Source organism: Streptomyces sp. NPDC094034 (assembly GCF_040303865.1).
Lineage (GTDB): Bacteria > Actinomycetota > Actinomycetes > Streptomycetales > Streptomycetaceae > Streptomyces.
On record NZ_JBEOUD010000032.1, the window covers coordinates 1 to 100,245 of the forward strand.

At 70.6% G+C, this 100,245-nt stretch carries 79 protein-coding genes and 1 riboswitch; of the genes, 52 read left to right on the plus strand and 27 right to left on the minus strand.

Annotation, left to right across the window (positions count from 1 at the left end; translation table 11 throughout):
- Nucleotides 1-97: 97 nt before the first annotated feature.
- Complete coding sequence (locus ABTZ59_RS25475; protein ID WP_351416137.1) at nucleotides 98-715, minus strand: TetR/AcrR family transcriptional regulator; 618 nt, start codon at nucleotides 713-715, stop codon at nucleotides 98-100.
- Between the two features lie 228 nt (nucleotides 716-943).
- Here ABTZ59_RS25475 and ABTZ59_RS25480 point away from each other — a divergent pair, with 228 nt between their 5' ends.
- Nucleotides 944-2,125, plus strand: coding sequence for an alpha/beta hydrolase family protein (locus ABTZ59_RS25480; RefSeq protein ID WP_351416141.1), 1,182 nt, complete (start codon nucleotides 944-946; stop codon nucleotides 2,123-2,125).
- Nucleotides 2,126-2,166: 41 nt separating this feature from the next.
- Here ABTZ59_RS25480 and ABTZ59_RS25485 read toward each other — a convergent pair whose 3' ends face one another.
- The 4 genes from ABTZ59_RS25485 to glgX all read right to left on the minus strand — a co-directional run bounded on the left by ABTZ59_RS25485 (nucleotide 2,167) and on the right by glgX (nucleotide 9,507).
- Entirely contained in the window at nucleotides 2,167-3,189 is a 1,023-nt protein-coding gene (locus tag ABTZ59_RS25485; protein WP_351416148.1) for an alcohol dehydrogenase catalytic domain-containing protein, read from the minus strand.
- A 215-nt stretch (nucleotides 3,190-3,404) separates the two neighbouring features.
- Nucleotides 3,405-5,372, minus strand: a complete 1,968-nt coding sequence (locus ABTZ59_RS25490) for an ABC transporter ATP-binding protein (RefSeq protein ID WP_351416153.1) — start codon at nucleotides 5,370-5,372, stop codon at nucleotides 3,405-3,407.
- Nucleotides 5,369-7,249, minus strand: coding sequence for an ABC transporter ATP-binding protein (locus ABTZ59_RS25495; RefSeq protein WP_351416157.1), 1,881 nt, complete (start codon nucleotides 7,247-7,249; stop codon nucleotides 5,369-5,371). The genes ABTZ59_RS25490 and ABTZ59_RS25495 overlap by 4 nt, the downstream gene beginning before the upstream one ends.
- Before the next feature lie 50 nt (nucleotides 7,250-7,299).
- Nucleotides 7,300-9,507, minus strand: coding sequence for a glycogen debranching protein GlgX (glgX, locus tag ABTZ59_RS25500; protein ID WP_503003649.1), 2,208 nt, complete (start codon nucleotides 9,505-9,507; stop codon nucleotides 7,300-7,302).
- Between the two features lie 353 nt (nucleotides 9,508-9,860).
- Between glgX and ABTZ59_RS25505 the strand changes: the two genes are divergently transcribed.
- The 9 genes from ABTZ59_RS25505 (at nucleotide 9,861) to ABTZ59_RS25545 (ending at nucleotide 18,762) form a co-directional block, all read left to right on the plus strand.
- A complete protein-coding gene (locus ABTZ59_RS25505) occupies nucleotides 9,861-11,045 on the plus strand; it encodes a L,D-transpeptidase (RefSeq protein ID WP_351416523.1) in 1,185 nt (394 codons plus the stop codon).
- Nucleotides 11,046-11,358: 313 nt separating this feature from the next.
- Entirely contained in the window at nucleotides 11,359-12,660 is a 1,302-nt protein-coding gene (locus tag ABTZ59_RS25510; RefSeq protein WP_503003625.1) for a L,D-transpeptidase, read from the plus strand.
- Between the two features lie 116 nt (nucleotides 12,661-12,776).
- On the plus strand, nucleotides 12,777-13,547 hold the full coding sequence (locus ABTZ59_RS25515; protein ID WP_351416176.1) for an enoyl-CoA hydratase/isomerase family protein: 771 nt from the start codon (nucleotides 12,777-12,779) through the stop codon (nucleotides 13,545-13,547).
- Between the two features lie 263 nt (nucleotides 13,548-13,810).
- The gene (locus ABTZ59_RS25520) at nucleotides 13,811-14,323 is read left to right on the plus strand and encodes an ATP-binding protein (protein WP_351416181.1); all 513 of its coding nucleotides are present in this window, start codon (nucleotides 13,811-13,813) and stop codon (nucleotides 14,321-14,323) included.
- Between the two features lie 73 nt (nucleotides 14,324-14,396).
- Nucleotides 14,397-15,239: a polysaccharide deacetylase family protein gene (locus ABTZ59_RS25525; RefSeq protein WP_351416188.1), complete on the plus strand. Its 843-nt coding sequence runs from the start codon at nucleotides 14,397-14,399 to the stop codon at nucleotides 15,237-15,239.
- Nucleotides 15,239-16,477: a YncE family protein gene (locus ABTZ59_RS25530; RefSeq protein WP_351416192.1), complete on the plus strand. Its 1,239-nt coding sequence runs from the start codon at nucleotides 15,239-15,241 to the stop codon at nucleotides 16,475-16,477. The genes ABTZ59_RS25525 and ABTZ59_RS25530 overlap by 1 nt, the downstream gene beginning before the upstream one ends.
- A gap of 121 nt (nucleotides 16,478-16,598) precedes the next feature.
- Nucleotides 16,599-17,282, plus strand: coding sequence for an ADP-ribosyltransferase (locus tag ABTZ59_RS25535; RefSeq protein ID WP_351416197.1), 684 nt, complete (start codon nucleotides 16,599-16,601; stop codon nucleotides 17,280-17,282).
- 217 nt (nucleotides 17,283-17,499) lie between these two features.
- Nucleotides 17,500-17,712: an EF-hand domain-containing protein gene (locus tag ABTZ59_RS25540; RefSeq protein WP_351416204.1), complete on the plus strand. Its 213-nt coding sequence runs from the start codon at nucleotides 17,500-17,502 to the stop codon at nucleotides 17,710-17,712.
- Nucleotides 17,713-17,820: 108 nt separating this feature from the next.
- A complete protein-coding gene (locus ABTZ59_RS25545) occupies nucleotides 17,821-18,762 on the plus strand; it encodes a CopD family protein (RefSeq protein ID WP_503003628.1) in 942 nt (313 codons plus the stop codon).
- Nucleotides 18,763-18,877: 115 nt separating this feature from the next.
- Here ABTZ59_RS25545 and ABTZ59_RS25550 read toward each other — a convergent pair whose 3' ends face one another.
- Entirely contained in the window at nucleotides 18,878-19,258 is a 381-nt protein-coding gene (locus ABTZ59_RS25550; protein ID WP_351416209.1) for a winged helix-turn-helix transcriptional regulator, read from the minus strand.
- 117 nt (nucleotides 19,259-19,375) lie between these two features.
- Between ABTZ59_RS25550 and ABTZ59_RS25555 the strand changes: the two genes are divergently transcribed.
- Complete coding sequence (locus ABTZ59_RS25555; RefSeq protein ID WP_351416215.1) at nucleotides 19,376-19,783, plus strand: RidA family protein; 408 nt, start codon at nucleotides 19,376-19,378, stop codon at nucleotides 19,781-19,783.
- 98 nt (nucleotides 19,784-19,881) lie between these two features.
- Here the strand turns inward: ABTZ59_RS25555 and ABTZ59_RS25560 are convergent, their stop codons facing one another.
- From ABTZ59_RS25560 to gcvT, 10 genes are all read right to left on the minus strand, one after another.
- Nucleotides 19,882-22,098, minus strand: coding sequence for an N-acetylmuramoyl-L-alanine amidase (locus ABTZ59_RS25560; protein ID WP_351416534.1), 2,217 nt, complete (start codon nucleotides 22,096-22,098; stop codon nucleotides 19,882-19,884).
- A gap of 284 nt (nucleotides 22,099-22,382) precedes the next feature.
- Nucleotides 22,383-23,720: a YncE family protein gene (locus ABTZ59_RS25565; protein ID WP_351416220.1), complete on the minus strand. Its 1,338-nt coding sequence runs from the start codon at nucleotides 23,718-23,720 to the stop codon at nucleotides 22,383-22,385.
- A gap of 199 nt (nucleotides 23,721-23,919) precedes the next feature.
- A complete protein-coding gene (locus ABTZ59_RS25570; protein WP_351416223.1) occupies nucleotides 23,920-24,660 on the minus strand; it encodes a hypothetical protein in 741 nt (246 codons plus the stop codon).
- A 125-nt stretch (nucleotides 24,661-24,785) separates the two neighbouring features.
- Nucleotides 24,786-25,406 carry an RNA polymerase sigma factor gene (locus ABTZ59_RS25575; protein WP_351416228.1) on the minus strand — a complete coding sequence of 207 codons (621 nt, stop codon included), beginning with the start codon at nucleotides 25,404-25,406 and terminating at the stop codon, nucleotides 24,786-24,788.
- 78 nt (nucleotides 25,407-25,484) lie between these two features.
- Nucleotides 25,485-25,916 carry a hypothetical protein gene (locus ABTZ59_RS25580; RefSeq protein WP_351416232.1) on the minus strand — a complete coding sequence of 144 codons (432 nt, stop codon included), beginning with the start codon at nucleotides 25,914-25,916 and terminating at the stop codon, nucleotides 25,485-25,487.
- Between the two features lie 244 nt (nucleotides 25,917-26,160).
- Nucleotides 26,161-27,483, minus strand: a complete 1,323-nt coding sequence (locus ABTZ59_RS25585) for an epoxide hydrolase family protein (protein ID WP_351416240.1) — start codon at nucleotides 27,481-27,483, stop codon at nucleotides 26,161-26,163.
- A gap of 399 nt (nucleotides 27,484-27,882) precedes the next feature.
- Nucleotides 27,883-29,265 carry an L-serine ammonia-lyase gene (locus ABTZ59_RS25590; RefSeq protein WP_351416247.1) on the minus strand — a complete coding sequence of 461 codons (1,383 nt, stop codon included), beginning with the start codon at nucleotides 29,263-29,265 and terminating at the stop codon, nucleotides 27,883-27,885.
- Nucleotides 29,266-29,441: 176 nt separating this feature from the next.
- Nucleotides 29,442-30,710 carry a serine hydroxymethyltransferase gene (glyA, locus tag ABTZ59_RS25595; RefSeq protein ID WP_351416254.1) on the minus strand — a complete coding sequence of 423 codons (1,269 nt, stop codon included), beginning with the start codon at nucleotides 30,708-30,710 and terminating at the stop codon, nucleotides 29,442-29,444.
- 16 nt (nucleotides 30,711-30,726) lie between these two features.
- On the minus strand, nucleotides 30,727-31,104 hold the full coding sequence (gcvH, locus tag ABTZ59_RS25600; RefSeq protein WP_351416259.1) for a glycine cleavage system protein GcvH: 378 nt from the start codon (nucleotides 31,102-31,104) through the stop codon (nucleotides 30,727-30,729).
- Nucleotides 31,105-31,210: 106 nt separating this feature from the next.
- On the minus strand, nucleotides 31,211-32,401 hold the full coding sequence (gene gcvT, locus ABTZ59_RS25605; RefSeq protein WP_351416264.1) for a glycine cleavage system aminomethyltransferase GcvT: 1,191 nt from the start codon (nucleotides 32,399-32,401) through the stop codon (nucleotides 31,211-31,213).
- Nucleotides 32,402-32,554: 153 nt separating this feature from the next.
- A riboswitch (glycine riboswitch) is annotated at nucleotides 32,555-32,652 on the minus strand.
- A gap of 171 nt (nucleotides 32,653-32,823) precedes the next feature.
- Here gcvT and ABTZ59_RS25610 point away from each other — a divergent pair.
- The 11 genes from ABTZ59_RS25610 to ABTZ59_RS25660 all read left to right on the plus strand — a co-directional run bounded on the left by ABTZ59_RS25610 (nucleotide 32,824) and on the right by ABTZ59_RS25660 (nucleotide 45,105).
- On the plus strand, nucleotides 32,824-33,573 hold the full coding sequence (locus tag ABTZ59_RS25610) for an AAA family ATPase (RefSeq protein ID WP_351416269.1): 750 nt from the start codon (nucleotides 32,824-32,826) through the stop codon (nucleotides 33,571-33,573).
- A 149-nt stretch (nucleotides 33,574-33,722) separates the two neighbouring features.
- A complete protein-coding gene (locus ABTZ59_RS25615) occupies nucleotides 33,723-34,463 on the plus strand; it encodes an enhanced serine sensitivity protein SseB (protein WP_351416276.1) in 741 nt (246 codons plus the stop codon).
- A gap of 264 nt (nucleotides 34,464-34,727) precedes the next feature.
- Entirely contained in the window at nucleotides 34,728-35,513 is a 786-nt protein-coding gene (locus ABTZ59_RS25620) for an enhanced serine sensitivity protein SseB C-terminal domain-containing protein (RefSeq protein WP_351416279.1), read from the plus strand.
- 407 nt (nucleotides 35,514-35,920) lie between these two features.
- The gene (locus tag ABTZ59_RS25625; protein ID WP_351416283.1) at nucleotides 35,921-36,919 is read left to right on the plus strand and encodes an ABC transporter permease; all 999 of its coding nucleotides are present in this window, start codon (nucleotides 35,921-35,923) and stop codon (nucleotides 36,917-36,919) included.
- Nucleotides 36,920-36,961: 42 nt separating this feature from the next.
- Nucleotides 36,962-38,722, plus strand: a complete 1,761-nt coding sequence (locus ABTZ59_RS25630; protein WP_351416287.1) for an ABC transporter substrate-binding protein — start codon at nucleotides 36,962-36,964, stop codon at nucleotides 38,720-38,722.
- 137 nt (nucleotides 38,723-38,859) lie between these two features.
- Nucleotides 38,860-39,870, plus strand: a complete 1,011-nt coding sequence (locus tag ABTZ59_RS25635) for an ABC transporter permease (RefSeq protein ID WP_351416294.1) — start codon at nucleotides 38,860-38,862, stop codon at nucleotides 39,868-39,870.
- The gene (locus ABTZ59_RS25640) at nucleotides 39,867-40,919 is read left to right on the plus strand and encodes an ABC transporter ATP-binding protein (protein ID WP_351416301.1); all 1,053 of its coding nucleotides are present in this window, start codon (nucleotides 39,867-39,869) and stop codon (nucleotides 40,917-40,919) included. The genes ABTZ59_RS25635 and ABTZ59_RS25640 overlap by 4 nt, the downstream gene beginning before the upstream one ends.
- Nucleotides 40,916-42,127 carry an ABC transporter ATP-binding protein gene (locus ABTZ59_RS25645; RefSeq protein ID WP_351416306.1) on the plus strand — a complete coding sequence of 404 codons (1,212 nt, stop codon included), beginning with the start codon at nucleotides 40,916-40,918 and terminating at the stop codon, nucleotides 42,125-42,127. The genes ABTZ59_RS25640 and ABTZ59_RS25645 overlap by 4 nt, the downstream gene beginning before the upstream one ends.
- Before the next feature lie 152 nt (nucleotides 42,128-42,279).
- Entirely contained in the window at nucleotides 42,280-42,948 is a 669-nt protein-coding gene (locus ABTZ59_RS25650) for a trimeric intracellular cation channel family protein (protein WP_351416311.1), read from the plus strand.
- A gap of 48 nt (nucleotides 42,949-42,996) precedes the next feature.
- Nucleotides 42,997-43,830 carry a thioesterase family protein gene (locus ABTZ59_RS25655; RefSeq protein WP_351416316.1) on the plus strand — a complete coding sequence of 278 codons (834 nt, stop codon included), beginning with the start codon at nucleotides 42,997-42,999 and terminating at the stop codon, nucleotides 43,828-43,830.
- A gap of 111 nt (nucleotides 43,831-43,941) precedes the next feature.
- Nucleotides 43,942-45,105, plus strand: a complete 1,164-nt coding sequence (locus tag ABTZ59_RS25660) for a cysteine desulfurase family protein (RefSeq protein ID WP_351416323.1) — start codon at nucleotides 43,942-43,944, stop codon at nucleotides 45,103-45,105.
- Nucleotides 45,106-45,123: 18 nt separating this feature from the next.
- On the opposite strand, the gene ABTZ59_RS25665 is transcribed toward ABTZ59_RS25660, so the two are convergent.
- The 3 genes from ABTZ59_RS25665 to ABTZ59_RS25675 form a co-directional block, all read right to left on the minus strand.
- The gene (locus tag ABTZ59_RS25665; RefSeq protein ID WP_351416329.1) at nucleotides 45,124-46,461 is read right to left on the minus strand and encodes an FtsX-like permease family protein; all 1,338 of its coding nucleotides are present in this window, start codon (nucleotides 46,459-46,461) and stop codon (nucleotides 45,124-45,126) included.
- A 3-nt stretch (nucleotides 46,462-46,464) separates the two neighbouring features.
- Nucleotides 46,465-47,301: an ABC transporter ATP-binding protein gene (locus ABTZ59_RS25670; protein ID WP_351416334.1), complete on the minus strand. Its 837-nt coding sequence runs from the start codon at nucleotides 47,299-47,301 to the stop codon at nucleotides 46,465-46,467.
- 163 nt (nucleotides 47,302-47,464) lie between these two features.
- On the minus strand, nucleotides 47,465-48,169 hold the full coding sequence (locus ABTZ59_RS25675) for an N-acetylmuramoyl-L-alanine amidase (RefSeq protein WP_351416337.1): 705 nt from the start codon (nucleotides 48,167-48,169) through the stop codon (nucleotides 47,465-47,467).
- A 60-nt stretch (nucleotides 48,170-48,229) separates the two neighbouring features.
- Here ABTZ59_RS25675 and mnmA point away from each other — a divergent pair, with 60 nt between their 5' ends.
- Nucleotides 48,230-49,363, plus strand: coding sequence for a tRNA 2-thiouridine(34) synthase MnmA (gene mnmA / locus ABTZ59_RS25680; protein ID WP_351416340.1), 1,134 nt, complete (start codon nucleotides 48,230-48,232; stop codon nucleotides 49,361-49,363).
- Here mnmA and ABTZ59_RS25685 read toward each other — a convergent pair whose 3' ends face one another.
- The gene (locus tag ABTZ59_RS25685) at nucleotides 49,364-51,079 is read right to left on the minus strand and encodes an alpha-amylase family glycosyl hydrolase (protein WP_351416346.1); all 1,716 of its coding nucleotides are present in this window, start codon (nucleotides 51,077-51,079) and stop codon (nucleotides 49,364-49,366) included. It lies immediately after the preceding gene.
- A 223-nt stretch (nucleotides 51,080-51,302) separates the two neighbouring features.
- Here ABTZ59_RS25685 and ABTZ59_RS25690 point away from each other — a divergent pair, with 223 nt between their 5' ends.
- Nucleotides 51,303-53,870: a beta-galactosidase gene (locus ABTZ59_RS25690; protein WP_351416352.1), complete on the plus strand. Its 2,568-nt coding sequence runs from the start codon at nucleotides 51,303-51,305 to the stop codon at nucleotides 53,868-53,870.
- 103 nt (nucleotides 53,871-53,973) lie between these two features.
- Here the strand turns inward: ABTZ59_RS25690 and ABTZ59_RS25695 are convergent, their stop codons facing one another.
- The 3 genes from ABTZ59_RS25695 to ABTZ59_RS25705 form a co-directional block, all read right to left on the minus strand.
- Nucleotides 53,974-55,533, minus strand: coding sequence for a peptidoglycan-binding protein (locus tag ABTZ59_RS25695; protein WP_351416361.1), 1,560 nt, complete (start codon nucleotides 55,531-55,533; stop codon nucleotides 53,974-53,976).
- 385 nt (nucleotides 55,534-55,918) lie between these two features.
- Entirely contained in the window at nucleotides 55,919-56,695 is a 777-nt protein-coding gene (locus ABTZ59_RS25700) for an alpha/beta fold hydrolase (RefSeq protein ID WP_503003652.1), read from the minus strand.
- 65 nt (nucleotides 56,696-56,760) lie between these two features.
- On the minus strand, nucleotides 56,761-57,096 hold the full coding sequence (locus ABTZ59_RS25705) for a DUF427 domain-containing protein (protein ID WP_351416540.1): 336 nt from the start codon (nucleotides 57,094-57,096) through the stop codon (nucleotides 56,761-56,763).
- A gap of 108 nt (nucleotides 57,097-57,204) precedes the next feature.
- Here ABTZ59_RS25705 and ABTZ59_RS25710 point away from each other — a divergent pair, with 108 nt between their 5' ends.
- The 13 genes from ABTZ59_RS25710 to ABTZ59_RS25770 all read left to right on the plus strand — a co-directional run bounded on the left by ABTZ59_RS25710 (nucleotide 57,205) and on the right by ABTZ59_RS25770 (nucleotide 72,001).
- The gene (locus ABTZ59_RS25710; protein ID WP_351416372.1) at nucleotides 57,205-57,744 is read left to right on the plus strand and encodes an LOG family protein; all 540 of its coding nucleotides are present in this window, start codon (nucleotides 57,205-57,207) and stop codon (nucleotides 57,742-57,744) included.
- A gap of 29 nt (nucleotides 57,745-57,773) precedes the next feature.
- Nucleotides 57,774-58,463 (plus strand): SDR family oxidoreductase, encoded by a 690-nt coding sequence (locus ABTZ59_RS25715; RefSeq protein ID WP_351416377.1) that lies wholly within the window; start codon nucleotides 57,774-57,776, stop codon nucleotides 58,461-58,463.
- A complete protein-coding gene (locus ABTZ59_RS25720) occupies nucleotides 58,460-59,572 on the plus strand; it encodes a methionine synthase (RefSeq protein ID WP_351416383.1) in 1,113 nt (370 codons plus the stop codon). Before ABTZ59_RS25715 ends, ABTZ59_RS25720 begins: the two co-directional genes overlap by 4 nt.
- Before the next feature lie 8 nt (nucleotides 59,573-59,580).
- The gene (ligA, locus tag ABTZ59_RS25725) at nucleotides 59,581-61,818 is read left to right on the plus strand and encodes an NAD-dependent DNA ligase LigA (RefSeq protein WP_503003640.1); all 2,238 of its coding nucleotides are present in this window, start codon (nucleotides 59,581-59,583) and stop codon (nucleotides 61,816-61,818) included.
- A 261-nt stretch (nucleotides 61,819-62,079) separates the two neighbouring features.
- Complete coding sequence (locus ABTZ59_RS25730; RefSeq protein WP_351416395.1) at nucleotides 62,080-64,215, plus strand: putative bifunctional diguanylate cyclase/phosphodiesterase; 2,136 nt, start codon at nucleotides 62,080-62,082, stop codon at nucleotides 64,213-64,215.
- Between the two features lie 216 nt (nucleotides 64,216-64,431).
- Nucleotides 64,432-64,728: an Asp-tRNA(Asn)/Glu-tRNA(Gln) amidotransferase subunit GatC gene (gatC, locus tag ABTZ59_RS25735; RefSeq protein WP_010984178.1), complete on the plus strand. Its 297-nt coding sequence runs from the start codon at nucleotides 64,432-64,434 to the stop codon at nucleotides 64,726-64,728.
- Nucleotides 64,729-64,733: 5 nt separating this feature from the next.
- Nucleotides 64,734-66,245, plus strand: a complete 1,512-nt coding sequence (gatA, locus tag ABTZ59_RS25740) for an Asp-tRNA(Asn)/Glu-tRNA(Gln) amidotransferase subunit GatA (protein WP_351416406.1) — start codon at nucleotides 64,734-64,736, stop codon at nucleotides 66,243-66,245.
- Nucleotides 66,242-66,484 carry a hypothetical protein gene (locus tag ABTZ59_RS25745; RefSeq protein ID WP_030351834.1) on the plus strand — a complete coding sequence of 81 codons (243 nt, stop codon included), beginning with the start codon at nucleotides 66,242-66,244 and terminating at the stop codon, nucleotides 66,482-66,484. The genes gatA and ABTZ59_RS25745 overlap by 4 nt, the downstream gene beginning before the upstream one ends.
- Before the next feature lie 98 nt (nucleotides 66,485-66,582).
- Nucleotides 66,583-67,854: an AAA family ATPase gene (locus ABTZ59_RS25750; RefSeq protein WP_351416413.1), complete on the plus strand. Its 1,272-nt coding sequence runs from the start codon at nucleotides 66,583-66,585 to the stop codon at nucleotides 67,852-67,854.
- Nucleotides 67,851-68,492, plus strand: coding sequence for a hypothetical protein (locus ABTZ59_RS25755; RefSeq protein ID WP_351416418.1), 642 nt, complete (start codon nucleotides 67,851-67,853; stop codon nucleotides 68,490-68,492). The genes ABTZ59_RS25750 and ABTZ59_RS25755 overlap by 4 nt, the downstream gene beginning before the upstream one ends.
- Nucleotides 68,489-69,997, plus strand: a complete 1,509-nt coding sequence (gatB, locus tag ABTZ59_RS25760; protein WP_308404949.1) for an Asp-tRNA(Asn)/Glu-tRNA(Gln) amidotransferase subunit GatB — start codon at nucleotides 68,489-68,491, stop codon at nucleotides 69,995-69,997. The genes ABTZ59_RS25755 and gatB overlap by 4 nt, the downstream gene beginning before the upstream one ends.
- Before the next feature lie 247 nt (nucleotides 69,998-70,244).
- Nucleotides 70,245-71,501: an SLC13 family permease gene (locus ABTZ59_RS25765; RefSeq protein ID WP_351416427.1), complete on the plus strand. Its 1,257-nt coding sequence runs from the start codon at nucleotides 70,245-70,247 to the stop codon at nucleotides 71,499-71,501.
- A gap of 5 nt (nucleotides 71,502-71,506) precedes the next feature.
- Nucleotides 71,507-72,001 (plus strand): universal stress protein, encoded by a 495-nt coding sequence (locus ABTZ59_RS25770; RefSeq protein ID WP_351416432.1) that lies wholly within the window; start codon nucleotides 71,507-71,509, stop codon nucleotides 71,999-72,001.
- A gap of 16 nt (nucleotides 72,002-72,017) precedes the next feature.
- Here ABTZ59_RS25770 and ABTZ59_RS25775 read toward each other — a convergent pair whose 3' ends face one another.
- Nucleotides 72,018-73,064, minus strand: coding sequence for a MerR family transcriptional regulator (locus tag ABTZ59_RS25775; RefSeq protein WP_351416436.1), 1,047 nt, complete (start codon nucleotides 73,062-73,064; stop codon nucleotides 72,018-72,020).
- Between the two features lie 64 nt (nucleotides 73,065-73,128).
- Here ABTZ59_RS25775 and ABTZ59_RS25780 point away from each other — a divergent pair, with 64 nt between their 5' ends.
- From ABTZ59_RS25780 to ABTZ59_RS25810, 7 genes are all read left to right on the plus strand, one after another.
- Nucleotides 73,129-73,890 carry a maleylpyruvate isomerase family mycothiol-dependent enzyme gene (locus ABTZ59_RS25780; RefSeq protein ID WP_351416440.1) on the plus strand — a complete coding sequence of 254 codons (762 nt, stop codon included), beginning with the start codon at nucleotides 73,129-73,131 and terminating at the stop codon, nucleotides 73,888-73,890.
- 166 nt (nucleotides 73,891-74,056) lie between these two features.
- Entirely contained in the window at nucleotides 74,057-76,231 is a 2,175-nt protein-coding gene (locus ABTZ59_RS25785) for a phosphocholine-specific phospholipase C (RefSeq protein ID WP_351416449.1), read from the plus strand.
- Nucleotides 76,232-76,353: 122 nt separating this feature from the next.
- Nucleotides 76,354-78,582: an MMPL family transporter gene (locus ABTZ59_RS25790; RefSeq protein WP_351416457.1), complete on the plus strand. Its 2,229-nt coding sequence runs from the start codon at nucleotides 76,354-76,356 to the stop codon at nucleotides 78,580-78,582.
- A 58-nt stretch (nucleotides 78,583-78,640) separates the two neighbouring features.
- The gene (locus ABTZ59_RS25795; protein ID WP_351416461.1) at nucleotides 78,641-79,201 is read left to right on the plus strand and encodes a GNAT family N-acetyltransferase; all 561 of its coding nucleotides are present in this window, start codon (nucleotides 78,641-78,643) and stop codon (nucleotides 79,199-79,201) included.
- 96 nt (nucleotides 79,202-79,297) lie between these two features.
- Nucleotides 79,298-79,960 (plus strand): hypothetical protein, encoded by a 663-nt coding sequence (locus tag ABTZ59_RS25800; RefSeq protein WP_351416464.1) that lies wholly within the window; start codon nucleotides 79,298-79,300, stop codon nucleotides 79,958-79,960.
- A 262-nt stretch (nucleotides 79,961-80,222) separates the two neighbouring features.
- A complete protein-coding gene (locus tag ABTZ59_RS25805; protein ID WP_351416468.1) occupies nucleotides 80,223-80,396 on the plus strand; it encodes a hypothetical protein in 174 nt (57 codons plus the stop codon).
- Between the two features lie 52 nt (nucleotides 80,397-80,448).
- Nucleotides 80,449-83,496, plus strand: a complete 3,048-nt coding sequence (locus tag ABTZ59_RS25810; RefSeq protein ID WP_351416471.1) for a helix-turn-helix transcriptional regulator — start codon at nucleotides 80,449-80,451, stop codon at nucleotides 83,494-83,496.
- Between the two features lie 78 nt (nucleotides 83,497-83,574).
- Here the strand turns inward: ABTZ59_RS25810 and ABTZ59_RS25815 are convergent, their stop codons facing one another.
- Both ABTZ59_RS25815 and ABTZ59_RS25820 read right to left on the minus strand, forming a co-directional pair.
- Entirely contained in the window at nucleotides 83,575-84,720 is a 1,146-nt protein-coding gene (locus ABTZ59_RS25815) for a PQQ-dependent sugar dehydrogenase (protein ID WP_351416476.1), read from the minus strand.
- Between the two features lie 105 nt (nucleotides 84,721-84,825).
- Entirely contained in the window at nucleotides 84,826-85,821 is a 996-nt protein-coding gene (locus tag ABTZ59_RS25820; protein ID WP_351416481.1) for an aldo/keto reductase, read from the minus strand.
- 72 nt (nucleotides 85,822-85,893) lie between these two features.
- Between ABTZ59_RS25820 and ABTZ59_RS25825 the strand changes: the two genes are divergently transcribed.
- From ABTZ59_RS25825 to serA, 6 genes are all read left to right on the plus strand, one after another.
- Nucleotides 85,894-86,832: a 2-hydroxyacid dehydrogenase gene (locus ABTZ59_RS25825; protein ID WP_351416485.1), complete on the plus strand. Its 939-nt coding sequence runs from the start codon at nucleotides 85,894-85,896 to the stop codon at nucleotides 86,830-86,832.
- A gap of 375 nt (nucleotides 86,833-87,207) precedes the next feature.
- Nucleotides 87,208-90,045 (plus strand): putative bifunctional diguanylate cyclase/phosphodiesterase, encoded by a 2,838-nt coding sequence (locus ABTZ59_RS25830; protein WP_351416544.1) that lies wholly within the window; start codon nucleotides 87,208-87,210, stop codon nucleotides 90,043-90,045.
- Nucleotides 90,046-90,282: 237 nt separating this feature from the next.
- Entirely contained in the window at nucleotides 90,283-92,133 is a 1,851-nt protein-coding gene (locus ABTZ59_RS25835; RefSeq protein WP_351416489.1) for an acetolactate synthase large subunit, read from the plus strand.
- A gap of 44 nt (nucleotides 92,134-92,177) precedes the next feature.
- Nucleotides 92,178-92,702 (plus strand): acetolactate synthase small subunit, encoded by a 525-nt coding sequence (ilvN, locus tag ABTZ59_RS25840; RefSeq protein ID WP_030351817.1) that lies wholly within the window; start codon nucleotides 92,178-92,180, stop codon nucleotides 92,700-92,702.
- Between the two features lie 163 nt (nucleotides 92,703-92,865).
- A complete protein-coding gene (gene ilvC, locus ABTZ59_RS25845; protein WP_249953795.1) occupies nucleotides 92,866-93,867 on the plus strand; it encodes a ketol-acid reductoisomerase in 1,002 nt (333 codons plus the stop codon).
- Nucleotides 93,868-94,107: 240 nt separating this feature from the next.
- Nucleotides 94,108-95,700, plus strand: coding sequence for a phosphoglycerate dehydrogenase (serA, locus tag ABTZ59_RS25850; RefSeq protein WP_351416507.1), 1,593 nt, complete (start codon nucleotides 94,108-94,110; stop codon nucleotides 95,698-95,700).
- A gap of 50 nt (nucleotides 95,701-95,750) precedes the next feature.
- Here the strand turns inward: serA and ABTZ59_RS25855 are convergent, their stop codons facing one another.
- The gene (locus tag ABTZ59_RS25855) at nucleotides 95,751-96,998 is read right to left on the minus strand and encodes a PucR family transcriptional regulator (protein ID WP_351416510.1); all 1,248 of its coding nucleotides are present in this window, start codon (nucleotides 96,996-96,998) and stop codon (nucleotides 95,751-95,753) included.
- Between the two features lie 190 nt (nucleotides 96,999-97,188).
- Here ABTZ59_RS25855 and ABTZ59_RS25860 point away from each other — a divergent pair, with 190 nt between their 5' ends.
- Nucleotides 97,189-98,115: a proline dehydrogenase family protein gene (locus ABTZ59_RS25860; RefSeq protein WP_351416515.1), complete on the plus strand. Its 927-nt coding sequence runs from the start codon at nucleotides 97,189-97,191 to the stop codon at nucleotides 98,113-98,115.
- 57 nt (nucleotides 98,116-98,172) lie between these two features.
- Nucleotides 98,173-99,804, plus strand: coding sequence for an L-glutamate gamma-semialdehyde dehydrogenase (pruA, locus tag ABTZ59_RS25865; RefSeq protein ID WP_351416519.1), 1,632 nt, complete (start codon nucleotides 98,173-98,175; stop codon nucleotides 99,802-99,804).
- The last annotated feature ends 441 nt before the right edge of the window (nucleotides 99,805-100,245 follow it).

Here is a 100,245-nt window from a genome sequence, read left to right on the forward strand (position 1 = left end):
CCTCCACACCTACAACCACCACCGCAGCCACACCGCACTCGCAGGCCAGCCCCCGATCAGCCGCGTAAACAACGCTGCGGATCAATACACCTAGGTCCTAGCCGGGTCGGTACGAGGTGATCAGCCGGGCGAGATGCCTACCCGCCGTTCGCAGCGGCTCGTCGCTCCTGGACACCTGAGCCGCGAACTCGGCGCCCTCCAGCGTGCTGATCACCGTATGGCCCAGGTCCTGGGCGTCCTTGTCGGGGATCCCGGCGCGGCGCAGCGCGTCGGTCACGAGCCCGCGCCAGTGCGCGAAGGCCAGCGCGGCGGCCCGCTGGATGTCGGGTGCGCGGCCGGCCGTTCCCAGGGCGGTGGCCGTGACCGGGCAGCCGTCGATCCAGTCGGAGGCGCGCAGGCCGCTCGCGAGACTTTCGGCGCAGGCGACGACCGCCCGCGCCGGGTCCGGTTCGCCGGCCAGCACCTCGCGCAGGATCGTGGCGAACTCCCGGTCGCCGTGCTCGATCGCGGCGACGGCCAACTCCTGCTTCCCGCCGGGGAAGAAGTGGTAGATGGAGCCCAGTGTGGCGTTGGCCTCCTGGGCGATCTGCTTGATCCCGGCCCCGTCGTACCCCTGTCGCTGCATCAGTCGCGAGGCGGCCCTGACGACGCGTTCGCGGGTGCCGAGGGTGGCCCCCGGAACGCCGTCCGAGTGGTGCCGAGCGGTGGTCTTCATCGGATCAGGCTATCGGGTGGAGCGTTCGTTCCAGTGCCTGCGCCGACGAGGAGGGGGGTCCGACCACGGGCGGAGCGACTCTGAGTCCCCCAGACACTGACTCCACTCCCGCCGACCCTGACTCCGGCGGACCCTGACCCCGGCGGGCCCTGGGGTGGGGCGGGAGTCAGGGGCGGGTCGACCCGTGGTCTGACGCGCCGGTCCGGCCGCTCGCCTAGCGTCTGGGCCATGAAGCGACTTCACCGTACGGCGACCGCCGCGGCACTCGCGCTCCCGGTCGTCGCGGCAGGTACCGCCTCGGCGCTACCAGCACCCGTACCCGTCACCGCGCCCGCCACGCCCGGTTCCGTCGCCAGGGCCGAGACGCCCCAACTGCCCCGGCCCACCGGCCCGTACGCGGTCGGCCGGCACTCGCTGCACCTCACGGACCCGTCCCGCCCCGACCCCTGGGTACCGGAAGCGGGCGCGCGTGAACTGATGGTCACCCTGTACTACCCGGCGCGGGCCGGTACGGGCACGCCGGCCCGGTACGCCACCGCCGAGGAGATCCGGCTGCTCCTTGAGTTCCAGAACCTGGACGCCACCGTTCCGCCGGAGACCCTGAGCGCGACCGGCGTACACAGCCGTGTCAACGCCCGCCCCTCAGAAGGCGGTTCGCATCCCCTAGTGGTGCTCTCCCCTGGCTTCAGCGTCTCCCGCTTCACCCTCACCGCCCTCGCGGAGGATCTGGCGAGCCGCGGGTATGTGGTCGCCGCCCTGGACCACGCCTACGAGTCCGCGGGCGCGGCCTTCCCGGGCGGCCGGATGCTGACCTGTGTCGCCTGCGACACGATCAAGGAGGCCGAGGACTACGGCGTCGCCACCACGGTCCGCGCCCAGGACGTGTCGTTTCTCCTGGACCGGCTGACCGGGAGCTCGCCGGCCTGGCGGTACGCGCACATCATCGACAGGAAACGGATCGGCATGGCCGGCCACTCGCTCGGGGGCGCGAGCGCGGGATCCGCCATGGCGGGCGACAGCCGCGTCCGGGCCGGCATCAACATGGACGGGTCCTTCCATGGTTCCGTGCCCCCCGAAGGGCTCGACGGCCGCCCCTTCATGATGCTGGGCACCGAAGCACTCCACCATCCCGGCGGCGAGGACGACAGCTGGGACACGGCCTGGGAGCACCTGGACGGCTGGAAGCGCTGGCTGACCCTCGCGGGCGCGGACCACTTCACCTTCACCGACGCGCCGTTGCTCGCCGAAGCATTCGGACTGCCCGCGCCGGAGCTCTCCGCCGAGCGCTCGATCGACCTCACCCGCGCGTACGCCAGTGCCTTCTTCGACCAGCATCTGCGGGGCATCCCGAGGTCCCTGCTGGACGGCCCGACGGCGGCCAACCCGGAGGTGCGGTTCAACAACCCCTGAGGGGTGAGGGAAAGCGCGAGCACGGGGCCGGGAGGTGCGCGTCAGTGGGGGGTGAGCACCATCCGGAAGCGGGCGGCGCCGGAGAGCATCCGGTCGTACGCCTCGGCCGTCCGGTCCAGCGGCAGGACCTCGGTCATCGGGCGGATCCCGTGCAGGACACTGAACTCCATGGTGTCCTGCACGTCCTCAGCGGTGCCCGAGGGATGGCCGCGGATGATCCTGCCGCCCTGCAGGAGCTGGCCCGAGGCGATGCTCATCGGCTCGGGGGCCGCGCCGATGAGGACCAGCTCACCCCGGTGGGACAGCCCGTCCACGGTCGCCGCGACGGCTTCGGCGTTGGCGGCGGTGGCGAGGACCACCTTGGCGCCGCCGAGTGACCGCAGCGCGTCCGCGACCGGGGTGTCCGCCGTACTGTCGATGTAGTGGTGCGCCCCGAGCTCTCTGGCGAAGTCCTCCTTGGCGGCCCCGCGGGCGATGGCCACGGTCTCGAAGCCCATCGCGACGGCGTACCGCACCCCCAGATGGCCGAGACCGCCGATGCCCAGCACGGCGACCCGATCGCCCGGCCGCGCGGAGCTGCGCCGCAGTCCGTTGAACGTGGTCACCCCCGCGCAGGCCATGGGACCCGCGTCCGTCGCCGCCAGCCCGTCGGGGATCCGGGCCAGGGCGTCGGCCGGGGCGATGACCGACTCGGCGAAACCGCCGTCGTACGTCCATCCGGGGACCTTCAGGTTCTCGCACACGATGAAGTCGCCCTGCCGGCACGGCACACAGTGGTGGCAGCTGCCGCCGAACCACCCCACCGTCACGCGCTCCCCCACCCGCCGGGTGCTTTGCGTCCCCTCGCCCAACTCCTCGATCCGTCCGGCGATCTCATGCCCGGGGACCACCGGAAACCGTACGCCGGGGAACAGGGCGTCCACGAAAGCGCTGTCGCTGTGACAGACCCCGCAGGCGTCCACGGCCAACCGCACCTGTCCCGGCCCGGGCCGCGCCACCTCACGCTCGGCCAACTCGAACGGCCCGCCGGCGGTGGTGACCTGCGCGACTCGATAGGTGCTCATCTGGATCACTCCGGGGGTACGGAGGGGTACGGACCTGACGCCCCCCGAACCAGCAGACCAGCTCGGCCCCGGTCACGCGCGCCGAGTGAAGCAGGCGAGTTCCCCGGTGGCGGGCCGACGGGGGATCGGCGCGCGGGCCGCCGCCGGAACGTGGGTCCCGGTCCCGTGGGTCCCGGCCTCGCGGGGCCCGCTCCTTGTCCCGGTCCCTGTCTCCGTCAGGCCAGGCTGTCGCGCCAGGCTCGATGGAGACCCGCGAAACGGCCCGTGCCGGCGATCAGGTCCGCGGGGGCGCCGTCCTCGACGACGCGGCCGTGCTCCATCACCAGCACCCGGTCCGCGATCTCGACCGTCGACAGACGGTGCGCGATGACCACCGCCGTACGGCCGCGCAGGACCGTGTCCATCGCGCGCTGGACCGCGCGCTCGCCCGGGATGTCGAGGGAACTGGTCGCCTCGTCGAGGATCAGGACCGCCGGATTCGCCAGCAGCGCGCGGGCGAAGGCGACCAGTTGGCGCTGGCCCGCGGAGATGCGGCCACCGCGCTTGCGTACGTCCGTGTCGTAGCCGTCGGGCAGGCCGCTGATGAACTCATGGGCGCCGATGGCCTTCGCCGCGCGTTCGATGTCCTCGCGGGAGGCGTCCGGGCGGCCCAGGGCGATGTTCTCGGCGACCGTGCCGGAGAACAGGAACGCCTCCTGGGTCACCATCACCACTCCGCGCCGCAGCTCGGGGGTGTCCAGCTCGCGCAGATCGACGCCGTCGAGGAGGATCCGGCCCTCCGTCGGGTCGTAGAACCGCGCCAGCAGCTTCGCCAGCGTCGATTTGCCGGCGCCCGTCGAACCCACGACCGCGACCGTCTGGCCCGCCGGGATCGTCAGGTCGAAGCGGGGCAGGACCTCGCCGCCCGTGCGGTACGCGAAGCCCACCCCGTCGAAGACGGCCTCCCGGCCCGGGAACTCGCCGGTGAGCGCGGGCAGCGTCCGGGGGTTCGACGCCTCGGGCACCGAGGGAGTCTGGGCCAGCAGACCCGCGATCTTCTCCATCGAGGCCGCCGCCGACTGGTACGAGTTGAGGAACATCCCCAGCCGGTCGATCGGGTCGTACAGCCTGCGCAGATAGAGCACCGCCGCGGCCAGCACACCCAGCGCGAGCGTGCCGTCCGCCACCCGGTAGGCGGCCCACAGGACGATCGCGGCGACGGCGGTGTTGGCGACGAACCGGGAGCCGACCACATAACGGGCCATCTCCAGCAGCGCGTCGCCGTTGCTGCGCTCATGGCGGTGGTTGAGCGCCCGGAAGTCCCTGTCATTGGCGCGCTCGCGGCGGAACGCCTGCACCGGCCTGATGCCGTTCATCGTCTCCGCGAACTTCACGATCACGGCCGCGATCGCCGTGGAGCGCAGGCCGAAGACGATCCCCGCCCGCCGCTGGTAGAGCCTCACCAGCAGATACAGCGGTACGAAGGAGAGCACCGCCAGCGACCCGATGCCCACGTCCAGATAGAGCAGCATCGCCGAGATGTAGGCGAAAGCCAGCACCACCCCGATCAGTTCCTGGAGACCCTCGCCGAGCAGCTCGCGCAGTGACTCCACATCGGTCGTCGACCGGGAGATCAGCCGCCCGGACGTGTAGCGCTCGTGGAAGTCCAGGCTCAGCGCCTGGGCGTGGCGGAAGATCCGGCCGCGCAGATCGAGCAGTACATCCTGGTTGACCCGGGCCGAGACCCGGATGAAGGCGTACTGGAACGCCCCCGAGCCCACCGCGCAGATCAGATACCCCGCTCCGACGGCGTACAGCGGCCCGTTGTCGCCGTCGCGGAAGGCGGGCACACCGCGGTCGATGGCGTACGCGACGATCAGCGGGCCCGCCTGGGAGGCGGCCTGCTGGAGCAGCAGGAGCAGCGCGGCCAGCGCGACCCGTCCGCGCCTGACCTTCAGCAGGGACCGCAGCAGGGCGCCGGTCGCACCGGGGGGCGCGGGCAGGGCGTCCTGGCCGAACGGGTCGTCGGCCTCGGCAACGTGGGCCTCGGCGGCGCGGGTCCCGGCGGCGTGGGTCCCGGCGGCGTGGGTCTTGACGGCATCGGGCGCGGCCGGTGGCGCGGGGGAGTCCTGGCGACCCGGCTCGATCGGGCCGTTCGCGTCCGGGCCCGGCGCGCCCTGGCCCGTGGTGGTCGACGTCGTCATCGGATGCTCTCCTCAACAGGCCCGGAAGCGGCTCCGGCTTCGGCTCCGGCACCGGCTTCCGCTGCGGCTCCGGATCCGGCCCCGGGGTTCCGTGCCGCCCCGGACATCAGCCACGCGTACTCCTCGCTGCTCCGCAGCAGCTCCTGATGGGTGCCGACCGCGGCGATCCGGCCACCCGATATCAGTGCCACCCGGTCGGCGAGCAGCACCGTGGACGGCCGGTGCGCCACCACCAGCGCCGTGGTCTCCCGGAGCACCTGCCGCAGCGCGGCCTCCACCAGCGCTTCCGTATGCACGTCCAGCGCGGACAGCGGATCGTCGAGCACGAGGAAGCGCGGCCGGCCGACCACCGCCCGTGCCAGCGCCAGCCGTTGGCGCTGGCCGCCGGAGAGGCTGTGTCCCTGCTCGCCGACCTCCGTCCCGGTCCCCCGTGGCAGACCCTCGACGAACCCCGCCTGGGCCACGTCCAGCGCGCGCCGCAGCGCGTCCTCGTCGGCGTTCTCCGCGCCCATCAGCACGTTCTCGCCGGCGGTCGCCGAGAACAGCGTCGGCTCCTCGAACGCCACCGACACCAGCTCCCGCAGCCGCTCGCGCGGCATCAGCGCGATGTCCTCGCCGTCCAGCGTGATCCGCCCGGCGGTCACTTCGTGCAGTCGTGGTACGAGGGCGGTCAGCGTGGTCTTGCCCGAACCGGTGGCCCCGACGATGGCCATCGTCTCGCCGTGGCCGACGCGCAGATCGATACCGTCCAGGACGGGCGTGGAGCCCGCCTCGGCGTCCGGGTAGCGGAACGAGACGCCCTCGAAGCGCAGCCCGCGCCCGTCCCTGTCCCCGGCCCCGTGATCCGAGGTCCGCGCGGACGCGCTCCCCGGCGCGTTCTCCTCTTCCTCCCGTACGTCCATGACCTCGAAGAACCGCTCGGTCGCCGTCGCGGACTCCTGGCTCATCGCGAGCAGGAACCCGATCGACTCCACCGGCCACCGCAGCGCCAGCGCCGTCGACAGGAAGGCGACCAGCGTGCCGGTCGAGAGTCCGCCGTCCGCGACCTGGATCGTGCCCAGCACCAGCGCGGCGGCGACGGCCAGTTCGGGAATGGCCATGATCACGGCCCAGATGCCCGCCAGCAGCCGCGCCTTCTCCAGCTCTGTCGCGCGCAGCCGCCGCGTGAGCGCTTGGAACGCGAGGGACTGGCTGCGGTGGCGGCCGAAACCCTTGATGATCCGGATGCCGAGCACACCCTCCTCGACCACCGTCGTCAGATCGCCCACTTGGTCCTGCGCCCGGCGCGCGACCAGCGCGAACCGCGACTCGAAGTACGAACAGACGATGACCAGCGGTACCACCGGGATCATCAGCACCAGCCCGAGCGACCAGTCCTGGATCAGCAGGATCAGAAAACCCACCAGGATCGTCGTCGCGTTGACCAGCAGAAACGTCAGAGGGAACGCCAGGAACATCCGCAGCAGCATCAGGTCCGTCGTGCCGCGCGACAGCAGCTGACCCGATGGCCACCGGTCATGGAACGCCACCGGCAGCCGTTGCAGATGCCGGTAGAGATCCGCCCGCATCGCCGCCTCCACACCGGCCAGCGGTCGCGCGACCAGCCATCGGCGGAAACCGAAGAGGACCGCCTCGACGATTCCCAGCATCAGCAGGAGCAGCGCCCCGAGCCAGATGCCTCCGGTGTCCCGGTCCGCGACAGGACCGTCCACCATCCACTTCAGAACGAGGGGGAACACCAGCCCGAGACAGGATGCGACGATCGCGACGAACGCCGCACTGAACAGACGTATCCGCACCGGGCGTACATACGGCCACAGCCGCAGCAGAGAGCGAACGGAGGACCGGTTCCTGGTGGCTGCATGTGTGTCGGACATCAGGGGCGAGCCTACGGTTCACCACTGACATCGCTCATGTGGTTTTCCCCTCACCCCCGCACTCTGAGGAGCAGCACCGCCCGCGCCGGGACCGTGACCGCCGCGCCGCCCTCGTACACCGTGCCCGGCGCCCGCGTCTGCTCCTCCCGCGTGGTGTCGACCACCAGCTCGTACGCGCGCGCCCAGGGCGCCCCCGGCAGCACGAACTCCACCGGCCGGCCGGCCGCGTGCAGGATGGTCAGGAAGCTGTCGTCCGTGATCTTCTCGCCGCGCGCGTCCCGGCCCGGGATGTCCCGCCCTGACAGGAAGAGCCCGAGCGTCGAGGCCGGCGCGTACCAGTCCTCCTCCGTCATCTCCGAGCCCCGGCGGGTGAACCACGCCAGGTCGCGCAGCCCGTCCGGGCCCTGTGGGCGGCCGGAGAAGAACGCGCGGCGGCGCAGTACGGGATGGGCGTGGCGCAGGGCGAGCAGCCGGGCGGTCAGCGCGTGCAGCTCCTGCCCGCCGGGGCTCTCCAGCAGCGACCAGTCCAGCCAGCTGACCGGGCTGTCCTGGCAGTACGCGTTGTTGTTGCCGCGCTGCGTGCGGCCCATCTCGTCGCCCGCGACCAGCATCGGCACGCCCGTCGAGACCAGCAGTGTGGTGAGCAGATTGCGTGACTGCCGTCGGCGCACGGCGTTGACCGCTGCGTCGTCCGTCTCGCCCTCCACTCCGCAGTTCCAGGCGCGGTTGTTGGACGTCCCGTCCCTGTTGCCCTCGCCGTTGGCCTCGTTGTGCTTGCGCTCGTACGACACCAGATCGCGCAGCGTGAAGCCGTCGTGCGCGGTGACGAAGTTGATCGAGGCGTACGGCCGCCGGCCGCCCCACGCGTACAGATCGCTGGACCCGGACAGCCGGTAGCCGAGATCCCGCACGTCGGGCAGGGCACCGCGCCAGAAGTCCCGCACGGCGTCGCGGTAGCGGTCGTTCCACTCCGTCCACAGCGGCGGGAACGAACCGACCTGATAGCCGCCGTTGCCCACGTCCCAGGGCTCCGCGATCAGTTTCACCCGGCGCAGCACCGGGTCCTGGGCGATCACCGCGAGGAACGGCGAGAGCATGTCGACGTCGTGCATGGAGCGCGCCAGGGCCGCCGCCAAGTCGAAGCGGAAGCCGTCGACGCCCATCTCCGTGACCCAGTAGCGCAACGAGTCGGTGATCAGCCGCAGCACCTGGGGCTGGACCACATGGAGGGTGTTGCCGCAGCCGGTGTAGTCCGTGTATCTGCGCGCGTCGGCGGGCAGCCGGTAGTAGCCGCGGTTGTCGATGCCGCGCAGGGACAGGGTCGGCCCCTGCTCCCCGCCCTCCGCGGTGTGGTTGTAGACCACGTCGAGGATGACCTCTATCCCCGCGGCGTGCAGCGCCCGCACCATCTCCTTGAACTCCGCGACCTGCTGTCCGCGCGTGCCGCTCGCCGCGTAGCCGGCGTGCGGCGCGAAGTAGCCGATGGAGTTGTAGCCCCAGTAGTTGCGCAGCCCGCGCCGCAGCAGATGGTCCTCATGCGCGAACTGGTGTACGGGCAGCAGCTCCACCGCCGTCACCCCGAGCCGCCGCAGATGGCCGATGGCCGCCGGATGCGCGAGACCCGCGTACGTACCGCGCAGCTCCTCGGGGATCCCCGGGTGGAGTTTGGTGAAGCCCCGCACATGCAGCTCATAGATGACCGAATCGGCCCAGGGTGTCTTGGGCCGGCGGTCGTCGGCCCACTCGTCGTCGGGCGCCGAATCATGGACGACGACCCCCTTGGGGACGTACGGGGCGGAGTCACGGCTGTCCCGTACGGTGTCGGCCACCTCCCGCTGCGGCCAGTCCCGCACATGGCCGTAGACCTCCGGGGGCAGCGCGAAGTCTCCGTCCACCGCGCGGGCGTACGGGTCGAGCAGCAGCTTCGCCGGATTCCAGCGGGCGCCCGTCCAGGGGTCCCAGCGGCCGTGCACCCGGAATCCGTACCGCTGTCCCGGCCGGATGCCGGGCACGAAGCCGTGCCAGATCTCATGGGTCAGCTCGGTCAGCGACAGCCGGGTCTCGGCGCCGCTGTCGTCGAAGAGACAGACCTCGACCGCCTCGGCGCCGCCCGCCCAGAGCGCGAAGTTGGTGCCCGCCACGCCGTCGGGGCCCACTCGGTAGCGCGCTCCCAGCGGCGTCGGCGCGCCCGGCCAGACCACGGGCCCCGGGACGGCGGGCTCGCGGCGGCGGCCATTTCCCTCGACGCCGGGTCCGATGCCCGTTCCGGGGCCCGTTCCAGGGCCGGTTCCAGGGCCGGTTCCGACGCCGGTTGTGATGCCCTTCGCCCCGCCCTCCTCCTTCCGGCTCTCCTGCACTGCCCTCTGCTCGGCTGCGCTCGCCACTGACCGGCCTCCCGCGGCTCGTCGGCCTCGCGGATCGGGCGCACGACGTCCCGGTCGTGGCTCCCCTCGCGTGGTCCTCCCACCTGTTCTGCCCGCAAGAGGGCCCACCCTCACGTTTCCACCGGAGGGGCGTGGTCGTTGGGCGGGACGTGAGACACGTACTGAAGCGGACAGGGCCCAAGCGGGCAGGGACCGGCGTGGCCGCCGTTCTGACATGGGCAGGACTGATGACCGGGCTGCTGGCCGGCCTGGCGGGATGCACAGGCACCGAGTCGTTCACGGAGGGCAAGTCGCGCGCTCCCGGGGACACGATCCGGATCACCCCAGAGGACGGAGCGAAGGGCATCGGCCGGTCCGACCCGATCGAGGTGCGGGTCCCGGACGGCCGGCTGGAGCGCGTCAAGGTCGTACAGGTGGAGGACGCGCAACCCACCGAGCTGCGCGGACGGATCTCCGCGGACGGCCGGTCCTGGACGCCGGAGAGCGGCGCGCGGATCGCGCTCGCCGCCAAGTACAGCGTCGACGCCGTGGCCGTGGACGGCGCGGGGCGCCGCTCGGCGCGCCACTCCACCTTCACGACGGCGGTCCCCACCGACCGGTTCATCGGCTACTTCTCCCCGGAGAACCGTGCCACCGTCGGGACCGGCATGATCATTTCCTTCGACTTCAACCGGAGGATCCAGGACCGCGAGGCCGTCGAGCGCGCCATCACCGTGACGGCGGACCCGCCGGTCGACATCGCCGGGCACTGGTTCGGCCATGACCGGCTCGACTTCCGGCCGCGCGAGTACTGGGAGCCGGGCACGGAAGTCACGATCGAGCTGGCCCTGCGGGACGTCCAGGCCGCGCCGGGGGTGTTCGGCATCCAGGAGAAGACCGTCGGCTTCACCATCGGCCGCTCCCAGGTCTCGGTGGTCGACGCCGAGGAGCACACCATGGAGGTACGGCGCGGCGGCGAGCTGGTCTCGACCGTGCCGATCACCGCGGGCGCGGCCAAGACCACCACCTACAACGGGAAGATGGTGGTCACCGAGTTGTACGACGTCACCCGCATGAACGGCAGGACGGTCGGCTTCGGCGGCGAGTACGACATCAAGGACGTGCCGCACGCGGTACGGCTCACCACGTCCGGGACGTTTCTGCACGGCAACTACTGGGCGCCCGCCGACACGTTCGGCTCCCAGAACGTCAGCCATGGCTGTGTCGGGCTGCGGGACGTGAAGGGCGGCGGCCCCGACACCCCGGCCGGCTGGTTCTTCGACCGGACCCTGATCGGCGATGTCGTGGAGGTGGTCAACTCCCATGACCGTACGGTCGCACCCGACAACGGTCTCGGTGGCTGGAACCTCGACTGGAAGCGCTGGAAGGCGGGTTCGGCCCTCACCGCGGGGTCGGGCTCCACCGCCGACTGAAGCCGTGGGGCCCCGAAGTCCCGAGGCCGCGAAGCCCCGAGGCCGCGAGGCCGCGATGTCCCGAAGCCCCGAAGCCCCGGAGCCGCGACCGTCGTTGGCCAACGCTTCGGCGGAGCTCCCCGGGGACCCGGACCGGCCGGCCCCTCGTACGGCCCGTATGACCTGCACCGTCCCGGCCTGTTGGGACGGAATGGTGACAGACGCGAGAGCGCCGTAAGGCTCGCGGTGTGATTATCTGTCGCGAGCGCGTGCACTCGACGCGCGGGAGTGCGGGCCGTGGCGGGGCCAGGCCGTGCGAGGGGAGACGACCGAAGTGAATGGGCTGCCGATATCGGGGACATCGGCCGGTTCGGACCGGGCGCCGCGGGGCGAGAGTCCGGAGCGGCGAACGGGACGGCGAACGGGACGAAGCGGAAACGGCGGAACGGGGCTGCTGGCACTGATGCTCGGTGCGCTCCTCCTGGTCGTCACGGCGTGTGGCGGGGGCGAGGGTTCCGGCGCGGGCGACGGTGACAAGAACGGCGAGGGCGCCGGGAAGGTCGAGAACGCGGCGTCGGTGGCCGTCGTGACGATCGCCCCGAAGGACGAGGCGAAGGCCGTCGCGACCACGGGCGCCCTCAAGGTCTCGGCCGACAAGGGCAAGCTGACCACGGTCACCGTCCAGGACGACAAGGGCAATCCGGTCGAGGGCAAGCTGACCGCCGACGGCACGAGCTGGGAGCCGCTCCAGCATCTGGCCGGCGCCACCAAGTACAAGGTGCACGCGATCGCCAAGGACGCGGACGGCCGGGAGTCCGCCAAGGACACCACCTTCACCACGCTCGTCCCGAAGAACACCTTCATCGGCCACTACACGCCCGAGGACGGATCCACGGTCGGGGTCGGCATGCCGGTCTCGATCAACTTCACCCGGGGCATCACCGCGCCCGAGGCGGTGGAGAAGGCCATCACGGTGACGGCGGAGCCTTCCGTACCGATCGAGGGCCACTGGTTCGGCAACGACCGCCTCGACTTCCGCCCCGAGAAGTACTGGGCGCCGGGTACGAAGGTGACCGTGAAACTCAACCTGGACGGTGTCGAGGGCCGCCCCGGGGTCTACGGCGAGCAGGCGAAGTCCGTGCGGTTCACCATCGGCCGCAGCCAGGTCTCCACCGTCGACGCGAGCGCCAAGACGATGAAGGTCGTACGGGACGGCAAGCAGATCAAGAACATCCCGATCACCGCGGGCGCCCCGGCGACCACCACGTACAACGGTCAGATGGTCATCAGCGAGAAGTACGAGGTGACCAGGATGAACGGCGCGACGGTGGGCTTCGGCGGCGAGTACGACATCAAGGACGTGCCGCACGCGATGCGGTTGTCCACCTCGGGCACCTTCGTCCATGGCAACTACTGGGCCTCGGCGGGCACGTTCGGCTCGGCGAATGTCAGCCATGGCTGTGTGGGGCTGCGGGACATCCGCGGCGGCGGGAACAACGGCACTCCGTCGGCGTGGTTCTACAACTCCTCGCTCATCGGTGACGTGGTGATCGTGAAGAACTCGAAGGACAAGCAGATCGCCCCGGACAACGGCCTGAACGGCTGGAACATGTCCTGGTCGGAGTGGATCAAGTAGGCCGTCCGTCGATTTCCACCGCTTTCTCCCGGGAGATACGGGCCCGGTGCGCCGCAGCCGAGCGCACCGGGCCCGGCCGCGTATCGGCGCCGGTTAGCGCCGGTTAACCTGCCCGCATGGCATTCGTGAATCTTGAGGTCTCCGGCGGCGTCGGCACGATCCGGCTCGACCGCCCTCCGATGAACGCACTCGACTCCTCCATCCAGGACCGGCTGCGCGAGCTGGCCGAGGAGGCGGGCCGGCGCGACGACGTACGGTCCGTGATCCTGTACGGCGGCGAGAAGGTCTTCGCGGCAGGCGCCGACATCAAGGAGATGCGGGGGTGGGACCACGCGGCGATGGTTGTGCGCTCCCGGGCGCTCCAGGAGTCGTTCACCGCCGTCGCCCGTATCCCCAAGCCCGTCGTCGCGGCGGTCACCGGCTACGCGCTGGGCGGCGGCTGCGAGCTGGCCCTCTGCGCGGACTTCCGGATCGCCGGGGCCGACGCCAAGCTCGGCCAGCCCGAGATCCTGCTCGGGCTGATCCCGGGCGCCGGCGGTACCCAGCGGCTCGCGCGGCTGGTCGGCCCGTCCCGGGCCAAGGACCTCATCTTCACGGGCCGTCAGGTGAAGGCCGAGGAGGCGCTGGCGATCGGGCTGGTCGACCGGGTGGTCCCGCCGGAGGAGGTGTACGAGCAGGCGCACGCCTGGGCCGCGAAGCTCGCCCAGGGGCCCGCGCTCGCACTGCGGGCCGCCAAGGAGTCGGTCGACGCGGGTCTGGAGACGGATCTGGAGACCGGTCTGACGATCGAACGCAATTGGTTCGCGGGCCTCTTCGCCACGGAGGACCGCGAGCGCGGCATGCGGTCATTCGTCGAGGACGGTCCCGGGAAGGCCAAGTTCCTCTGAAAACAGCCCTGTTGGCCGGAAGCGGGACTCCGCGTCAACCCGGCGCCCGGCTTGGCGCAACCTTAAGAGAACCTTAAGGTTTTTACCGTGATCGCTCTTGGTGATCACCCCATCGCGGGTCGTCATCGCAGGTCAGTGAGTTGTGCAAGCTCCAGTTCTGCCCTTGGCATATGCCGTTCGCGCCCCCTGGAATGACTCATTCCGGGGGGTCGATTCACCCGGAACGGCCCCCCGGAGGGTTCGGGGCGGCCATGATGGGGGACATGGCGGGCCTGGAGGGTGTGGAGCAACCGCGGCAGCGCGGCGACGCTGCCGCCACGCGGTGGATACCGTCCGCCGATGACGAACAGGCGCTCAAGGCGCTGGAATTGTTCGGCAATCCGACAGAGGCGGAAGTCCGTCTGCCCTCCCGCCCCGAATCCGCCCTCGCCGCCCGCCGGATCACCCACGGCGTGGTGCTGAGGCAGTGGGCGCTCTCGCCGGGGACCGCCGAGCACGCCGTGCTGCTCGTCTCGGAACTCGTCGGCAACGCCGTACGGCACACAGGCGCCCGGGTCTTCGGGTTACGGATGCTGCGCCGTCGTGGCTGGATCAGGATCGAGGTGCGGGACCCCTCGCGCGGGCTGCCGTGTCTGATGCCGGTGCACGAGATGGACACCAGCGGGCGCGGCCTCTTCCTGGTGGACCGGCTCTCCGACCGCTGGGGGGTGGATCTGCTGCCGCGCGGCAAGACCACCTGGTTCGAGATGCGGGTCTCCGACCGCCAGCTGCCCTGAAGATGACGACCCGTACGTTCCGTTAAACGGGTCAATCGTCACCTTTCGCCCTCCTTCCCCCTTAAATGGGGGCGTGATCCCGATCGACCGTCGCAGTGCGCTGCGCGCAGGAGCCGGTGCGGCCGTGGCGGGCGCCCTCGCCACCGGCTGTACGGACAGCGCCCCCGCCACGCCCACCGGTTCCGCGTCCGGTCCGCCGCGCGGATCGGACCCCGGATCGAAGCCGGGATCACCGCCAGGACCGTCCGCCGGATCCAGCCCCGGAAGCGGCCGGCCGGCCGCCCGTACCGCGCCCCAGCCACGCCGGTTCCCCGGGCAGAGCGCCGAGATCACGCACGGCCCCCGCGACCGCGCGCGGGTCGCCCTCACCTTCCACGGCCAGGGCGACCCCGCCACCGCCACCGACGTGCTGGGGGAGGCGGAACGCGCCGGGGCCCGGATCACCGTCCTCGCCGTGGGGGGCTGGCTCGACGAACACCCCACCCTCGCCCGCCGGATCCTGGACGGCGGCCACGATCTCGGCAACCACACGCTGCGCCACATCGACATCTCCGAACTGGACGAGGCCGCGGCCTACGCGGAGATCACCGGCTGCGCCCAGCGGCTGCGCAGGCTCACCGGCTCCATCGGCAGCTGGTTCCGCCCCTCCCGAACCCAGCACGCCACCCCGCTCATCCTTCGGCTCGCGCGGAAGGCGGGCTACCCGCACGTCCTGTCGTACGACGTCGACTCCCTCGACTTCACCTCGCCCGGCGCCGCGGCCGTCACCCGCACCGTCACCGGACAGATCCGCAACGGCTCCGTGGTGAGTCTGCACTTCGGCTACGCGGACACGGTCGCCGCGCTGCCCGCCCTCCTCGACGCACTGGAACGCCGCGGCCTGCGCGCGGTGACGACCACGGAGCTGCTGACCTGATGCTTCCCCCCACTCCACGGACCACCGGGCGGCCCGCCCCGATCCCCCCGCGGGCCACCGAGCGGATCACCAGGCGGGCCACCGCCCTGCTGGGGGCCGCCGCCCTCGCCCTGCTCGCGAGCTGCGCGAGCCCGGACACCGAGCAGACGGAGCGGAAGGCGACCAAGGCCGCCGCCCGGCCCGTCGTACCCGAGCGGAGCGTGCCGGCCGGACTGCCGGGCATGCCGCCGGTACAGGACCCCAAGGACATCTACGCCGCCGACCGGCCCGGCATGTTCTCGCCCATCGTGAAGGGCTTCCCGTCCCGGGTGTATGTGCCCAACACCCACTCCGACACCGTCTCGGTGATCGACCCCGCGACCTACAAGGTGATCGAGACCATCGACGTCGGCAGACAGCCGCAGCATGTCGTGCCCTCCTGGGACCTGAAGACCCTCTGGGTCAACAACAACCGCGGCCATACGCTCACTCCGATCGACCCCGCCACCGGTAAGGCGGGCGAGCCGGTCGACGTACACGATCCGTACAACCTCTACTTCACGCCCAACGGCAGATACGCCATCGTCATGGCCTCGCTCGACCGTCAGCTGGTCTTCCGTGATCCGCACACCATGAAGGTGAAGAAGACCGAGCCGGTCACCTGCGCGGGCGTCAACCACGCCGACTTCTCGGCGGACGGCCGGTACTTCATCGTCTCGTGCGAGTTCTCCGGTGAACTCCTCAAGGTCGACACGGAGCGGATGAAGGTCATCGCCCAGCAGAAGCTGCCCTTCCAGGGAGCCATGCCGCAGGACGTGAAGATCTCGCCGGACGGCAAGACGTTCTACGTCGCCGACATGATGGCGCACGGCGTGTGGGTGCTGAACGGGGAGAAGTTCACCACCCCGAAGCTGCTGCCGACGGGCGAGGGATGCCACGGCCTGTATGTCAGCCGGGATTCGAAGGAGATGTACATCTCCAACCGCGGCGAGGGCACCATCTCCGTCTTCGACTTCGCGAAGAACAAGCTGGCGAAGAAGTGGCATCTGCCGGACGGCGGCAGCCCCGACATGGGGGGCGTCTCGGCGAACGGCAAGGTCCTGTGGCTGGCGGGGCGTTACGACTCCGAGGTGTACGCGATCGACACGCGCAGCGGTAAGCAGATCGCCCGGATCCCGGTCGGAGGCGGCCCGCACGGACTCGCGGTCTACCCGCAGCCCGGCCGCTACTCGCTGGGGCACACGGGAGTCTTCCGCTGACGCGGAGTTGACATCGAGTGGACGCCAACTCGTACGCGCGCAGGCAAGGTTGTGGGCCGACACGCCCCTGAACGGGTGACGGTCCACGGCCTGCCGCCGTACAGCGTGGAGGGTGCACCCCATGATCACTTCTCGCTCACGGCGGCGCGCCGCCGCCGTCGCCCTGTCCGTCACCGCCGTCCTGATCCCGGCCTCCGCCACCGAGGCCGCGTCCACGGCGACCCGGACCTCCGCCGGGGCCGCCCCGGTCACCTCCGCCCCGGTCACGTCCGGTCCCGTCACGTCCGCCCCCGCGCGCGCTTCCTTCAAGGCCGCGGAGAGCTGTCCCCGCGTCGACGACCCGATCTTCGCCGCGGCGGACCGTACGGTCGAGGTGGAGCGGATCACCCCGACGCCCGCCTGGCGCACCGACTGCCGGCAGCTCTACCGCGCCGACAGCCGGAAGCCGGAGGTGATCTTCGAGCAGGGCTTCCACCCGAAGGCGCCGCTGGACGGGCAGTACGACGTGGAGAAGTACGTCCTGGTCAACCAGCCCTCGCCGTATGTCTCCACCAGCTATGACCACGACCTGTACAAGCAGTGGTACAAGAGCGGCTTCAACTACTACATCGACGCCCCCGGCGGTATCGACGTCAACAAGACGATCGGCGACACCCACAAGTGGGCCGCGCAGGCGGAGGTCGCCTTCCCCGGCGGGATCTCGCGGGAGCGGATCGTCGGTGTCTGCCCGGTCGACAAGGTGAAGAAGACCGAGATCATGTCGGAGTGCCTGGACAATCCGCACTACCAGCCGTGGCGCGGCTGACCGGCGCCGCCAGGTAGTCGGCCGGCCCGGCCTTCTTCGGAACGCCCGCACATCGCGGGCGTTCCTTGGCGTCGAGCTTCGGGCGTCGGGCTTCGGGCGTCCGGTGACCCGCGTGCGCTGGGCCTGTGAGGAGATACCTCCCTGGGCTGCCGCCGTTCGGATGAACGTGTACGGATAATCTGACCCCGTTAGTACGGCAATACGAAGGGGCGGAACAGTGGCGGACATTGACGACGCGCGCACGGCGTTCGAGCGGTTCGACGCGAACGGCGACGGGCTCATCACGGCGGCGGAGTACAAGAGCGTGATGGCGCAGCTCGGCGACTTCCATGTGACCGAGACCGTGGCGCAGGCCGTGATCAACGCGCACGACGGAAACGGTGACGGGCTGCTGACGTTCGACGAGTTCCTGGCCTCGCGCAAGAGCTGAACGGGGCACGCGGCGGTGCGGCGCGGTGGCGGCCGGGACGACCCGGGCCATCAGCCGCACGCCCCGCTCGCGTTGCCGCAGGACGCGCCGGGCAGAGATGATCAAGCCGTGATATATCCGGGTTCGTCCGTTGAAGAAGCCACCGGCTCGGCCGGCCGCAGGGCCGCCCTCATAGCCGGCGGCGTCCTGTTCGCCGCGCTGGTCGTCCTGCTCGGTGCGGGCCTGGCCTCGCGCGGGACCGGCGAACTGCGCATACCCGGCGCGGGCGGCACCACCGCGCTGCGCGTCGCCGTCTTCGCCGGGCTCGCGCTCCACCTCGGCGAGCTGGCCGGTGCCCGGTTCGCCGGTTCCGGCCCCGTGCCACGCCGCTGGGCGCTCGCCGCCGCGCTGACCGGGGCCGCCGCCTCGGCGGGACAGATCATCCTGCTCGCGTCCGTGAGCGGCCTCGACATCACCGCGGTGTACGGCACCGTCGAGGGCCGCCTCTTGCTCTTCATGGCCAACGGTTTTCTGCTGGCGGCCGGCTGTGTCGCCGTGAACCGCCCCTTGGCGGCCCTCGCGCCCCTGGCCGTGGTCGTCGGCGCGGAGGCCCTGCGGGCGCACCCGGAGCCGTACACCCCGATGCTGGGCACCGCCCTCACCGTCGTCCATCTGACCGCGGCCTCGCTGTGGACCGGCGGGCTGCTGTACGTACTGCGCACGATGTGGCTGCGCCGGAGCGATCCGGCCGATGCCCGCCAGGTGCTCGGCCGTTACGCCCGGCTCGCCGGCTGGCTCTTCGCCGCGCTCGCCGCGACCGGAACGCTCTCCACCCTCCGCAGGCTCCCGGTCGACGTCGTGATCAGCACGGCGTACGGCCGGGTGCTCATCGCCAAACTGCTGCTGGTCGCGGTCGTGAGCGGACTCGCCCTGACCGCCAGACGGCGGCTGCGCGGCGGCGCGGACGCGGGGCCTCCCGCCCGTGCCGAACTGGCCGTGCTGGCGGTGATCGTCCTGTTGTCGGCGATCCTGACGGTGGTCCCCGACCCGCACTGGCTCAGCACCCGCTGACGGGCTGTCCGACGATTCCCGGATCCGCCGTCCGCGACGCCGCCCGGGACCCCGTCCGGGACCGTCGCCCGGGTCCGGCGGTTCGCCGGGTCCGCCGGGCCGCTGGTCCGGTCCGTCAGGCGTCGAAGCGGTGGCGGGAGGCCTCGATATGGCCGAGGTATCGATGGGTCCAGTCGCACATTCCGTCGACCGTCTCCCGCAGCCCCCGCCCCGGCTCGGTCAGGGTGTACTCGACCCGCGGCGGCACGGTGGGGTGCACCGTCCGTTCGACCAGCCCGTTGCGCTCCAGCATGCGCAGGTTCTGGGTGAGCATCTTGTGGCTGATGCCCTCGATCTCCTGGCACAACTCGCTGAAGCGCAGGGTGTGGTCACCGAGGGACTCGATGATCAACAACGCCCACTTGTTGGCGACGTCCGAGAAGATCTCCCGCGCCAGGGAGTCCGCGCGCGTCAAGTCGGCTTCGTCGGGCGAGCCCGTGTACTCCTTGGTCACCATCAGGTTCCCCAGTCACCGAAAAGTGCGTTCTTCCATGTCAGCGTTGACTCTCCTACGGTTCTCAACTAACCACAAGAGACCACGGGCCACCGGGCTCGTGACAAGGAGGCGCGTGACATGGCCATCACCCTGGTAGATCCCAGCGGGTTGCCGAAGATCGATGTCTACCGGCAGGTGTCGATCGCGACCGGATCGAAGCTGGTCTTCATCGCCGGGCAGGTCGCCTGGGACGCGGACGGGAAGACGGTCGGCGAGGGCGATCTCGCCGCCCAGGTCGAGCGGTGCTACCTCAACATCGGCACGGCGCTGGCCGAGGCCGGGGGCTCCTTCGACGATGTGGCGAAGCTGACCGTGTACGTCGTCGACTGGACCCCCGACAAGATGCCCCTGTTCCTGGAGGGGGTCGCTCGCGCGTCCGCGAAGCTGGGCACCACCCCCGTACCGCCGGGCACGCTGCTGGGCGTCGCCGCACTGGACGTGCCCGCCCATCTGGTCGAGGTCGAGGCCACCGCGGTCATCGACTGACCATCCGTCCCTGGGGACGCTCTCCGGCGCCGGGCAAGGCATTGGCCCCCGCGACCGCGATCGGGTCACGAGGGCCGACGCCTTGCCGGGGCCCGGGCCTACTTGATGTGGACGAGGCCGTCGGTGGTGATCGTGGGACGGCCGCTGGTACCGACCACGACGATCTTGACGGTGTGTTTGGCGCTGCTGGGCCAGGTCTTGGTCCAGATCGCGTTTCGGTACAGGGTGGCGGTGGACTTCAGGTCGACCGTGGCGACCTTGGCGCCGTCGACATAGACGTATGCCTGGCCGGAGCCGGAGGCGCGGGAGACCACCCAGGCGGCGGAGCGACCGGTGAAGGTCCAGGTGAGACTGGCGTTCTTGGCGGCGCTGGAGTAGGACTTGCCGCCCAGATAGCTGGTGGAGGAGCGGGTGGTCCAGCTGCCGGACTTGACGGCGGAGCTCTCCTGGAGGATCACGGGGGTGTACGCGGGGGAGGACGTGCGGTAGTTGCCGGCGTAGTCGTAGGCCCGCATCGACCAGGTGGTGGCGGTGCCCGACGTGGCGGTCCGGCTGGAACTCGTGGTGGTCGGGCCGAAGGTGGCCGTGGCCGGAGACAGCAGGCTCACCTGACGCAGTGCCTTGTCATCCGCGGCCTTCCAGCCGAGGGTGACCGGGACGGCGGTGGTGTTGACGGTGCCGGTGCGCAGGGAGAGCGTCGGGTTGGTGGTGAAGGTCGGTGCGGTCGTCTCGGCCACGACGCTCAGCGCGGCACTGGTGGCGGTCCTTCCGGACTGGTGTACCGCCCGCACGGCCACGGTGTGGCTGCCCAGGGCCAGGGTGGCGCCGGCCGAGGTGGCGGCTCCCGAGGTGGTGGCGGCGACCTTGCCGTCGACCAGCAGCTCGAAGCTCTTGATGAGCGCGGCCGGTGTGGTCGCCGTCCACTTCACGGTGATGGCGCCCTTGGCGTAGTACGTCGAGCCCGAAAGGGCCGCGCCGTCGACCGAGGTGGCCTTCAGACCCTGCACCGGGCCGCCCGCCAAGGCGCGGATGGCCGGCAGCTGGACGTAGAGGGAACCGCCGGGACACTGGGTGTTGTAGCCGTCACGGTGGCTGGTGATCCGTTGGAAGGTGTACGTGCTGCCCGCGGTGAAGCCGGCGCCGAAGTAGTTCTTCTGGGTGGCGCCGGCGGTGAGCTGGGTGGTCCCGGCCGGGTCGGCGCCGTACTGGCCGAGCTTCCAGGCCGCCACGCGGGCGATGGAGGCGAGCGCGGCGCTGGAGGCATTGGTGGACGTGTGGTCGCCGAGGACGGAGATGCCCGTGGACTCGCGGTTCCAGCCGTAGGCGTGAGCGCCGAGCACCGGCATGTCGACACCGCCCTTGCGGCCCTCGAAGAGGGTGCCGCACTTGTCGACGAAGAAGTTGTAGCCGATGTCCTTCCAGCCGTTGACCTGGACGTGGTACGCGTGGATGCCCCGGACGATCGACGCCGAGTCGGCGCAGGAGTAGTCGTTGGTCCCGGCGGTGTGGTGGACGAACACGGACTTCACGTCCGCGTTGTACTCCGGTGCGTCGGGGCTGATCGACTCGTCCGCGCCCCAGCCGGCGCGCGAGGTGATCGGTGGCCGGGGCACGGTGGACGGCGGCGCCGAGGGTGTGGCGGAGGCGGACGGGCTCGCGGACGCGCTCGCCGTAGCCGTCGGCGAGGGCGAACCCGTAGCGGTAGCCGTCGGCGACAGCGAAGTCGAAGTCGGCGGAGTCGGCGACGTGGAGTCCGCGGCGCCGGGTGTCTCCGCCACGAACGCGGCCGGCTCGGCCGCGCTGCCGCCGGCCTTCATCTCGGCGGTGGTGGCCACCCCCGGGTCGACCAGGTTGACCTGGAGCCCCTTGGGCAGGCCGGAGCTGGTGGTCCCGTCCTCATCGACGACCCGGACCTGGACGCCGTCGGAGGGGCCGACCCACAGCGGCTCGGACGCGCCGCGCGCGTCCGGGCCGGCCTCAGGGGCCGCCACCGGGTTGGCTGCCGCGTCAAGATCCCGCCAGGCGGTCCACTCGCCGGTCTCGCTGTCGCGGGTACGCACCTCAGCGGTGCCGTGCAGCTTCTTGGCGGCGCCCGTCCAGGAGACGCCGAGCAGCGAGAACTGCTGGGTGTCCGTGTTCGGCAGCTCCCGCTTGCCGCTCGCGGTGCTCTTCAGCGTCAGGTCGTAGACCTTCACCGGCCGCTTGGCCCGGCCCTGTGCGCCGGGTTGGCCGGCCGGGTCGGCGACCGCGTAGGTCACCACGCCCCCGCCCCCCAGCACCACCGCACCGAGCGTCAGCCACGCCCGTCGCTTCAGGCTCAGCGGTCTGTACGCATGCGATGTACGACGACTCAAGATGCATCCACCCCAAAGCAGGCCGGAAAGGCCGCAGAAGAAAGTCAGAAGAAAACTGGAGAAAAGTAACGTGGGGCACATACGTCACACGCATGACCCATTCCCACAGCGCACGTCGGTCGGGAATCGTCACGGCCGCGGGGAGAAGAGTGACGGCGATCACTTCGCGGCCGGCTCCGAGATGACGTCCGGAACGCGGTGGTTCCCCCTGTCACGACAGAGGGAACCACCGGTACTCCGGGCGGCTACTTGGTGATCGTCACCGTCGTCCGGCTCGTGGCCGGCAGGTGCTGGCCGTCGCCGTTGTATGTGGCGGTATAGGTGATGTCACCCGTCTCGTTCGGGCGCTCCGTGAACGTGAACTCGCCCGTCGCCGTGGAGACGGGGAAGGTGCCGACCGGAGTGGCGGTCGGGTGTGCCGCGTCCGTGCGGGTCACATCCACCGTCGTGCCCGCCGGGAAGGGCTCCGCCGCCGACAGCCGGCCGGTGATGGTCAGGTCCTTGCCCTTGCGGGAGGTCGCGGGGGCCTCGAAGCCGAGGGCCGTGTCCAGCTTGCCGGCGTCCGGGAGGACATGGAGCGTGGGGGCGCTGCCGTAGAACAGGCCCGTGACGGCGAAGAGGCGGTTCTCGTCCGGGGCCCAGGCGAGGCCGTCGCGCTGGATGTCGTTCACCACGTACTCGTGGAGCGCCGGCCAAGTGGAGCCCGGGCGGTAGGTTTTCACGAAGTCGCCGTCCGCGCCGGTCGCCACCGTTCCGTCGGTCGCCACGGCCACCGCGTTCGGGAACTGCCAGCTGGAGTAGAACCCGTTCGCCGACAGGTCCGACAGGCGGACGATCTGGTGCTCGGACGGGTTGTTCGCCGCCACGACGATGTTCTGGCCGTCCGCCGTCACCGCGAAGTCGTTGAGGAACGCGATCGACGGCGACGAGGTGAAGAGGCGCTCGGCGCGCTTCTGTAGTCCGCCGGTCGCCGTGTCGTAGACCGCCAGGGTGGCCGGGCTGACGCCCTCCTCGCCCGCCACCAGGACGTTCGGGTCGGCGGGGGACGACGCCAGGGCCGGGGCGTAGTACCAGTACCGGCCACTGGGGACGAGCGTCGCCGCCGGGGCGGGAGAGGCCACGTCGAGCGAGCCGATGCCGCCGCTGCTGCCGACCGTGTAGCCGAACCACAGCGTGCCGCCCGCCATCGCCAGGGTCTGGGGCGAGGTGTCCGCGCCGGTCGGGTAGCGGTTGGTCTCGGTCAGGGTGGCGGTGTCGATCTCGGCGATCGCGCCGACCGTCGACAGGGCCACGTACAGCTTGCTGGAATCCGCCGAGAGCACGAGGCCCGCGGCCCCCTCCTCGGCGGTGATCTGCCGGACGACCGAGCCCGCGTAGTCGGTGACGACGATGCTGCCGCCGGCCGGGTCGCTGACGAACACCCGGTCGTGCACTCCGTCGACGACGATGTCCCGGAACGAGGCGCTGGGCAGCGCCACACTCGTCTCCTCGGCCGCGGCCGTCACCGTCCCCGCCCCGATCAGGGTCAGCGAGCCGATCAGTGTCACTGCCAGCGCGGCGGCGGTGCGTTTGTGGATGCGCAAGTGGAAAAGACCTCTCTGGAGTTGGGGGCCGTCATTGACCTCCCGTTCAAAGAGCGCGGGGCGACGGACATGTGTCACTGGGAGGCGAGGGTTCGCCTCCCCGTCCGCCTCCCCGTCCGTGTCCCCGTTCGCGTCCCCCGGGTGTCCCCCGGTGGCCCCGGGCTCGCGGCCGAAGCGCTCGCCGTACTCGCTCGCGGCGCTACTTGTCCTTGTTGTTGTTGTTGCTGTTGCTGTTGCTGTTGCCGTTGCTGTTGGGTGCGTTGTCGGCCGCGTCTTTCGGCTTCTTGGCGGTGGGGCCGCCCTTGGTGCTCCCACCCGACGTGCCCGACTTCCCGTCCTTCCCGTCCTTCTCGCCCTTCTCGGCCCGCGCCAACTGATCGGCGCAGTAAGCGGCGACGTTCTCCGCGCCGCCCGCGGCCGTGACCAGCCGTTGCCAGGCCGTCGAGTTCACCGCGTTGCCCCGGCTCCTGACCGACTCGTACGCGCGGCAGTGGGCCTCGGTGTCCTTCGCCGTTGCCGGGCGGCCCGAATCGACGGAGGCGCGGGGCACACCGGACTTCGTCGTGTCCGGCTCCGCGGCGGAGTGTTCGGGGGCGCTCGGCGACGGACGCTGTCGTTCGCGGACCTCGTCCTTCGGGTCCGCGGCAGGAGCGTCCGAACCCGCGCCAACGCCTGCGACCGCGACGCCGCCCAAGGACAGGCCGGTGACGAACAGGGCGATGGTGGCTTTCAACGACCGCCGTGTCGCACCGGGCCTCTTCGGCCGCCAGTCGTCCCACTGCCGGGTCCGCGCGTCCTCGTGCGTTCCCGCGTCACGGGCGGCGCGGAACGCGGCCGTCGCGCGCTGCTCGGCCTCCGCGGTCGTGTCGTCCTCGATCAGCGCGCGGGCCAGCAGCGGCTCCAGTACGGCGCCCTCGGCCTCATCCGCGGTCCCGCGCACACGGCTGTCGCGAGATGTGCGTCGACGGCCCCACATTCTGCCGTAGCTCTGTCGATCACCCATGCCCGTGCCCATTCCTGCCCGACGACGGTTCGGTCCGTCGTTGTCTCCGGCGCCGTGATAGTTCATGTCGACTGACCCAGCGTGTGACGCTTCTCTTCCGTCACAGCGGCGGCTCCGAGCTGGCGTGCGAGGCGTCTCAGCCCTCGGTACGCGGCGGTGCGCACCGCACCGGGCCGCTTGCCGAGGACACGGGCGGCGGCGGGGCCGTCGAGACCGACGACGACGCGCAGGAGCACGGCCTCGGCCTGGTCGCGCGGCAGCGAGCTGATCAGAGCCAGGGCCTGCGCGGTGGAAAGGGACTCCAGCGCCTGGTCATGAGTGGTGTGCGGATCGGGCAGCTCGACGAGTACGTCCTGTTCGAGGATGACAGGCTGGGGGCGTACCCGCCGACGGCGCAGATGGTCGAGGGCCCGGTGCCGGGCGATGGTCGCCGTCCAGCCGCGGAAACCGGCCCCGTCCCCTTTGAACCGTCCCAAGTCACGGGCGATCTCCAGCCAGGCGTCCGAGGCCACGTCCTCGGCGTCGTCACCGACGAGCCCCCGCAGATAACCGAGCAGCCCGGGCTGTATGACCCGGTAGGCGGACGCGAACGCGGCTTCGTCGCCGTTCTGGGCCCGCGCCACTGCCGCGCCCAACTCCTCGTCGTACGCCCGTGTGTGCCGGGGCTCCCTTCCGTGGCCCAAAACTGTCCCCGTTCGCACCGAGTTCGTAGCACTTCGCGTCGTGCGACACGGTTCGGCCGTGTCCACGTCCCGTGATCATCAGGCCGCCGCCTGCCGGGCCCTTCCATGCAGCATCAGGTAGAAGATCTGGAGCGACTCCCCGGGACCACCCACCTCGAAGCGGTTGAGGACCTTGCCGAGGGGGTTCCAGACACGACCGTCGGGCATACGCACGCCGACGGGCTGGCCGAAGTAGGCGCGCTGGGTGGCGTCGAAGTCCACCCACACCGCTCCGGCACGCCGCACCAGCACCTCACCGACGTACGCCCCGAGGCTGAGAAGCGCGTCGCGTACTCGCTCCCGGTCGGCCCCGCCCTTGCGGAGCCCGTCGACCAGGAAGTCGACGATACGCAGACTGCGCACGGAGTAGTCGAGCGGGAGCCGGTGCTGGGCGATGACGCGGGCGACGAAGACCGTCGCGTACGGACGCATCTCGCCCGCGCGCGGCACCTGTCCGTCCACTGTGTCCATGAGTCCCACCCTTCGCTCGTTGCGGGGGAACTCCCAGCGCGGCTCCCCCAGTTGCTCAAGCGGATGCCGCACCGTGAACATCACGGGTCATGGGTGTGTCGATCGACACACGGCGAACTCAACGACCGCGTACAACCTTTGCGTCTTTTCCGCGGCGGCGAGGGCGAAGCCGGGGCTCGGGGCCGGTCACGGGTGGGTCGACCGGTGTCGCGGGCCCCGGGCCCTGATGCTGTGGCCGGCAGCCCTACTTACCCGCCGCCGATCCGCGCAGCTTCCCGAACGCGGCCCGGAGTTCCTTCGTGAAGATGTCCGGGACCTCCCAGGCGGCGAAGTGCCCGCCGTCGTCGACCTTGTGGTAGTAGAACAGGTCGTGGTACGCGCGCGACGCCCAGGTGTGCGGGGCCTGGTAGATCTCGCCCGGGAACACGGTGATGGCGGCCGGGACGGAGATCGACACCGCGTTGAAGTTGTTCGCGTTGTTCTCCCAGTACAGACGGGACGACGAGACCGCGGTGTTCGTCACCCAGTAGAGGGTGATGTCGTTGAGCATCTCGTCCTTGGTGAGGACGCGCTCGGGGTGGCCGCCGCTGTACGTCCACGCCGCGAACTTGTCGTACATCCAGGCGGCGAGGCCGGCGGGGCTGTCCGTGATGCCGTACCCCTCGGTCTGCGGTCGGGTGACCATCATGGCCGAGTAGCCGGATCCCCTCGCGTAGAAGGTGGCCAGCTTGTTGTAGGCCGCCTTCTCGTCGGGGGTCAGCCCCGTCGGGACAGGGTCACCGCAGGCAAGCTTCCTGGTGATGTCCGGCGGGACGGTGGCTGGGAAGTTGACGTGGATCCCGAGCAGTCCGGCGGGCCGCTGCGCGGCCATCTTGTCCGAGACGACCGCACCCCAGTCGCCGCCCTGGGAGACGAACCGCTTGTAGCCCAGACGCTCCATCAGCGTGACCCAGGCGCGCGCGATGCGGTCGGGGTTCCACCCGGTGGTCGTCGGCCGCTCCGAGAAGCCGTAGCCGGGCATCGACGGGATGACGAGGTGGAACGCGTCCTCGGGCCGGCCGCCGTGCGCCGTCGGGTCGCTGAGCGGTCCGATGACCTTCAGGAACTCCAGGATGGAGCCGGGCCAGCCGTGGGTCAGGATGAGTGGCAGGGCGTCGGTGTGGCGGGAGCGGACGTGGATGAACTGGATGTCCAGTCCGTCGATCTCCGTTATGTACATCGGCAGGGAGTTGAGCTGTTCCTCGACGTCGCGCCAGTTGTACTTCGTCGCCCAGTAGTGGGTGAGTTCCTTCATCGTGGCCAACCGCACGCCCTGGGAGCTGTCGTCGACGGTCTCCCGGTCGGGCCACCGCGTCGCGACGATGCGCTGCCGCAGGTCCGTCAGGACCTTCTCCGGGATGTTCACGCGGAACGGTCGGACGCTCTGCCTCTCGCTCAGCGTGATCGGCTTGCCCGCTTCTCCCCACGACCACAGCCCGAACCCTCCCGTTGTCGCCGCGGCGGTCACGGCCGCGCTCGACGTGTAGAGGAATTTGCGGCGCGAATACGACCGGAGAATCTCCGACATGATGGACCTCCCTCGGTGTGTTCCGGGGTCCGGACCGGTGGAATGCGCGGACAAGGGCGCTTTCCGGCGGGCCCTTCAGCCGGTGCGCGCAGCTGAACTCCGCGCACCGGGCATTCGCGTCGCGGGCCGGCCGAGTCGCTCTTCACGTGTGCGGAGCGACTGGCGTTGATCCGACATTCGCATTACCAGCCGTAACGATACTTATCTATACGTAAGCGCGCAAATTGGACTGTTGGGGCTCGGTGCTGCGCGAGGCGTTCCCGGAGCGTGGTCAACTCGCCCCGGTCGCACTGCCGGTGGTGGCCGAGGGGCGCGGTCGGATCCCCTGGGGCGTGTCTTCGAAGCAACGCGGTCCGCCCGCCGGGCGGGCGGGACTTCACGACGCGCCCCGGACAGGACCTAGCACTCGATGATGTTCACCGCGAGCCCGCCGCGCGCCGTCTCCTTGTACTTGACCGACATGTCCGCGCCCGTCTCCTTCATGGTCTTGATGACCTTGTCCAGGGAGACCTTGTGGCTGCCGTCGCCGCGCAGCGCCATCTTCGCCGCCGTGACCGCCTTCACCGCCGCCATGCCGTTCCGCTCGATGCACGGGATCTGGACCAGGCCGCCGACCGGGTCGCAGGTCAGGCCCAGGTTGTGTTCCATGCCGATCTCGGCCGCGTTCTCGACCTGTTCGGCGCTGCCGCCCAGGACCTCCGCGAGGGCGCCCGCGGCCATGGAGCAGGCCGAGCCGACCTCGCCCTGGCAGCCGACCTCGGCGCCGGAGATGGAGGCGTTCTCCTTGAAGAGCATGCCGATGGCGCCCGCGGCGAGCAGGAAGCGGACGACGTTCTCGTCCTTCTCCTGCTCCGTGGCGCCGCCGGCCGCGAAGTTCATGTAGTAGTGCAGTACGGCCGGGATGATGCCCGCGGCGCCGTTGGTGGGGGCGGTGACGACGCGGCCGCCCGCGGCGTTCTCCTCGTTCACGGCCATCGCGTAGAGCGTGACCCACTCCATGGCGTGCGCCTGCGGGTCGCCCTCGGCGCGCAGCTGACGTGCCGAATGGGCCGCGCGGCGGCGGACCTTGAGACCGCCGGGCAGGATGCCCTCGCGGGCCATCCCGCGCGAGACGCACGCCTGCATCACGCGCCAGATCTCCAGTAGCCCGGTGCGGATCTCGTCCTCCGTGCGCCAGGCCTTCTCGTTCTCCAGCATCAGCGCGGAGATCGACAGACCGGTGTCGGACGACAGTCGCAGCAACTCGTCGCCGGTGCGGAAGGGGTACTTCAGCACGGTGTCGTCGAGCTTGATCCGGTCCTCGCCGACGGCGTCCTCGTCCACGACGAAGCCGCCGCCCACCGAGTAGTACGTCTTCTCCAGAAGCACGGCGCCGGCCGCGTCGTACGCGAAGACCGTCATGCCGTTGGCGTGGTACGGCAGGGTCTTGCGGCGGTGCAGGACCAGGTCCTTGTCGGCGTCGAAGGCGATCTCGTGCATGCCGAGCACATTGAGCCGGCCGCTCTCGCGGATACGTTCCGCCTGGCCGTCCGCGCTCTCCACGTCGACGGTGCGCGGTGAGTTGCCCTCCAGGCCGAGGAGCACGGCCTTGGGGGTGCCGTGGCCATGGCCCGTCGCGCCGAGCGAGCCGTACAGCTCGGCCCGGATCGAGACGGTGTGGGCGATCAGGCCCTCGTTCTTGAGCCGGCGCGCGAACATCCGCGCCGCGCGCATCGGACCGACCGTATGGGAGCTGGACGGGCCGATTCCGATCGAGAACAGGTCGAAGACCGAGATGGCCACGGGGAACTCCTTGCTGGTTGGTAGACGCCGTTGTCTGCCGGGTGGTGCGGAGATGACGGTGACACGCGGGGGAACGTGGTGCGGGGATGACGGTGACACGCGGGGAACGTGGTGCGGGGCACCGCGCCGCACGGTCCAGTGTGCGCGGTGCCCCGTAACTCAGGCCGTACGGATGGCTACAGGCCCGGGTACAGCGGGTGCTTCTCGGCGAGCGCGGTGACCCGGCCGGCCAGCGCCTCGCGGTCGAAGGAGGGCTTCAGGGCCGCCGCGATGATCTCGGCGACCTCGGTGAAGTCCTCGTCGGTGAAGCCGCGGGTGGCCAGCGCGGGCGTGCCGATCCGCAGGCCCGAGGTGACCATCGGGGGGCGCGGGTCGTTCGGGACGGCGTTGCGGTTGACCGTGATACCGATCTCGTGGAGCCGGTCCTCGGCCTGCTGGCCGTCCAGCTCCGAGTCGCGCAGATCGACGAGCACGAGGTGCACGTCCGTACCGCCGGAGAGCACGGAGACGCCCACCTCGGTGACGTCCGGCTGTACCAGCCGCTCGGCGAGGATCCGGGCGCCGTCCAGGGTGCGCCGCTGGCGCTCCTTGAACTCGTCCGTGGCCGCCACCTTGAAGGAGACCGCCTTGCCCGCGATGACATGCTCCAGCGGGCCGCCCTGCTGGCCCGGGAAGACCGCGGAGTTGATCTTCTTCGCCAGCTCCTTGGTGGAGAGGATCACACCGCCGCGCGGACCGCCGAGGGTCTTGTGCGTGGTGGTCGTGACGACATGCGCGTGCGGCACCGGGTTGGGGTGCAGGCCCGCGGCGACCAGCCCGGCGAAGTGCGCCATGTCCACCATCAGATACGCGCCGACCTCGTCCGCGATCCGGCGGAAGGCGGCGAAGTCCAGCTGGCGGGGGTACGCCGACCAGCCGGCCACGATCAGCTTCGGACGGGACTCCTTGGCCAGCCGCTCGACCTCGGCCATGTCGACCTGGCCGGTCTTGTCGTCGACGTGGTACGCGACGACGTTGTAGAGCTTGCCGGAGAAGTTGATCTTCATGCCGTGGGTCAGGTGCCCGCCGTGCGCGAGGTTCAGACCCATGATCGTGTCGCCGGGGGAGAGCAGCGCGAACATCGCGGCCGCGTTCGCCTGGGCGCCGGAGTGCGGCTGTACGTTCGCGTGCTCGGCGCCGAAGAGCGCCTTCACCCGGTCGATGGCGATCTGCTCGATCACATCGACATGCTCACAGCCGCCGTAGTAGCGGCGGCCGGGGTAGCCCTCGGCGTACTTGTTCGTCAGCACGGAGCCCTGCGCCTCCATGACCGCGACCGGAGCGAAGTTCTCCGAGGCGATCATTTCGAGCGTGGACTGCTGGCGGTGGAGTTCGGCGTCGACAGCGGCGGCGACGTCGGGGTCGAGCTCATGGAGCGAGGCGTTCAGAATCGACTTCGAAGACATCACGGTCCCTGGGGTCTCAGTTGCCGGAAAACTCTGTGTACTCATCGGCGGTGAGCAGGTCGTCGGGCTCCTGCGTGACACGTACCTTGAACAGCCAGCCGCCCTCGAACGGGGCGGAGTTCACCAGTGAGGGATCGTCCACGACGTCCTGGTTCGTCTCGGTGACCTCGCCGGTCACCGGGGCGTACAGATCGCTGACGGACTTGGTGGACTCCAGCTCCCCGCAGGTCTCGCCCGCGGTCACCGTCTCACCGACCTCAGGAAGCTGGGCGTACACGACATCGCCGAGGGCGTTCGCCGCGTACTCCGTGATGCCGACCGTCGACACACCGTCCTCGGCGGCCGTCAGCCACTCGTGCTCCTTGCTGTAGCGCAGCTGCTGGGGGTTGCTCATGATCTGAATTCTCCTGTACGCGGGGGTGTGGTGCGGAACAGCTGTCTTACGGACCGAGACGGCGCCCGGGTCGCGGACACGACCGAGGGGTGTGCTGACGTCCGTATCACTTCTGGCGCTTGTAGAACGGCAGCGCCACGACCTCGTACGGCTCGTGGGAGCCGCGGATGTCGACGCCGACGCCCGCCGTGCCGGGCGCCGCGTGCGAGGCGTCCACGTACGCCATGGCGATCGGCCTGCCCAGGGTCGGCGAGGGGGCGCCCGAGGTGACCTCGCCCACGACGGCGCCGTCCGCGACCACCTGGTACCCGGCGCGCGGGACCCGGCGGCCCTCGGCGATCAGGCCGACGAGCTTGCGGGGCGGGGCGGACGCGGCGCGCTCGGCGGCGGCCTGAAGGGCCTCGCGGCCGACGAAGGCGCCGCCGTTCGAGGTCTTCTCGAACTTCACGACCCGGCCGAGGCCGGCGTCGAACGGGGTCAGCGCGGTGGACAGCTCGTTCCCGTACAGCGGCATTCCGGCCTCAAGACGGAGGGTGTCGCGGCAGGACAGCCCGCAGGGCACCAGACCGACGCTCTCGCCGGCCTCGGTCAGCGCCTGCCACAGGCCCTCGGCGTACCGGGGCTCGACGAACAGCTCGAAGCCGTCCTCGCCGGTGTAGCCGGTACGCGCGATCAGCGCGGGGACACCGGCGACGGTGCCGGGCAGGCCCGCGTAGTACTTGAGCCCGTCCAGATCGGCGTCGGTCAGCGACTTCAGGATGCCCGGGGACTCGGGGCCCTGGATCGCCAGCAGCGCGTACGCGTCCCGGTCGTCGCGTACGGCCGCGTCGAACCCCTCGGCGCGGGCGGTCAGCGCGTCCAGCACGGTCTGGGCGTTGGAGGCGTTGGCGACGACCATGAAGGTGTCGTCGCCGAGACGGTAGACGATCAGATCGTCCAGGATTCCGCCGTCCTCCTGGCAGATCATGGTGTAGCGGGCGCGGCCCACGGCGACGGCCCCGATATTGCCGACCAGCGCGTAGTCGAGGAGGTCACCGGCCGCCGGTCCCGAGACCGTGATCTCACCCATGTGGGAGAGATCGAACAAACCCGCGCGGGTGCGGACGGCCTGGTGCTCGTCCCGCTCGCTCGCGTACCGCAGCGGCATGTCCCAGCCCGCGAAGTCGGTCATGGTCGCGCCCAGCGCGCGGTGCGTGGCATCGAGGGCGGTGAGACGCGGGGCTCCAGGGGCGCCCGTGGTGGCGGGGGCGCCGGAGGTGCCGGGCGTGCTGGTGCCGCTCGGGGGGACATGGCTCATCGGTGTGACTCCCAGGGCATGACGGCGAGGACGATCCTCCCCATCTGTCATCGGAACCTGAGAGGTTCATCACGGCCACCCGTATCAAAGAGAGCGGTCGTGACTTGCACCTTGGGTGGAGCCGCAGAGCTGCGGCCCGCTTTTCAGATCTGCCTCATCCACGCGGTACGGGGCCTGAGAGATTCAAGGGAGGAACTTGCTCCTTCGGCGCCCGGCGCACACGGTGACCGGGACTCTCCCGCGCGGATTCAAACGGCCGGTATGCAGTTGGCGGGCACATCATCGCACGCATCGCCGCCGAGCGGGACGCCCGGTCCGCAACTCGCCGACCCCCGTAAAAAGCTTGTGGCGCATTACCATTTCTTTACACTTCTTGGGCAAGGGTCATGGGCCAGGCCGACTGAGCTGACAGGGGGACGGCGATGATGTCGCAGGGGTCCGACACGTACCCGACGACCGCGGGGGTGCCCACACAGACGGGCACGGCCGCGGGGCCCGGCGCACCGGCCCCGGACGGCACGGCCCGGGAGGGCACCCTCCGGGACGGCGCGGCCCGCCTCGCGCGGGTCGTCCGCGATCTACGGGGGCGGGGTCCCGCGGCGGCGGGCGGCGCGCGAGGACGCGGCACGAAGAGCCTGGTCTTCGCGGAAGGCGATCTGGTGGTCGTCTCCGGGCTGCCGGGCAGCGGCAAGTCGACCTTGATCCGGCGGGCCGCCGAGGCCACCGGTATCGACTCCCAGGACACCAGGGACCGCTGGGCGCGCCGGCTGCCGGGCGCCCTGCCCTACGCCGTCTACCGCCCGCTCGTCCGGATAGCGCACTACGCGGGCCTGTGGCACGCGCTCGGCTCCGGCGGGAGCGTCGTCGTCCATGACTGCGGTACGCAGACCTGGGTACGGCGCTGGCTGGCCCGTGAGGCACGCAGGCGTGGCCGCCGGCTCCATCTCGTCCTGCTGGACGTCTCGCCCGAGGTGGCGCGCGAGGGCCAGCGGGAGCGCGGCCGGGGCGTGTCCGGCTATGCCTTCGCCCGGCACCGCCGCGCGGTCCGCCGCCTGCTCGCCGACGCCGAGACAGGCCGCCTCCCCGGGGGCTGCGCCTCGGCGGTCCTCCTCGACCGGGACGCGGCGGCGGCACTGGAGCGGATCGCGTTCCCGGCCACCCGGGCGGACTGAGAGGCCGCCCCGCCCGTGCGCGCGAGCGCCGAGCCAGGGACGGGATCCGGCCAACCGGCCGGACGGACGGAGCCGTTCGGGGGCGGCGCGGGAACCGGCCCTCGGTTTAAGGTGCTGCCGCGGGGGCGAGGGTGGCGAAGGAGAGCACGGTGAACACAGCATGGCCGGGCAACGAGCTGGAAGAGGTGCTCATGGCCTCGCTCGGCGCCGACGCGGCGGGCGGACGGCTCGTCGAGGTCCTGGGACGCAGCGAGGTCTGGGTGCCGCTGCCCCAGGGCGGCGGTCCCGACAGCCCCAACCTCGATCTGCCGACGCTGGAGATCGACGGCATCCCCTATGTCCCGGTCTTCAGCTCCGAGCAGCAGTTCCTCCAGTGCGTCGGATCCCATATGGCCTTCACCGTCGCTCCCGCCCGTGACTTCGCCCGGGGGCTGCCTCCGCAACTCGGTATCGCGGTGAACCCGGGCGGTGTCGTCGGGATGCCGCTGCCGCCACCGGCCGTCGCCGCGCTGTGCCGGGTGGGGCGTACGCCGCTCGACGGCCCGGCGAGCGGGGGCCGGGTGCGGCTCTTCGAGCCGGACTGGCAGGAGGACCCGGTCGAGTTCCTCTCCGCCGCCGGAGCCGAGTTCGAGACCTCCGGCGTGGTGCTCTCGGCCCGCCGCGCGCTCGCCAGCGTCGAGGGCGAGCCCCCCGCGCTCTACATCGGTGTCCAGCTCTCCTCCTGGGAGGCCGCGGACCGTAACGCCCCCATGGACGCGCTCGGCCGGGCACTGGGCCGGGTCACGGTGGGCTGGCCCGTCAATCTCGTCCTGCTGGACGTGGCCCAGGACCCGGTCGGCGACTGGCTGCTGGAGAAGGTGCGGCCGTTCTATCAGCGCGCCCACGCATAGTCGCGGGCGGAACGGGCATTCGGTACGAGCCGGCGACCACGGGCGGACAGGGAAAGAGACCGGCCACGCCCGCGCCCCTCTGGCGGGCGCGCCGGTCGTCAAGTCTGTGTCAGGAAGCCCCCCTAAGCTGGTTTGATGGCTGGGCCGCCGCACCGTGTGCCCGGCGGGTCGCCCTTCCCGCGGCGGACCGCGCCGGGCGCCCGCGGACGCGCGGACTGTCGGGGGGCTGGACGAGTGGTGGATCGAAGAGGGGCGGGACCCAGAGTGAGCGCGTCAGGCACCGCGGCGGCCGGGCAGGTCGAGCACATGCTGCGCCAGGTGACGCCGGGACGTTACGACGCGTACGAGGCGCTGCTCCAGGCGCTCGCCGACGACAGTGTCTGGATGCTGCTCTGGCACGGCCGCGCCGGATCGCCCGAGGCCCAGTACGGCAACATGGAGGTCGACGGCCTGGGATACGCCCCGTGCGTCACCTCCGCCCAGGAGCTGGCGGTCAGCGGCTGGACACGGGCCCACGAAGTGGTCTCGGGGCGCGACATCGCCCGCGCCCTCTACCCCGACCGCTGGGGGATCTGGCTCAATCCGCACGCTCCCGGCGGCGGTGTCGGCATCCCCTGGCTCGATCTGCGCCGGATCGCCACCGGTCTCGACCGGATGCCCGCGGGACCGCTCAGGCTCTCCGAGCCCGCCATCGAACTTCCGCAGTTCTACGCCCAGCTGACCCAGAACGCGCACCGCACGCCCGCCGTGCGCTCCCTGCGCCGTGCCTGGGTGCAGCCGGCCCTCGGCGCCCCGTATCTCGCGATCGGCCTCGACCTGTACGACACGGGCCCGGCCTCCGTCGACTCCGTACGGACGATGATGGGGCAGTCCATCGCCGCGGTTCCGGACGGGCTGCCGGTCTCGACGGTCGCGATGTCCGACGAGTACGACCCGGTCACGATGTGGCTGCGCGCCAACACCAGGCCCTTCTACGACCGTGAGGCGCATGCCGCGCCCGCGCCGTCTCCGGGATACGGCTACCCGCCGCCGGCCACCCGCGCATACTGAGCGGCACCGCGCGGGGTACGGCATCGGGGTACGGCATCGGGGTACGGCGCCGTGCGGCGGCGCACGCACGCACCGGTTACCCGTCGTATGGGGGCAGTTGGGCGCCATGTCCGATCTGGGGGAATAGTGGCCGAGATGGTCCGCTGAGAAGATCACAACGTCCGGATAACGGTAACCCTCGGATCGCATCACGGTTGAGCAAACATTCCCTGTGAGGGCTGGCGGGTGATCGCGAAAGGACTGAAGACTCCCTGCAGCAGGTGGACTCGGCCTAGTGTGCGATGCGCTGACAGAAGCGGTTCCCCCCACATTTTCCGGGGGACCACCATGCGACATGTGAAGTGAAAGCGCCGCTACAGCGGCGGTCATGGGCCGGCCACCGTCGGCCGAGAGGGGTCTCCAGCGCAATGACGGCACCTATCGAGACCACCGGGTCGGCGGCGCAGGCGCAGCCGGAAGCGGTGCTGGAAGGCGCCGGGGGCAAGCAGATCGAGGGCCGTTCGCTCGGCCGGATCGCGTGGACGCGTTTCAAGCGGGACAAGGTCGCCATGGCAGGCGGCGTCGTCGTGATCCTGCTCGTCCTTGTCGCCGTACTCTCCAAACCGCTCCAGTCGGTCTTCGGTCTTGACCCCAACGCCTTCAACCAGGACCTCGTCGATCCCGTGCTGCTCGCGCCCAAGGGCAGCTTCGGCGGCATCAGCTGGGATCACCCCCTGGGTGTCGAACCACAGACGGGCCGGGACATCCTGGCCCGCATCATCGAGGGCTCCTGGGTCTCCCTGGTCGTCGCGGCCGGGTCCACGCTGCTCTCCGTCGTCATCGGTGTCGTGATGGGCGTCGTGGCGGGCTTCTACGGCGGCTGGGTCGACAGCGCGATCAGCCGCATGATGGACACCTTCCTCGCCTTCCCGCTGCTCCTCTTCGCGATCTCCATCTCCGCGTCGCTCCAGGGCAGCGTGTTCGGGCTCGAAGGGCTCTCGCTGCGCATCGCCGTACTGATCTTCGTCATCGGCTTCTTCAGCTGGCCGTACATCGGCCGTATCGTGCGCGCGCAGACACTCAGCCTGCGGGAGCGGGAGTTCGTGGAGGCGGCCAGGTCGCTCGGCGCGCGCGGCCCGTTCATCCTCTTCCGGGAGCTGCTGCCCAACCTGATCGCGCCGATCCTGGTCTACTCGACGCTGCTGATCCCCACCAACATCCTCTTCGAGGCTTCCCTGAGCTTCCTCGGCGTCGGTATCGCCCCGCCGCAGTCCTCATGGGGCGGCATGCTGTCCACCGCGGTCGATCTGTACCAGGTCGACCCGATGTTCATGATCATTCCCGGCATGGCGATCTTCGTCACCGTGCTGGCCTTCAATCTGCTGGGGGACGGGCTGCGTGACGCACTCGACCCCCGTGGCAAATAATCGCGGCCTCGCCGCACCATCGATCGAGGGGGCTTTCCTCAGGTGAACAGCAGAAAGACAGCATCGGCCATAGCCGTCACGCTGGCGTTGGCGCTCGGTGCGACCGCCTGCGGCAGCGGTGACAGCAAGGACAAGGACGGCAATGGGGGCGGCAGCGCGAAGGCCGATGCCGGACTGAGCAGCATCGTCAACGCCAGCACCAAGAAGGGGGGGACGGTCACGTACGAGCACTCCAGTGGCCCGGACTCCCTGGACCCGGGCAACACGTACTACGGCTGGGTGCAGAACTTCTCCCGCCTGTACGGCCGTTCCCTGGTGACGTTCAAGCCGGCCGCCGGCAAGGAGGGCCTCCAGGTCGTTCCCGACCTGGCGACCTCGCTCGGCAAGGGCAGCCCCGACGCCAAGACCTGGACGTACACGCTCCGCAAGGGCGTCAAGTTCCAGGACGGCACCGAGATCACCTCCGCGGACGTCAAGTACGCCATCGAGCGCTCCAACTTCGCGCCCGAGGCCCTCTCCAACGGCCCGACGTACTTCAAGTCGTACCTGGAGGGTGGCGAGAAGTACCAGGGACCGTACAAGGACAAGTCCCCCGAGGGTCTCAAGTCCATCGAGACGCCGGACAAGTACACGATCACCTTCAAGCTGAACAAGCCGTTCGCGGACATGGACTACCTGGCCGCGTTCTCGCAGACGGCCCCGGTCCCGCAGAAGGCCGACAAGGGTGCCGAGTACGTCCAGAACATCGTGTCCTCGGGCCCGTACAAGTTCGACTCGTACAGCGAGAGCCGCGGCGCGACGCTCTCCCGCAACCCCGAGTGGGACCCGGCGTCGGACCCGATCCGCAAGGCGCTGCCGGACAAGATCGAGCTGAAGTTCAACGTCAACGCCTCGACGATCGACGAGCACCTGCTCAGCGACTCGATCACCGCGGACATCGGCGGCACCGGGCTCCAGTCCAAGACGCAGCCGAAGGTGCTCGTCAAGGCCGACGAGAAGGCCAAGACGGACAACCCCTACGCGGGCGCGCTCCAGTACCTGGCGATGAACGTCAAGGTGAAGCCGTTCGACAACATCGACTGCCGTAAGGCCGTGCAGTACGCCGTGAACAAGGCCGGTGTGGTCGACGCCATCGGCGGTGCGGTCAAGGGCGAGCCCGCCTCCACGATGATCCCGCCGTCGGTCGCCGGGTACAAGAAGTTCGACCTGTACCCGACCCCGGGCAACAAGGGCGACGCCGCCAAGGCCAAGGACGCGCTCACCAAGTGCGGTCAGCCGAACGGCTTCAAGACCTCGCTGACGGCGCGTTCCGACCGTCCCGACGAGGTCCTGGCCGCGACGCAGATCCAGCAGAGCCTGAAGGCGATCGGCATCACCGCCGACATCAAGCAGTTCCCGGCCGACAAGTACTTCACGGACTTCGCGGGCTCCCCGAAGTGGGTCCACGACAACAACGCCGGTCTGATGATGATGGCCTGGGGCGCCGACTGGCCGACCGGGTACGGCTTCCTCGACCAGATCGTGAACGGCGCGGCCATCAAGCCGTCCGGTGGCACGAACCTGATGGAGCTGAACGACCCGACGATCAACAAGGCGCTGACCGACGGTATCGGCACCCTCGACGCCACCGCCCGCGGTGACAAGTGGGGCGAGGTCGACAAGCTGGTCATGGAGAACGCCTCGGCGGTTCCGCTCTTCTACCGCAAGAACCTGCTCTACCGCCCGGAGTCGGCGACCAACGTCACCGTCGCCGAGTCGTACCTCGGTATGTACGACTACGTGCTGATGAGCTCGTCCAAGTAAGTCCGCGGGACCCTCACAGCACATTCGGTAACACACTCAGTAACACCTGTTACATCAAACAGCACCCCCCGAAAGGCAGGTGAAGGTGTCGGGTCGTACGGGCGCACCCCGCCCCCACGACCCGACACCGCACGGCTGTGGCTGCGTACATCATCCGACGCGTATTCGCCGCGGTGTTGCTGCTGCTGGTGGTCAGCGCAGTCACGTTCGCGATCTTCTTCCTGGTGCCCCGGCTGGGCGGCCAGACGACCGATTCACTGGCCGCCCAGTACGTCGGTAAGGGCGCCGATCCCGCCGCCATCGCCGCCATCAAGGCGAACCTGGGACTGGACGATCCGCTCTACCTTCAGTACTGGCACTTCATCAAGGCCATCGTGGTCGGCGCCGAGTACAACCTCGGCCCCAACCCCTCGGTGTGCCATGCACCGTGCTTCGGCTACTCCTTCAAGACACATGTCGAGGTCTGGCCCGAGATCGTCCAGCGCATCCCGGTCACCTTCTCGCTGGCCATCGGCGCGGCGGTCATCTGGGTCGTCTCCGGTGTCGCGATCGGTGTCCTCTCCGCGCTCAAGCGGGGCTCGATCTTCGACCGGCTGACCATGGGCATCGCCCTGGCCGGCGTCTCGCTGCCGATGTTCTTCACCGGCCTGGTCTCCCTCGCCCTGTTCAGCTTCCACTGGACGATCTGGGAGAACCTCGAATTCGTGCCCTTCTCCGAGAACCCCGGCGAATGGGCGTGGAACCTCATCCTTCCCTGGTGCACCCTCGCCTTCCTGTACTCCGCCCTCTACGCGCGGCTCACCCGCGCCGGGATGCTGGAGACCATGGGCGAGGACTACATCAGAACCGCGCGGGCGAAGGGTCTGCGAGAGCGTCAGGTGGTCGTCAAGCACGGCCTGCGCGCCGCACTGACCCCGCTCGTCACCATCTTCGGCATGGACTTCGCGCTGCTCCTGGGCGGCGCGGTCATCACCGAGCGCGTCTTCTCCTTCCAGGGGATGGGCGCGTACGCCATCCAGGGCGTGACCAAGAGCGATCTGCCCATCGTGATGGGTGTGACGCTGGTCGCCGCCTTCTTCATCGTCTTCTGCAATCTGCTGGTGGACCTCGTGTACGCCGCGATCGACCCCCGGGTGAGGCTCTCATGAGCGACGTGCGCACGACGAAGGACGCGGGCGGCTCGTTCCTCTCCGTACGGGACCTCCGTATCCACTTCAACACCGACGACGGTCTCGTGAAGTCCGTCGACGGCGTCAGCTTCGACCTCCAGGCGGGCAAGACCCTCGGCATCGTCGGTGAGTCCGGCTCCGGGAAGTCCGTGACCTCACTGGGCATCATGGGGCTGCACAACTCCGAGCGTGCCCGGATCTCCGGTGAGATCTGGCTGGACGGCGAGGAGTTGATCGGCGCGGGCCCCGAGCGCGTGCGCGAGCTGCGCGGCCACAAGATGTCGATGATCTTCCAGGACCCGCTGTCCGCGCTGCACCCGTACTACAGCATCGGCGCGCAGATCGTGGAGGCGCACCGCGTCCACAACAAGGTCGACAAGAAGACCGCCAAGAAGCGGGCCATCGAGATGCTCGACCGGGTCGGGATCCCCGAGCCGGCCCGCCGCTTCAACGACTATCCGCACCAGTTCTCCGGCGGTATGCGCCAGCGCGCGATGATCGCCATGTCGCTGGTGAACAACCCCGAGCTGCTGATCGCCGACGAGCCGACGACCGCCCTGGACGTGACGGTCCAGGCGCAGATCCTCGACCTCATCCGGGACCTCCAGAAGGAGTTTCGCTCGGCGGTCGTCATCATCACCCACGACCTCGGTGTCGTCGCCGAGATCGCGGACGACCTGCTGGTGATGTACGCGGGGCGCTGTATCGAGCGCGGCTCCGCCGAGAAGGTCTTCTACCAGCCGCAGCACCCCTACACCTGGGGCCTGCTCGGTTCGATGCCCCGCATCGACCGGGAGCAGACCGACCGGCTGGTGCCGGTCAAGGGAACCCCGCCCAGTCTGATCAACGTCCCGTCCGGCTGTGCTTTCCACCCGCGCTGCCCGTACGCCGACGTCCCCAAGGACAACCTCACCCGCACCGAGCGTCCGGACCTGAGGGAGATCACCGACGGGCACTTCTCCGCCTGCCACATGTCGGCGGCGGAGCGGGAACAGATCTGGACCGAAGAGATTGCGCCGAAGCTGTGACTGAGCTGAAGAAGAAGATTCCGGAGCAGGAGTCGGGGGCCGGATCCGCGTCCGGGTCCGACAGTTCAGGGCCCGAGCCGATCCTCAAGGTCAGCGGCCTGGTCAAGCACTTCCCGATCACCAAGGGCCTGCTGAAGCGCAAGGTCGGAGCGGTCCAGGCGGTCGACGGACTCACCTTCGACGTGCGCCCCGGCGAGACCCTGGGCGTCGTCGGCGAATCGGGCTGCGGCAAGTCGACCATGGGCCGGCTGATCACGCGGCTGCTCGAACCGACCGGCGGAAAGGTCGAGTTCGAGGGCCGGGACATCACGCATCTGTCCGCCGGAGCGCTGCGGCCGATGCGCCGCGACGTACAGATGATCTTCCAGGACCCGTACGGCTCGCTGAACCCGCGCCACACCATCGGCGGGATCGTCAGCACCCCCTTCAAGCTCCAGGGCATCGAGCCCGAGGGCGGTGTGAAGAAGGAGGTGCAGCGGCTGCTGGAGCTGGTCGGCCTCAGCCCCGAGCACTACAACCGCTACCCGCACGAGTTCTCCGGCGGCCAGCGCCAGCGCATCGGTATCGCCCGCGCCCTGGCGCTCAACCCGAAGCTGGTCGTCGCGGACGAGCCGGTCTCGGCGCTGGACGTGTCGATCCAGGCGCAGGTGGTGAACCTGCTGGACGACCTCCAGGACGAGCTGGGTCTGACGTACGTGATCATCGCGCATGACCTCTCGGTCATCCGCCATGTCTCGGACCGGATCGCGGTGATGTACCTCGGCAAGATCGTCGAGCTGGCCGACCGTACGTCGCTGTACGAGTCGCCGAAGCATCCGTACACGAAGGCGCTGCTCTCGGCGGTACCGGTGCCCGACCCGAGCAGGCGCGGCGGGAAGAGCGACCGGATCCTGCTCAAGGGCGATGTGCCGTCGCCGATCTCGCCGCCGAGCGGCTGCCGGTTCCACACCCGGTGCTGGAAGGCGACGGAGGTCTGCAAGACGACCGAGCCGCCGCTGATCCAGCTGGCGCCGGGCCACCAGGCGGCCTGCCACCACCCGGAGAACGCCCCCGACCAGCGTCCGAAGGACACGGTGTCGGTGGCGGCGCGGGAGACGGTGGAGCTGGCGGGGCAGGCGCCGGACGCGACCCCGGACGACGCCCCGGCCACCGGCGAGGCCGCCGCCGAGGCGCCCGCCGAGGACGCGAAGAGCCCGGGCAAGGAGTAGTGGCTCCCCGGTCCCGAGCCTGAGCGCTCGGGACCGGGACGCCTGTGCCGGGACGCCTGTGCCGGGACGCCTGTGCCGGGACGCCTATGCCGGGACGCCTATGCCGGGACCGTCCTTCGGGGCGTGTCCCGGCGATCCCGCACAATGTCCGAGTGCTCCACGACCTCTTCACACCTTCTGTCCAGCATGCGCTCGACCTCGCCGGGATCTTCGTCTTCGCGATATCCGGCGCCCTCCTCGCCGTACGCAAGAACTTCGATGTCTTCGGTATGGCGGTACTCGCCGAGATCACCGCGCTGGGCGGGGGCCTGCTCCGTGATCTGATCATCGGGGCCGTCCCGCCCGCGGCCTTCACGGATCTCGGCTATTTCTCCATGCCCCTGGTGGCCACCGCGCTGGTGTTCTTCCTCCATCCCCAGGTGGAACGCATCCAAGGGGCGGTCAATGTCTTCGACGCGGCGGGCCTCGGCCTCTTCTGCGTGACCGGCACCACCAAGGCGTACGAGTACGGTCTCGGCCTCACCGCATCGGCGGCGCTCGGGCTGGCCACGGCGGTCGGCGGCGGTGTGCTGCGTGACGTTCTCGCCAATGAGGTGCCCTCGCTGCTGCGCTGGGACCGCGATCTGTACGCCGTCCCGGCCATCGTCGGTGCCGCGATGGTGGCGCTCTGCATACGCTTCGACGCGCTCAACGGGCTGACCAGCGCCTTCGCCGTACTGACCGCCTTCGTCCTGCGGCTGCTCGCGATGCGGTTCCACTGGCGGGCGCCGCGTGCCTGGAACCGGCGCTCGGCCGCGGCCGAGGAGCCCTCGGCTCTGTGAGCTACGTAAGCTACCGCTTAGTACAATCCTGTTGTACGGTTACCTGTCATGGCACAGGCAACCATCGGTGACAGCGAGTTCGACCGCGGTACCGCCCTCACCCTCCGTGAACCGGGCGTCTACGACGCACAGCTCTCCCCGGGCTGGACGATCATGAACGCGGCCAACGGCGGCTATCTGCTGGCGCTGATGGGCCGCGCCCTCGGCGACGCGCTGCCGCACGCCGACCCCTTCGCCGTCTCGGCCCACTACCTCACACCGTCGACGCCCGGCCCCGCCGTGGTGCGCACCGTCACCGTACGGACCGGACGTACCCTCTCCACCGGACAGGCCTCCCTCTTCCAGATCGCCGAGGACGGCCGCGAGGTCGAACGGATCCGGGTCATCGGCTCCTACGGGGATCTGGACGCGCTGCCCGACGACGTACGCACGGCCGCCAAGCCGCCCCTCATCCCGCCGCTTGAGCGGTGCGTCGGCACGGACGTCGGCCCGCCGCCGCCCGGCGACTTCTCGATGCTCGACCGCCTCGCCATGCGCATCGATCCGGCCACGATCGGCTGGGCGGTGGGCGCGCCCTCCGGGCAGGGCGAGATGCGCGCGTGGTTCGAGTTCGCGGACGGCCGCGACCCCGATCCCTACTCACTGCTCCTCACCGTCGACGCGCTGCCGCCCACTTCCTTCGACCTGGGGCTGACGGGCTGGACCCCGACCGTCGAACTGACCACGCACATCCGCTGCCGTCCGGCACCTGGCCCCCTCCGGGTGGCGATCACCACCCGCAATCTGGCCGGTGGCTTCCTGGAGGAGGACGCGGAGGTCTGGGACAGCGCCGACCGGCTGGTGGCGCAGTCACGCCAACTGGCCCGCGCGCCACGGGAGTGAGCCGTCCGGCGCGGCCCGCGCGCAGAGAGGCCGGAACGCGGCTGTACACCGGACGTTCCGGCGGACCGGCTGCGTGCCCGACGGGTCCCGGCTCGTAGAATCGGGACCACCATGGCTTACCTCGACCACGCCGCGACCACTCCGATGCTGCCGGAGGCGATCGAGGCGATGACCGCCCAGTTCGGCCTCGCCGGCAACGCCTCCTCGCTCCACGCCGCCGGGCGCCGGGCCCGCCGTACCGTCGAGGAGGCCCGCGAAACGCTCGCCGAGGCCCTTGGCGCACGGCCCAGCGAGGTGGTGTTCACCTCGGGCGGTACGGAGGCCGACAACCTCGCCGTCAAGGGCCTGTACTGGTCCCGGCGCGCCGCCGACCCCGCCAGGACCAGGGTGCTCGCCAGCCCCGTGGAGCACCACGCCGTCCTCGACGCGGTCCAGTGGCTGGGGGAGCACGAGGGCGCGACCGTCGAGTATCTGCCGGTCGACCCCTACGGCCGGGTGCGTCCCGAGGCGCTGCGCGAGGCCATCGAGCGCGACCCGCTGGATGTCGCGCTCGTCACCGTCATGTGGGCCAACAACGAGATCGGCACCATCCTGCCGGTCCGTGAACTGGCCGAGGTGGCGGCCGAGTTCGACATCCCGCTGCACTCCGACGCCGTCCAGGCCCTCGGCCAGACGGAGCTGGACTTCGGTGCCTCCGGCCTCGCCGCGATGACCGTCTCCGGCCACAAGGTCGGCGGCCCGTACGGGATCGGCGCGCTGCTCCTCGGCCGGCAGTACACCCCCGTACCCGTGCTGCACGGCGGCGGCCAGGAGCGGCATGTGCGCTCCGGCACCCTCGATGTCCCGGCGATCGCGTCCTTCGCCGTCGCGGGACGGCTCGCCGCCGAACGGCGCGAGGACTTCGCCCGCGACATCGGCGCCCTGCGGGACGAACTGATCGAGGCGGTACGTACGGCCGTCCCCGACGCGGTGCTCGGCGGCGACCCGGACCACCGCCTGCCCGCCAACGCCCACTTCAGCTTCCCGGGGTGTGAGGGCGATTCGCTGCTCCTGCTGCTGGACGCCCAGGGCATCGAGTGCTCAACGGGCTCCGCCTGTACGGCCGGTGTGGCCCAGCCCAGCCACGTCCTGCTGGCCACCGGCAGCGACCCGGATCTGGCCAGGGGCACCCTGCGCTTCTCCCTCGGCCACACCTCCACGGCGGCGGACGTGGAGGCGGTGGCGAAGGCCATCGGCCCGGCCGTGGACCGCGCCAGGAGCGCGGGCCTCAGCTGAGGACGGGGCGGTGTCGGCTCAGGCCGGCGCCGCCACCGCGGCCACCGCCGGGCCACGCAGTGTCCGGTGCGCCGTACCGACACTCGTGACCAGTGTCGCCGCGGCGGCGACCGCCGTGACACCGAGCCAGATCCACGGCTCCTGCCCCGGCAGGACCTCGTCGGTGCGTACCAGACTGAACGGGACGCTCCCCGCGAGCCCCGCGACCGTGCCGAAGAACACCCCCGTCACCGTCAGCGCCAGCCCCTCGACGCCGACCGTCCCCAGCACCTGGCCCGGGGTGGCCCCCGCGAGCCGCTGCTGACCGAACTCGCGGCGGCGGTACGAGGTCGCCGCGTACAGGCTGTTGATCAGCGTGATACAGGAGAAGACCACGATGATGCCGACGACCACCAGGTTCACCGTCTCCAGGTTCTTGTCCTCGACCGATCTGGTGAGACCGGACGCCGCGATCGCGTCGTTCTCCAGCGACTGCATGGTGAGCGTCGCCGTCGCGATACCGGTGAAGAGGATCAGCGGCATCAGCACGCCGGACAGCGGCGTGGCACGGTGGCGCATGGTGTGGACGGTCAGATAGCCGCTCGCCCCGGTGAGCGCGGTGAGGGGCCGCTCCAGCGCGCCCAGCAGGGCCCGCAGCAGCGCCGGCGCGAAGTGCGCGAGGCCGACGGCGAGCAGGATGGCGCCGCAGGCCGGTGCCGCCATGAGCGCGGGCGACGTCGGATCGATCGTGAACGTGACGCACACCCCCGCCGCCCCGGCGACGAGCGCGGCGGCGCCGGCGGCGTTCCGGCCCCGGCCGCGGGGCTCGGCTGCGCCCGCCATGGCCCTCGTCGCGCGGCGCACCGCGAGGAACGCGGCGCCCGTCGCGGCCAGCAGCGTGATGCCGAGACCGGAACCGAGCGCGATGGGCCCGAACGCGTGGGCGACATCGTCGGCGACCTGGCCGGTGTCCTGGAACACCGCGAGCAGTGCCCGTCCGCCGAGCATCGCGGGTCCGATCGCCAGCACCGCCCCGGCCAGGGCGACCGCGGCCGATTCACCCACGATCATCCGGGTGATCTGCGCCGGGGTGGCGCCGGTGCTGCGGAGCAGGGCGATCTCCGTACCGCGCTGCCGTACGTTCACGGTCAGCGTGGACGCGACGGCGAAGAAGACCAGCAGCGCGCCATAACCCCCGACGACGTTCGCGACCAGCTCAAGAGTCCGCGCGCTGGTGGAGTCGACGCCCGGGGCGCCGGCGGTGTCGTGCATCGAGTGGAACGCCATGATGATCCCCGCGCCGAGGAAGGCGGACAGCAGGGTGGCGAGAAAACGCCCGGGACGTGCCGCGATGGACCGCAAGGCCAGCGAGAACATGGCTCACACCCCGGCCGTCAGGTCGTACTGCGCCGGGTTCACGCCACCGTGATGCGCCGGGTTCGCGCCGTGGTTCACCGCGTCGCCCAGATGTGCGAGCCGCTCGGCGACCGCTTCCACGGTGGGCGCGGTCAGCCGCCCGGCCAGCCGGCCGTCCGCCAGGAACAGCACGGAGTCCGCGTACGAGGCGGCGACCGGGTCGTGCGTCACCATCACGACCGTCCCGCCGTGGACCCGTACGGTCCGCTGGAGCAGCCCCAGGACGTCCCGCGCGCTGCGCGTGTCCAGCGCGCCGGTCGGCTCGTCCGCGAAGATCACGGCGGGCTCGGTGACCAGCGCGCGGGCGATGGCGACGCGCTGGCGCTGACCGCCGGAGAGCTGGTCGGGCCGGTGGCCCAGCCGGTCGCCGAGACCGACCTGGGCCAGGATCTCCCCGGCCCGTGCCCGGTCGACATGGCGCCCGGCCAACTTCAGCGGCAGGGTGGTGTTCTGCGCCACGGTGAGCGTGGGCAGCAGGTTGTACTGCTGGAAGACGAAACCGATCCGGCGGCGGCGGAACTTCGTCAACGCCGCCTCGCTGCCGCCGGTCATCTCCGCTCCGTCCACCATGACCAGCCCGCTGTCCGGCCGGTCGAGCCCGGCGGCGCACTGCAACAGGGTCGACTTGCCGGAGCCGGAGGGCCCCATGACCGCGGTGAAGCTCCTGGCGGGCAGGCTCAGCGACACATCGTCCAGCGCGGTCACCGCGTTCCCGGCGGACCCGTGGACCTTGCGGACCTTCACCAGGCGCAGCGCCTCGGCGCTCCTGGCGGGCTCGGTCGTGTTCGTACGGCGAAACATGGTGTTCCCTCCCCGTCCGGGCGCTCCTCGCGCCCGTGCGTGACGCCCGTGCGCCACGCTCGTCCATGACGCTACGGACGGGGGAGTGCCGTCACATGGGGCATAGGGCCCGGATACGGGGGTGGTGCTGGGTGCACCACATCTCCGCGCGCCGCGCGGCGGCTCAGGCGTCCGCCACGAACTTCATGTAGCGGTCCCAGTCCCACTTGGTCCCCGGGTCCGTGTGGTCCGTGCCGGGGACCTCCACATGCCCGATGATGTGCTCGCGGTCGACGGGTATCGCGTACCGCCTGCATATGTCGGCGGTCAGCCGCGCCGAGGAGCGGTACATCGCGTCCGTGAAGGACGAGGCCTCGTCCACCCAGCCCTCGTGCTCGATGCCGATGGAGCGTTCGTTGTACTCGCGGTTGCCCGCGTGGTACGCCACGTCCAGCTCGCGGATCATCTGTGCCACATGGCCGTCCTTGCGGACCACATAGTGCGAGGCGGCGCCATGGCCGGGGTCGCGGAAGACCTTCAGCGCGACCTGATAGCTGCCCTGGACGACATGGATCACCACCCGGTCGATCGTGTAGTCGTCGGGACGGTCCGCCCGGCGCCAGTTCGCGGAGGAGGCCGCCACCCACTCGGAGCCCGCGTAGTCGAGCTCACCCTCCTTGCGCGGCTTGGCGACGCCGGGAACGCGGTACCACAGGTGCCCCAGCTCCTCCCGCGCGAGCAGGCCCCCGCCGAGCACGGCCGCCGCGCCGCCGATCAGCACCGCCCGGCGGCGGACCTTCGTACCGTCCGACGGCGCCCGACGGCTCCCGCCCGCGCGATGGCTCCCGCCCGCGCCGCCGCCCGTCGTGCTCTGTGTGTTCTCGCCCATGTGATCGTCAACGCATACTCGCGCGACTGTGGTTCCCCCGGGCCGTACCCTGGTTGGGCTATGACTCAGAATTCCCAGCGCACTCGCCCTCTTCGCGTACTCGCCGCCATGTCGGGCGGCGTGGACTCCGCCGTGGCCGCCGCCCGTGCCGCCGAGGCGGGCCACGATGTGACCGGAGTGCATCTCGCGCTCTCCGCGAATCCACAGTCCTTCCGTACCGGCGCGCGCGGCTGCTGCACCATCGAGGACTCCCGCGACGCGCGCCGGGCCGCCGATGTCATCGGCATCCCGTTCTATGTGTGGGATCTCGCCGAGCGCTTCCGCGAGGACGTCGTCGAGGACTTCGTCGCGGAGTACGAGGCGGGCCGCACCCCGAATCCGTGTCTGCGCTGCAACGAGAAGATCAAGTTCGCGGCGCTGCTCGACAAGGCGCTCGCCCTCGGCTTCGACGCCGTGTGCACCGGCCACTACGCGACGGTCGTCATGGGCCCCGACGGCGCGCGTGAGCTGCACCGCGCGAGCGACATGGCCAAGGACCAGTCATACGTACTGGGTGTTCTCGACGAGCGTCAGCTCGCCCACGCGATGTTCCCGCTCGGCGACACGCTCACCACCAAGGACGAGATCCGCGCGGAGGCCGAGCGCCGGGGCCTGGCGGTGGCGAAGAAGCCCGACAGCCATGACATCTGCTTCATCGCGGACGGCGACACCCAGGGCTTCCTGGCGGACCGGCTCGGCCGGGCGGAGGGCGACATCGTCGACGAGTCCGGCACGAAGGTGGGCAGCCACGACGGCGCGTACGGCTTCACGATCGGCCAGCGCAAGGGCCTGCGCATCGGCCACCCGGCCCCCGACGGCAAGCCGCGCTATGTGCTGGACATCTCACCGGTCGACAACACCGTGACGGTCGGCCCGGCCGCCGCGCTGGACGTCACGGCGCTGACCGCCCGCAAGCCGCGCTGGTGCGGCACGGCCCCCACCGGCCCCGGCGACTACACCGCGCAGCTGCGCGCCCACGGCGGTGAGACGGCGGTGACGGCGGAGCTGGCCGACGGCACGCTCCACGTCCGCTTCGAGGAGCCCGTACGCGGCGTGGCGCCCGGCCAGGCGATCGTGCTGTACGACGGCACGCGTGTGGTCGGCTCGGCGACGATCGCGACGACGGAGCGGCGTACGGGAGCCCTGGCGGGCTGATCAGCCGCCGGGCCTACGGGGTGTGAGGTCGAACACGCCGTACGCGAAGCCCTGGGCCGTGATCGCCGGGCCGTCGAGCGTCACACCGGAGGCTTCGAGCGCGCGGGCGTGCGCGGTGTCGAGAGTGGCCGCCGTGCAGGCCGCCGGGGTCGCGCGCGGGTTGACGACGACGAGATGGCGCCCGCCCCTGACGTAGACGAACGGGTAGCCGGAGTGCAGCACCTCGACACCGCCCGCCGCGCCCAGCTCCGGCGTCGCCCGGCGCAGGGCGATCAGACGGCGTACGAGATGGAGCAGCGAGCCCTCGTCGGCCCGCTGGGCGGCGACGGTGGGGCGGTCGGGGCTGGGGTCGAGCGGGAGGTACAGGCCCTCCGCGGCGGGGACGGTCGAGAAGCCCGCGTTCGGGCCCTCGTCCCACTGCATGGGCGTGCGGGAGCCCGCCCGGTTGTAGCGCGGGCCCAGGACACTGCCCTCGGTGTCGGGCAGACCGGGGATGAAGCGCATGCCGATCTCGTCGCCGTAGTAGATCGCGGGCAGCGTCGGCCAGGTGAGCTGGAAGACGAAGGCGGCCGGGAGCTGTTCGGCGGTGCGCGGGCCGCAGTTGAGGCGCGCGAAGTCGTGGTTCGCGGTGGGCAGGGCGACGTGCCCGCCGTCACCGATGACGGAGACGGCGTCCCGCCAGGCGTCCACGAAGGTGCTCGGTGAGCCCTCACCCATGGGATCGAAGAAGCACTCGACCGGATCCCAGCCGTCATTGTCGGTGCCGTGCCGGTTGTTCCACAGGGAGCGCAGCGGACGTCCCTCGGTCGGGCCGCCGAACTGGAGGAAGAAGTCGGTGTGGAACCCGGCGGGGACCGATACGGCCGGGTCGCCCCACTCGGCGAGCAGGACCGCCTCGGGATGGGCGGTGTCGAGCCAGTGGCGCAGCTCCGTCCAGAGCTTGCGGGTCTCGCTCTGGCCGGGGTCGTCCTTGACGAGCGAGGCGGCCATGTCGACGCGGAAGCCGGCCAGTCCGAGACCGAGCCAGTGGTCCATGATCTCCCGCAGGGCGGCGCGGTTGGCCAGCGGGCCCGGTGCGTCGGGGGCCTGCCGCCAGGGTTCGGCCGGATCCGTGCGCGCGTAGCCGAAGTTGAGCGCGGGCTGCGAGTCGAAGAAGTTCGGCAGATAGGCGCCGGGGCGGGTGCCGGGTGAGGCCACGAACCCGGCGGGCGGTGGGGTGTCGGCGTCGGAACCGGCGCGCGGTGGGGTGTCGGCGTCGGAACCGGCGCGCGGTGGGGTGTCGGTGTCGGCGTGCCTGTCCGTCCCGGGTCCCGGCCGCGCGTCGGTCCAGATGTAGCGGTGGTCCTCGGGGTCGTCGGCGGATGCCGTGAACCAGTGGTGCTGGTCGGACGTGTGTCCGGCGACGAGGTCGAGCAGGACCCGGATGCCGCGCCGACGGGCCTCGGCCACCAGCCGGGCGAGATCGTCGTCGGTGCCGTAGCGGGGCGCGACGGTGAAGTAGTCGCTGACGTCGTATCCCGCGTCGCGGAAGGGCGAGGCGAAACAGGGGTTGAGCCAGATGGTGTTCACGCCCAGCCAGGCGAGATGGTCGAGGCGTCCGGTGATACCGGCGAAGTCACCGATGCCGTCGCCGTCGGAGTCGGCGAACGACTGCGGGTAGATCTGGTAGAAGACGGCGTCGGCCAGCCAGGCCGGGGCGGGGCGGAACGAAGTCATGGTGTCGGTACGGCCTTCCCTGCGGTGAGGGGGAGTTCAGCTTTTCATGCCCGTTACGCAAGCGTGACCGGGCGGACTCTTGTGAGTGTCGAAGAGCCTCCCCCAGGGTTCTGTATGCGCATACAGGCAGCGCATACATGCTGCCACAGGCTCCCGCCCCAGGAGCCGCCACCCGTTCTCTTCCATTGCGGAAGTAACTCTTCCATTGAGGAAGTACGACGCCATGACGCATGTCCCCGCACCACGCCGCCGCACCGTCCTGGGTGGCGCCGCCCTCGGCACACTCGCCACGGCCGGCCTGTCCGCCCAGACCGCCCCGGCCGCGCACGCGGCGCAGGCCGGGCGAGGAGCGACCGCCGCCCCCGCCCCGGCCGGCTCCGTCTCGTACCGGAACAAACAGATCCTCGTCGACGGCGAGCCCACGCTCGTCCTCGCCGGCGAGATCCACTACTTCCGGCTGAAGCGGGCGGACTGGCAGTCACGGCTCGACCGGGCGAAGGCCGCAGGGCTCAACACCATCGCCTCGTACATCCCTTGGATGTGGCACGAACTCCCGGACGGCACCATCGATGTCACCGGCCGCACCCGCCCCGAACGCGACCTCGGTGCCTTCATCGACCTCTGCCACCGCAACGGCTTCCTGTTCATAGCCCGCCCCGGCCCCTTCACGATGGCCGAACTCAAGGGCGAGGGCGTCCCCGACCGGGTGCGCGAGGAGTACCCGGAGATCGTCTCCACCGGCTGGTACGACGCCCCCGCCACCACCCCCACCGTCGACTACCTCGCGCCCGCCTTCCTCGACGAGGCGCGCCGCTGGTACGCGGCCGTGATGCCGGTGCTCGCGCAACGGCTGCGCGGCAGGGGCGGCCCCGTCGTCTCCGTACAGCTCGACAACGAGATCGGCATGCTGGCGTGGGTCAGCAACTCGCCCGATCTCACGGACCATCTGACGGCGGACTTCGACGGCTGGCTGCGCGAGGAGTACGGGGAAGAACTGGCCGGCCGCTATCCGTTCGCCGGTGCGGACCCGGCCGGACGGCGCAAGGCGATCCGCCACCCCGAGGACGCGTACGGCGCGGCCCTGATGCACGATCTGGGCCGGTTCATGCGGGGCCGTTTCGCGCGGTACGTCACCGAGCTGCGCCGGGCCGCCGAGGCGCACGGGGTCACGGGCATCCCGTTCGTCATCAACATCCACGGCACCTCCGACAGCCGTGCCGAGCCGTTCCCCATCGGCATCAGCCAGCTGATGGAGACCTACGCGGGCATCGAGGGGACGATCTCCGGCGCGGACTTCTATCTGGGCGATCTGACCCTGCGCAATGTCACCGATCTGTATCTGATCAATGCCTTCATGGACGCGGTCAATGACAAGGATCAACCTGTCACGGCGCTGGAGTTCGACGCAGGGCACGCCGACTACGGGCAGAACATGGACAGTCAGACCAGCCCGTCCGGGGTCGATCTGAAGACTCGTCTCTGTGTGGCGCAGGGCGCGAAAATGATCAACTACTACCTGTTCGCGGGCGGATTCAACCCGAAGCTCGACAAGCCGGCGGGCGACGGGAACGACCGCATCGGCATCACGGGAGAGCGGCACGGCTTCGCGGCGCCGGTCGATCCGGAGGGCCGTCCGGGCGTCAGCTACGCGTCGACGCGCCGGACGGTACGTGCCATGGGCGGGCTCGCCGAGGTCCTCGCGCCGATGCGGGCGACCTACGACGAGGTGGCGCTCGGCTTCGTCCCCGACCACTATCTGACCGAGTACCACCCGCCGAGGCTCGCGTCGGTGCAGCGTGTGCTGGACGAAGCGGTGAACACGCGCGGCGCCGGTCCCCGGGGCTCGCTGGCCCGCGCGATGCTTCTCGGCGGCTTCCGCTACCGGAGCGTCAACCTCCAGGCGGGCGACCTCGACCCGGCGCGCGTACCGGTGCTCGCGCTGGCCACCGGCGAGCATCTGGGGGCGGAGCTCCAGCGCGGGCTGGTCCGCTATCTCGAAGCGGGCGGCAAGCTGCTGCTGTCCGGCAGGCTCCCGGTCAAGGACATGGCCGACCGGCGGTGCACGGTGCTCGCGGAGGCGCTGGGGCTCACGGCCGGCGACACACTGACCGACGCGAACCGTTTCTGGCTCTCGGTCACCGCGCACGGCTGGGCGGCGCCCCTGCCGGAAGTACGCCTCTCACGCGCCCAGTTGTGCGCGCCCGCGCGCGGTACAACATTGCTGCGCGAGCTGTCCACGGGCAAGGGCTGTGGCTTCGACATCCCCGTGGGCCGGGGGCGGGCCGTGGTGATCACCACCGACTACCAGTGCGATCTGACCTTCTGGAGCCGTGCGTTCCGCGCCCTGGACGCCGCCCCCGCCCTCCGGCACAGCGCCACCGATCCGGGTGTCTTCCTTCTGACGACGGCGGACGACGCGCGGGGACGGCTGCTGCACGCCTTCAACGTCTCCTCCGGCTACGACCAGGACTTCACCGTCACCGAACACGGCAAACCCCTTTTCGGCGGGGAGAAGCTGCACCTGCCGGGGCGTACGGGGGCGATGCTGCCGCTCGGACTGGTGGCGGGCGGGCTGCGGATCGCGTACGCGACGGCGGAACTCACCGGTGTCGCCGATGGCAGGGCGACCTTCCGCGCGCTCGGCGGGGAAGGCGGCGGGGGCTCGGAAGGCCGCGAATCGGTGGTCGCGGTGGAGGGCGGGGCGGTCTGCGACGGCGCTCGTGTGTCGACGGAGGGCGGACGGACGGTGCTGCGGGTACGGCGCGCCGAGTTCACCGTCCGCCGCGCCTGACGCACCGCGCGGCCCCGGGAAAGCCCGGGGCCGCGTGGTTGTCGGCCTGATCAGCGCGATGGCGATCGGCTGCGGTCGGAAGTGGGGGCCGGGCCCTGTCCGGCTACCGGCCCGCCTGAAGGGCCGACCAGGTCGCGGGACCGGCTATGCCGTCCACGGACAGTCCACGGCCGCTCTGGTAGTCACGTACGGCCTGGGCCGTACCCGGCCCGAACTGGCCGTCGGCGGAGACGGTCCGGCCGAGAGCCGCGGTCAACGCGCGCTGAAGACGCTCCACCACGGCGCCGGTGCTTCCTTCCCGCACCACGGAGGTGGTCCCGGCCGAGAGCAGCGCCGTCCAGGTGCGGGCGCCCACAACGCCGTCCGCGGGCAGCCCGCGCGCGCTCTGGAAGGACTTGACCGCGTTCGTGGTTCCGTTGCCGAAGACGCCGTCCACGGTGCCGGCGTTGTGACCCTGCTGGTTCAGCAGGGTCTGAGCGGCCTTCACCTGGGCGCCGGTCGAGCCGCCGCGCAGTGTGTCATACGCGGGGAAGCTCAACTGGACGCCCCCGCCGCCCCCGCCACCGGTGCTGCCTCCCACCAGCTGCATGAAGTAGGTCCAGTTCCAGTTCGGTCCCGGATCGGTGTGGTCGTTGCCCGGGACCTCCGAGTGGCCGACGATGTGCGCCCGGTCCTTGGGTATGCCGTACCGGTCGCACAGGTACTTGGTGAGGGCGGCCGACGACCGGTACATCGAGTCGGTGAACCAGCTCGGGTCGTTGATGAAGCCCTCGTGCTCTATCCCCAGGCTGGAGGAGTTGGCCGAGCGGGCGTGGTACGCGGTGTCGCTGTCGCGGACCATCTGGGTGATGGCGCCGTCCGAGGAGCGGACCACGTAGTGGGAGCTGACCTTCGAGGACGGGTTCTGGAACCAGCTGATGGTCCCGGCGTAGGAGCCCTGCGTGACATGCAGGACCACGCTGCTGATCGACGCGGACCGGCCGGCGGCGTAGTTGGCCGAGTTGGCCGGCACCCACGCCGCGTCCGGGTAGTCGGGGGAGAGCGCGGCGCGCAGCCGATCGGTGTCCGTGGCCGCGTACGGGCCGCGTACGGGCTCGACGGCGCGGGGCCGTACGGTGACGCTCTCGCCGCCCGCGACGTCCGCGGCGATGCCCTGCGCGAGAAGCGTGTAGACGGTGTCGGCGTAGAGCCGCGCGGTGCGGAGGTCGCTCGCCCCGCCGTATCGCGCCACCGCCGGGTACCACTCGTCGACATCGCCGCGCTCCGCGGCGTCCAGCCCCAGCCCGTCGGCGTAGGCGCGCAACACGGCCGCGCCGCCCCGGATGTTCGCCGTCGTGTCCCCGCGCAGCTCGGCGCTCCGCTCGCCGGTCAGCTCGGCGGCCTTCTCCAGGGTGCGGTGCGTGGGATTGCTCACGAGGTGCATCACCCCGTAGCCGTTGGCCTGGCTGGGTTCGCCGTGGTGCCCGTCGAGGTGTGTCTCGCCGTACCCGACGGCCACCAACAGGTCCCGGGGGACGTCGAATTCGGCCGCGGCCCGGGTGAAGGCCCGGCTCATGCCGTCCCGGTCCGACGGGGTGACGGGCGCGGCGCCCGCGGATGGGGCCGTGGCGAGGAGCACCGTGGTGACCAGGCCACCGAGTGCGGACAGCGCCGTTCTCCTCATGGGCGTCCTTCGCCATGGCCTGTTTCCCGGCGTCGATCGTCGGTACATGCTTCCTCCTGGCCGTTTCGCGGTCTCCGCCGGAGCGGATCCGTGGGGGGCTACGCGAGTTGGGTCTACGCGCGTGGGTCTGCGTGCGTGCGTGCGTGCGCGTGCGTGGGTACGCGTGCGCGGGGGTATGCGAGTGGGGTCTACGCGAGTTGAACGCACCACTCCTATCGAGTGGTCATGCTCACGTCAAGCCCGCGTGTCGCGTACGCCACCGAAGCGACCCATCGGCAAGAAAGCGCGCCTACCGGTGCAAAGCCCGGCACCCCGCGCCCTGCGCCCGGCTCTCTGAGCCTTGCGCCCTGAGCCCTGAACCCTGCGCCCTCACCAGCGAAAAGCCCTACGCGTCGAAGAACTCCTCCAGGACCGGCGCCAGCACATGCGGTGCCACCTCGTGTGTCTGCCCCGTCAGCGTGCGGTGCCGGCCACGGGGGAGGGCCTGGGCCACCGCGCGGGCGGCGTCACGCAGCGGCAGCGGGCTGGCGCCGCCGTCCACCACCATCGCGCGGGTCCTGATCGTCGCCAGCCGGTCGGCCGGGACGAGCCCCTGGCCCAGTACGGCGTTGTCGTACGCCAGGGTGTGCGCGAGCGCGGCCAGCTCCGGCCACATCGAGGACCGGCGCACCCGGGCGATCATCTCGGGCACCGTCCCCACCAGCGAGAGGAACAACTCCACCGCCTCGCCCCGGCGCCCCCGCGCCAGCAGCTCCGAGAGCCGCTCGCGATAGGCCGCCTTGCCCGGCAGCTCGGCCGGATCGGTGGCGTACGGAGGCTCGTACACGGCGAACTGGGTGACCGGCACGCCCGCCGCCGTCGCCTCCAGGACCAGGGCCGCGCCGGAGGACATGCCGTACACGGACGCGCTTCCGCCCGCCACCTCGACGAGCGCGGCCAGATCCTCGGTCTCCCGCTCCACCGCGTAGGGACCGCTCTCGCCGCTGGCGCCGCGCCCGCGCCGGTCGTAGGTGATCACGTCGAAACGCGGCGCGAGCAGCTTTGCCAGCGGGGCGTCGGATTCGGCGGTGTTGAGGGCGCCCCCCACCAGAATCACCGGCGGCCCGTCCCCCGACCGCCGGTACGCGATCGGGGTGCCGTCCCCCGATGTCACCGTGCACACATTGTCCATACCGACTCAGACCCGCGTGCCCGGCGCAACTCATCGCTCGCGGCGGAGGTTTTTTCTCAGCCCGCGACGACCTCCGTGTCGTAGAAGCAGAAGTGGTCCTTGACCTGGGCGACTTCGGCCTTGGGCGTCGGGTATGCCCAGACGGCGTCCGACGCGCCGGGCAGCGACCAGTACGAGGCGTCGCCCTTGAACGGGCAGTGGGTGGTGGTGTCCGAGGGTGTGAGCAGATCCGTGCGCACGTCCTCGGGCGGGAAGTAGTAGCGGACCGGATAGCCGGTCTCGCGCAGGAGCAGCGGCCTGCGGCTCTCCGCGACGATCTGCCCGTCGCTCACCACACGTACATACTCGGTGCCCTGCTCGACGGTGATGGTGTGTCCTGCGGTCATGACGATCTACCCCTTCTGAGGTGCGGCTGTTTCCCCGCGTGATCCTCGCGCGGTCCCCTCCGTACCTTCAGCAACGATCCACGGCGAGCTCTTCCCGCCCGTACCGTTCACCTCATGAATATCTGTGTCTTCCTCTCCGCCGCCGATCTCCCCGAGCGCTACACCCGTCCCGCCCGTGAATTCGCCGAACTGATCGGCAAGGGCGGCCACACCCTCGTATGGGGCGGCTCCGACAGCGGGCTGATGAAAGTGGTCGCGGACGGTGTACGGGAGACGGGCGGCCGGCTGGTCGGTGTCTCCGTGGACTTCCTCAGCGACGTGGCCCGCGCGGACTCCGACGAGATGGTGATCGCCAAGGACCTCGCCGAGCGCAAGGCCCTGCTGCTGGCCAAGTCCGACGCGGTCGTGATCATGGTCGGTGGTACGGGGACGCTGGACGAGGCCACCGAGATCCTGGAGCTCAAGAAGCACGGCCTGCACGCCAAGCCCGTGGTGCTGCTCAACACGGCCGGTTTCTACGACGGACTCAAGCAGCAGTTCCGGCGGATGGACGAGGACGGCTTCCTGCCGCTCCCCCTCACCGACCTGGTGTTCTTCGCGGAGGACGGGGTGAGCGCGCTCGTGTATCTGGAGGAGTCCGCGGGCGTTCAGTGATCGGGGCGCGGTGATGCGACCATGACCGCATGGCTACCCATCTGATCACCGGTGCGGGCTCCGGCATCGGCGCCGCCGTGGCGCGCCGGCTGCACGAGCGCGGCGACGACCTGATCCTGTTCGCCCGTGACGCCGGCCGCGCCGGGGAACTCGCCTCGGCCTTCCCCGGTGCCCGCACCCTCGTCGGCGACCTCGCCACCCCGGACCGGCTCTCCTGGGCGCTGGCCCAGCAGTCGCTGCCCGACCGGCTCGACTCGCTGCTGCACATCGCGGGCGTCGTCGAGCTGGGCGCGGTCGGGGACCTGACCCCCAAGACCTGGCACCACCAGCTGAATGTGAACCTGGTCGCCCCCGCCGAGCTGACCCGGCACCTGCTGCCCCAACTCCGGGTCTCCCGCGGCCAGGTGATCTTCGTCAACTCGGGCGCCGGGCTCAGCGCGCACGCCGAGTGGGGGGCGTACGCCGCGTCCAAGCACGGTCTCAAGGCGCTCGCCGACGCGCTGCGCGAGGAGGAGCGGGCGAACGGTCTGCGGGTGACCTCCGTCTACCCGGGCCGTACGGCGAGCCCCATGCAGGCCAAGGTCCACCAGCAGGAGGGCAAGGAGTACGACGCCGCCCGCTGGATCGACCCCGGGTCCGTGGCGTCGACGATCCTCGCGGCGCTTGACCTGCCGCGCGACGCGCGGATCGACGACGTGACCGTACGGCCGGGCCGGTGAGCGCGCCGATGGCCGAGTCGCACAACGAGGCGCACAACGAGTCGCGTATGGAGCCGCGCGACGAATCGCGGAACGGGCAGCGGAACGGACCGGTCACCGCGGCGCCGACAGAACGGCCCGGCAGGCTCTGGGGAGCCGCCACGGGGGTCGGTTCGATGCCGGGCGGCGACGCGCGGGAAACCGCCAAGGCCGTCACCGGCAGCTTCGAGGACTTCCCGCATCTGCCCGAGCTGCCCGCCCGAGGCCCCGGCGCCGACATGATCGGCCGGACGACCGGACTGCTCGTCGAGGTCTACGCGCGTGTGGAGCCCAGCGGCTGGCGGATCGGCGACCGGCCGGGCCGTGACACCAAGCGGGCCCGGTCGTGGATGGGCGAGGACCTCGACGCGCTGGAGGAGTTCACCCAGGGGTACGAGGGCCCGCTCAAGGTCCAGGTGGTCGGACCGTGGACGCTCGCCGCCTCGCTGGAGCTGCGCAACGGCGAGTCGGCGCTGAGCGACCCCGGAGCCTGCCGGGATCTGACCGGCTCACTGGTGGAGGGGCTGAGCGCGCATCTCGCGGAGGTACGGCGCCGGGTGCCGGGCGCCGTACCGGTGCTCCAGATCGACGAGCCGTCCCTCACCGCCGTACTGCGCGGCCATGTCAGGACCGCCAGTGGCTACCGCACGCACCGCGCGGTCGACCGCCAGATCGTCGAGAGCGCGCTGCGCGAGGTGACCGCGCTCAGCGCCGGGACGGCGGTCGTGCACTCCTGCGCGCCCGACGTCCCGTTCGCGCTGCTGCGGCGCGCGGGTGCGGCGGCGGTCTCGTTCGATTTCGGTCTGCTCACCGAGCGTGACGAGGACACCATCGGGGAGGCGGTCGAGGGCGGCACGAAACTCCTCGCCGGGATCGTGCCGGGCACGGACGGCCCATTGTCAGACCCTGCCGGTAGCGTCATGGGGGTCAGGACGCTTTGGCGCAGGCTGGGGCTGAGTCCGGGGATTCTCGCGGAGTCCGTGGTGCTCACCCCGTCGTGCGGGCTCGCGGGGGCCTCTCCCGCGTACGCGCGCGCCGCCATGGCGCACTGCGTCAGGGCCGCGAGATCCCTCGCGGACAACCCTGAGTGACGATCCGGATGACGGGTCCTGGTGAACGGGAGGACGAAACGGTGGCTGGCGAACAGCGGACGGCGGTGCCCGCCGAGGCACGGGAGCGGCATGGCCGACTCGCCGAGCAGATCGAGGAACACCGCTTCCGGTACTACGTGAAGGACCAGCCGGTCATCAGCGACGGCGAGTTCGACACACTGCTGCGGTCGCTGGAGGCGCTGGAGGAGGAGCATCCGGAGCTGCGCACGCCCGACTCGCCGACCCAGAAGGTCGCGGGGGCGTACGAGACGGACTTCACCGCGGTCCAGCACAGCGAGCGGATGCTCTCCCTGGACAACGCGTTCGACGACGAGGAGCTGGCGGCCTGGGCCGACCGGATCGCCAAGGACGTGGGCACGCCCGACTTCCACTATCTGTGCGAGCTGAAGGTCGACGGGCTCGCGGTCAATCTCACCTATGAGCACGGCAGACTGACCCGCGCCGCCACCCGCGGCGACGGCCGTACGGGCGAGGACATCACGCCCAACGTCCGTACGATCGCCGAGATCCCGCACCGGCTGGCGGGCGAGCGCGTCCCGGATCTGGTGGAGATCCGCGGCGAGGTCTATTTCCCGATGGAGGCGTTCCAGGAGCTGAACGCGCGTCTGGTGGCCGCCGGTGACAAGCCGTTCGCCAACCCGCGCAACGCGGCGGCGGGTTCACTGCGCCAGAAGGATCCCAAGATCACCGCTACGCGCCCACTGCACATGGTGGTGCATGGCATCGGGGCCCGTGAGGGCTTCGACATCGACTGCCTCTCCCACGCGTACGAACTGCTGCGTGGCTGGGGGCTGCCGACCGCCCGGCACAACAAGGTGGTCGGATCGATCGCTGAGGTACGGGATTTCATCGCGTTCTTCGGCGAACACCGCCACTCCGTGGAGCACGAGATCGACGGTGTGGTCGTCAAGCTCGACGAGATCCCCCTCCAGGGCCGGCTGGGCTCCACCTCGCGCGCGCCGCGCTGGGCGATCGCCTGGAAGTACGCGCCCGAGGAGGTCAACACCAAGCTGGTGAACATCCGGGTGGGTGTCGGCCGCACCGGGCGCGTCACGCCGTACGCGCAGGTCGAGCCGGTCACGGTCGCCGGTTCCGAGGTCGAGTTCGCCACACTGCACAACCAGGAAGTGGTGAAGGCCAAGGGCGTCTGGATCGGTGACACGGTCGTGATCCGCAAGGCAGGCGATGTCATCCCGGAGATCCTCGGCCCGGTCATCGATCTGCGGCCCGAGGACGCGTACGAGTTCGAGATGCCGGTGGTGTGTCCCGAGTGCGGTACGGAGCTGCGGGCCATGAAGGAGGGCGATATCGACCTCCGCTGCCCCAACGCCCGCACCTGCCCGGCCCAGTTGCGCGAGCGGCTGTTCTATCTCGCCGGCCGTAAGTGCCTGGACATCGAGAACTTCGGCTATGTGGCCGCCGCCGCCCTGACCAGACCACTGGAGCCGGACACACCGCCGTTGGCGGACGAGGGCGATCTCTTCGATCTGACGGTCGAGCGGTTGCTGCCCATCAAGGCGTATGTCCTCGACCAGGACAGCGGGCTGCCCAAGCGCGACCCGAAGACCGGCGAGGAGAAGGTCGTCACGGTCTTCGCCAATCAGGAGGGCGAGCCGAAGAAGAACGCCCTGGCGATGCTGGGGAACATCGCGGCGGCCAGGCAGCGCCCACTGGCGCGGATCATCGCCGGGCTCTCCATCCGTCATGTGGGACCGGTCGCCGCCGAGGCGCTGGCCAGGGAGTTCCGCTCGATCGACCGCATCGAGCGGGCGACGGAGCAGGAGCTGGCGGATGTCGACGGGGTCGGGGCGATCATCGCCACCTCCGTCAAGGATTGGTTCGAGGTCGACTGGCACCGCGAGATCCTGCGCAAGTGGCGGGCCGCCGGGGTACGTATGGAGGAGGAGGGCACCGGCGAGGACGAGGCACCACGGCCGTTGGAGGGCCTGACGGTCGTCGTCACGGGCACGCTGGAGCAGTACACGAGGGATGGCGCGAAAGAGGCGCTTCAAACCCGTGGGGCGAAGGTGACCGGCGCCGTCTCGAAGAAGACAGGCTTCGTGGTGGTCGGGGAGAACCCTGGTTCGAAGTACGACAAAGCGATGCAGCTGAAGGTTCCGGTCCTGGACGAACAGGGGTTCTCCCTCCTGCTGGAACAGGGCCCGGACGCGGCCAGGGAAGCCGCGATCAGGCCGGAAGAGGCATCGGCCACCCCTGAGGAGTAGCGCGACAATCCCCCGGAAAGCGGAGTCCCACCCCGTCCAATTCGGGCCGCAAGCTCACCCGTTCGGCGCATACCAGATGGATAAGGATGGGCAGGTCGCATTCGGGCAACAGCTGTAGAGCGCTGCCCGTCGGAGCGTTCAGCGGCCTACTGTTGAGAGGTGCGCCTGTCGTGAACGGCTGAGTGGTGTGATTCCGGCCGTGTGTGCATGACAACGTGACATCGCGTGGCATCGGCTTCGCCGGCTGTGAGAGGGACGGGAATGAAACCGACCGAGAGCGCCGCCCCGGTCTCACCCCCGCGCGGATTCGCGCGAATTGCGGGCCTTGCGTCCAGGACGCCCGCTCTTGTGGTGGGATTCGCTGTCGTCCTCCTGGCGACGGGACTGGTCCATACGGTGCGCGACGGCCACGTGCTCTTCCCCGGTGGCACCGAGGGATGGGCCCTGGCCGTGCTGACCGGCATCATCGTGGGCCATCTGGTCGCCCTCGGCCGGGACCGCTGGTGGGGCGGCACGGGCTCCGGCGCCGCCCTCACCCTGGCCGTCCTGCTGCTCTACGGCTGGGTGGCGGCCGGACTGGTCTCGCTGGCCGTCGTGGTGCTGGTCGGGGTGGCCCGCAGACACCGCTGGCGACTTGGTGTCCTGCACGGCGCGGCGGACATGCTGGGAATCGGCGCCGCCGCGCTCGTGCTCGCGCTGTTCGGTGTGGTTCCCACCGTCGAGCGCCCCTGGCAGCCGCTCGACTGGGGGTTCGCCAGCGTTGTGGAAATCGTGCTGGCCGCCGCGGCCCATCTCGTGGTCACCCGGGTGCTGCTCTGGTACGCGCTCTCCCCGCAGAGCGGCGGGCTGCCGACCGTCGCCCGAACGGCCCTGTACCGGCAGGGTCTCGTCGCGGTCGCCCTGCTCGGTATCGCGCCGCTGATCTGTGTGGTCGCGGTGTCCCTGCCGGTCCTGCTGCCGCTCTTCGCGATCCCGCTGATCGCCCTCGACTCCACGCTCTGGATCGCCCGGGCACGGGCCGAGGAGCAGCTGCGCGACCCGCTCACCAAACTGCCCAACCGGCAGTGGCTGCTGGAGCGCACCTGGGCGGCGCTGGAGGAGGCGGAGGGACTGGGCGCCAGGGCCGGACTGGTCCTGATCGACCTCGACCGCTTCCGCTCGGTCAATGACACGCTCGGTCACCTCGCGGGAGACCGGTTGCTGTTGCAGATAGCCGACCGGCTCCGGCTGGCCCTGCCCCGCGGCGCCGAGGCCGCGCGGCTGGGCGGCGACGAGTTCGCGGTGCTGCTGCCGACCTGCGACTCCACGACCAGCGCCCAGCGGGTCGCCCGCCATCTGGTGGCCGAGCTGTCCTCACCGCTGGACCTCGACGGGCTGACGCTCGTCCTGGAGGCGAGCGCCGGAGTCGCCGTCTATCCCGAGCACGCGGTGGACGCCGAAGGACTGCTGCGGCGCGCGGACGTCGCGATGTACCAGGCGAAGCGGGACCGCACGGGCGTCGAGGTCTACGAGTCCAAGCGGGACTCCAACACCCCGGACCGGCTGGGTCTGCTGGGCGATCTGCGCCGCGCGCTGGACGCCGGCGAGGTGGAGCTGCACTACCAGCCCAAGGTCCGCTTCGACGGCCAGGTCGCCGGGCTGGAGGCGCTGGTGCGCTGGGTGCACCCGGAGCGCGGCCGGGTCCCTCCCGACGACTTCATCGCGATCGCCGAGTCCTCCGGTCTGATGCCTCATCTCACCGAATACGTACTGGAGATGGCGCTCGCCCAGGTCGCCCGCTGGCGGTCCCAGGGCCTGATGGTGCCGGTGGCGGTCAATGTCTCCCCGCGCGATGTGCACACCCCCGGTTTCGCGGGCGCGGTGGCGGCCCGGCTGGCCAGGCACGGCGTCCCGGCCGGCTCCCTTCAGCTGGAGATAACGGAACACGTCCTGCTGGAGGACCCCCAGCGGGCGGCCGACACCCTCGCCGGGCTGACCGGGCACGGCGTCAAGATGTCCCTCGACGACTTCGGTACGGGGTACTCCTCCCTGGTGCATCTGCGGCGGCTGCCCGTCAGCGAGCTGAAGATCGACCGCTCCTTCGTGGCCAGACTCGCCGTCGACACCGAGGACGCGGAGATCGTCCGCTGCACGGTCGATCTGGCGCACTCACTGGGCCTGCTGGTGGTCGCGGAGGGTGTCGAGGACGACGAGACATGGGAGCGGCTGCGGGATCTGGGCTGTGACGCGGTACAGGGCTGGCTGGTGGCCGCCGCGATGCCGCCGCACGAGGCGACGGCCTGGCTGCTGGCCAGGGGCGAGCGCGGCTGGCAGCGCCCGTCGGAGCTGGAGGCGGCGCGCGCCCGCCGGCTGGCCGTCGAGCGCGCCCGGGAGCAGTCGGGCCAGGTGGTCCAGTGACGCCCGGTCGGCCGCCCGTCGAGGAGAGCTAGCGGCGGGTGAGGGCGGGGGTCCCTGGGACGGGCTTCCCCGGTCCCGGGAACCCCGTCCCGGGGCCCCTGCAACCGAGTTCCAGGGGTCCCGGGACGGGGCGAGGGCAAACCGTTTCGTGGCCGGGGCGTCCGGCCCCATAGGATTGGGCGAAAACCAATCACACTCACCCCTGAGGATCGCTGCATGCCTGGCATTACGCGCGAGGAGGTCGCCCACCTCGCCCGGCTGGCGCGTCTGGAGCTGAAGGCCGAAGAGCTCGATCACTTCGCCGGACAGCTCGACGACATCATCGGCGCGGTCGCCCGCGTATCCGAGGTAGCCGACCAAGACGTACCGCCGACCTCCCACCCGCTGCCGCTGACCAATGTCATGCGCGCGGACGAGGTCCGTCCTTCGCTCACCCCCGAGCAGGCGCTCTCCGGCGCCCCTGCCCAGGAGCAGCAGCGTTTCAAGGTGCCGCAGATCCTGGGGGAGGACTAACAGCCATGACGGTCAACAGCAAGATCGAGCACTGCGTCAAGCTCACCGCCGCCGAGATCGCCGCGAAGATCGCCTCGGGCGAGCTCACGGCCGTCGAGGTCACCGAGGCCCATCTCGCCAGGATCGAGGCCGTCGACGAGAAGGTCCACGCCTTCCTCCATGTCGACCGCGAGGGCGCGCTGGCCCAGGCCCGCGCCGTGGACGCGAAGCGGGCGGCGGGCGAGAAGCTCGGGCCGCTCGCCGGTGTACCGCTCGCGCTCAAGGACATCTTCACCACCGAGGGCGTACCGACCACCGTCGGTTCCAAGATCCTCGAAGGCTGGATCCCGCCCTACGACGCGACGCTCACGAAGAAGCTCAAGGCGGCCGACGTCATCATCCTGGGCAAGACCAACATGGACGAGTTCGCCATGGGGTCCTCCACGGAGAACAGCGCGTACGGCACCACCGGCAACCCCTGGGACCTCACCCGGGTGCCCGGCGGCTCCGGCGGCGGCTCGTCCGCCTCGCTCGCCTCGTACCAGGCGCCGCTGGCCATCGGTACGGACACCGGCGGCTCCATCCGCCAGCCGGCCGCGCTGACCGGCACGGTCGGCGTGAAGCCGACGTACGGCGGGGTCTCCCGCTACGGCATGGTCGCCTTCTCGTCCTCCCTCGACCAGGGCGGGCCCTGCGCCCGTACGGTCCTGGACGCGGCCCTGCTGCACGAGGCGATCGCCGGCCACGACCCGCTCGACTCGACCTCCATCGACGCCCCGGTCCCGCCGGTCGTCGAGGCGGCCCGCAACGGCTCGGTCGACGGGATGCGCATCGGGGTCGTCAAGCAGTTCCGTGGCGAGGGCTACCAGGCCGGTGTCGTCCAGCGCTTCGACGAGTCCGTCGAACTGCTCAAGGGGCTCGGCGCCGAGATCGTCGAGCTGGACTGCCCGTCCTTCGACCTCGGCCTCGCCGCCTACTACCTGATCGCGCCGTCCGAGTGCTCCTCGAACCTCGCCCGCTTCGACGCCATGCGCTACGGCCTGCGGGTCGGCGACGACGGTACGAGGTCCGCCGAGGACGTCACGGCCCTGACCCGTGAGGCCGGCTTCGGCGACGAGGTGAAGCGCCGCATCATGCTCGGTACGTACGCGCTCAGCTCCGGCTACTACGACGCGTACTACGGCTCGGCGCAGAAGGTCCGCACACTCATCACCCGGGACTTCGAGAAGGCGTTCGAGCAGGTCGACGTGATCGTCTCGCCGACGACCCCGACCACCGCCTTCCCGATCGGCGAGCGCGCCGACGACCCGATGGCGATGTATCTCGCGGATCTGTGCACCATCCCGACCAACCTGGCCGGCAACGCCGCCATGTCGCTGCCCTGTGGCCTCGCGCCGGAGGACGGCCTCCCGGTCGGACTGCAGATCATCGCCCCCGCCATGAAGGACGACCGGCTCTACAAGGTCGGTGCCGCCGTCGAGGCGGCCTTCGTGGAAAAGTGGGGCCACCCGCTGCTTGAGGAGGCTCCGTCACTATGACCAGTGCAATGAGCAAGGCCAAGGGCTTCAAGAAGTCCAAGACCGGCACGTATCTGTCGATCGGGACCACCGCGTTCGGCGCGATCAGCGTCGTCAAGCAGGCCAGGACGGCCCGCAAGGACCACGACACGCTCCGGCTGGTCGACGCGGTCGTCTCCGCCGCCGCCATCGTCACGGGCGTCGCTCTGCTCCTGCGCGAGCTGAAGCGCCTGGGCGACGACGACGTTCTGCTGGGCTGACCGGCTGCCGGGGACCCGCGCAGGGCGGGCTCCCCGGCAGTACGCCGCGGCGTACTGCCGCTGTCGTTGGCACCGTCGCAACGGAAGGAGGTGACCTGGTGATCACACGTATCGAGATCGACGGCTTCAAGTCGTTCGTCGGCTTCGGCCTGGACGTGCGGCCCTGCACCGTGCTCATGGGCGTCAACGGCGCGGGCAAGTCGAACCTCCTGGACGCCCTGGACTTCGTCCGGCGCACGGTCACCATGGGTCTCCCCAGGGTCTTCGACGGGGACAACCCCCGGCTGGCGGCGCGGGATCTCTTCCATCACGCCGACGGGCCGAGTGGTGCGTACACGACATCCGAGCTGACCATCAAGATCGGCATGATCACGCCGAGTGTCCATGGGCCGCTTCCACTGGTCGTACGGCTGGTGGTGGACCGCGAGGGGGAACCGTCGGGACCCGTGAAGGCCACGGTCCGCCGTGGGCGCAGCGGGGTGTGGGTGAGCAGTCTCGCGGAGACGGACTGGATGGACCGTCTGGAGCTCCCGCGGCCCCTGCGTGCCGCTCTCGCCACCGCGGGGAAGTCGTTCGTGGAGAGCACCGGGACCGACTGGGTATCCCTCAAGGACAAGGTGCCCGCGACCGAGGGGACGACGGCGCTGCTCTCGCATCTCCTTCGCGAGATCCAGACCTGGGAGCCGATCGCGCTCGATCCCGCCGCCATGCGCAGGCCGTTCGGCGGCAGCGACGAGCTGACGCTCCTGCCGGACGGGAGCAATCTCGCGGCCGTGCTCGGGCGACTCGATCCCGAGGAACTCCGTGACATGGAGGCCGATCTGGCCGCGCTGATCCCGGAAGCGTCCGGGATCAGGCCGTTGTTCGACGACCGGCGCGGCGAGTACGACTTCGACGTACGGTTCCGGCACACCGGCTGGACGTCCCCGCCGATGCTCTCCGACGGTACGATGCGCGTCCTCGCGTTGCTGGCCGCCTGGTACGACGACCGGCGGGCGGGTCTGCTGGCCGTCGAGGAGATCGAGAACGGCCTGCATCCGACCCGGATCGCCGAGCTGGTGAGGAGGTTGCGCAGGGATGTGGACGACTTCCCCGACCTTGTCGACCGGACTCCCCGGACCTACGGTTTCCGCCAGCTGATCGCGACCACGCACTCTCCCGTGCTGCTCTCCGCCTTGCGCGACGACGCGTCGGGAAGCCTGGTCTTCCTGGAGCAGGCGTCGCACGTCGACCCGGCACGTACGGGCGTCTCGACCGTGACCCGAGCCCGTCCCGTCCGTACGCCCGTGGCGAACGAGGAGCCGGGCGATACGGTCACGGCCGAGCAGGTGAAGCGCCTGTTGGAGTCGATGGGGCAGGTGATCGCGTGAGCCGCGTACGCCTGCTCAGGCTGGGGCTGCTGGTCGAGGGCCCGAGCGATCTGCTCTTCCTCGAACGGCTGATCATCCGGCAACTGGAAGAGACACTGCACGCCAGGGCGCTGAAGGCCACCGAGGTGCTCACTCCCTGCGAGACGGGTGCGGTCTACAGCACGGCCGAGCCGAGGGTTCTCCTCCAGGCGGCCACCGAACTGGCCGACCGGTGCGACGTACTGTTCATTCACCGGGACCACAAGGAGATTCCGGATGCCCATGTGCTGCTGGAGGCGCTGTCCGGGCTGCCGACGCAGGCGGCGGTGCCCGTGGTGCTCGGCCCCCGGGTGATGACCGAATCGTGGGTACTGGCGGACCGGGCCGCGCTGACCAGGGTCCAGCCGGCCGCCGACCTGTCGGCGCATCCGCATCCGCAACCCGCAGACGTGGAACAGGGAAACCCGGCGCCCGGCCATCCTGCCCACCCGAAGCGAGTGCTGGCGAACGTACTGAAGAAGGCACGGCGATCCGACCCCGGCGATTACTTCGCCCGCCTCGCCGACGAAGTGGATCTCTCCGTACTCGGAAAGCTGCCGTCCTATCAGCGCTGGCTGGCCGACACCGATGAAGCATTGATGAGGAAGAAGTACCTGTGACCGTCACTGAACTCGTGTCGTACGAGGACGCCCTCGCGACGTACGACCCCGTCATGGGCCTGGAGGTCCATGTCGAGCTCGGCACCAGGACCAAGATGTTCTGCGGCTGCTCGACCGAGCTGGGCGCCGAGCCCAACTCGCAGACCTGCCCGACCTGTCTGGGCATGCCGGGCTCGCTTCCGGTCGTCAACGCGATCGGCGTCGAGTCGGCCGTCAAGATCGGTCTCGCGCTCAACTGCGAGATTGCCGAGTGGTGCCGCTTCGCCCGGAAGAACTACTTCTATCCGGACATGCCGAAGAACTTCCAGACCTCCCAGTACGACGAGCCGATCGCCTTCAACGGCTATCTGGACGTCCAGCTGGAGGACGGCGAGATCTTCCGCGTACAGATCGAGCGCGCCCACATGGAGGAGGACACCGGTAAGTCGCTGCACGTCGGCGGTGCCACCGGCCGGATCCACGGCGCGTCCCACTCCCTGCTCGACTACAACCGCGCGGGCATCCCGCTCATCGAGATCGTCACCAAGCCCATCGAGGGCGCGGGCGAGCGCGCCCCCGAGGTCGCCAAGGCGTATGTCGCCGAGCTGCGCGAGCTGATCAAGGCGCTCGGCGTCTCCGAGGCCCGGATGGAGATGGGCCAGATGCGGTGCGACGTGAACCTCTCGCTGCGCCCGCACGGGCGGGAGAAGTTCGGTACGCGCTCCGAGACCAAGAACGTCAACTCGCTGCGCAGCGTGGAGCGCGCGGCCCGCTACGAGATCCAGCGCCACGCCGCGGTGCTGGACTCCGGCGGCACGATCGTCCAGGAGACCCGCCACTTCCACGAGGAGGACGGCTCGACCACCTCGGGACGGGTGAAGGAGGAGGCCGAGGACTACCGGTACTTCCCGGAGCCCGACCTCGTGCCCATCGCCCCGCCCCGTGACTGGGTGGAGGAGCTCAGGCAGGGTCTGCCGGAGCTGCCGCGGGTGCGGCGCAACCGGCTCCGTGAGGAGTGGGGCGTCTCCGAGCACGACATGCAGTCGATCCTGAACGCGGGCGCGATCGAGCCGATCGTCGCCACGATCGACGCGGGTGCCCCGGCCGACCAGGCCCGTAAGTGGTGGATGGGCGAGCTGGCCAGGCACGCCAACGAGTCGGGCCGCGCGCTGGACGAACTGCCCATCACCCCGGGGCAGGTCGCCCGGGTGGCGGAGCTCGTCGCGTCCGGCGATCTCAATGACAAGCTGGCCCGTCAGGTGCTGGAGGGCGTGCTCGCGGGCGAGGGCGACCCCGACACCGTCGTGGAGAAGCGCGGGCTCAAGGTCGTCTCCGACGAGGGCGCGCTCGGCGCGGCCGTGGACGAGGCCATCGCGGGCAACGCGGCCATCGCCGACAAGATCCGCGCGGGCAAGGTCGCCGCCGCGGGCGCACTCGTCGGCGCGGTCATGAAGGCCACGCGCGGCCAGGCGGACGCGGCGCGGGTGCGTGAACTGATCCTTGAACGGCTCGCTCCGGCGGAATGAACCGGCGCGGCGCGCGGCGGCCGGGCGTCGAGGGCTGACGCCGGTTCGTCCGTACGCCACTGGGGGCGGCGCACCCGTTGGGTGCGCCGCCCCCGTGCGTTCGTTCCGGCACCATCGTCCCAGCGCCATCGTTCCAGTGCCGTTCGTTCCAGTGCCATTCGTCGGAGCACCGTTCGTCCCAGCATCGTTCTCACAGCAACGCGCACCCAAGCAGAGGCCGACCCTTCCCTGTGAATGCCCGTGAACCGTGAATACCGTCGTCGCTGAGATCGTCTCCGTCGCACTGCTGCTCGGCGTGCTGGCGTTCGCCGTCGTACGGCCGCGCGGTCTGCCCGAGGCGGTCGCGGCCGTACCCGCGGCGCTGCTGGTTGTCGTGGTCGGCGCGGTCTCGCCCGAGGACGCCAGGACACAGACGTACACGCTCTTGCCCGTCGTCGTCTTCCTCGCGGCGGTGCTGGTGCTGGCTCAGCTCTGCGCCGAGGAAGGGCTGTTCACGGCGGCGGGCGAGCTGGTGGCGCGGTTCTGCGGCGGCCGGCCCCGGCGACTGCTCGGCGGGGTGTTCGCCGTCGCCGCCGTCATCACCGCCGTACTGAGCCTGGACGCCACGGTGGTGCTGCTCACCCCGGTCGTCTTCGCGACCGCCGCCCGGGTCGGCGCCCGGCCCCGGCCGCATGTCTACGCCTGTACGCATCTCGCGAACTCCGCGTCCCTGCTGCTGCCGGTCTCCAATCTCACCAATCTGCTGGCGTTCACGGCGAGCGGGCTCTCCTTCACCAGGTTCGCCGCGCTGATGGCGCTGCCGTGGCTGGCCGCGATCGCCGTCGAGTACGCCGTCTTCCGCCGCTTCTTCGCCGCCGACCTGGCCGCCGGCGCGCACCCCACGAGCATGGACGAGCGGCGCGAGGTGCCGGTGTTCACACTGGTGGTGCTGGGGCTGACCCTGGCCGGGTTCGTGGTCACCTCCTTCGCCGGGATCGAACCGCTGTGGGCGGCCGTCGCCGGAGCGGCCGTACTCGCGGTCCGCGCCCTGCGGCAGAAGCGGACGACTCTCAGGGGGCTGGTCCGGGCCGCCTCCCCGCTGTTCTGTCTCTTCGTCCTCGCGCTCGGCGTGGTCGTCAAGGCGGTCGTCGACAACGGTCTGGACGCCGGGATCAGCCGGCTGCTGCCGGACGGCTCGTCGCTCTCCTCACTGCTGGCGATCGCGGCGATCGCCGCCGCACTGTCCAATCTGATCAACAACCTGCCGGCGATCCTGGCGCTGCTGCCGGTCGTCGCTCCCGCCGGGCCCGGACCGGTGCTCGCCGCGCTGATCGGCGTCAACCTCGGGCCGAATCTCACGTATGTCGGTTCGCTCGCCACCCTGCTGTGGCGGCGCATCCTGCACGAGCACGACACCGAGCCCGCGCTGGGCGATTTCACCCGGCTGGGTCTGCTGACCGTGCCCGCGACGCTCGTCGTCTCGACCGTGGCGCTGTGGGGCACGCTGCTCCTGATCGGAGGCTGACCGCTGTGACCGTACCGCCGCCCGGTCCACCGAGGACCGTTCTCGTCTGGATCACCGAAGCCACCTGGCCCGCCTGTGTCGACGCGGCGCGCGAACGCGCCCCGCACGACGACGTGGTGCTGCTCCATGTCAGTGACGACGAGATCGCCGCCGCCGCGCACCAGGCCTTCACCGGGCTGCTCGGCCGCGGCCACAGCCCCGACCGCGACCCCGGCGCCCGGCTCGAAGCCCTCTCGGGCACGGCCGCGGCCGATCTGCTGGAGGCCGCCGCGCACCGGCTCGGCCGGCCCTGCGAACTGCTCGACCACCACGGACGCGTGGAACACGAGGTCGTACGGGCGGCGGCCGGCGCGGCGCTGCTGATCTGCGCGCGCGACGGGGAGCGCGACCGCCCGGGGCCGCACAGCCTGGGCCGGGCGACCCGGTTCGTGGTCGACCACGCGGAGTGTCCGGTGCTGCTGGTGTGGCCGTACGGGGAGCGGGGCGGGCGGGACTTCTGAATGGGCCAGGGCCCGGTCACGTGCCCGGGTCACCGGTCGCTTCGGCGGGGCGGGAGTGTCCGGCGCCACCGCGGCACGGCGACGGCCGGGCGGCGCTTTCCCGGCGGGGCGGGGGCGGCGCACCCCGAGCCTTCGCCTCGGCAGCACCCCGGGAACGTACGGAGCGTTCGAGGGAGTCAGTCAGCCACAGGTGGGAGACGCCGAGCGCGCCCGGGTCGCCGCCGGCCTCGGCCACGAGCCGCCAGTAGCGGCGCATCCGCGGGTCACGGTCGGCGGCCACGCGGGCCAGCAGACCGCCTCTGAACCGAGGCGTGTCCCTGCCGCCGCGCACCGAGGCGTGTGCCGCGACGAACCGGTCGAGCGCGGGTCCCGCGCGGGGCGGCTCGCCCGCCCGCACCATGGGCCGGGCCAGCGCGCACGCCTCGCCTATTCCGTTCAGCAACTCGTTCTCGTCGGCGACCAGTTCGGCGTTCTCCCGCGCCATGGCCAGCAGGCGGCGCGTCAGTTCACGGTCGTCGGCCAGGGCGAACAGTTCGGCGAACGCGACCACCTGCGTCGGGGTCGGGTCGGCGGGCGGCTCGGGCACGGCCGTGGTCACGAGCGCGGTGAGCATCGCCTCGGACACCGGGGCGACCATCGTGCGCCGCCAGAAGCCGGTCAACGCGGCGCGGGCGGCAGCCCCGTTCGCCACGGCGGCCAGCAGCTCCAGCCTGGCGGCCCGGTCGGCCGGCCCGGCCTCCTCGACCGCGCGCAGCGAGGCCCGCCGCCAGGCCAGGTCCGCGAGCCGCACGTCGAGCGCGGCCCGCTCGGCCGCGGCGACCTCGGCCACGGAGCGTTCGCCGTCGAGTACGTGCCTGATGGAGGGCAGTCCGAGGCCGAGCCCACGCAGCCGTCGGACCAGGCCGAGCCGCTCCACCGCCGCCTGGTCGAACCTGCGGTGCCCGCCCGTGCTGCGCACCGAGCCGACGATGCCCTCGTCGCAGTAGAAGCGAATGGTCCGCACCGGCACGCCGGTCAGCCGTGAGAGATCGCCGATTCCGATCGTCTCATCGAGCAAAGGCACTTGAACCTCCACTGGACTGGAGTTTCTACCGTACCGGCGTCACCCCATGAGAGGAGTTTTCGTGATGACGTCGACGCTGGACACCGCACGGTTCGTGGAGGGCTTGCGGGAGCAGACCGGAGGGTTCGCCGACGCGGTCGCAGGAAGGGCCCCGGACACCTGGGTGCCCACCTGTCCGCAATGGCCGCTGCGCACCCTCGTCGGGCATGTCGGCCAGGAGCACCGATGGGCGGCCGAACTCGTACGCAAGGGCAGGCAGTTGCCCGTTCCCGACCCGTGGCAGGCCGACCCCGGCGCCCCTGACGAGTGGGCCCGGTGGCTGCGCGAGGGGGCGGAGGAGTTGATCCGCGCGATCGGGGAGACCGGCGCGGACACCGAGACGCGGACGTTCTTCGGGCCGCGGCCGGCGGCCGTCTGGCTGCGCAGAATGCTGAGCGACACCTGTGTCCACCACTACGACGCGGCGTGCGCGACGGACACCGTGTTCGAGATCGCCGACGACCTCGCGGCCGATGTGATCAGCGAGAACCTGGACCTGCTGGCCACGCCGGCCTTCGCGGCGGCCAGGCCGGCGGTCGCCGGGCTGCGTGGCCGGGGCGAGCGGGTCGGGTTCAGGCCGGGGTCCATGGAGGGCTGGACGATCACCAGGACGCCGGACACGCCCCGGTGGGAGCGTGGGCCGGTCGAGGCCGATGTGGTGGTGTCGGGGGCGGTGGCGGACCTCATGCTGGTGTTCTCCCAGCGCGTTCCGCCGGAGGACGACCGCGTGACGGTGACGGGCGACCGCGCGTTGCTGGACCACTGGCTGGCCCATACGGCGCTCTGAGCCCGGTCCGGCAGATCCCGCCTGGCTCGCGACGCCTGGCGCGCGCTCGCCAGGCGTTGCCGGGCTCGTCCGCGGCCGCACGGAAGTCGCGGCTCCCCACCGACGTTCACTCCTCGGCCGTTGTCGGGTCTTCTCTCGGACACCGGGCTTCATTAGCGTCGCCGCCATGTCTCCGGAGATATCGCGCAGAAGAATGCTCGCCCTCGGCACCGGCGCCCTGGGTACGGCGGCGGTCGGATCGGTGCTGCCGCCCTCCCTTCAGGCAGCGCTGGCCGCCGAGCCGGCCGCGGGCGGGATGCGGGCGATCAAGCATGTGGTGATCCTCATGCAGGAGAACCGCTCCTTCGACCACTACTTCGGCACGCTGCGCGGCGTGCGGGGCTTCGGGGACCGTAACGCCGTCGAGCTGCCGTCGGGGAAGCCCGTCTTCGAGCAGCCGGGCCCGCTGGGGACCGTTCTGCCCTTCCCCATCAGGGACGCGGCCGAGACGCAGCAGAAGGACCTCCAGTACATCGGGGACCTGGACCACTCCTGGAACGGCGGGGCCGCGGCCTGGAACAACGGGTGGATGGACCGCTGGGTCTCCGCCAAGACCGCCGCCACCATGGCGTACTACGACCGCCAGGACCTCCCGCTCCACTACGAGCTGGCGGACACGTTCACCATCTGCGACGCGTACCACTCCTCCGTCCATACGTCGACGAGCCCCAACCGCAACCACCTGTGGAGCGGCTGGACCGGCTTCGAGGCCGACGGCCGGCGGGCCGTGGGCAATGACGCGTACGACGAGGCCAACCACCCCGGTTATGCGTGGCCGACCTACGCCGAGCGGCTGGAGATGGCCGGGCGCAGCTGGCAGACGTACACGGAGTGGGAGAACTTCACCGACAACAACATCGAGTTCTTCACCACCTTCAAGGACATCGCGCGCAAGGCGCTCACCAAGGCGCGTGCGCTGCCGGGCCAGGCGGGCGCGGCCGGCTTCACGTACATGGAGGCCTTCTACGCCGCCGTGCGCGACACCGAGGACATCGCCGAGCGCGAGCGGCTGCTCGCCGCGCTGGACGAGGGCGTCGCCGCGCTGACCCGGCGCGAGCGCTCGCTCTTCGAACGCGGGCTGCGACGGGTCGAGAGCGGCACCCTGGCCGAGCGGTTCCGGGCCGATGTGGCCGCCGGGACGCTGCCCGAGGTGTCCTATCTGGTGCCGTCGGCGATCGACTCCGAGCACCCCGGCTCGTCGTCGCCGATCGCCAGCGCCACGCTCGTCTACAAGGTGCTCGACGCGCTCGGCGCGCACCCCGACGTCTGGCGGCACACCGTCGTGCTGATCAACTACGACGAGAACGACGGATTCTTCGACCACGTGCCGCCGCCCGTGCCGCCGGCCGAGGGCCCCTCCGGCTCCGCCGAGCGCTGGCAGGGCCGGCCGGTCGGGCTCGGGGTGCGGGTGCCGCTGCTGGTCGTCTCGCCCTGGACCGTCGGCGGCTACGTCTGCTCGCAGGTCTTCGACCACACCTCCGTGGTCCGCTTCCTGGAGAAGTGGACGGGTGTGGACGAGCCCAACATCACCGCGTGGCGGCGCAATGTCACCGGCGATCTGACCTCCGCCTTCGACTTCCAGCGCGGCCAGGGGCTGCCCGAGGTCGAACAGCCGGGGGAGATCCCGCCGTTCACCGGCCGCTGGCGGCCCGTACCGCCCAGCGAGCAGCGGATGCCCGTACAGGAGAAGGGCGTACGCCCGGCCAGGCCGCTGCCGTACCAGACCGACGCGTCCGGCCGGATCGAGGGGACGGACGAGGGGCGGGTACTGAAGGTCGCGCTCAGCAACACCGGGCGCGCGAGCGCACACTTCGCGCTCTATCCGTACGCCGGCGAATTCGCGATCCCGCAGCACCGCGATGTAAGGGGCAAGGCGCAATGGGAGGTACCCCTTACCGGACTGACCGGTGACGCGTACCGCTTCACGATCACCGGGCCGAACGGCTTCCGCCGCGAGTTCGCCGGACCGGTGGCCGGACATGGCGCCGAGGTCTCCTCGACCGTCGATCACCATGACCGCGATCTCCATCTCGACCTGCGCAACAGGGGCGAGGGGCCGATCACGTTCACGGTCCGGCCCCTGGGCTATGTCGACGAGGCCGATCTGGACGACTGGACCCGGCAGATCACGGTGAAGCCGGGCCGCAGCCGGACCCTCGTGCACTCGGCGGCGGACGCACACGGCTGGTACGACGTCGAGATCACCACCGAGGGAGACACCGGCGCCAATGCCGCCGGGACCGGTTTCCGGCGACGTCTGATGGGCCACATCGAGAACGGGCGGGTGAGCGTCTCCGGCTGAGCGGCCGGAAGTCCGCCCGGGTTCCCGTGCGCCGCACGCTGTGAGTAAACCCACCAAACGGGCAAACGATCACTATTCGCTGCGACAGTGGATCTCCCACGAGTGACGCAGGGAGCGATCCGTTGGCAGCCATCGCACGGTGGTGCATCAGGCACCGTCTCCTCGCCGTCCTCCTCTGGCTGCTCGCCCTCGGTGGTGTCTCGACCGCCGCGGGCGTGCTGGGCTCCACGTACTCCAACGACTACGAGGCTCCCGGTACCGAGTCGGGCCGCGCCGCCCACCTGCTCAACGACGGTTTCCGGGGCCTCGGTGGCGACGACAACACCATCGTCTGGCACGCGGACCGCGGCTCCGGCACCGGTCCGGGATACGGCTCCGTCCGTACGCCCGATGTCCAGCAGCGCATGGGGGAGATGCTCGACAAGGTCGGCAAGCTGCCGGGTGTCTCCTCCGTCGCGGGCCCCTACGCGGCCGACGGCGCCGCACAGATCAGCGCGGACGGACGGACCGCCTACGCGCGGATCACCTTCGCGCGGCCGACGGACGAGATACCCGTGTCGCAGGCCCAGGCGGTGGTCGACACCGCGAAGGCCGCCGCCGACGACGGGCTGGACGTACAGCTCGGCGGCAGCGCCGTCGCCCTCACCGAGTCCACCACGGCGCACACCGCCGAGATCGTGGGCGTGGGTGTCGCCGCCGTCGTCCTCTTCCTCGCCTTCGGCTCGCTCGCCGCCAGTCTGCTGCCCCTGGCCACGGCGCTGGTCTCGGTCGGCACGGCGTACGCGGGCATCGCGCTGCTCGGCCATGTGATGACGGTCGCCGATTTCGCGCCGATGCTCGGACTGCTGATCGGCCTCGGGGTCGGTATCGACTACGCGCTGTTCATCGTGACCCGGCACCGGACGGGCCTCAAACGCGGTCTGAGTGTCCACGAGGCGGCGGTCGACGCGGTCGCGACCACCGGCAGAGCCGTCGTCTTCGCCGGGGCCACCGTCTGTATCGCGCTGCTGGGCATGCTGATCCTGGGGCTGAGCTTCCTCAACGGGGTCGCGGTCGCCGCCTCGCTCACGGTCGTCCTGACCGTCGCCGCGTCCGTGACCCTGCTGCCCGCCCTGCTCTCGTACATCGGCACGCGGGCGCTGAACCGGCGCGAACGCGCGCGGCTCGCCGCGCACGGACCCGAGCCCGACCGGCCCACGACCTTCGCGGCCCGCTGGTCCCTCTTCGTCGAACGCCATCCCAAACTGCTCGGCGCCGTGGCCGCCGCGGTGATGCTGATCCTCGCCCTGCCCACCTTCTCGCTGCATCTGGGCACCTCCGACCAGGGCAACAACCCGGCCTCCACCACCACCCGGCAGGCGTACGACCGGCTCGCGGAGGGGTTCGGCCCCGGCGTCAACGGTCCATTGACGCTGGTCGCGCACCTGGACGGCGCCGACGACCGGCTCGCCATGGACCAACTGCCCGGCACGCTGCGTACGACGGAGGGTGTCGCCTCCGTCGGTCCGATCACGTTCAACGGCAGCGGTGACACGGCGGCGCTCACCGTCGTACCCGACTCGGCGCCCCAGGCGAAGGACACCAGCGCGCTGGTCGACCGGCTGCGTACGGACGTCCTTCCCGAGGCCGAGGCCGGTACCTCCCTGGAGGTGCACGTCGGCGGACTCACCGCGAGCTACGACGACTTCGCGGAGATCATCATCGGCAAACTGCCGCTCTTCGTCGGGGTCGTGATCACCCTCGGCTGTCTGCTCCTGCTGCTCGCCTTCCGGTCCGTGGGCATCCCGGTCAAGGCCGCCCTGATGAATGTGGCCGCCGTCGCGTCGTCCTTCGGGGTCGTCGTCGCGATCTTCCAGTGGGGGTGGGGGAGCGAGCTGCTGGGGCTCGGCAGCGCGGGGCCGATAGAACCCTTCCTGCCCGTGATCATGGTCTCCGTGCTCTTCGGGCTCTCCATGGACTACCAGGTCTTCCTGGTCAGCCGGATGTACGAGGAGTGGCTGGAGACGGGGGACAACCGGCGGGCGGTCCGCGTCGGCCTCGCCGAGACCGGGCGGGTGATCAACTCCGCGGCGGTCATCATGATCTCGGTCTTCCTCGCGTTCGTCCTGAGCGGCGACCGGGTCATCGCCATGTTCGGGATCGCGCTGGCGGCCGCGGTCGCACTGGACGCCTTCGTCCTCCGTACGCTGCTGGTGCCGGCCTTGATGCATATGCTCGGCGGCGCCAACTGGTGGCTGCCGCGCCGGCTCGACCGCTGGCTGCCGCGGATCAGTATCGAAGCGCCTCGGCGGCGCGAACATGCGAAGATCCCGGAGCCGCGCGAGACCGAGGACAGCGTGCTCGTACGGTGAACACCCGTACGGCTGTTCATTCACAGGCACCTGTTCACTCGCACGCTGAAGGAGCCCGATGTTCGCGATACCACTGGGAGACGGGGCGGAGCTGCGCCCGCTGGAACCATGGCAGGCCGAGGAGTTCCTCGCCCATATGGACCGCGCCAGGGACCTGGTCGATGAACACATCAAGCTGGCCGACGCCGTCACCGATCCCGTGTCGGCCCGCGCGCTGCTCACCTCGTACGCGGAGAAGCAGGCGGCCGACACCGGCCGGATCTACGGGATCTGGCTCGACTCCACCCTCGTCGGCGGCGTGCTCTTCCGCGTCTTCGACGCGGCGGCCGGCACCTGCGAGGTCGGCTGCTGGCTGGAGCCCGCCGCGACGGGGCGCGGTCTGGTCACGCGCGCGGCCCGGGTACTGATCGACTGGGCGGTGCGGGAGCGCGGGATACACCGGGTGGAGTGGCAGGTGTCGTCCGCCAACACCGCGAGCGTCAAGGTCGCGCGGCGGCTCGGCATGACACGGGACGGGGTGCTGAGGGAGAGCTATCCGCACCGTGGCGTACGGCAGAACACCGAGATCTGGTCGGTCCTGGCGTCCGAGTGGCGCGAGCGGGCGGGCACCGCCGGCTGACCTCGCGGACCCCCGGCACGACCTCGAAACGTTCTTTTCATCGCGAGTTTCGGTGTTCTCAGGAAGTTCTCAGACAGGGCCCCTAGCGTGCGCCGTATGAACCCGACCCCCGAGACCGAGACCGCCGCTCAGAGCACCGACCCGGAGACGGCCGAGACCGCCGCCTCCGGAGCCGAGGCGGCGGCGGAGACCAAGACCGGCCCCAAGGCCGACCTCACCAAGGGGTCTGTCGCCGAGCACACCGACAAGGACACCACCCCGGCCGACGACCTGACCGACGCCGACGCCGACGCGGACGCCGACGCCGAGGACGCGACGGACACCGAGGACACCGACCTGGACGGTGAGGACGCCGCCGCGAGCCGCCCGTCCGGTCTCGGCTCCGCCGCCGCCTCCATCGTCGCCGTCTGCCTCGGGATCGTCGCCCTCACCGGCACCTGGACCGGCCGGATCCTCGCCGAGCGCCAGGGCGTCGACGGCCAGCTCAACACCGCCCAGTCAAGCACCACCGAGCAGCAGATCTCCGCGCTCTACGCCGACGGCTGGCATCTCACCGCCGCGGTCAACGGGGCTGTCGCCCTGGTGGCGCTGCTCGTCGGAGCGATCGTGCTGGCCCTGCCGCAGCGCACCGGCTGGGTGCGCCCCTTCGCGCTGGCCGGCGCGATCCTCGGCTTCCTGGGGCTGCTGGTCTCCGTCGGCATGTACTTCGACCTCTTCGCGGCCCTGCCGACCGCCCCCGCCCCCACCCCCACCCCCTGATCCCGGCTCGGCCGCCGAGCCCGCCCGCGCGCGGCGCCACAGCCGGGGCCTCAGGACCCGGGACCTCAGGACCCGGGTCCTTAGGGCGCTGAGTTTTGCGGCCCTGACGCCTTAGGGCCTGAGGCCGTACGGAGATCCACGCCCCTGTTTCTAAGGCACCGGGGCCCGCGAAGATGCGGCACACTCCCGATGTCGCCGTACCCCCTGGGAGACGAAGGTAGAGGCATCACCAGATGCCTGACACCTTCACCAGGGGGACTCGATGTTCGAGTTTGAGCTTCAGAAGATCAACGCGGCCGAGCTGATGCGCAGGGCCGACCAGCGCAGGCTCGTACGGGAGATCCGCACCGCCCGCCGACAGGCGCGACGAGCGGCCAAGGAAGCCCGGGAGGGGCGGGTGAACACCCCGCACCACCGGTTCGCGCGCGCGGCCTGACATGACGGCTCTCCACCCGATAACCAGTGCCGCGCTGTCAGACCCCTGTGCGATGCTCGGGCCCGTGGAGACCAGGTCAGTCAGCCCCGTGTTCGTCGGCAGATCCGGCGAGCTCACCGCTCTCACCCAAGCGCTCGCCCGCGCCACCGCGGGCGAGCCGCAGGCGTTGCTCATCGGTGGCGAGGCCGGGGTCGGCAAGACACGGCTCATCGAGGAGCTGCACAAGGCGGCCTGCGCCGAGAAAGCCGTCGTGGCGGTCGGCGGATGTGTCGAAATCGGCGCGGACGGACTGCCGTTCGCGCCCTTCTCCACCGCCCTGCGCTCGCTGCGCCGTCAGCTGCCCGACGAGCTGACGGCGGCGGCCGAGGGGCAGCAGGACGAGCTGGCCCGGATCCTGCCCGAGCTGGGGCAGTCGGACCGCGGCGCGCTCGGGGAGGACGGCACCGCCCGGCTCTTCGAGCTGACCGCGCGCCTGCTGGAGCGGCTGGCGGCGGACCGTACGGTCGTGCTCGTCCTGGAGGATCTGCACTGGGCGGACGCCTCCACCCGCCATCTGCTCGCCTATCTCTTCCGCGCGCTGCGCCGCGGCCGGCTCGTCGTGCTCGCCACCTACCGCGCCGACGACATCCACCGCCGCCACCCGCTGCGCCCGCTCCTGGCCGAGCTCGACCGGCTGCGCTCCGTCCGCCGTATCGAGCTCTCCCGCTTCAACCGCGCCGAGGTACGGAGCCAGCTCACGGGCATCCTCGCGGCCGAACCCGACCCGGCCCTGCTGGAGCAGATCTTCGAACGCTCCGACGGCAACGCGTTCTTCGTGGAGGAGCTGGCCTGCTCCCTCGGGACGGGCTGTGGCCCCGGTCTGAGCGATTCCCTGCGCGATCTGCTGCTCGTCAGGGTCGAGGCGCTGCCCGAGGTCGCCCAGCGGGTCGCCAGGATCGTCGCCGAAGGCGGCACGACCGTCGAATACCGGCTGCTGGCCGCCGTCGGACGGCTCGCGGAGGACGAGCTGATCGAGGCGCTGCGGGCCGCGGTCGGCGCCAATATCCTGCTGCCCACGGCCGACGGCGACGGCTACCGCTTCCGGCACTCCCTGGTGCGCGAGGCGGTCAGCGACGATCTGCTGCCGGGCGAGCGCTCCCGGATCAACCGCCGCTACGCCGAGGTGCTGGAGGCCGACCCCTCACTCGTACGGGCCGATGAGCGCACCACCCGCCTCGCCAGCCACTGGTACCACGCGCATGACGCGGCCAAGGCACTCCCCGCCGTGCTGAGCGCCGCCGTGGAGGCGCGCAGGCGCTCCGCGTACTCCGAGCAACTGAGGCTGCTCGAACGGGCCATGGAGCTGTGGGACGACGCCCCCGAGGACGTGCGCGGCACCCTGCGGCCACCGGACGACGTCGAGGTCTATCCGCCCTGCGGCGGCGATCCGACATCCCCGCCGCTGCGCTATCTGGATCTGATGGCGGAGGCGACGGTCGCCGCCCGCTTCGGCGGTGAGCGCGAACGCGCCCTGGCCATCTCCAAGAAGGCCCTGCGGGTCCTGGAGGGCGAGGGCGGCGGGAAGGATCCGCTGCGCGCCGCCTGGTTCTGGATCCAGCGCTCGCGCCTGACGCAGGACCTCACACGCGGCGACGGCTGGGAGGAACTGGCCACCGCCCAGGAGCTGGTGCGCGGAATGCAGCCGTCCGCCGTGCACGCGGAGGTCCTGGCCAACGTCGCGAGCTGGGGCGCCCTGCACCAGCCGGGCCCCGACAGCCTGGCCGCCGCCGACCGGGCCGTGGAGTACGCCAGGCTGGTCGGCGCGGAACTCACCGAACTGCACGCCCGCCTCACCCGAGGCTGGCTCACCGCCGACGCGGGAGGTGTCGAAGAGGGCATCACCGAGATGTACGAGGCCCGTGACCGCGCCGCCGAGCTGGGCGCCGTCGGGATTCTCGGCCGGGCCAGTGTCAATCTGCCGTCCACGCTGGAGAGCATGGGCCGCTCCGGGGAAGCGGTGGCCGTCGCCGAGGAGGGCGTCGCCTTCAGCCATCAGCGCGGTCTCGCCGACACGGAGGCCTGGGTGCGGCACAACCTCGCGCACTCCCTCTTCTCCCTCGGACGCTGGACCGAGGCGGACGCCGTCCTCGACGACACGGTGGAGCTGGCCCAGTCCCACAAGGCACGCGGTCTGGTCGCCGGACGCCGCGCCGAACTGGCCCTGTTCCGCGGTGACGTCGACGAGGCACGGCGCCAGGTGGAGCTGACCCGGGGCTTCTTCGGCACCCATGACTTCCAGCCCCAGCACCTGATACCGCCGGCCCGGCTCGCGATGTGCATCGCCGCGCGGCGCGGCGCGCTGGCCGACGCGAGGGCCGAGTTCGAGCGGATCACCGAGCACGGCTTCCCGCCGGGCACCCGGCAGCACGCACTGCCGCTGCTGTGTACGGCCGCCTCGATCGAGGCGGACGCCAGAGGGCTGCCGGACGCGGAAGCCGGACGCGCGGCGATACTCACGGCCATCCGCCTGCACGCCAAGCGGATGCCCACACTCGTGCCCGTCTGGCACGCGTACGGCCTGATGCTGGAAGCGGAGCTGGCGCGGGCCGAGGGCACCATGGCGCCGGAGCTGTGGGCGCGCGCCGTCGCCGCGTTCGAGGTGACGGAGCGCCCCTATGAACTCGCCCTTGTCCGGCAGCGCCGGGCCGCCGCTCTGCTGGACCACCACGCCGACCGCGCCGAAGCCGCGGATCTGCTCATCCTGGCCCACACCGCGGCTCGCGGCCTCGGCGCGCGCCCGCTGACCGAGGAGATCGAATCGCTCGCGGGGCGGGCCCGGATCAGCCTCGCGCCGACGCCCGCCGGTGTCCGTACGGCCCGGGCCGCCGATCCGGATCCCGACCCGGCCCGCGCCCTGGGGCTGACCCCCAGGGAACAGGACGTCCTGCGGCTGGTCGCCGCCGGTCACACCAACCGCGCGATCGCCGAGGAGCTGTACATCTCGCCCAAGACGGCGAGCGTCCATGTCTCCAACATCCTGGCCAAGTTGGGCGTGTCGGGCCGTACGGAAGCGGCGGCCCTCGCGCACCGCCTGCGCCTTTTCCCCGATACCGCGGCCTGAGGGCTTCCCCGTCCCCTCTTCACGACTCTTCACCACGCGGCGGCGCGTATCGCTACGCGACCTCCAGCACGCGTAGCGCTACGCGACCTCCAGCAGGAGGATCCTGTCGTCCCCCGGCTTCGGTGTGCCCCGGCCGTCCGTATTGCTGGTCGTCAGCCACACCTTGTCGCCGTCCACCGAAAGCACCGTGCGCAGGCGGCCGTACTCACCCTTCAGGAAGGCCTGTGGGGCGGCCGCGGCTTTCCGGCCCGCCAGCGGAATCCGCCACAGCCGCTCGCCGCGTAGCGCCGCCATCCAGATCGAGCCCTCCGCGTACGCGATCCCGCTCGGCGAGGCCTCGTCCGGCCGCCACTGGACGACCGGGTCGACATAGCCCGGCTTATGGGCCTTTCCCTCCACGTAGGGCCAGCCGTAATTCTTGCCCGGCTCGATGAGATTCAACTCGTCCCAGGTGTCCTGGCCGAACTCCGAGGCCCATAGCCGCCCCTCGGAATCCCAGGCGAGTCCCTGCACATCGCGGTGGCCCAGGGAATAGACGACCGAATTCGCCTCCGGATTGCCGTGCACGGGCTGCCCGTCAGGAGTCATCCGCAGAATCTTGCCGGCCAGCGACTTCTTGTCCTGCGCGAGCTTCTTGTCACCGGTGTCGCCCGTGGTCGCGTACAGCATCTTGTCCGGGCCGAAGGCGATCCGTCCGCCGTCGTGAAGAGTGCCCTTCGGAATGCCGCGCAGCACAGTGTCGGGCGCCCCCAATTGCCGCTCGGCGGGCTTCTTCTCGTCGTAGAACATCCGAGCGATGCGATTGTCCGACGCGGTCGTGAAATACGCGTACACCTGATGATCCGAGGCGTACGAAGGGGAGAGCGCGATGCCCAGCAACCCGCCCTCGCCCCCCGGGGAGACCCCGGGCACCGAGCCGATCACGGTCTTCTTCCCGGTCTCCGCGTCCACCCGGGTGATCTTTCCCTCGTCGCGCGAGGACACCAGCGCGTCACCGTCCGGCAGAGCGGCCAGGCCCCAGGGCGTCTTGAGCCCTTCCGTCAGGGTGGACACCACCCGCACCGAGCCCTTGGCGGGCGCGGCCGACGGGCTCGGCGCCGCGTCCTGCGACGCCGCGGCGGCCGGGGTCGTCGGCGCGCTCCGGCCGGGCACGGGACCCGCATCGCCGCCGGAGCCGCATCCCGTCAACACGAGCAGGGCGACAGCGGTCCCTACGGCCGTCACTGTTGAACGTTGCACGGTTCGATCCCTTCGAAGGCTGCGATTCCCCTGCGCTCTACCGTTCCCAACGTTTCTCACACCGCCGCCGTTCGCGCACCGCGACCGCGCTCACTCCCATGACTCCCGTACCGGCGGCAGCTCCGCGATCTCGGCCAGATCCCGTGCGGTCAGCGTCAACTCCGCCGCCCGCGCGTTCTCCACCGCCCACCGCTCCCGCTTCGTCCCCGGCAACGGCACCACATGCCGGCCCCGGCTCAGCACCCATGCCAGCGCCACCTGCGCCGGGGTCGCGCCGTGCCGCGCCGCGATCCGCCGCAACCCCACCACCAATGGCTGGTTCGCGGCCATCATCTCCGCCGTGAACCGCGGATGCCGCGCCCGCACGTCGTCCGGCTCGAAACCCTGCCCCGGCGTGAGCGTGCCGGTCAGAAAACCATTGCCCAGCGGCATCGCCGCCAGGAACCCGATACCCCGCGCCTCGCACCACGGCAACAGCCGCTCCAGCGCCTCGGGCGACCACACCGAGAGCTCCGCCTCCACCGCGCTCACCGGAAAGATCTGCTGCACCCGCTCCAGCTGGCGGATCGTCGACTCGTGCAGATGCGCCCCCGATCTGCGCCGGGAGGCGCGCGCCCCCACCGCGCACAGCCCGAGCGCCCGCACCTTCCCCGCGGCCACCAGCTCCGCCATCGCACCCCAGGTCTCCTCGACCGGTATCTCGGGATCGGCGCGGTGCAGCTGGTACAGATCGATCACATCGGTCTGCAGACGCCGCAGCGAGGCGTCGCAGGCCCGCCGCACATATCCGGGGCGGCCGTTGGCGACGATGTGCTGATCACCGACGAGCAGTCCGCACTTGGTCGAGACGAAGACATCCGCGCGCCGCTGCCCGAGCACGCGCCCCAGCAGCAGCTCATTGGTGAAGGGGCCGTACATGTCCGCCGTGTCGAGCAGGCTCGTACCGGCGTCGAGCGCCGCGTGCGCCGCCCGGAGTGAACGGTCGCCGTGCTGCTGCGAGCCGGTGTAGGCCCAGTGCATCGGCATACAGCCGAGGCCGATCGCGCCCACTTCGAGCGCCGCCGCACCGATTGTCCTGCGCTCCAACGCCGTACCCCTCCTTGTGCCGCCCACAAGCTAACCCCATCGCCCCGACACCCATCGCATAGCCTCCTGACCATGACTTCAGACGTATGGCTCCCCCTACAGGCCGACGGGATCGAGGGACTTCCCGAGGGGCCGCGCTATCTCTTCTGGGACGGCGGCGAGGAGTACCCCGCCGACCCCGCCGACTGCGCCTTCTACGCGGTCCCGTATATGAAGGGACCCGAGATCGCGGTGCGGCCGCTCGCCGCCATGACCTCCGTACGCGTCGTCCAGACCCTCTCGGCGGGCATAGACCATGTGACCCCCGGCCTCGGCTCGCTGCCCGCTGGCGTACACCTGTGCAACGCCAAGGGCGTCCATGAGGCCAGCACCGCCGAACTCACCCTGGCCCTGATCCTCGCCTCCCTGCGCGGCATCCCCGGCTTCGTCACCGGCCAGCGGCGGGAGGAGTGGCGCTCGGGCTTCTACCCGGCGCTCGCCGACAAGTCCGTACTGATCGTCGGGTACGGCTCGATCGGCGCGGCCATCGAGGACCGGCTCGCGCCCTTCGAGTGCGCGCGGGTGGTGCGCGTCGCCCGCTCGGCCCGCACCACGGAGCGCGGCGCCGTCCACGCGTTCACCGATCTCCCCGAACTGCTCCCCGACGCCGATGTGGTGATCCTCTCCACCCCGCTCACCGAGGGGACGAGGGGCCTGGCCGGAGCGGAGTTCCTGGCCCGGATGAAGGACGGCGCGCTCCTGGTCAATGTCGCGCGCGGCGCCGTCGTCGACACCAAGGCCCTGCTCACCGAGACCGAGAGCGGACGGATCAGGGCCGCCCTGGATGTCACCGATCCGGAACCGCTGCCCGCCGGTCATCCGCTCTGGCACGTGCCGGGCGTCCTCATCAGCCCCCATGTCGGCGGCTCCACCTCCGCGTTCCTGCCGCGCGCGAAGCGGCTGCTGGCCGGCCAGCTCACCCTGTTCGTCGCCGGCGAGGAGCCGCGCAACATCGTCGTCACCACCGGCTGACCCCGGGCCGCGGGAACAGTCGGCGGGACAGGACCTGGCGTCGCAGCACCCCGCCGCACGATCCGGAAGTCACTCCCTGGCCACTCTCCGCAGCCGTCCGGACACCCTCGTGGCCGACAACTCCCCTGGTCGTCACGGAGAGTAGAAGAAGTATGTCCCTGAGTGACGAGACTGGTGTATCGTCCCGATCTGGGGGCTGCGGCGCGCCTGGGGCGGCGCAGCGGAGCGAACAGAATGCGAGGGGGGCGACGGGGCGATGTACGGCCAATGGACGAACGATCCGACGCGGCAGGGGCGCCGGCGACGACCTCCGGACATCCCGGTCAACACGCGGGTTCCCTCAGCGGTGACCGCGACACCCCCCGGGGCTGTCCGGTGAGCGCCGAGGGCGTGCTCATCGGCAGGCGGGCGGTCTCCGGCAGTGGCTCGGGGCTCATCGCGCAGCTCTTGCTCGCCCTGATCTGCGCGGGCTACGCGGCCGGCGCGGCGCTGGGCTGGGGCTCGCCCGAACTGGCCCTGTTCATGGGGGACTTCGGGCTGAGTCTGGCCGCCGCGATCGCCGCGGTCTCCTGCTTCTTCTACGCACGCGGCCGCGGCAGCCGCTTCCGGCCCGCCTGGCTGCTGTTCTCGTTCTCCTCCGCGATGGCCTCCGGAGGGAACGCCGTCTGGGGCTGGTACGAGGTCATCCTCGACAAGCCGGTGCCCAGCCCCTCACTCGCCGATCTCTTCTTCCTCTGCTTCGCGCCACCCGCCATCGTGGGCCTGCTCGTCCTCGCCAAGCGCCCCGTCAGCAGGGCCGGCTGGCTCTGTCTGGCCCTCGACTCCTGGCTGATCGGCGGCTCGCTGCTCACCCTCTCCTGGAGCCTCGCCCTCGCGCGCACGGCGCATTTCCAGGGCGAGAGCGTGACCCAGGCGGCGCTCTCCCTCGCCTATCCGCTGCTCGACATCGTGCTGGTCAGCATGGTGCTCGCGCTGCACTTCCGACGGGCCACGGGCAGCCGCTCCGCCGTCAACACCGCCATCGCCGCACTCGCCCTGACGGTGCTGTGCGACGCCCTGTTCACCTCCCCGCTGCTGCGGGAGACCTATCGCTCGGGACAGCTGCTCGACGCGGGCTGGTTCGCCGGCTCGCTGCTCCTCGCGTACGCGCCGTGGGGTATGCGCCGTGTCCCCGAAAGCCCGCCGCCGCCACGTCAGCCCCGTACCTCCAGCCGTCCGATCGCCGGCTCGCTCGCCGCGCTCACGCCCTATCTGGCCGCGGCCGTCTGCACGCTGGGCATCCTCTACAACGTGATCGAGGACCGCCGGGTCGACCGGGTGGTGGTCCTCACCGGCTGCGCGGTCGTGCTCGCACTGGTGGTACGGCAGGGCATCATGCTCGTCGACAACATCGCGCTCACCCATGAACTGGCCCAGAAGGAGAACCACTTCCGGTCCCTGGTGCAGGGCTCCAGCGATGTGATCATGATCGCCGCGCCCTCCGGCATACTCCGCTATGTCAGCCCCGCCGCCACGGGCGTGTACGGCAGGGAGGCGGAGGATCTCGTCGGCGCCGAGCTGGCCTCGATCATCCACCCCGACGACCTCGGCAGGGTCGTCCACGAAGTACGGCGCTTCCTGGCCGCGCCCCCCTCCGAGGAACCCACGACCCGCATCGAGTGCCGGTTCAGATCAGGGACCGGCGACTGGCTCAATGTGGAGTCCACCGTCAACCGCCACCAGGGCGGGCTGATCTTCAACAGCCGGGACGTCACCGAACGGGTGCGCCTCCAGGCGCAGCTCCAGCACAACGCCGAGCACGACCCGCTCACCGACCTGCCCAACCGCGCCCTGTTCACCGAGCGCGTACGACAAGCCCTCTCCGGCCGTCGTACGACCGATCCGGGCACGGCCGTGCTCTTCATCGACCTCGACGGCTTCAAGGGCGTCAACGACCGGCTGGGCCATCAGGTCGGGGACGAACTGCTGATCCACGCCGCCCACCGGCTCCAGGACTCCGTACGGGCCGGTGACACCGCGGCCAGACTCGGCGGCGACGAGTTCGCGGCCATCGTCCTCGGCGACGGGAACGACGACAGGGCCGCCCGGGAGCACCAGGTCCACGAGATCGCCGACCGGCTGCGCCTCAGGCTCTCGCAGCCGTATCGCATCGACGGCAACGATGTCCGGGTCGCCGCCTCCATCGGCATCGCCTTCGCCGAACCGGGCATAACCCCCACCGAACTCATGCGCAACGCGGACCTCGCGATGTATCGCGCCAAGGCCGCGGGCAAGAACCGCGTCGAGCTGTACGCGCCCCAGATGCAGGCGGAGGTCGTCCGCAGGACCGAGCTGGCCACCCGGCTGCGCACCGCCCTGCACGACGGCGAATTCACCCTGCTCCACCAGCCGGTGGTGCATCTCACCACCGGGCGGGTCTCCAGCGTCGCCGCCCAGGCCCGCTGGCGCTCCGCCCAGGGCATCCTGTTCACCCCCGCGGAGTTCCTGCGCGTCACCGACGACGGCGACCGCACCGCGGAGCTCGGCCGCCGGCTCCTGGAGGAGGCCGTCTCCCAGGCCGCGGAACGGGCGAGAATCGGCCATTCCGTGTCCGTCGCGGTACGGCTCCCGGCCCGCAGACTGCTCGACAAATCCCTGCCGCCCGGCGCCATCGAAGCCCTGCTCACCCGCCATGGGCTGCCCTCCGGGGCCCTGATGATCGAGCTGTCCGACAGCGACCCGCGCGCCTCCATCGACGAGTTGGAGCACCGGCTCGTCGCGCTGCGCCGACTGGGGGTACGGATCGCCCTCGACGGCTTCGGCAGCGGGTACGCCGCGATCAGCGCCCTGCGCAGGCTCCCGGTGGACGTACTGAAACTGGACCGCGGTCTGGTGGAGGGCGTCGTGGAGTCGGCGCGGCTGCACAAGATCACGGCCGGGCTGCTGCGGATCGCCGGGGATCTGGGCATGCAGTCCGTGGCCGACGGGGTCGACGTCCCCGAGCAGGTCCTCGCGCTGCGCGCCATGGGGTGTACGCACGGCCAGGGAATGGCCTTCTCCGGGCCGCTGGACGAGTACCGGCTGCGCCGCGCCCTGCTGGCCGGCACATACCCCCTGCCGGGCGGTACGGCCCTGCCCGTGCTCACGGGCGGCGCGCTGCCCGTGAGGGCCGCCCGGCACGTCTCGGGTGACCGGATTCCGCACCCTTCGATGCCCCTCGATCCGCTCAAATAGTGAGACTCCCGTCCCACCCACTTGACAGCCATGGCGCGCCGGAGGGAGGGTCAGTGCCATGCGCACCCGAATTCTCGTACTTGGAAAGCGCGTCGGCTGAAGCAGAGCATCGAACCGCTCCGCAGACCACACCGACGCGCTCCCCTCGCTTGCCTCACGGCACGAGGGGTTTTTTGTTGCACCGGCACACCCCAAACCCTCGCAAAAACCCTCAGCCTCTTCGAGAAGAGAATGCCGATGACCGAGCAGGCCACCGGGGCCCACCATCCGCAGCCGCGGGCCCGTAACGGCGGACCGTCCCCCGCCTCCGTTGAGCACGTCACGGGCGCGCAGTCCCTCGTCCGCTCTCTTGAGGAAGTGGGGGCCGACACGGTATTCGGCATCCCCGGCGGCGCCATCCTCCCCGCGTACGACCCGATGATGGACTCCACCCGGGTCCGCCACATCCTCGTCCGCCACGAGCAGGGCGCGGGCCACGCGGCCGAGGGCTACGCCCAGGCCACCGGCAAGGTGGGCGTCTGCATGGCCACCTCGGGCCCCGGCGCCACCAACCTGGTCACCCCGATCGCCGACGCGCACATGGACTCCGTGCCGATGGTCGCGATCACCGGCCAGGTGGCGAGCAAGGCCATCGGGACGGACGCCTTCCAGGAGGCGGACATCTGCGGCATCACCATGCCGATCACCAAGCACAACTTCCTGGTCACCAAGGCCGAGGACATCCCGCGCACCATCGCGGAGGCCTTCCACATCGCCTCCACCGGGCGCCCGGGACCGGTCCTGGTGGACATCGCCAAGGACGCGCTCCAGGCGGAGACGACCTTCAGCTGGCCGCCCACCCACGACCTGCCCGGCTACCGCCCGGTGACCAAGCCGCACGCCAAGCAGATCCGCGAGGCCGCCAAGCTGATTACCCAGGCCAGGCGCCCGGTGCTGTACGTCGGCGGCGGCGTCCTCAAGGCCGGCGCCACCGCCGAGCTGAAGGTCCTCGCCGAGCTCACCGGCGCCCCCGTCACCACCACCCTGATGGCGCTGGGCGCGTTCCCCGACAGCCACCCGCTGCACGTGGGAATGCCGGGCATGCACGGTTCGGTCACCGCCGTCACCGCACTCCAGAAGGCCGACCTGATCGTCGCCCTCGGAGCCCGTTTCGACGACCGCGTCACCGGCAAGCTGGACAGCTTCGCGCCCTACGCCAAGATCGTCCACGCCGATATCGACCCGGCCGAGATCGGCAAGAACCGCACCGCGGACGTGCCGATCGTCGGGGATGCCCGCGAGGTCCTGGCCGATCTGGTCCAGGCCGTCCAGTCCGAGCACACCGAGGGCCACGTGGGCGACTACAGCGCCTGGTGGCAGGACCTCAACCGCTGGCGCGAGACCTACCCCCTCGGCTACGACCAGCCCGGCGACGGCACCCTCTCGCCGCAGCAGGTCATCCAGCGCATCGGCCAACTCGCCCCCGACGACACCATCTACGCGGCGGGCGTCGGCCAGCACCAGATGTGGGCCGCGCACTTCATCGAGTACGAGAAGCCCGCCACCTGGCTGAACTCCGGCGGCGCCGGGACCATGGGATACGCCGTGCCGGCCGCCATGGGCGCCAAGGCGGGGCAGCCGGACCGCACGGTCTGGGCCATCGACGGCGACGGCTGCTTCCAGATGACCAACCAGGAACTCACCACCTGCGCGCTCAACAACATCCCGATCAAGGTCGCGATCATCAACAACGGCGCGCTGGGCATGGTCCGCCAGTGGCAGACCCTCTTCTACAACCAGCGCTACTCCAACACCGTGCTGCACTCCGGCCAGGACGTGACCGAAGGCCCCAGCGGCGGCACCCGCGTCCCGGACTTCGTCAAGCTCTCCGAGGCCATGGGCTGTGTCGCGATGCGCTGCGAGTCCCCGGACGAGCTGGACGCGGTGATCGCCAAGGCCAACGCCATCAACGACCGTCCCGTCGTGGTCGACTTCATCGTCCACGAGGACGCCCAGGTGTGGCCGATGGTCGCCGCGGGCACCTCGAACGACGAGGTCATGGCCGCTCTGGGCGTCCGCCCCGACTTCGGCGACGGCGCGGACGACTGAGCCGCGGAACGAGAGCACGAGAGACCGAGAGAAGAGACCGAGACATGACCAGGCACACGCTCTCCGTTCTGGTGGAGAACACCCCCGGCATCCTCGCCCGGATCGCCGCGCTGTTCTCCCGCCGCGGCTTCAACATCGACTCGCTCGCCGTCGGTGTCACCGAGCACCCCGACATCTCCCGCATCACCATCGTGGTCAATGTCGAGGAACTGCCCCTTGAGCAGGTGACGAAGCAGCTCAACAAGCTGGTGAACGTCCTGAAGATCGTCGAACTGGAGCCCGGCGCCGCGATCCAGCGCGAGCTCGTCCTGGTGAAGGTCCGCGCCGACAACGAGACCCGCTCCCAGATCGTCGAGATCGTCCAGCTGTTCCGCGCCAAGACCGTGGACGTCTCGCCCGAGGCCGTCACGATCGAGGCCACCGGATCGAGCGACAAGCTCGACGCCATGCTGAAGATGCTGGAGCAGTACGGCATCAAGGAACTGGTGCAGTCAGGAACGATCGCCATAGGACGTGGCGCGCGGTCCATCACGGACCGCAGCCTGCGGGCGCTCGACCGCAGCGCGTAGCCCGTCGGCCCCCGTCCGTAAGCACGCCCCCGCCATCCCCGGTCCGCTCGTATGGCGAGACCGGGACACCCGCATCGACCGTCCCGCCGTACGGTGGGACGCGAGCCGCGGCATTTTCGAAGCCGCCCGCACCCCAAGCAGCGCACACCAAGGAGAAGACCCAGTGGCCGAGCTGTTCTACGACGACGACGCCGACCTGTCCATCATCCAGAACCGCAAGGTCGCGGTCATCGGTTACGGCAGCCAGGGCCACGCCCACGCGCTGTCGCTCCGTGACTCGGGTGTCGACGTCCGGGTCGGTCTGCACGAGGGCTCCAAGTCCAAGGCCAAGGCCGAGGAGCAGGGCCTGCGCGTGGTGACGCCCGCCGAGGCCGCCGCCGAGGCCGACGTGATCATGATCCTGGTGCCGGACCCGATCCAGGCCCAGGTCTACGAGGAGTCCATCAAGGACAATCTGAAGGACGGCGACGCGCTGTTCTTCGGCCACGGCCTCAACATCCGCTACGGCTTCATCAAGCCGCCGGCCAATGTCGATGTCGCGATGGTCGCCCCCAAGGGCCCCGGCCACCTGGTCCGCCGCCAGTACGAGGAGGGCCGCGGCGTGCCGTGCATCGCGGCCGTCGAGCAGGACTTCTCCGGCGGCGCCTTCGCGCTGGCCCTCTCGTACGCGAAGGGGATCGGCGGCACCCGCGCCGGTGTCATCAAGACGACCTTCACCGAGGAGACCGAGACCGACCTGTTCGGTGAGCAGGCCGTGCTCTGCGGTGGCACCGCCGCGCTGGTCAAGGCGGGCTTCGAGACGCTGACCGAGGCCGGCTACCAGCCGGAGATCGCGTACTTCGAGTGCCTCCACGAGCTGAAGCTGATCGTGGACCTGATGTACGAGGGCGGCCTGGAGAAGATGCGCTGGTCGGTCTCCGAGACCGCCGAGTGGGGCGACTACGTCAGCGGCCCGCGCGTCATCACCGACCAGACCAAGGTCGAGATGAAGAAGATCCTGGCCGAGATCCAGGACGGCACCTTCGCCAAGAACTGGATGGAGGAGTACCACGGCGGTCTGAAGAAGTACAACGAGTACAAGAAGGCCGACAGCGACAGCCTGCTCGCGACCACCGGCGCGGAGCTGCGCAAGCTCATGAGCTGGGTGGACAACGAGGACGCGTAACACCGCGCGCGGACGGCCCCGGCCAGGGATGAGCCGGGGCCGTCCGCACGGAACGCCGACGCGGGACCGCACGTACGGGTGATCCTTCCGCCAGGGCGGAAAACGGCCCGATGACAGCACTAGACTGCACAGCACATACGCGTCAGGCCCACAGCGTCGTGCGTCTTCCACGCGGCCAGAACCCTCCACCGCATGCGGCCGTCGGGACGGCCGTCCGCTATGGGACTTGTGAGGACTCACGTGAGCTCGAAACCTGTCGTACTCATCGCTGAAGAGCTTTCGCCCGCCACCGTCGACGCGCTCGGTCCGGACTTCGAGATCCGGCACTGCAACGGCGCCGACCGCGCGGAGCTGCTGCCCGCCATCGCCGACGTGGACGCGATCCTGGTCCGCTCCGCGACCAAGGTCGACGCGGAGGCGATCGCCGCCGCGGCCAAGCTGAGGGTGGTCGCCCGCGCCGGCGTCGGCCTCGACAACGTGGACGTCTCCGCCGCCACCAAGGCCGGCGTGATGGTCGTCAACGCGCCGACCTCCAACATCGTCACCGCCGCCGAGCTGGCCTGCGGTCTGCTGGTCGCCACCGCGCGCCATATCCCGCAGGCCAATACCGCCCTCAAGAACGGCGAGTGGAAGCGCTCCAAGTACACGGGCGTCGAGCTGAGCGAGAAGACGCTCGGTGTCGTCGGCCTCGGCCGCATCGGTGTGCTGGTCGCCCAGCGCATGTCCGCGTTCGGTATGAAGATCGTCGCGTACGACCCCTATGTGCAGCCCGCCCGCGCCGCGCAGATGGGCGTCAAGCTGCTGACGCTCGACGAGCTGCTTGAGGTGTCGGACTTCATCACCGTGCACCTGCCGAAGACCCCCGAGACGCTGGGGCTGATCGGCGACGAGGCGCTGCACAAGGTGAAGCCGACGGTGCGGATCGTCAACGCCGCGCGCGGCGGGATCGTGGACGAGGAGGCGCTCGCCTCCGCGCTCAAGGAGGGCCGGGTGGCCGGCGCCGGTCTGGACGTGTACTCCAAGGAGCCCTGCACGGACTCCCCGCTGTTCCAGTTCGACCAGGTCGTCTGCACCCCGCACCTCGGCGCGTCCACCGACGAGGCGCAGGAGAAGGCGGGCATCGCGGTCGCCAGGTCGGTACGGCTCGCGCTCGCGGGCGAGCTGGTGCCGGACGCGGTGAACGTACAGGGCGGGGTCATCGCCGAGGACGTACGCCCGGGGCTGCCGCTCGCCGAGAAGCTCGGCCGGATCTTCACCGCGCTCGCGGGCGAGGTCGCGGTCCGGCTCGATGTCGAGGTGTACGGAGAGATCACCCAGCACGATGTGAAGGTGCTCGAACTCTCCGCGCTCAAGGGCGTGTTCGAGGATGTCGTCGCCGAGACCGTGTCGTATGTCAACGCCCCGTTGTTCGCGCAGGAGCGTGGCGTCGAGGTCAGGCTGACCACCTCAAGCGAGTCCCCGAACCACCGCAATGTGGTGACCGTGCGCGGCACGCTCTCCGGTGGCGAGGAGGTCTCGGTCTCCGGCACGCTGGCCGGGCCCAAGCACCTCCAGAAGATCGTCGCGATCGGTGACTACGACGTGGAGCTGGCGCTGGCCGAGCACATGATCGTGCTGCGCTACGAGGACCGCCCCGGTGTGGTCGGCACGGTCGGCCGGATCCTCGGCGAGGCCGGGCTCAATATCGCGGGGATGCAGGTCTCGCGCGCCGAGGAGGGCGGCGAGGCGCTGGTCGTGCTCACCGTCGACGACAATGTGCCGCCGGCCGTGCTGGCGGAGATCTCGGAGGAGATCGGCGCGGCCTCGGCGCGCTCGGTGGATCTGAACGACTAGGTCCTGTCGACCGGACAGGACCTAGCCGCTGTGGGCGTCCGGCCGGGCCGTCAGAGCCGGGTCGCCTTCAGGGCCATATGGAGTAGCAGCCGGTCCTCGCCGTCATCCAGGTCCAGACCCGTCAGCTGTTCGATCCGGGAGAGCCGGTAGTAGAGCGTCTGACGGTGGATGCCGAGTGCCGAGGCCGTACGTCCCGCCTGGCCCGCATGGTCGAGGAACACCTCGGCGGTGTGGGCCAGTTCGGCGTGTACGGGGTCGAGCAGCGGCCGGATCACGGGGTCGGGCTCGATGGGGAGCGCGGTCAGCAGACGGTACGCGCCGATCGACGTCCATCGCGCCACCGGGCCGAAACGGGGCTGGGCGACCGAGGCGCGGGCCGCCGACACCGCCTCGTGCCAGGCCGCGGGCAGCTCGGCCAGACCGCGGCGAGGCGCGCAGGAACCGGCGGCGGCCCCCGGTCCCGCCTCCTCGCGCAGCCGGGCGACGGCCGTGAGGACGGGCGCGAGCGCGTCCGGCGAGCGGAGCCTTACGAGCAGGGCGAGCGTGTCCGCCTCGCCCGATCCGTTCATCGGGCCGACCACCGGGCGGGTGATCGGGCCGGTCGGGGAGCCGTTCTGGCGCCCGTTCCCCTGGCCGGTCGCCCTGCCGCCCCTGGGGTCTTTCGCCACCGCTCCGTACGGCAGTGTGCACAGCGCCGCCGTCCCCGGCACCGCCCGTACTCGTGGCTCCTCGCCGCGCCAGGGCGCCACACAGAGCACCACATGTGATCCGTCCGCGCTCGGCCCCAGCGCCGCCCGTAGCGCCGCCAGCGCCATGTCCCGCTGCCAGCCGGGCTCCGCCGTCAGTACGGCGCGCAGTTCGCGGGCCAGGTCCGCGCCCGCCCGTACCTCGTCCGCGAGCAGATCGCCGATCCGCGAGGTCACCTCCATGGCCGCCGCGAGCCGGGAGGCGCTCGGGCCCGGGTCGGAGTCGTCGAGCAGCCAGACGTAACCGAGCACCGTGCCCCGGTGCCGTACGGGCAGACAGATCCGGCCACGGAAGACCCCCGCGTCCGGCGCGGCGGGGATGCGGACCGGCTCCGTCGCGCGGGTGATGCCGAAGCCCTCGAACCAGGCGCGGACCGCCGGGGTGGACTTCCTGGTCAGGATCGAGCGCGTCCTGACCGGGTCCATGGCCGTGTCGTCGTCGCTGTCGTGCGCGCCGAAGGCGATCAGTCCGAAGTCCCGGTTCTCCAGCGTCGCGGGGACACCGAGCAGCGCCGAGATCTCGTCGACCAGCTCCTGATAATCGTCCTTCACTCGGACATTCTCCCACCGCTTTCAGACAGATGTCTGAGATCTCGGCCACGGATGCGTGACAGGTGTCGATGGCAGAGGATCGGCCCGATCTTTAGGTTTCACAGTGGTTCTCCTTGCCGTACTGAACTGATCGTTTCTGTTTGGCGGATGTTCGGTTACGGCTCTTTCGATCTCACCGTGGAGGTGCCCCGTGCTGGGTCCCGTGATCCTTGCCGCGTCGCGGAGCGACAGAATGCGCCGCGTCGTCTCGGCCGCACCGGTCACCAAGCCCGTGGTGAACCGTTTCATCGCCGGTGAGTCGGTCGAGGAGACGGTCCCCGTGGTCCAGGACATGGCCGGCCGCGGTCTGGAGGTCACCCTCGATGTCCTCGGCGAGGACATCACCGACCCGACCGAGGCGCTGGCCGCCCGGGACGCGTATCTGCGGCTGATCGACGCCCTCACCCCGCTTGAGCTGGGCGTACGCGCCGAGATGTCGGTCAAGCTCTCCTCCTTCGGCCAGGCGCTGCCCGGCGGACACGACCTCGCGCTGAAGAACGTCACCGCCGTCGTCGAGGCCGCCGCCGAGATCGGCACCACGGTCACCCTCGACATGGAGGACCACACCACCATCGACTCGACGCTCGCCATCCACGGTGAGCTGCGCGAGCGCTTCCCGGCGACCGGCGCGGTCGTCCAGTCGTACCTCTTCCGCACCGAGGAGGACTGCCGGGTCCTCGCCGAGGCCGGCTCGCGCGTGCGGCTCGTCAAGGGCGCCTACAAGGAGCCCGCGTCCGTCGCGTACCAGGACAAGAGAGAGGTCGACCGGGCGTATGTCCGCTGCCTCAAGATCCTGATGAACGGCGGCGGCTACCCGATGGTGGGCTCCCACGACCCGCGCGTCATCGCGATCGCCCAGAGCCTCGCCCGCCGCGCCGGACGTAAGCTCGATGAGTACGAGTTCCAGATGCTGTACGGCATCCGGGAGGCCGAGCAGGACCGGCTGGCCGCCGAGGGACACCGGATGCGTGTCTACATCGCGTACGGCACCGACTGGTACGGGTATTTCATGCGCCGTCTCGCCGAGCGCCCCGCCAACCTCGCGTTCTTCCTGCGTTCGCTGGTCAGCCGCGGCTGAGCCACCGGCACCGAAACCGACCGCCCCTGACCCACTGATGAAGGAGATTCGGCACCCATGGACGCTGTGACCCAGGTTCCCGCGCCGGTCAACGAGCCGGTGCACGGCTACGCCCCGGGCTCCCCGGAGCTGGCCCGTCTTGAGGTCAAGCTCAAGGAGCTGGCCGAGAACCCCGTCGACCTGCCGATGACGATCGGCGGCGAGAAGCGGATGGGCGGGGGCGAGCGCGTCGACGTCGTACAGCCGCACAACCACCGGGCCGTGCTCGGTACGTTCGCCGGCGCCACCCAGCAGGACGCCCGTGACGCGATCGACGCGGCCCTGGCCGCCGCCCCCGGCTGGCGCGCCATGTCCTTCGACGACCGCGCCGCGATCATCCTGCGCGCCGCCGAACTGCTCGCGGGACCGTGGCGCGAGACGCTGGCCGCCGCGACCATGCTCGGTCAGTCGAAGACCGCCCAGCAGGCCGAGATCGACACCCCCTGCGAGCTGGTCGACTTCTGGCGCTTCAACGTCAAGTACGCCCGTGATCTGCTCGCCGAGCAGCCGCCGGCCAACTCTCCCGGCGTCTGGAACCGGCTCGACCACCGGCCGCTCGAAGGCTTCGTCTACGCGATCACGCCGTTCAACTTCACGGCGATCGCGGGCAATCTGCCGACCGCGCCCGCGCTCATGGGCAATGTCGTGGTCTGGAAGCCGTCCCCGACCCAGACCCTCGCGGCCGTGCTGTTGATGGAACTGCTGGAGGAGGCCGGCCTGCCCAAGGGCGTCATCAACCTGGTGACGGGCGACGGCATCGCCGTCTCCGAGGTGGCCCTGCACCACCGCGACCTGGCGGGCATCCACTTCACCGGTTCGACCAGGACCTTCCAGCACCTGTGGAAGACGGTCGGCAACAACATCGAGACGTACCGCTCCTACCCGCGGATCGTCGGCGAGACCGGCGGCAAGGACTTCGTCGTCGCCCACCCGAGCGCCGACCGCGCGGTCCTCAAGACGGCGCTGACCCGGGGTTCGTTCGAGTACCAGGGCCAGAAGTGCTCCGCCTCCTCGCGCGCCTATGTCCCGGCGTCGATCTGGAACGACGGGTTCAAGGAGGAGTTCGCGGCCGAGGTCGACGGGATCGCCATGGGTGATGTCACCGATCTGTCGAACTTCATCGGCGCCGTCATCGACGAGCGCGCCTTCGCCAAGAGCAAGGCCGCCATCGACCGCGCTGCCGCCGACCCGACCTGCACGATCGTCGCGGGCGGTACGTACGACGACTCCGTCGGCTACTTCGTCCGGCCGACCGTCATCGCCTGCACCGACCCCGAGAACGAGGTCTTCACGACCGAGTACTTCGGCCCGATCCTCGCCGTGCATGTCTACGACGACGCCGACTACGAGACGGTGCTCGCCCAGATGGAGTCCGTCTCGGCGTACGCCCTGACGGGCTCGATCATCGCCGGTGACCGCGCCGCCGCGGCCGACGCGATGGAGAAGCTGCGGTACGCGGCGGGCAACTTCTACATCAACGACAAGTCGACGGGCGCCGTCGTCGGCCAGCAGCCCTTCGGCGGTGGCCGCGCGTCCGGCACCAACGACAAGGCGGGCGCCCCGCAGAACCTGATGCGCTGGACGCTGACCCGCGCCATCAAGGAAACGCTGGTCCCGCCGACGGACTACCGCTACCCGCACATGGGCTGACATACCGTCAGTCCCGCAGGGGCGCCGAGCGCCGAGCCCCGCAGACTCCGCCCCCGTACCGGCAGCCCCCCCAACGCCGGTACGGGGGCGGCTCCATGCCCAAGGTTTCCATGCCCGCGCCCTGTTGGACGCGGCCTTCGAGGGCGGCTTCTCCGACGACGACTAGGGCCTTTCGTTTGGATCAGGCCGGATCAGGGAGCGGGGTCTGGTGCCGTGGATCGCAAGGCGGAGGAGGGAGCCATGGCGGAGCCCTGGCGACTGACGACAACGCGGCGAGGCGCGGTGCCAGGGCACGCGAGCCCGGCAAGATCCGAACGAAAGGCCCTAGGTCCTGTCCGACCGGACAGGGCCTAGATGAGTAAGTCCGAAGTTTTCGGGTGCATGAAGCGAGGGTCTCGTTAGTCCGTTTGTGACGACAGACCTCGAAACCCTCGCGATTGC

Excerpts from the sequence above, each read along its gene's own strand:
- ABTZ59_RS25475 (WP_351416137.1), bottom strand. The coding sequence starts at position 715 with ATGAAGACCACCGCTCGGCACCACTCGGACGGCGTTCCGGGGGCCACC.
- ABTZ59_RS25480 (WP_351416141.1), top strand. The coding sequence starts at position 944 with ATGAAGCGACTTCACCGTACGGCGACCGCCGCGGCACTCGCGCTCCCG.
- ABTZ59_RS25485 (WP_351416148.1), bottom strand. The coding sequence starts at position 3,189 with ATGAGCACCTATCGAGTCGCGCAGGTCACCACCGCCGGCGGGCCGTTC.
- ABTZ59_RS25490 (WP_351416153.1), bottom strand. The coding sequence starts at position 5,372 with ATGACGACGTCGACCACCACGGGCCAGGGCGCGCCGGGCCCGGACGCG.
- ABTZ59_RS25495 (WP_351416157.1), bottom strand. The coding sequence starts at position 7,249 with ATGTCCGACACACATGCAGCCACCAGGAACCGGTCCTCCGTTCGCTCT.
- ABTZ59_RS25505 (WP_351416523.1), top strand. The coding sequence starts at position 9,861 with ATGACCGGGCTGCTGGCCGGCCTGGCGGGATGCACAGGCACCGAGTCG.
- ABTZ59_RS25515 (WP_351416176.1), top strand. The coding sequence starts at position 12,777 with ATGGCATTCGTGAATCTTGAGGTCTCCGGCGGCGTCGGCACGATCCGG.
- ABTZ59_RS25520 (WP_351416181.1), top strand. The coding sequence starts at position 13,811 with ATGGCGGGCCTGGAGGGTGTGGAGCAACCGCGGCAGCGCGGCGACGCT.
- ABTZ59_RS25530 (WP_351416192.1), top strand. The coding sequence starts at position 15,239 with ATGCTTCCCCCCACTCCACGGACCACCGGGCGGCCCGCCCCGATCCCC.
- ABTZ59_RS25535 (WP_351416197.1), top strand. The coding sequence starts at position 16,599 with ATGATCACTTCTCGCTCACGGCGGCGCGCCGCCGCCGTCGCCCTGTCC.
- ABTZ59_RS25550 (WP_351416209.1), bottom strand. The coding sequence starts at position 19,258 with ATGGTGACCAAGGAGTACACGGGCTCGCCCGACGAAGCCGACTTGACG.
- ABTZ59_RS25555 (WP_351416215.1), top strand. The coding sequence starts at position 19,376 with ATGGCCATCACCCTGGTAGATCCCAGCGGGTTGCCGAAGATCGATGTC.
- ABTZ59_RS25580 (WP_351416232.1), bottom strand. The coding sequence starts at position 25,916 with ATGGACACAGTGGACGGACAGGTGCCGCGCGCGGGCGAGATGCGTCCG.
- ABTZ59_RS25585 (WP_351416240.1), bottom strand. The coding sequence starts at position 27,483 with ATGTCGGAGATTCTCCGGTCGTATTCGCGCCGCAAATTCCTCTACACG.
- glyA (WP_351416254.1), bottom strand. The coding sequence starts at position 30,710 with ATGTCTTCGAAGTCGATTCTGAACGCCTCGCTCCATGAGCTCGACCCC.
- gcvH (WP_351416259.1), bottom strand. The coding sequence starts at position 31,104 with ATGAGCAACCCCCAGCAGCTGCGCTACAGCAAGGAGCACGAGTGGCTG.
- gcvT (WP_351416264.1), bottom strand. The coding sequence starts at position 32,401 with ATGAGCCATGTCCCCCCGAGCGGCACCAGCACGCCCGGCACCTCCGGC.
- ABTZ59_RS25610 (WP_351416269.1), top strand. The coding sequence starts at position 32,824 with ATGATGTCGCAGGGGTCCGACACGTACCCGACGACCGCGGGGGTGCCC.
- ABTZ59_RS25625 (WP_351416283.1), top strand. The coding sequence starts at position 35,921 with ATGACGGCACCTATCGAGACCACCGGGTCGGCGGCGCAGGCGCAGCCG.
- ABTZ59_RS25640 (WP_351416301.1), top strand. The coding sequence starts at position 39,867 with ATGAGCGACGTGCGCACGACGAAGGACGCGGGCGGCTCGTTCCTCTCC.
- ABTZ59_RS25655 (WP_351416316.1), top strand. The coding sequence starts at position 42,997 with ATGGCACAGGCAACCATCGGTGACAGCGAGTTCGACCGCGGTACCGCC.
- ABTZ59_RS25660 (WP_351416323.1), top strand. The coding sequence starts at position 43,942 with ATGGCTTACCTCGACCACGCCGCGACCACTCCGATGCTGCCGGAGGCG.
- ABTZ59_RS25665 (WP_351416329.1), bottom strand. The coding sequence starts at position 46,461 with ATGTTCTCGCTGGCCTTGCGGTCCATCGCGGCACGTCCCGGGCGTTTT.
- ABTZ59_RS25670 (WP_351416334.1), bottom strand. The coding sequence starts at position 47,301 with ATGTTTCGCCGTACGAACACGACCGAGCCCGCCAGGAGCGCCGAGGCG.
- ABTZ59_RS25675 (WP_351416337.1), bottom strand. The coding sequence starts at position 48,169 with ATGGGCGAGAACACACAGAGCACGACGGGCGGCGGCGCGGGCGGGAGC.
- mnmA (WP_351416340.1), top strand. The coding sequence starts at position 48,230 with ATGACTCAGAATTCCCAGCGCACTCGCCCTCTTCGCGTACTCGCCGCC.
- ABTZ59_RS25685 (WP_351416346.1), bottom strand. The coding sequence starts at position 51,079 with ATGACTTCGTTCCGCCCCGCCCCGGCCTGGCTGGCCGACGCCGTCTTC.
- ABTZ59_RS25690 (WP_351416352.1), top strand. The coding sequence starts at position 51,303 with ATGACGCATGTCCCCGCACCACGCCGCCGCACCGTCCTGGGTGGCGCC.
- ABTZ59_RS25695 (WP_351416361.1), bottom strand. The coding sequence starts at position 55,533 with ATGAGGAGAACGGCGCTGTCCGCACTCGGTGGCCTGGTCACCACGGTG.
- ABTZ59_RS25710 (WP_351416372.1), top strand. The coding sequence starts at position 57,205 with ATGAATATCTGTGTCTTCCTCTCCGCCGCCGATCTCCCCGAGCGCTAC.
- ABTZ59_RS25715 (WP_351416377.1), top strand. The coding sequence starts at position 57,774 with ATGGCTACCCATCTGATCACCGGTGCGGGCTCCGGCATCGGCGCCGCC.
- ligA (WP_503003640.1), top strand. The coding sequence starts at position 59,581 with ATGACGGGTCCTGGTGAACGGGAGGACGAAACGGTGGCTGGCGAACAG.
- ABTZ59_RS25730 (WP_351416395.1), top strand. The coding sequence starts at position 62,080 with ATGAAACCGACCGAGAGCGCCGCCCCGGTCTCACCCCCGCGCGGATTC.
- gatC (WP_010984178.1), top strand. The coding sequence starts at position 64,432 with ATGCCTGGCATTACGCGCGAGGAGGTCGCCCACCTCGCCCGGCTGGCG.
- gatA (WP_351416406.1), top strand. The coding sequence starts at position 64,734 with ATGACGGTCAACAGCAAGATCGAGCACTGCGTCAAGCTCACCGCCGCC.
- ABTZ59_RS25745 (WP_030351834.1), top strand. The coding sequence starts at position 66,242 with ATGACCAGTGCAATGAGCAAGGCCAAGGGCTTCAAGAAGTCCAAGACC.
- ABTZ59_RS25780 (WP_351416440.1), top strand. The coding sequence starts at position 73,129 with ATGACGTCGACGCTGGACACCGCACGGTTCGTGGAGGGCTTGCGGGAG.
- ABTZ59_RS25785 (WP_351416449.1), top strand. The coding sequence starts at position 74,057 with ATGTCTCCGGAGATATCGCGCAGAAGAATGCTCGCCCTCGGCACCGGC.
- ABTZ59_RS25795 (WP_351416461.1), top strand. The coding sequence starts at position 78,641 with ATGTTCGCGATACCACTGGGAGACGGGGCGGAGCTGCGCCCGCTGGAA.
- ABTZ59_RS25800 (WP_351416464.1), top strand. The coding sequence starts at position 79,298 with ATGAACCCGACCCCCGAGACCGAGACCGCCGCTCAGAGCACCGACCCG.
- ABTZ59_RS25805 (WP_351416468.1), top strand. The coding sequence starts at position 80,223 with ATGTTCGAGTTTGAGCTTCAGAAGATCAACGCGGCCGAGCTGATGCGC.
- ABTZ59_RS25810 (WP_351416471.1), top strand. The coding sequence starts at position 80,449 with ATGCTCGGGCCCGTGGAGACCAGGTCAGTCAGCCCCGTGTTCGTCGGC.
- ABTZ59_RS25825 (WP_351416485.1), top strand. The coding sequence starts at position 85,894 with ATGACTTCAGACGTATGGCTCCCCCTACAGGCCGACGGGATCGAGGGA.
- ABTZ59_RS25835 (WP_351416489.1), top strand. The coding sequence starts at position 90,283 with ATGACCGAGCAGGCCACCGGGGCCCACCATCCGCAGCCGCGGGCCCGT.
- ilvN (WP_030351817.1), top strand. The coding sequence starts at position 92,178 with ATGACCAGGCACACGCTCTCCGTTCTGGTGGAGAACACCCCCGGCATC.
- pruA (WP_351416519.1), top strand. The coding sequence starts at position 98,173 with ATGGACGCTGTGACCCAGGTTCCCGCGCCGGTCAACGAGCCGGTGCAC.